General features: G+C 72.0%; 104 protein-coding genes (2 of these 104 running past the window's edge). 64 read left to right on the forward strand and 40 right to left on the reverse strand.

Annotated elements, in window-relative coordinates; all coding sequences use genetic code 11:
* The 7 genes from ACFVTR_RS01010 to ACFVTR_RS01040 form a co-directional block, all read left to right on the forward strand.
* Positions 1-1388, forward strand: the 3' portion of a protein-coding gene (locus ACFVTR_RS01010) for an aminotransferase class I/II-fold pyridoxal phosphate-dependent enzyme (RefSeq protein ID WP_387034162.1). Its footprint begins 85 nt before the window's first position; only the last 1388 of its 1473 coding nucleotides appear in the window; its start codon lies beyond the left edge, outside the window; the stop codon is at positions 1386-1388.
* Between the two features lie 79 nt (positions 1389-1467).
* Positions 1468-3933: a family 20 glycosylhydrolase gene (locus ACFVTR_RS01015; RefSeq protein WP_387034163.1), complete on the forward strand. Its 2466-nt coding sequence runs from the start codon at positions 1468-1470 to the stop codon at positions 3931-3933.
* Positions 3934-4169: 236 nt separating this feature from the next.
* Positions 4170-5408, forward strand: a complete 1239-nt coding sequence (locus ACFVTR_RS01020) for an ROK family protein (RefSeq protein ID WP_387034164.1) — start codon at positions 4170-4172, stop codon at positions 5406-5408.
* Between the two features lie 28 nt (positions 5409-5436).
* Positions 5437-6264 carry an ABC transporter permease gene (locus ACFVTR_RS01025; protein ID WP_387034165.1) on the forward strand — a complete coding sequence of 276 codons (828 nt, stop codon included), beginning with the start codon at positions 5437-5439 and terminating at the stop codon, positions 6262-6264.
* Positions 6261-7067 (forward strand): ABC transporter ATP-binding protein, encoded by an 807-nt coding sequence (locus tag ACFVTR_RS01030; RefSeq protein ID WP_387034166.1) that lies wholly within the window; start codon positions 6261-6263, stop codon positions 7065-7067. Before ACFVTR_RS01025 ends, ACFVTR_RS01030 begins: the two co-directional genes overlap by 4 nt.
* Positions 7068-7090: 23 nt before the next feature.
* Entirely contained in the window at positions 7091-8107 is a 1017-nt protein-coding gene (locus ACFVTR_RS01035) for an aliphatic sulfonate ABC transporter substrate-binding protein (protein ID WP_387034167.1), read from the forward strand.
* Between the two features lie 112 nt (positions 8108-8219).
* Positions 8220-9683: a sulfatase gene (locus ACFVTR_RS01040; RefSeq protein WP_387034168.1), complete on the forward strand. Its 1464-nt coding sequence runs from the start codon at positions 8220-8222 to the stop codon at positions 9681-9683.
* A gap of 59 nt (positions 9684-9742) precedes the next feature.
* Here ACFVTR_RS01040 and ACFVTR_RS01045 read toward each other — a convergent pair whose 3' ends face one another.
* The 3 genes from ACFVTR_RS01045 to ACFVTR_RS01055 all read right to left on the reverse strand — a co-directional run bounded on the left by ACFVTR_RS01045 (position 9743) and on the right by ACFVTR_RS01055 (position 12489).
* Entirely contained in the window at positions 9743-10084 is a 342-nt protein-coding gene (locus ACFVTR_RS01045; protein ID WP_387034169.1) for a CHY zinc finger protein, read from the reverse strand.
* 22 nt (positions 10085-10106) lie between these two features.
* Complete coding sequence (ectB, locus tag ACFVTR_RS01050; RefSeq protein ID WP_387034170.1) at positions 10107-11381, reverse strand: diaminobutyrate--2-oxoglutarate transaminase; 1275 nt, start codon at positions 11379-11381, stop codon at positions 10107-10109.
* 82 nt (positions 11382-11463) lie between these two features.
* A complete protein-coding gene (locus tag ACFVTR_RS01055) occupies positions 11464-12489 on the reverse strand; it encodes a LacI family DNA-binding transcriptional regulator (protein ID WP_387034171.1) in 1026 nt (341 codons plus the stop codon).
* A 162-nt stretch (positions 12490-12651) separates the two neighbouring features.
* On the opposite strand from ACFVTR_RS01055, the gene ACFVTR_RS01060 reads away from it, so the two are divergent.
* From ACFVTR_RS01060 to ACFVTR_RS01090, 7 genes are all read left to right on the forward strand, one after another.
* A complete protein-coding gene (locus ACFVTR_RS01060; RefSeq protein ID WP_387034172.1) occupies positions 12652-14283 on the forward strand; it encodes an ABC transporter substrate-binding protein in 1632 nt (543 codons plus the stop codon).
* 26 nt (positions 14284-14309) lie between these two features.
* On the forward strand, positions 14310-15257 hold the full coding sequence (locus ACFVTR_RS01065; RefSeq protein ID WP_387034173.1) for an ABC transporter permease: 948 nt from the start codon (positions 14310-14312) through the stop codon (positions 15255-15257).
* Entirely contained in the window at positions 15254-16186 is a 933-nt protein-coding gene (locus tag ACFVTR_RS01070) for an ABC transporter permease (protein ID WP_387034174.1), read from the forward strand. The genes ACFVTR_RS01065 and ACFVTR_RS01070 overlap by 4 nt, the downstream gene beginning before the upstream one ends.
* The gene (locus ACFVTR_RS01075; RefSeq protein ID WP_387034175.1) at positions 16186-17016 is read left to right on the forward strand and encodes an ABC transporter ATP-binding protein; all 831 of its coding nucleotides are present in this window, start codon (positions 16186-16188) and stop codon (positions 17014-17016) included. Before ACFVTR_RS01070 ends, ACFVTR_RS01075 begins: the two co-directional genes overlap by 1 nt.
* Positions 17013-17840, forward strand: a complete 828-nt coding sequence (locus tag ACFVTR_RS01080) for an ABC transporter ATP-binding protein (protein ID WP_387034176.1) — start codon at positions 17013-17015, stop codon at positions 17838-17840. The genes ACFVTR_RS01075 and ACFVTR_RS01080 overlap by 4 nt, the downstream gene beginning before the upstream one ends.
* 86 nt (positions 17841-17926) lie before the next feature.
* Positions 17927-19012 (forward strand): C45 family autoproteolytic acyltransferase/hydolase, encoded by a 1086-nt coding sequence (locus tag ACFVTR_RS01085; protein ID WP_387034177.1) that lies wholly within the window; start codon positions 17927-17929, stop codon positions 19010-19012.
* Between the two features lie 129 nt (positions 19013-19141).
* Positions 19142-20128 carry a CPBP family intramembrane glutamic endopeptidase gene (locus ACFVTR_RS01090; protein WP_387034178.1) on the forward strand — a complete coding sequence of 329 codons (987 nt, stop codon included), beginning with the start codon at positions 19142-19144 and terminating at the stop codon, positions 20126-20128.
* 24 nt (positions 20129-20152) lie between these two features.
* Here the strand turns inward: ACFVTR_RS01090 and ACFVTR_RS01095 are convergent, their stop codons facing one another.
* Together ACFVTR_RS01095 and ACFVTR_RS01100 are read right to left on the reverse strand one after the other, a co-directional pair.
* The gene (locus tag ACFVTR_RS01095; RefSeq protein ID WP_387034179.1) at positions 20153-20443 is read right to left on the reverse strand and encodes a DUF4287 domain-containing protein; all 291 of its coding nucleotides are present in this window, start codon (positions 20441-20443) and stop codon (positions 20153-20155) included.
* A gap of 61 nt (positions 20444-20504) precedes the next feature.
* Positions 20505-20891 carry a cupin domain-containing protein gene (locus tag ACFVTR_RS01100; RefSeq protein ID WP_387034180.1) on the reverse strand — a complete coding sequence of 129 codons (387 nt, stop codon included), beginning with the start codon at positions 20889-20891 and terminating at the stop codon, positions 20505-20507.
* A gap of 109 nt (positions 20892-21000) precedes the next feature.
* Here ACFVTR_RS01100 and ACFVTR_RS01105 point away from each other — a divergent pair, with 109 nt between their 5' ends.
* Together ACFVTR_RS01105 and ACFVTR_RS01110 are read left to right on the forward strand one after the other, a co-directional pair.
* Positions 21001-21990, forward strand: a complete 990-nt coding sequence (locus ACFVTR_RS01105; RefSeq protein ID WP_387034181.1) for a DUF5937 family protein — start codon at positions 21001-21003, stop codon at positions 21988-21990.
* A gap of 75 nt (positions 21991-22065) precedes the next feature.
* Positions 22066-23850 carry an FG-GAP-like repeat-containing protein gene (locus ACFVTR_RS01110; protein ID WP_387034182.1) on the forward strand — a complete coding sequence of 595 codons (1785 nt, stop codon included), beginning with the start codon at positions 22066-22068 and terminating at the stop codon, positions 23848-23850.
* Between the two features lie 56 nt (positions 23851-23906).
* Here the strand turns inward: ACFVTR_RS01110 and ACFVTR_RS01115 are convergent, their stop codons facing one another.
* The 7 genes from ACFVTR_RS01115 to ACFVTR_RS01145 form a co-directional block, all read right to left on the reverse strand.
* Positions 23907-25955, reverse strand: coding sequence for a YhgE/Pip domain-containing protein (locus tag ACFVTR_RS01115; RefSeq protein ID WP_387034183.1), 2049 nt, complete (start codon positions 25953-25955; stop codon positions 23907-23909).
* Position 25956: 1 nt separating this feature from the next.
* On the reverse strand, positions 25957-28926 hold the full coding sequence (locus ACFVTR_RS01120) for an MMPL family transporter (RefSeq protein WP_387034184.1): 2970 nt from the start codon (positions 28924-28926) through the stop codon (positions 25957-25959).
* Between the two features lie 117 nt (positions 28927-29043).
* Positions 29044-29988, reverse strand: a complete 945-nt coding sequence (locus ACFVTR_RS01125; protein ID WP_387034185.1) for a hypothetical protein — start codon at positions 29986-29988, stop codon at positions 29044-29046.
* Positions 29989-30086: 98 nt separating this feature from the next.
* Positions 30087-30506 carry a DUF1801 domain-containing protein gene (locus tag ACFVTR_RS01130; protein ID WP_387034186.1) on the reverse strand — a complete coding sequence of 140 codons (420 nt, stop codon included), beginning with the start codon at positions 30504-30506 and terminating at the stop codon, positions 30087-30089.
* A 28-nt stretch (positions 30507-30534) separates the two neighbouring features.
* Positions 30535-31896: an FAD-binding oxidoreductase gene (locus tag ACFVTR_RS01135; protein WP_387034187.1), complete on the reverse strand. Its 1362-nt coding sequence runs from the start codon at positions 31894-31896 to the stop codon at positions 30535-30537.
* Between the two features lie 103 nt (positions 31897-31999).
* Positions 32000-35200 (reverse strand): glycoside hydrolase N-terminal domain-containing protein, encoded by a 3201-nt coding sequence (locus ACFVTR_RS01140; protein WP_387034188.1) that lies wholly within the window; start codon positions 35198-35200, stop codon positions 32000-32002.
* A gap of 135 nt (positions 35201-35335) precedes the next feature.
* The gene (locus tag ACFVTR_RS01145) at positions 35336-35911 is read right to left on the reverse strand and encodes a GNAT family N-acetyltransferase (RefSeq protein WP_387034189.1); all 576 of its coding nucleotides are present in this window, start codon (positions 35909-35911) and stop codon (positions 35336-35338) included.
* 121 nt (positions 35912-36032) lie between these two features.
* On the opposite strand from ACFVTR_RS01145, the gene ACFVTR_RS01150 reads away from it, so the two are divergent.
* A complete protein-coding gene (locus tag ACFVTR_RS01150; protein ID WP_387034190.1) occupies positions 36033-36905 on the forward strand; it encodes a bile acid:sodium symporter family protein in 873 nt (290 codons plus the stop codon).
* Positions 36906-36962: 57 nt separating this feature from the next.
* On the opposite strand, the gene ACFVTR_RS01155 is transcribed toward ACFVTR_RS01150, so the two are convergent.
* The 4 genes from ACFVTR_RS01155 to ACFVTR_RS01170 form a co-directional block, all read right to left on the reverse strand.
* On the reverse strand, positions 36963-37604 hold the full coding sequence (locus tag ACFVTR_RS01155) for a GntR family transcriptional regulator (protein WP_387034191.1): 642 nt from the start codon (positions 37602-37604) through the stop codon (positions 36963-36965).
* Between the two features lie 65 nt (positions 37605-37669).
* Complete coding sequence (locus tag ACFVTR_RS01160; RefSeq protein WP_387034192.1) at positions 37670-38554, reverse strand: cytochrome c biogenesis CcdA family protein; 885 nt, start codon at positions 38552-38554, stop codon at positions 37670-37672.
* Between the two features lie 6 nt (positions 38555-38560).
* Positions 38561-39406 (reverse strand): DsbA family protein, encoded by an 846-nt coding sequence (locus ACFVTR_RS01165; RefSeq protein WP_387034193.1) that lies wholly within the window; start codon positions 39404-39406, stop codon positions 38561-38563.
* Between the two features lie 38 nt (positions 39407-39444).
* On the reverse strand, positions 39445-40056 hold the full coding sequence (locus ACFVTR_RS01170; protein WP_387034194.1) for a hypothetical protein: 612 nt from the start codon (positions 40054-40056) through the stop codon (positions 39445-39447).
* A gap of 160 nt (positions 40057-40216) precedes the next feature.
* Here ACFVTR_RS01170 and ACFVTR_RS01175 point away from each other — a divergent pair, with 160 nt between their 5' ends.
* The 4 genes from ACFVTR_RS01175 (at position 40217) to ACFVTR_RS01190 (ending at position 43807) form a co-directional block, all read left to right on the forward strand.
* Positions 40217-41587 (forward strand): NAD(P)/FAD-dependent oxidoreductase, encoded by a 1371-nt coding sequence (locus tag ACFVTR_RS01175; protein ID WP_387034195.1) that lies wholly within the window; start codon positions 40217-40219, stop codon positions 41585-41587.
* Between the two features lie 138 nt (positions 41588-41725).
* Complete coding sequence (locus tag ACFVTR_RS01180) at positions 41726-42118, forward strand: cupin domain-containing protein (RefSeq protein ID WP_387034196.1); 393 nt, start codon at positions 41726-41728, stop codon at positions 42116-42118.
* Between the two features lie 59 nt (positions 42119-42177).
* Positions 42178-43278, forward strand: coding sequence for a hypothetical protein (locus tag ACFVTR_RS01185; RefSeq protein ID WP_387034197.1), 1101 nt, complete (start codon positions 42178-42180; stop codon positions 43276-43278).
* 40 nt (positions 43279-43318) lie between these two features.
* Positions 43319-43807: a GNAT family N-acetyltransferase gene (locus ACFVTR_RS01190; RefSeq protein WP_387034198.1), complete on the forward strand. Its 489-nt coding sequence runs from the start codon at positions 43319-43321 to the stop codon at positions 43805-43807.
* A 30-nt stretch (positions 43808-43837) separates the two neighbouring features.
* Here ACFVTR_RS01190 and ACFVTR_RS01195 read toward each other — a convergent pair whose 3' ends face one another.
* Positions 43838-44212, reverse strand: a complete 375-nt coding sequence (locus ACFVTR_RS01195; RefSeq protein ID WP_387034199.1) for a hypothetical protein — start codon at positions 44210-44212, stop codon at positions 43838-43840.
* A 65-nt stretch (positions 44213-44277) separates the two neighbouring features.
* Here ACFVTR_RS01195 and ACFVTR_RS01200 point away from each other — a divergent pair, with 65 nt between their 5' ends.
* Positions 44278-44775 (forward strand): DUF2975 domain-containing protein, encoded by a 498-nt coding sequence (locus ACFVTR_RS01200; protein WP_387034200.1) that lies wholly within the window; start codon positions 44278-44280, stop codon positions 44773-44775.
* The gene (locus ACFVTR_RS01205) at positions 44775-45005 is read left to right on the forward strand and encodes a helix-turn-helix domain-containing protein (protein ID WP_387034201.1); all 231 of its coding nucleotides are present in this window, start codon (positions 44775-44777) and stop codon (positions 45003-45005) included. The genes ACFVTR_RS01200 and ACFVTR_RS01205 overlap by 1 nt, the downstream gene beginning before the upstream one ends.
* 8 nt (positions 45006-45013) lie before the next feature.
* Here ACFVTR_RS01205 and ACFVTR_RS01210 read toward each other — a convergent pair whose 3' ends face one another.
* Positions 45014-45481, reverse strand: a complete 468-nt coding sequence (locus ACFVTR_RS01210) for a VOC family protein (protein WP_387034202.1) — start codon at positions 45479-45481, stop codon at positions 45014-45016.
* Between the two features lie 292 nt (positions 45482-45773).
* Between ACFVTR_RS01210 and ACFVTR_RS01215 the strand changes: the two genes are divergently transcribed.
* Positions 45774-46274 (forward strand): FBP domain-containing protein, encoded by a 501-nt coding sequence (locus tag ACFVTR_RS01215; RefSeq protein WP_387034203.1) that lies wholly within the window; start codon positions 45774-45776, stop codon positions 46272-46274.
* Between the two features lie 46 nt (positions 46275-46320).
* Here ACFVTR_RS01215 and ACFVTR_RS01220 read toward each other — a convergent pair whose 3' ends face one another.
* Positions 46321-47928, reverse strand: a complete 1608-nt coding sequence (locus ACFVTR_RS01220; protein ID WP_387034204.1) for a PucR family transcriptional regulator — start codon at positions 47926-47928, stop codon at positions 46321-46323.
* A gap of 97 nt (positions 47929-48025) precedes the next feature.
* On the opposite strand from ACFVTR_RS01220, the gene lysA reads away from it, so the two are divergent.
* The 9 genes from lysA to ACFVTR_RS01265 all read left to right on the forward strand — a co-directional run bounded on the left by lysA (position 48026) and on the right by ACFVTR_RS01265 (position 59186).
* Positions 48026-49342, forward strand: a complete 1317-nt coding sequence (lysA, locus tag ACFVTR_RS01225) for a diaminopimelate decarboxylase (RefSeq protein ID WP_387034205.1) — start codon at positions 48026-48028, stop codon at positions 49340-49342.
* A 65-nt stretch (positions 49343-49407) separates the two neighbouring features.
* The gene (locus ACFVTR_RS01230; RefSeq protein ID WP_387034206.1) at positions 49408-50343 is read left to right on the forward strand and encodes an ABC transporter substrate-binding protein; all 936 of its coding nucleotides are present in this window, start codon (positions 49408-49410) and stop codon (positions 50341-50343) included.
* Positions 50340-51335 carry an amino acid ABC transporter permease gene (locus ACFVTR_RS01235; RefSeq protein ID WP_387034207.1) on the forward strand — a complete coding sequence of 332 codons (996 nt, stop codon included), beginning with the start codon at positions 50340-50342 and terminating at the stop codon, positions 51333-51335. The genes ACFVTR_RS01230 and ACFVTR_RS01235 overlap by 4 nt, the downstream gene beginning before the upstream one ends.
* Positions 51332-52147, forward strand: a complete 816-nt coding sequence (locus tag ACFVTR_RS01240) for an amino acid ABC transporter ATP-binding protein (protein ID WP_387034208.1) — start codon at positions 51332-51334, stop codon at positions 52145-52147. Before ACFVTR_RS01235 ends, ACFVTR_RS01240 begins: the two co-directional genes overlap by 4 nt.
* Before the next feature lie 181 nt (positions 52148-52328).
* Complete coding sequence (locus ACFVTR_RS01245) at positions 52329-54281, forward strand: amidohydrolase family protein (protein WP_387034209.1); 1953 nt, start codon at positions 52329-52331, stop codon at positions 54279-54281.
* A 145-nt stretch (positions 54282-54426) separates the two neighbouring features.
* A complete protein-coding gene (locus tag ACFVTR_RS01250; protein WP_387034210.1) occupies positions 54427-55005 on the forward strand; it encodes a TetR/AcrR family transcriptional regulator in 579 nt (192 codons plus the stop codon).
* An 82-nt stretch (positions 55006-55087) separates the two neighbouring features.
* A complete protein-coding gene (locus tag ACFVTR_RS01255) occupies positions 55088-56482 on the forward strand; it encodes a cytosine permease (protein ID WP_387034211.1) in 1395 nt (464 codons plus the stop codon).
* Entirely contained in the window at positions 56479-57606 is a 1128-nt protein-coding gene (locus tag ACFVTR_RS01260) for a DUF917 domain-containing protein (RefSeq protein ID WP_387034212.1), read from the forward strand. Before ACFVTR_RS01255 ends, ACFVTR_RS01260 begins: the two co-directional genes overlap by 4 nt.
* A complete protein-coding gene (locus ACFVTR_RS01265; protein WP_387034213.1) occupies positions 57606-59186 on the forward strand; it encodes a hydantoinase/oxoprolinase N-terminal domain-containing protein in 1581 nt (526 codons plus the stop codon). Before ACFVTR_RS01260 ends, ACFVTR_RS01265 begins: the two co-directional genes overlap by 1 nt.
* A 108-nt stretch (positions 59187-59294) precedes the next feature.
* Here ACFVTR_RS01265 and ACFVTR_RS01270 read toward each other — a convergent pair whose 3' ends face one another.
* Complete coding sequence (locus ACFVTR_RS01270; protein ID WP_387034214.1) at positions 59295-59801, reverse strand: hypothetical protein; 507 nt, start codon at positions 59799-59801, stop codon at positions 59295-59297.
* A gap of 53 nt (positions 59802-59854) precedes the next feature.
* A complete protein-coding gene (locus tag ACFVTR_RS01275; RefSeq protein WP_387034215.1) occupies positions 59855-60538 on the reverse strand; it encodes a TetR/AcrR family transcriptional regulator in 684 nt (227 codons plus the stop codon).
* A 100-nt stretch (positions 60539-60638) separates the two neighbouring features.
* Between ACFVTR_RS01275 and ACFVTR_RS01280 the strand changes: the two genes are divergently transcribed.
* From ACFVTR_RS01280 to ACFVTR_RS01295, 4 genes are all read left to right on the forward strand, one after another.
* Positions 60639-61691 (forward strand): NAD(P)-dependent alcohol dehydrogenase, encoded by a 1053-nt coding sequence (locus ACFVTR_RS01280; protein ID WP_387034216.1) that lies wholly within the window; start codon positions 60639-60641, stop codon positions 61689-61691.
* Positions 61692-61805: 114 nt separating this feature from the next.
* Positions 61806-62288, forward strand: coding sequence for an SRPBCC domain-containing protein (locus tag ACFVTR_RS01285; RefSeq protein ID WP_387034217.1), 483 nt, complete (start codon positions 61806-61808; stop codon positions 62286-62288).
* Positions 62285-62602, forward strand: coding sequence for an ArsR/SmtB family transcription factor (locus ACFVTR_RS01290; RefSeq protein WP_387034218.1), 318 nt, complete (start codon positions 62285-62287; stop codon positions 62600-62602). Before ACFVTR_RS01285 ends, ACFVTR_RS01290 begins: the two co-directional genes overlap by 4 nt.
* Before the next feature lie 48 nt (positions 62603-62650).
* Complete coding sequence (locus ACFVTR_RS01295; RefSeq protein WP_387034219.1) at positions 62651-63481, forward strand: glycosyltransferase; 831 nt, start codon at positions 62651-62653, stop codon at positions 63479-63481.
* A gap of 30 nt (positions 63482-63511) precedes the next feature.
* On the opposite strand, the gene ACFVTR_RS01300 is transcribed toward ACFVTR_RS01295, so the two are convergent.
* A complete protein-coding gene (locus tag ACFVTR_RS01300) occupies positions 63512-64756 on the reverse strand; it encodes a nucleotide disphospho-sugar-binding domain-containing protein (RefSeq protein WP_387034220.1) in 1245 nt (414 codons plus the stop codon).
* A 112-nt stretch (positions 64757-64868) separates the two neighbouring features.
* Positions 64869-66971 (reverse strand): discoidin domain-containing protein, encoded by a 2103-nt coding sequence (locus tag ACFVTR_RS01305; RefSeq protein WP_387034221.1) that lies wholly within the window; start codon positions 66969-66971, stop codon positions 64869-64871.
* A gap of 223 nt (positions 66972-67194) precedes the next feature.
* Between ACFVTR_RS01305 and ACFVTR_RS01310 the strand changes: the two genes are divergently transcribed.
* Genes ACFVTR_RS01310 through ACFVTR_RS01325 form a run of 4 tightly spaced genes read left to right on the forward strand, consistent with a single transcriptional unit; the run spans position 67195 to position 70719 of the window.
* A complete protein-coding gene (locus ACFVTR_RS01310; RefSeq protein ID WP_387034222.1) occupies positions 67195-68112 on the forward strand; it encodes an ABC transporter ATP-binding protein in 918 nt (305 codons plus the stop codon).
* A 45-nt stretch (positions 68113-68157) separates the two neighbouring features.
* Positions 68158-68862: an ABC transporter permease gene (locus ACFVTR_RS01315; RefSeq protein WP_387034223.1), complete on the forward strand. Its 705-nt coding sequence runs from the start codon at positions 68158-68160 to the stop codon at positions 68860-68862.
* A gap of 5 nt (positions 68863-68867) precedes the next feature.
* A complete protein-coding gene (locus ACFVTR_RS01320; protein WP_387034224.1) occupies positions 68868-70085 on the forward strand; it encodes a sensor histidine kinase in 1218 nt (405 codons plus the stop codon).
* Positions 70078-70719 (forward strand): response regulator, encoded by a 642-nt coding sequence (locus ACFVTR_RS01325; protein ID WP_387034225.1) that lies wholly within the window; start codon positions 70078-70080, stop codon positions 70717-70719. The genes ACFVTR_RS01320 and ACFVTR_RS01325 overlap by 8 nt, the downstream gene beginning before the upstream one ends.
* A 36-nt stretch (positions 70720-70755) precedes the next feature.
* Here the strand turns inward: ACFVTR_RS01325 and ACFVTR_RS01330 are convergent, their stop codons facing one another.
* Positions 70756-71346: a TetR/AcrR family transcriptional regulator gene (locus ACFVTR_RS01330; RefSeq protein ID WP_387034226.1), complete on the reverse strand. Its 591-nt coding sequence runs from the start codon at positions 71344-71346 to the stop codon at positions 70756-70758.
* A 62-nt stretch (positions 71347-71408) separates the two neighbouring features.
* Here ACFVTR_RS01330 and ACFVTR_RS01335 point away from each other — a divergent pair, with 62 nt between their 5' ends.
* On the forward strand, positions 71409-72206 hold the full coding sequence (locus ACFVTR_RS01335; protein WP_387034227.1) for an SDR family NAD(P)-dependent oxidoreductase: 798 nt from the start codon (positions 71409-71411) through the stop codon (positions 72204-72206).
* A gap of 74 nt (positions 72207-72280) precedes the next feature.
* Positions 72281-73354, forward strand: a complete 1074-nt coding sequence (locus tag ACFVTR_RS01340; protein ID WP_387034228.1) for a winged helix DNA-binding domain-containing protein — start codon at positions 72281-72283, stop codon at positions 73352-73354.
* Positions 73355-73366: 12 nt separating this feature from the next.
* On the opposite strand, the gene ACFVTR_RS01345 is transcribed toward ACFVTR_RS01340, so the two are convergent.
* The 5 genes from ACFVTR_RS01345 to ACFVTR_RS01365 form a co-directional block, all read right to left on the reverse strand.
* On the reverse strand, positions 73367-74548 hold the full coding sequence (locus ACFVTR_RS01345) for a low temperature requirement protein A (protein ID WP_387034229.1): 1182 nt from the start codon (positions 74546-74548) through the stop codon (positions 73367-73369).
* Positions 74549-74657: 109 nt separating this feature from the next.
* Entirely contained in the window at positions 74658-75320 is a 663-nt protein-coding gene (locus ACFVTR_RS01350; RefSeq protein ID WP_387034230.1) for a CatA-like O-acetyltransferase, read from the reverse strand.
* A 41-nt stretch (positions 75321-75361) separates the two neighbouring features.
* Positions 75362-77332, reverse strand: a complete 1971-nt coding sequence (locus ACFVTR_RS01355) for an ABC1 kinase family protein (protein WP_387034231.1) — start codon at positions 77330-77332, stop codon at positions 75362-75364.
* Positions 77333-77421: 89 nt separating this feature from the next.
* Positions 77422-77919 (reverse strand): RNA polymerase sigma factor, encoded by a 498-nt coding sequence (locus ACFVTR_RS01360; protein ID WP_387034232.1) that lies wholly within the window; start codon positions 77917-77919, stop codon positions 77422-77424.
* A complete protein-coding gene (locus tag ACFVTR_RS01365; protein WP_387034233.1) occupies positions 77916-78629 on the reverse strand; it encodes a hypothetical protein in 714 nt (237 codons plus the stop codon). Before ACFVTR_RS01365 ends, ACFVTR_RS01360 begins: the two co-directional genes overlap by 4 nt.
* Positions 78630-78841: 212 nt before the next feature.
* Here ACFVTR_RS01365 and ACFVTR_RS01370 point away from each other — a divergent pair, with 212 nt between their 5' ends.
* A complete protein-coding gene (locus ACFVTR_RS01370) occupies positions 78842-80434 on the forward strand; it encodes an ABC-F family ATP-binding cassette domain-containing protein (protein ID WP_387034234.1) in 1593 nt (530 codons plus the stop codon).
* Positions 80435-80495: 61 nt separating this feature from the next.
* On the opposite strand, the gene ACFVTR_RS01375 is transcribed toward ACFVTR_RS01370, so the two are convergent.
* A complete protein-coding gene (locus ACFVTR_RS01375) occupies positions 80496-80948 on the reverse strand; it encodes an Lrp/AsnC family transcriptional regulator (RefSeq protein ID WP_376941447.1) in 453 nt (150 codons plus the stop codon).
* Between the two features lie 102 nt (positions 80949-81050).
* On the opposite strand from ACFVTR_RS01375, the gene ACFVTR_RS01380 reads away from it, so the two are divergent.
* On the forward strand, positions 81051-81722 hold the full coding sequence (locus ACFVTR_RS01380) for a LysE family translocator (RefSeq protein WP_387034235.1): 672 nt from the start codon (positions 81051-81053) through the stop codon (positions 81720-81722).
* Between the two features lie 21 nt (positions 81723-81743).
* On the opposite strand, the gene ACFVTR_RS01385 is transcribed toward ACFVTR_RS01380, so the two are convergent.
* Entirely contained in the window at positions 81744-82403 is a 660-nt protein-coding gene (locus ACFVTR_RS01385) for a BTAD domain-containing putative transcriptional regulator (protein ID WP_387034236.1), read from the reverse strand.
* A 325-nt stretch (positions 82404-82728) separates the two neighbouring features.
* On the opposite strand from ACFVTR_RS01385, the gene ACFVTR_RS01390 reads away from it, so the two are divergent.
* The 7 genes from ACFVTR_RS01390 to ACFVTR_RS01420 all read left to right on the forward strand — a co-directional run bounded on the left by ACFVTR_RS01390 (position 82729) and on the right by ACFVTR_RS01420 (position 93689).
* Entirely contained in the window at positions 82729-85227 is a 2499-nt protein-coding gene (locus tag ACFVTR_RS01390) for a hypothetical protein (RefSeq protein WP_387034237.1), read from the forward strand.
* Entirely contained in the window at positions 85224-86498 is a 1275-nt protein-coding gene (locus ACFVTR_RS01395) for a hypothetical protein (RefSeq protein ID WP_387034238.1), read from the forward strand. The genes ACFVTR_RS01390 and ACFVTR_RS01395 overlap by 4 nt, the downstream gene beginning before the upstream one ends.
* Before the next feature lie 66 nt (positions 86499-86564).
* A complete protein-coding gene (locus tag ACFVTR_RS01400) occupies positions 86565-87044 on the forward strand; it encodes a hypothetical protein (RefSeq protein WP_387034239.1) in 480 nt (159 codons plus the stop codon).
* A 3-nt stretch (positions 87045-87047) separates the two neighbouring features.
* Positions 87048-88187 carry a hypothetical protein gene (locus ACFVTR_RS01405; protein ID WP_387034240.1) on the forward strand — a complete coding sequence of 380 codons (1140 nt, stop codon included), beginning with the start codon at positions 87048-87050 and terminating at the stop codon, positions 88185-88187.
* Between the two features lie 27 nt (positions 88188-88214).
* Complete coding sequence (locus ACFVTR_RS01410; RefSeq protein ID WP_387034241.1) at positions 88215-92138, forward strand: D-Ala-D-Ala carboxypeptidase family metallohydrolase; 3924 nt, start codon at positions 88215-88217, stop codon at positions 92136-92138.
* A gap of 92 nt (positions 92139-92230) precedes the next feature.
* Positions 92231-92767: a dihydrofolate reductase family protein gene (locus ACFVTR_RS01415; protein WP_387034242.1), complete on the forward strand. Its 537-nt coding sequence runs from the start codon at positions 92231-92233 to the stop codon at positions 92765-92767.
* A gap of 16 nt (positions 92768-92783) precedes the next feature.
* Complete coding sequence (locus ACFVTR_RS01420; protein ID WP_387034243.1) at positions 92784-93689, forward strand: aminoglycoside phosphotransferase family protein; 906 nt, start codon at positions 92784-92786, stop codon at positions 93687-93689.
* 95 nt (positions 93690-93784) lie between these two features.
* Here ACFVTR_RS01420 and ACFVTR_RS01425 read toward each other — a convergent pair whose 3' ends face one another.
* The gene (locus ACFVTR_RS01425) at positions 93785-96145 is read right to left on the reverse strand and encodes a beta-N-acetylglucosaminidase domain-containing protein (protein WP_387034244.1); all 2361 of its coding nucleotides are present in this window, start codon (positions 96143-96145) and stop codon (positions 93785-93787) included.
* A gap of 303 nt (positions 96146-96448) precedes the next feature.
* Here ACFVTR_RS01425 and ACFVTR_RS01430 point away from each other — a divergent pair, with 303 nt between their 5' ends.
* Positions 96449-97675 (forward strand): ROK family transcriptional regulator, encoded by a 1227-nt coding sequence (locus ACFVTR_RS01430; RefSeq protein ID WP_387034245.1) that lies wholly within the window; start codon positions 96449-96451, stop codon positions 97673-97675.
* A 21-nt stretch (positions 97676-97696) separates the two neighbouring features.
* On the opposite strand, the gene ACFVTR_RS01435 is transcribed toward ACFVTR_RS01430, so the two are convergent.
* On the reverse strand, positions 97697-98395 hold the full coding sequence (locus ACFVTR_RS01435; RefSeq protein ID WP_387034246.1) for a helix-turn-helix transcriptional regulator: 699 nt from the start codon (positions 98393-98395) through the stop codon (positions 97697-97699).
* 72 nt (positions 98396-98467) lie between these two features.
* On the opposite strand from ACFVTR_RS01435, the gene ACFVTR_RS01440 reads away from it, so the two are divergent.
* Both ACFVTR_RS01440 and ACFVTR_RS01445 read left to right on the forward strand, forming a co-directional pair.
* On the forward strand, positions 98468-99208 hold the full coding sequence (locus ACFVTR_RS01440; RefSeq protein WP_387034247.1) for an alpha/beta fold hydrolase: 741 nt from the start codon (positions 98468-98470) through the stop codon (positions 99206-99208).
* 68 nt (positions 99209-99276) lie between these two features.
* Complete coding sequence (locus tag ACFVTR_RS01445) at positions 99277-99699, forward strand: hypothetical protein (RefSeq protein WP_387034248.1); 423 nt, start codon at positions 99277-99279, stop codon at positions 99697-99699.
* 10 nt (positions 99700-99709) lie between these two features.
* On the opposite strand, the gene ACFVTR_RS01450 is transcribed toward ACFVTR_RS01445, so the two are convergent.
* A complete protein-coding gene (locus ACFVTR_RS01450; protein WP_387034249.1) occupies positions 99710-100573 on the reverse strand; it encodes a sigma-70 family RNA polymerase sigma factor in 864 nt (287 codons plus the stop codon).
* Between the two features lie 81 nt (positions 100574-100654).
* Here ACFVTR_RS01450 and ACFVTR_RS01455 point away from each other — a divergent pair, with 81 nt between their 5' ends.
* From ACFVTR_RS01455 to ACFVTR_RS01470, 4 genes are all read left to right on the forward strand, one after another.
* Positions 100655-101077, forward strand: a complete 423-nt coding sequence (locus ACFVTR_RS01455; RefSeq protein WP_387034250.1) for a nitroreductase family deazaflavin-dependent oxidoreductase — start codon at positions 100655-100657, stop codon at positions 101075-101077.
* A gap of 115 nt (positions 101078-101192) precedes the next feature.
* The gene (locus tag ACFVTR_RS01460) at positions 101193-101813 is read left to right on the forward strand and encodes a carboxymuconolactone decarboxylase family protein (RefSeq protein ID WP_387034251.1); all 621 of its coding nucleotides are present in this window, start codon (positions 101193-101195) and stop codon (positions 101811-101813) included.
* Positions 101810-102685 (forward strand): RNA polymerase sigma-70 factor, encoded by an 876-nt coding sequence (locus tag ACFVTR_RS01465; protein ID WP_387034252.1) that lies wholly within the window; start codon positions 101810-101812, stop codon positions 102683-102685. Before ACFVTR_RS01460 ends, ACFVTR_RS01465 begins: the two co-directional genes overlap by 4 nt.
* Before the next feature lie 57 nt (positions 102686-102742).
* Positions 102743-103639 carry a TerC family protein gene (locus ACFVTR_RS01470; protein WP_387034253.1) on the forward strand — a complete coding sequence of 299 codons (897 nt, stop codon included), beginning with the start codon at positions 102743-102745 and terminating at the stop codon, positions 103637-103639.
* Between the two features lie 3 nt (positions 103640-103642).
* On the opposite strand, the gene ACFVTR_RS01475 is transcribed toward ACFVTR_RS01470, so the two are convergent.
* The 3 genes from ACFVTR_RS01475 to ACFVTR_RS01485 are packed head-to-tail and all read right to left on the reverse strand — an operon-like array spanning position 103643 to position 104823.
* Positions 103643-104083 carry a VOC family protein gene (locus ACFVTR_RS01475; protein ID WP_387034254.1) on the reverse strand — a complete coding sequence of 147 codons (441 nt, stop codon included), beginning with the start codon at positions 104081-104083 and terminating at the stop codon, positions 103643-103645.
* 55 nt (positions 104084-104138) lie between these two features.
* Positions 104139-104489, reverse strand: coding sequence for a DUF805 domain-containing protein (locus tag ACFVTR_RS01480; protein ID WP_387034255.1), 351 nt, complete (start codon positions 104487-104489; stop codon positions 104139-104141).
* 34 nt (positions 104490-104523) lie between these two features.
* On the reverse strand, positions 104524-104823 hold the full coding sequence (locus ACFVTR_RS01485) for a hypothetical protein (protein WP_387034256.1): 300 nt from the start codon (positions 104821-104823) through the stop codon (positions 104524-104526).
* Between the two features lie 152 nt (positions 104824-104975).
* Between ACFVTR_RS01485 and ACFVTR_RS01490 the strand changes: the two genes are divergently transcribed.
* Entirely contained in the window at positions 104976-105434 is a 459-nt protein-coding gene (locus tag ACFVTR_RS01490; RefSeq protein ID WP_387034257.1) for a nitroreductase/quinone reductase family protein, read from the forward strand.
* A 55-nt stretch (positions 105435-105489) separates the two neighbouring features.
* Positions 105490-106305: an SDR family NAD(P)-dependent oxidoreductase gene (locus ACFVTR_RS01495; RefSeq protein WP_387034258.1), complete on the forward strand. Its 816-nt coding sequence runs from the start codon at positions 105490-105492 to the stop codon at positions 106303-106305.
* 23 nt (positions 106306-106328) lie between these two features.
* On the opposite strand, the gene ACFVTR_RS01500 is transcribed toward ACFVTR_RS01495, so the two are convergent.
* The gene (locus ACFVTR_RS01500) at positions 106329-107846 is read right to left on the reverse strand and encodes a multicopper oxidase family protein (RefSeq protein ID WP_387034259.1); all 1518 of its coding nucleotides are present in this window, start codon (positions 107844-107846) and stop codon (positions 106329-106331) included.
* Positions 107830-108309 (reverse strand): hypothetical protein, encoded by a 480-nt coding sequence (locus ACFVTR_RS01505; RefSeq protein ID WP_387034260.1) that lies wholly within the window; start codon positions 108307-108309, stop codon positions 107830-107832. The genes ACFVTR_RS01500 and ACFVTR_RS01505 overlap by 17 nt, the downstream gene beginning before the upstream one ends.
* 194 nt (positions 108310-108503) lie before the next feature.
* Here ACFVTR_RS01505 and ACFVTR_RS01510 point away from each other — a divergent pair, with 194 nt between their 5' ends.
* Genes ACFVTR_RS01510 through ACFVTR_RS01520 form a run of 3 tightly spaced genes read left to right on the forward strand, consistent with a single transcriptional unit; the run spans position 108504 to position 111737 of the window.
* A complete protein-coding gene (locus tag ACFVTR_RS01510) occupies positions 108504-110627 on the forward strand; it encodes a sensor histidine kinase (RefSeq protein ID WP_387034261.1) in 2124 nt (707 codons plus the stop codon).
* Complete coding sequence (locus tag ACFVTR_RS01515; RefSeq protein WP_387034262.1) at positions 110620-111330, forward strand: response regulator; 711 nt, start codon at positions 110620-110622, stop codon at positions 111328-111330. The genes ACFVTR_RS01510 and ACFVTR_RS01515 overlap by 8 nt, the downstream gene beginning before the upstream one ends.
* A gap of 56 nt (positions 111331-111386) precedes the next feature.
* Complete coding sequence (locus tag ACFVTR_RS01520) at positions 111387-111737, forward strand: metallopeptidase family protein (protein WP_387034263.1); 351 nt, start codon at positions 111387-111389, stop codon at positions 111735-111737.
* A gap of 27 nt (positions 111738-111764) precedes the next feature.
* Here ACFVTR_RS01520 and ACFVTR_RS01525 read toward each other — a convergent pair whose 3' ends face one another.
* Positions 111765-112520, reverse strand: the 3' portion of a protein-coding gene (locus tag ACFVTR_RS01525; protein ID WP_387034264.1) for a low temperature requirement protein A. It continues 603 nt past the right edge of the window; 756 of the gene's 1359 nt are visible here — the last part of the coding sequence; its start codon lies off the right edge, out of view; the stop codon is at positions 111765-111767.

Genomic DNA, 112520 nt, shown 5'->3' on the forward strand with positions numbered 1-112520 from the left:
CCGTCGCCGCCCCCGCGCTCACCGAGTGGTTCGGCGCCGAGATCCTGCGCCGTGACGTTCCGCCGCTGCTCGCCGGCATCGACAAGGGCCCCGGCAACCCGCTGGCCGAGGCGCTGACGCTCGCCGCCGAGGCGTGGGGCGCCCGTCGCACGTGGTTCGTCACCAACGGCGCCTCGCAGGCCAACCGCGTCGCGGCGCTCGCGCTCGGCGCGTTCCGCGAGGCTGGCGACCCCGTCGTCGGCCAGCGCAGCGCCCACTCCTCGTTCATCGACGGCGTCATCCTCGCGGGGCTCTCGCCGAGCTTCGTCGCGCCCTCGATCGATCCCGTCCTCGGCATCAACCACGGCGTCTCGCCCGAGGCGCTCCGTGCCGCGCTCGACAGGGCCGAGCGGCCCAAGGGCGTCTACCTCATCTCGCCGAGCTACTTCGGCGCGGTCGCCGACATCCCGGCCCTCGCCGCGGTCGCGCACGCCGCGGGTGCCCCGCTCATCGTCGACGCCGCCTGGGGCGCGCACTTCGGCTTCCACCCCGAGCTCCCCGGCAACCCGGTGCGGCAGGGCGCCGACCTCGTCATCTCGAGCACGCACAAGCTCGGCGGCAGCCTCACCCAGTCGGCCATGCTGCACCTCGCCGACGGGCCGTTCGCCGACGAGCTCGAACCGCTCGTCGAGCGCGGCTTCACACTCACCCAGTCGACGAGCGCGAGTGCGCTGCTGCTCGCCTCGCTCGACCTCGCGCGCGAGACCCTGCAGACCGGCGGGGCTCGCATCGCCGCCTCGATCGCCGCCGCCGACCGGCTGCGCGACGAGATCCGTCGCCGCGGACGCTTCGGCATCGTGAGCGACGGATTCGGGGCCTTCGCCGACATCGTCGACGCCGACCCGTTGCGCGTCTCGATCGACGTCGCCCGCGGCGGACTGCACGGGCACACCGTGCGGGACCGCCTGGAACGCGAGGGCGTCTCCTTCGAGATCGCCACCGACTCGGCCGTCGTGGCCGTGCTCGGCGCGGGCGTCGTGCCCGACGTCGACCGCATCGTCGAGGCGCTGCACGCGCTCGCGCCCGAGGAGGGCGCCGGCGAGGCATCCCGGCCGTTCGTGGCGGATGTCGTGCCGCCCGTCGCACTGCCCGAACCGGGGCCGCTCGCGATGCTGCCCCGCGACGCGTTCTTCGCCCCGGGCGCCCCGGTGCCGATCGAGGAGGCGATCGGACGAGTGTCGACCGACGCCCTCGCCGCGTACCCGCCGGGCATCCCCAACGTGCTGCCCGGAGAGGTCGTCACGGCCGAGGTCGTCGAGTTCCTGCAGCGCATCGCCGCCACCCCGGGCGGCTACGTGCGCGGAGCGGTCGACCCCTCGCTCGCGACGCTGCGGGTCGTCCGGGCCTGAATTATGCAGGGGTGTTGACGGAAAAAAACGGGCTCCATAGCGTGAGGCGCGATTCCCAGATTCTCGACGAGGAGACCTCATGCCACGCAGATTCCGACTCGCGGCGGGCGTGCTCGCCGCCGCGCTCATCGTGCCCGCGGCGCCGTTCGCCGCGACCGCCGCAGAGGCGCCGGCGACGGCCGGACCGACCGCGCTCCGCGCGGCGATGCCCGCGAACCTCGCGCTCGACGCCGTCGCCACCGCGTCGTCGACCGAGCTCGACGATGCCCGCTTCATGCCCGCCCACGTCAACGACGGCGACACCTCGACCCGGTGGTCCTCGAAGTACGTCGACGCGAGCTGGGTGCAGCTCGAACTCGCCGAGCCCTCCGAGGTCGCGACCGTGGTGCTCGAATGGCCGAACGCCTGCGCGCGTGCCTACCGCGTCCAGACCTCGGTCGACGGCGTCGACTGGACGACGCAGGCCGAGCGGACCGCCCAGGCCACCTGTCCGCGCGTCGACGAGCTCAGTCTCGACGTCGACGAGCCTGTGAGCTTCGTGCGGATGCAGGGGATGACCCGCTGGTCGACCTGGGGGTACTCGATCTCCGAGTTCCGGGTCTACGACGCACCCCTGCCCGAGCCCGAGCCGCAGCTGCCGCTCGTGCCCGCGCCCGTCTCGCTCGAACGTGGCGACGGCGCGCTCGTGCTCACGGACGAGGTCGAGATCGAGGCCTCCGGTGACGCGGTCGCGGCGGCCGAGTACCTCGCCGACGTGATGCGGCCCTCGACCGGGTTCGCGCTGCCGGTCGTCGCCGAGGCCGAGGGGCAGGCGATCGAGATCTCGGTCGCCGAGGGCAATGCGCCCGCCGGGCACGAGGCCGAGGGCTACACGCTCGAGGTCGGAGCCGGCGGCATCGAGCTCGCCGCCGACACCGAGGCCGGTGCGCTGAACGGGGTGCAGACCCTCCGCCAGCTGCTGCCCGCGTGGATCGAGTCGGAGCAGCGGACCGATGTCGAGTGGTCGGTGCCGTTCGTCTCGATCAGCGACTACCCGCGCTTCGAGCACCGCGGACTCATGGTCGACACGGCGCGCAGCTTCTACACCGTCGACGAGGTCAAGCGGCTGATCGACAGCGCCGCCCCGCTGAAGCTGAACCGGCTGCACCTGCACCTGACCGACGACCAGGGCTGGCGCATCGCGATGGACACCCCGGCCGAGAACCCCTCGGGCATCGACTACACCGACCTCACCGGCATCAGCGGCGCGACCGGGATGACCTACAACCGGGCCGGCCAGCTCATGGGCACCGAGCTCGGGCGGACCGGGTACTACACGAAGGACGACTACCGGGCGATCGTCGCGTACGCGGGCGAGAACGGCATGACGGTGATCCCCGAGATCGACCTGCCGGGCCACACCAACGCGGCGCTCCACGCCATCCCGCAGCTGAACTCGGCGGGGTCGAGCCCCAAGCTGAAGCCCGGCGAGGTCACGGTGCCGCACCAGGGCACGGGCGACGTCGGCAACTCGTCGTTCGATGCGAACAACGAGCACACCTACACCTTCATCGCCGAGGTGCTGCGGCAGGTCGCCGAGCTCACGCCGGGGGAGTACCTGCACATCGGCGGTGACGAGGCGCACACCACATCGCACGCCGACTACGTGAAGATGGTCGACTTCGCGAGCGCGACGGTCGCCGACCTCGGCAAGACCGTCGTCGGCTGGAACGAGTACGCGAGCACCGCCCTGCCGAAGGACGACGCCGTCATCCAGCTCTGGACGGGCAACGGCGCCGCCGTGCGCGACGCCGTGAACACCCGCGGTGCGAAGGTGATCATGTCGCCCGCGAACAAGACCTACATGCCGCAGAAGCAGGACGGCCGTCAGCCGCTCGGCGGCACCTGGGCGTGCGGCGGCCCCTGCACGCTCGAGAACGCCTACAACTGGAACCCCGCGACGCAGATCGCGGGCGTTCCCGAGAGCGCGATCCTCGGCGTCGAGGCGGCCTTCTGGGGCGAGTTCATCCGCGGCGTCGACCAGGCGCAGTTCTACACCTTCCCGCGTCTGCTCGCGACGGCGGAGGCAGGTTGGACCCCGCAGGGCGGCAAGGTGCTCGCGGAGTTCGTCGAGCGTGCCGGGCAGCTCGGAACCCGGATGACGGTGCAGGGGGTCAACTTCTTCCCGACCTCGACCGTCGACTGGCGTATCGACGCGGCGCCGAGCGTGACGCGCTGCCCGGTGACCGCGACGCCCGCCGCCGCGGGCGATCGCCCGATGTCGTCGAAGGTCGAGATCGACTGGCGGGTGATCGCGCCGAGCACGGTGCCGGCGGAGATCACCGCCGAGCTGGTCTGGAGCGACGGCACGCGGCAGCCGGTCGAGCTCGTGAGCACGGCGGCGAGCGACATCGCCGCCATGACGCAGAACTCGGCCTACACGGGCAGTACGAGCCGCAACTTCCACGCCTCGGGCGCCCACGTCGGGCAGCTCGAGGTGACGGTCGGCGGCGCCGAGCCGGTGGTGGCCGGAACGGTCATGGTGACGGTCCCGGGCAAGCGCTGACGGGCGAGGCCGCCGGCCCTGCGCGGGGCCGGCATCGGTGAGGCGGGCGCGATGGTCGACGACCATCGCGCCCGTTCGTCGTCGTCCGCCCCGTTCGTCGTCGTCCGTCCCGTTCGTCGTCGTCCGTCCCGGTCGTCGCACCGGCATGGAAGGCCATTCGTCCGGTGCATGACGGATTTCGAAGCGAATTATGTCGGTGTGTTGACGGAAAAAATCGGCCCTCTTAGCGTGTCCGTGTGACCTTGCCCAGTGGAGTGCACGCACTCGTCAGACGGACCCATGAAGACCGGGTCCTCCAGGTGCTGCGCGAGCACGGCGCGATGACCCGCGGCGAGCTCGCCGCGCGCATCGGCCTCTCGCGCACCACGCTCTCGGAGATCACCTCGCAGCTGCTCGAGCGCGGCGTGATCTCGGTCTCGGACGACGAGACCCCGCGGCTCGGCCGCGGCCGGCCCGCCGAGAAGCTCACCCTCGACCCCGCCGCCGGGCAGTACCTCGGCGTCGACTTCGGCCGACGCCGCGTCCGGATCGTCGTCGCGAACGCGGCCCACGACCTCATCGCCTCGGACGTCGTCGCCTACGAGGCGACGGCGTCGTGGCAGGAGCGGATCGACGCGGCGTTCGACCTCGTCGACCGCATGGGCGCCGAGCGCGGGCTCCACTTCGACGGCGTCCTCGGCGTCGGCATCGGGTTCCCCGGTCCGTTCTCGCCCCGGGTGCCGCACGAGCCCTCGGAGCCCGTGGCCGAGGCGCGCCGCGCCGGCGCCGTGCTCATGCGGACCGCGTTCGCCGACCGCTTCGCGGCGCCCGTGCTGCTCGACAACAACACCCGCCTCGCCGGCCTCGCCGAGGCGACCTGGGACAGCGCGGCCGAGGTCGAGCACCTGCTCTACCTCCGCCTGTCGGACGGCATCGGCGGCGGGCTCGTCGTCGGCGGGCGCCTCGTCACCGGCGCCTCCGGGCTCGCCGGCGAGTTCGGCCACATCAGCCTCGGCGGGCACGGCGAGCTCTGCCGGTGCGGCAAGCGCGGCTGTCTCGAGACGGTCGCCTCGATCGGCGCGATCCTCCGGCGCTGCGCCGAGGCCGGGGCGCCGATGGCGACCCTCGACGACGTCGCGGCAGCGGCCGCGAAGGGCGACCCGCTCGTCGTCGGCGTGCTCCGCGACGCCGGCGAGGCCGTCGGCCGCGTGATCGGCTCGCTCGCGGTGGCGCTGAACCCCTCCGAAATCGTCGTCGGCGGCGAGGTCGCCCAGGTCTCCGAGGTCATCCTCGAGCAGGCCGCCGCGACCACGGCGTACGAGCTGCTGCCCGTCGGCGAGTACTCGCCCCGCATCCGCGGCGCCGTGCTCGGCGACGAGGGCGGCGCGATCGGCGGCATCATCGCCGTCCTCCAGAACTCCCCCCTGCTCGCCGGCTACCAGTCGGCGACGAACGTCGCCCCCGCGGCCACCCGATTGCGAAGGAGCACCACCTGATGTCCCCCCTGAACCGAGGAGGCCGCCCATGGTCGCGCTGACCGATGCCACTGTGAAGCGGCGCGACGCCGCCGATCGCGCGAAGGCGACGGCGAAGTCGAAGGATGCCGCGCCCCGGCGCCGCATGCTCCTGCTGAACCTCCTCAGCGTCGCCGCCGGCATCCTGCTGTGGTGGGCGCTCTCGGCCGCAGGCCTCCGACTGCCCTCGCCCGTCGAGGTCGTCGTGCGCGGGTGGGAGCTGCTCCTCGACGGCACCCTGCTCACCGACCTCGTCGCGAGCCTCACCCGCGTCCTGATCGGCTTCGCGCTCGGCACCCTCGTCGCGATCCCGGTCGGCTTCCTCATGGGCTGGTACGCCTGGGCCCGCGGCCTCGTCGAGCCGTGGATCCAGTTCTTCCGCACCATCCCCCCGCTCGCGATCATCCCGCTCGCGATCGTGCTGCTCGGCATCGGCGAGGAGCCGAAGATCCTCGTGATCTTCCTCGCCGCGTTCTTCGCCTGCGTGATCTCGACCTTCCAGGGCGTCGTGAACATCGACCGCACGCTGATCAACGCAGCCCGTGTGCTCGGCACGAAGGACGCCGGGATCTTCCTGCGGGTCGTCGTCCCGGCATCCGTGCCGTTCATCCTCGTCGGCATGCGCGTCGGCCTCGGCGCGGCCTGGGCGACGCTCGTCGCGGCCGAGCTCATCGCCGCGCAGGCGGGCCTCGGGTACCGCATGCAGCAGGCGCAGCTCTACTACGACCTCCCGACGATCTTCGTCGGCCTCATCGTGATCGGCATCCTCGGCCTCCTCATGGACCGGGTGCTGCTCTACGCCGAGACGAAGCTCACCGGATGGCAGGAACGACGATGACCACCACCACGCTGACCGACGCCCGCATCTCGGTGCGCGACGTCACGAAGACCTTCGACCTCAAGGGCGAGGAGTTCGTCGCCCTCGGCGGCGTCTCGCTCGACGTCGCCGACAACGAGTTCATCACGGTCGTCGGCCCGTCGGGCTGCGGCAAGTCGACGCTCATGAACATCCTCGCCGGGCTCGACGAGCCGAGCTCGGGCGAGGCGCTCGTCGACGGCCGGGCCGTCGACGGCCCCGGCCCCGAGCGCGGCGTCATCTTCCAGCAATACGCGCTGTTCCCGTGGCTGACCGTGCGCAAGAACGTCGAGTTCGGGCTGAAGACCGCGGGGCTGGGCGCGAAGGAACGACGGGCGAAGGCCGAGCACTACATCGAGATGGTCGGGCTGACCGACTTCGCCGACGCCCTGCCGAAGATGCTCTCGGGCGGCATGAAGCAGCGCTGCGCGATCGCCAGGGCCTACGCCGTGAACCCGAGCATCCTGCTCATGGACGAGCCGTTCGGGGCGCTCGACGCGCTCACGCGCGTGAAGTTGCAGGAGCAGCTGCTCGACACGTGGAGCCACGACAAGCGCACCGTCGTCTTCATCACGCACGACGTCGACGAGGCCGTGTTCCTCGCGAACCGCGTCGTCGTGATGGCGGCGCGACCGGGCCGCATCTTCGACATCGTCGACGTCGACCTGCCGTACCCCCGCACCGAGGAGATGCGTCTCAGCCCCGAGTTCACCGCGCTCCGCAACCGCGTCTGGAACGCGGTCTACCACCAGAACCCCGGCACGACCCCCACCGCTGTCGACTGACAGCACGACATCAAGGAAGATCCATGACCCGCACCCCCCGCACCCGCGGCCTCTTCGCCGCCGCAGCCGCCGTCGTCGCGCTCGCCCTCGCCGGCTGCTCCAGCAGCGCCGCCGGCGACTCCGGCTCGGGCGCCCCGGCCGAGCTCGAGAAGGTCCGCTTCGGCTACATCGCCGACTTCAACGGCGCGAGCCTGCTCGCGATCGCCGAGGACCAGGGACTCTGGGAGAAGCACGGCATCGACGTCGAGACGCCGGTCTTCACGAACGGCCCGCTGCAGATCCAGGCGCTCGGCACCGACGACCTCGACTTCGGGTACATCGGCCCCGGCGCGATGTGGCTGCCCGCCTCGGGCCAGGCGAAGGTCGCGGCCATCAACAGCCTCGGCAACGCCGACCGCGTGATCGCGCTGGCCGGCATCACCTCGATCGAGGACCTGAAGGGCAAGAAGGTCGCGGTGCCCGAGGGCACCTCCGGCGACATGATCCTCACCATGGCGCTCCGCTCGGCGGGCATGACGATCGACGACGTCGAGAAGGTCGCCATGGACCCGGCGACCGTCGTGTCGGCGTTCGCCTCGAAGCAGGTCGACGCGGCAGGCATCTGGTACCCGCTCATCGACACCATCCAGGAGCAGGTGCCCGACCTCGAGATCCTCGCTGAGAACGAGGACTTCATCGACGAGGTCGCCTTCCCGAGCGCATTCGTGGCGGGACCCTCCTTCGTCGAGGAGCACCCCGAGGCGACCGCCAAGGTGCTCGCCGTGCTGCGCGAGGCCATGGACTACCGGGTGGAGAACCTCGACGAGACGATCGAGCTGACCTCGAAGATGCTGAAGATCGAGGCCGATGCGCTCGCCGTCGAGGCCGAGAACGCGAAGTACATGACCGCGGCCGAGGTCGACGCGCTCACCGAGGACGGCACCGTCGTGACGTGGCTGGGCGCGCTCAACGAGTACTTCGTCACGGCGGGCAAGGTCACCGACCCGCTCGACCCCGCCGAGTACTACCTCGGCGAGCAGTTCGTGGAGGCCGGCGAGTAGCAGCCGCCGCCGTCCGCACCCCCGTCGCACGGCGGAGCGCCTGCTCCGCCGTGCGGCCCAGCGGGCTGCGGATGGCTCGCTCTGCCCTCTTCCCACCAGACGAATGAGATCGATGAGTTCCACCGAACGCCGCCCGAACATCCTGCTGATCCTGACCGACGACCACGCCTCGCACGCCATCGGCGCGTACGGCTCGGTCGTCAACCGAACCCCGCGCATCGACGAGATCGCCGCCGCCGGGGTGCGCGTCGACAACTGCTTCTGCACGAACGCCCTCTGCACGCCGAGCCGGGCGTCGATCCTGACCGGCACCTACAGCCACGTCAACGGCGTCACGACGCTCGAGACGCCGATCGACGCGAGCCAGCCGACCTTCGTCTCGCAGTTGCGCGAGTCGGGCTACCGCACGGCGATCATCGGCAAGTGGCACATGGGGGAGGGCCCCGGCCACGACCCGCAGGGCTTCGACCATTGGGCGGTGCTGCGCGACCAGGGCGAGTACTTCGACCCGCAGATCCTCACGGAGGACGGCGTGCGGATCGTCGACGGCTACGCCACCGACGTCATCACCGACCTGTCGCTCGCGTGGCTCGAGTCGCTCGAGGGCGACGAGCCGTGGTGCCTGCTCATCCACCACAAGGCGCCGCACCGACCGTGGGAGCCCGATGAGCGGCACCGGGGCATGTACTCGGAGCCGATCCCGGTGCCCGCGACGTTCACCGACGACTACCGCACCCGCTCGTCGGCCGCCCACCGCGCGGCGATGCGTATCGCCGACCACCTGACCCTCACCGACCTCAAGCAGGCACCGCCCGAGGGCCTCGACTACGAGCAGGCCGCGCTCTGGAAGTACCAGCGCTACATGGAGGACTACCTCGCGTGCGTGGCCTCCGTCGACGACAACGTCGGCAGGGTGATCGACTGGCTCCGCGAGCGGGGCGAGTTCGACGACACGCTCACGATGTACACCTCCGACCAGGGGTTCTTCCTCGGCGATCACGGCTGGTTCGACAAGCGATTCATGTACGACGAGTCGCTGCGGATGCCGCTCGTGATCAGCTGCCCGTCGCGGATCCCGCACCGGGAGCAGCCGCTCGAGCAGATCATCACGAACGTCGACTTCGCCCAGACGATCCTCGAGAGCGCGGGGGTCGCCTCGCACCCGCGGATGCAGGGCCAGAGCTTCTGGCCGCAGCTGACCGACGAGCCCGAGCGGCCCACCCGGCCCGCGATGTACTACCGCTACTTCGAGAACGACGACGTGAACCACCACGCCTTCGCCCACTACGGGGTGCGCACCGACCGCCACAAGCTCATCTACTTCTACAACGACGGGCTCGGGCTGCCCGGCGCCTCGGCGCACAGCTACCCGCCGGAGTGGGAGCTCTACGACCTCGAGCGAGATCCCGACGAGGTGAACAACGTCTACCTCGACCCCGCGTACGCGGAGCTCCGCGAGGAGTTGAAGGTGGTGCTCTGGGAGCTGCAGGCCGAGCTCCTCGACACCCCGCACCCGTCGCAGCCGCGGCCCGAGCGGCTCGGCGCCGAGATCGAGGCGGTCGCCCTGGGAGGCTGACGCGTCGCGGACGACGACGGGCGGACCGCCGTGTGGCATCCGCCCGTCGCCGGCCGTCGTCAGCGCGTCTCGAAGTACAGGTGGGTGTGCAGCCGGCAACGTTCGTTGAAGCGCGCACCGCAGGAGGGGCACGCGTCGCCCTCGAGGTAGGCGTCGATCGTCAGCTCGGTGCGGCACACGCCGCAGAGCACGGCCTCGCGCCCGCGCTCGGCGAGCGGCCACTGCTCAGCCGGATGGCCGGCGGCCTCCTCGTGGCAGGCGTGGCAGGGGTAGTACTCGCCGCAGCACGCGAAGCGGATCGCGATGATGTCGACCTCGGTGCGGTAGTGCACGCACCGGGTCTGGTCGTCGACGGTGGCCCCAAGGACGCGGGGCGTGCCCGGGGCATCCTTCTCGGTCATGCCGTCGACGACGAACGCCCGCTCAGGCCGCGAGGACCGCGGCGAGGCTCTCGCGCACGATCGCGAGGCCGCGACGCAGCTCGTCCTCGCCGATCGTGAGCGCGGGCAGGAACTTCAGCACTTCGTCGTGGGCGCCCGAGGTCTCGATGACGAGGCCGCGTGTGAAGGCCTCCTTCGAGATGCGCCCGGCGAGCGTCGGATCGCCGTCGCAGACGAGGCCGTACATGAGGCCGCGGCCGCGCACCGTGAGGCCGAGCGAGGGGTTCGCCGCGGCGATCTCCTCGAGCTCGGCGGCGAGCACCGAGGAGGTGCGGGCGATCGCGTCGACGAACTCGTCGTTCGCCCAGTAGTTCTCGAGGGCGACGCGGGCCGACACGAAGGCGAGGTTGTTGCCGCGGAAGGTGCCGGTGTGGGCGCCGGGCTTCCACACGTCGACCTCGGGGCGCAGGAGCACGAGCGACATCGGCAGGCCCGAGCCCGAGATCGATTTCGACACCGTGACGAGGTCGGGCACGATGCCCGCGGCCTCGAAGGCGAAGAACGCACCCGTGCGGCCGACGCCGGCCTGGATCTCGTCGAGGATGAGCAGGATGCCGCGCTCGGCCGTGATGGCGCGGAGGCGCTGGAGCCACGGCACGCTCGCGACGTTGATGCCGCCCTCGCCCTGCACCGCCTCGACGATGACGGCGGCGGGCAGGTCGAGTCCCGATCCGGGGTCGCCGAGCATCTTCTCGAAGAGGTCGAGGGTGTCGATGCCGTCGCCGAGGTAGCCGTCGTAGGGGAGGCGCACGATGTCGTCGAGCGAGACGCCGGCGGCCTCGCGGTAGTGGCTGTTGCCGGTCGCGGCGAGCGCGCCGAGGCTGAGCCCGTGGAAGGCGTTCGTGAACGCCACGACCGTGGAGCGGCCGGTCGCCTGGCGGGCGACCTTCAGCGCCGCCTCGACGGCGTTCGCCCCGGTCGGGCCGGTGAACTGCAGCTTGTGGTCGAGGCCGCGCGGCTCGAGGATGTGCCGCTCGAACGCCTCGATGAACGCCTGCTTGGCCGAGGTCGCCATGTCGAGCCCGTGGATGATGCCGTCGCGCTCGAGGTACTCGATGAGCGCACGCGTGAACAGCGGGTTGTTGTGCCCGTAGTTCAGGACGCCCGCGCCGGCGAAGAAGTCGAGGTACTCGCGGCCGTCGGCGCCGATGAGGGTCGAGCCCGTGGCGCGGTCGAAGACGGTCGGGAAGGAGCGCACGTAACCGCGCACCTCGGACTCGCGGCGGTTGAAGACGTCAAGGTTCGCGGCGTCGCTCATGGCAGGCGGACTCCTCTGCAGCTCGGGGTTGGCGGTGCCATCGAGCCTACGGCCTCGAACGGTGAGTCGCCTGCGTGCCGCCTCAGCCCCGAGACGTGGAGTCGCGGACCACGAGGAGGCTCTCGGGATCCATGAGCGACCAGTCGACGGGCTCGCCCTCGAGCACGCGGATCAGCGACTCGACGGCGAGCCGTGCGGTCTCGACCGGGCGCATGTCGAGTGCCGTGATCGTGGGCGTCGAGGTGCGGGTGACGACCGCGTCGGAGCCGGCCGCGACGAGGACGTCGTCGGGGACGCGGAGGCCCAGCTCGCCGGCGCCGGCGACGAGACCCGCCGCGTGCCGGCCCGTCAGGCAGTACACGCCGTCGGGCGGGGTCTGACCGGCGAGGAGTTCGCGCGCGAGCGCGCGGCCGCCGTCGACGCCGCTCGTCTCGTCGAGGGAGCGGATGACGGGTTCGATGCCGTGCCGGGCGGCCCAGCTCTCGTAGCCGCGTCGCGCGAGGGTGTTCCACGAGTTCTCGTCGGTGCCCGTCACGAGTGCGATCCGCCTGGCCCCGGCCTCGCGCAGGTGGTCGAGCACGAGGAAGGTGTCGCGCTCGGTCTGCTGCGCGATCGCGGGGAAGTCGTCGGGTCTGGCCGGGTCGACCCCGACCGCCACGAACGGGATGCGCTTGCGGTCGAGGAGCGTGAGGGCGGGGTCGTTGCGGATCGGGGCCTCGACGAGGCATCCGTCGGCCGCGAGCGACGAGGGGGGCGCGCCGGGCTTCGCCGGGTCGGTGATGAGCATGAGCGAGTAGCCGTGGTCCATCGCGGCGAGGGCGGCGGAGCCGGCGAACCGGAGGAAGTAGTCGACGCCCTCGGGCAGTGCGGTGTCGAGCGACTCGAGCGGCCTGATGAGCAGCGAGATGACGCCGAGCTTCGACTGCCGGAGCCCGCGTGCCACGGCGTTCGGCTCGTAGCCGAGCTCGTCGGCGACGCGCTTGACCCGCTCGATGGTCTCGGCGCCGATCGTGCCCTTGCCGTTCAGCGCGTTCGAGACCGTGGTGCGCGACACCCCGGCGCGTTCGGCCACGTCGTTGATGGTCGGTCTGGCGGCTTCGATGGACACCCGCACAGCGTAGCAAGCGGATCGCCAGGGGAACAGCGAGAAGAATCGATTCAGGGAATCGATTTACAAGAATCGATTTTCCTAGTACCGTCGCCGTAGCTCATCGCACCACACAGCGAGGGATTCAACGAAGAAGCTCAGGAGGACACAGTGAAAACCGCAATGACGAGAGCATCGATCGCGCTCCTCGCGGTCGCGAGCCTGGGGCTCGCCGGCTGCACGGCGGACCGGGGCGGCGACGCGGGGCCGGCGCTCGACGACGCCGAGCTCCTGCAGGTCACGCCGGAGGCGACCGGCGAGATCGACACGGTCACGTGGAACTCGACCTACGGCGAGCTCGCCACGCTCGACCCGGTGAAGGCGTTCAACTACCCCGAGAACACAATCATCTCGAACCTCTGCGAATCGCTGTTCCAGATGCAGCCCGACTTCTCGGTCGAGCCGAACCTCGCCTCGGGCTTCGAGGTGTCCGACGACGCCAAGACCTACGTCTTCCAGATCCGCGACGACGTCACCTTCTGGGACGGCACCCCGATGTCGGTCGACGACGTGGTCTACAGCCTCAACCGCCACCTCGACCCCGCCGAGGGCAGCTACCTCGCCTCGAGCTTCGCCGACGTCACCGGCATCGAGAAGACCGGGGAGTGGGAGGTGACGCTCACGCTGTCGGAGCCGAACACCATCCTCGACGAGGAGCTCGCCACGAACCTCGGCGCCGTCGTGCAGCAGAAGCAGCGCGAGGCCGCCGGCGAGAACTACGGCAACCCCGAGGCCGGCGTCATGTGCACCGGGCCGTTCGAGGTGGGCGAGTGGAAGCAGGGGCAGTCGATCTCGCTCGACCGCTACGACGGCTACTGGAACGCCGAGAAGCGCGCCAAGGCGAAGGAGGTCGTGATCGGCTTCGTCGTCGACCCGACCGCGATCGCGACGGGCCTCTCGACCGGTGAGATCCAGGGCTCGTACGACGTGCCGCTGCCCGCGCTCGGCCAGCTCTCCTCGAGCGCGACGGGCTCGCTCTCGTACGGCCAGGGCATGCAGATCATGGCCATCATCTCGACCGGCAACGGCACCTTCGGCGACCCCGCCGTGCGACGTGCGCTCACCCGGGCGACCGACCGCCAGGCGATCGCCGACACCGTCTACGAGGGCACCGGCACGCCGTCGCGCTCGATCGTCCCGCAGGGGCCGTGGAACCACTACCCCGACGTCGCCGAGCTGCGCGACGCCGAGCTGCCCGACCTCGGCCACGACCTCGAGGCCGCCAAGGAGGAGCTGAAGGCGGCGACGGTCGACCTCTCGCAGCCGATCAAGATCGCCTACCCGAGCGAGCGGGCGTTCTACGCCGACATCCTCAACGAGATGGCGAACGGCGCGAAGGAGCTCGGGCTCACCCTCGAGCCGACCGGCGTGCCGAGCGCGCAGTTCGGCGCGTTCTTCTCCGACCCCGAGGCGCGCAAGGGCTACGACGGCTTCGTCACCACGAACTACCTGTCGAGCCCGTCGCCGCTCGCCCACCTCGACAACGTCGCCTACACGGGCAGCCAGCAGAACTACTCCGGCTTCTCCGACCCCGCGATCGACGCGGCGATCGACGCCGCCTACGCCGAGAGCGACCCCGAGAAGCGGGCCGAGCTCACGGTCGAGGCCGAGGCGCTCGTCATGCAGCAGCAGCCGTGGGTGCCGATCAACGACTTGGCGGTGCGGCTCTACCTCGACAAGTCGGTGACCGGCGTTCCCGCCTCGTTCATCTACCTCTACTACCCCTGGGCCGCCGACCTCGGCTCGGCCGAGTAACGGGTGCGCACGGGAGGGGATCGTCCATGGTCTACGTACTGAAACGGATCGTCGCGCTGGCGCTGGTGCTGCTCGTCTCGAGCTTCATCGTGTTCAGCGGCATGTACCTCGCTCCGGGAAGCCCCGAGCAGTTCCTCGTGCAGGGCCGCACGGTCACGCCCGAGGTGCTCGAGGCCATCCGCGCGCAGTACGGGCTGGACGATCCCTTCCTGGTCCGCTATTGGAACTGGCTCGTCGACGTGCTGCACGGCGACTTCGGCCGGTCGCTCATCACGCAGCAGGATGTCTCGACGCTCGTCGAGTCGCGCCTGCCCACCACGCTCTTCCTCGCCGCCTACGCGGCGATCCTGATCGTGCTCTTCGGCGTCGGCCTCGGCGTGCTCGCGGCCACCCGCTCGGGCGTCTTCGAGAAGGTCGTGGTGTTCGGGTCGAACCTCGGCTTCGCGGTGCCGACCTTCTTCGCCGCCCTCCTGCTGATGGCGCTGTTCGGCGCCAACCTCGGGTGGTTCCCCGTCTCGGGCTCGGGCGAGGGGTTCACCGACCGGGTCTGGCACCTGACGCTGCCGGCGATCGCCCTCGCCTTCCCGGCCATCGCGGTCGTCGCCCGCATCACGCGCACGGCCGTGCGCGAGGAGCAGGGCTCCGAGCACGTCGTCATGGCGATCGCCCGCGGCGTCCCGAAGCGGATCGTGCTCGCCCGTCACACGATCCGCAACTCGATGCTGCCCGTCACCACCGTGCTCGGCACGAACATCGCGGGCCTGCTCGCGAGCGCCTTCGTGATCGAGTACGCATTCACCCTCGACGGCATCGGGTCGCTGCTCGTGAACTCCGTGCAGAAGAAGGACTTCGCCGTGGTGCAGGCGATCGCGCTCATCATGGTGCTCGCGTTCGGCCTGATCAATCTCATCGTCGACCTGCTCTACGCCGTGATCGATCCGCGCGTACGCCTGGCCAGGGAGGTGTCGGCATGAGTCGGCAGACCAGCATGGAGCCGCCGGCGAACACCGTCGGCCAGGACACGGTCTCGGTGCAGGCGGTGCGCCGCCGGCGCCTCGACGGGCCGATGTCGGGATGGAGCCTGCTGCGGCGCCGCCTCGGCACGCTCGGACTCGTCTGCGCCGGCGTGCTCGCGGTCGTCCTGCTGACGGCGATCTTCGCGCCGCTCCTCGCACCGTACGACCCGTACCAGGGCTCGGTCGTCGACCGGCACCTCCCGCCGAGCCCCGAGCACTGGTTCGGCACCGACCAGTCGGGCCGCGACATCCTCTCGCGCATCATCTGGGGTGCGCGGACGAGCCTCATCGGGCCGATGATCGTCGTCGTGGTCGCCGCGGCCGCCGCCGTGACGCTCGCGCTCACCGCGGTGTGGTTCGGCGGCCGGGTCGACGCGTTCATCGGGCGCATCCTCGACATCCTCTTCGCCTTCCCGAACATGCTGCTCGCGATCCTCGCGGTCGCGATCTTCGGGCCCTCGCTCCTCACCGCGTCGATCGCGCTCGCCATCGGCTTCACGCCGTACTCCGCGCGCGTGATCCGCTCGGTGGCGTTGCGCGAGCGCAACCTGCCGTACGTCTCCTCGGCGCAGCTGCAGGGCATCTCGGGCTTCCTGATCACCGTGCGCCACATCCTGCCCAACGTGCGGACGCAGATCTTCACGGGCATGACGATCAACTTCGGCTACGCGATGATCGACCTCGCCGCGCTCTCATTCCTGGGACTCGGCGTTCAGCCGCCCACGCCCGACTGGGGCCTCATGGTCTCCAACGGCCAGGCCTCGCTCCTGCAGGGGTACTGGGAGCAGAGCGTCTTCGCGGGGCTCGCGATCGTGATCACCGTGGCCGCGCTCGGCTACGTCGGCGAGCAGCTCGGCGGTCGCCGCGCTGCGGGAAGGACACGCTGATGCTCGACGTCAACGGACTGACGCTCTCGGTCACCGATCCCGACACGGGGCACGAGACCGAGATCCTGCGCGGCAACTCGTTCTCGCTCGGCCAGGGCGAGGCCCTCGGCCTCGTCGGCGAGTCGGGGTCCGGCAAGTCGATGACCCTGAAGTGCCTCCTCGGCATCGAGCCCTCCGGGGCGAGGGTCGGCGGCTCGATCGAGTTCGCCGGCACCGACCTGCTCCGGGCGAGCGGCGAGAAGCTGCGGAGGATCCGCGCGAACGAGCTCGCCCTCATCGCGCAGAACCCGCACGGCGCCCTCAACCCCGTGCTCCACGTCGAGCGGTTCCTCATCGAGGGCATGGCCGACGCGCGGGGCATCCCCAAGTCGGAGGCGAAGGCGCGCGCCGCGGGGCTCCTGCGGCAGGTCGGCATCACCGACACCGAGCGGGTGCTGCGCTCCTACCCCCACCAGCTCTCGGGCGGCATGCTGCAGCGCGTCGTGATTGCCGGGGCGATCTCGGGAGAACCGCGGCTGCTGCTCGCCGACGAGCCCACGACGGCGCTCGACGTGACGACGCAGGCCGAGGTTGTCGCGATCCTCGACGAGAAGCGGCGCGAGCACGGCCTCTCGATGATCTTCGTCACCCACGACCTCGACCTCGCGGCCGCGGTCTGCGACCGGCTCGCGGTGATGAAGGACGGCGCGATCCTCGAGATCGGCACCCCCGAGGAGATCCGCGACCGGCCGAAGACCGAGTACACCCGCGCCCTCATGGCCGCGCGGCCGCTGCTCCACCCGGAGCCGCGCGAACCGGTGATGAACGACGGAACGGAGGCGCACGCATGAGCGCCGACCTCATCCTGGAGGCCGCGGGCCTCCGCCGCACCTTCCACGTCGGTCGCCGATCGAGCGTCACCGCCCTCGACGACGTCACCTGCGGGCTTCGCCGTGGCACGTGCCTCGCGGTCGTCGGCGAATCGGGGTCGGGCAAGTCGACGCTCGCCCGCGTGATCGTGGGGCTCGAGACGGCCGACGCCGGTCGGGTCGTGATCGACGGTGCGGAGGTCAGGCCCACCACCTCGAGGTCGCGCCTGCGCGCCCGGGCCAAGCTCGTGCAGATGGTGTTCCAGGACCCGCAGGGCTCGCTCAACCGCTCGCTGCCCGTGGCCGCCACCATCGACGAGATGCTGCGAGTGCACCGGCCCGACCTCGACCGCGCCGGGCGTCGGGCCCGGGTGCTCGAGCTGTTCGCCGAGGTCGGCCTCACCGAGCGCCACGCCGACGCGAAGCCGGCGGCGCTCTCGGGCGGGCAGAAGCAGCGCGTCGCCATCGCGCGCGCCCTCGCGGCCGAGCCCGAGATCATCGTGCTCGACGAAGCGGTCTCCGCCCTCGATGTTTCGGTGCAGGCCCAGGTGCTCGACCTGCTCGACCGCCTGCGCGCAGAGAAGGGGCTCAGCTACCTGTTCATCACGCACGACCTCTCGGTGGTGCGCGCCGTCGCCGACGACGTCATCGTCATGCGCCGCGGGCGTATCGTCGAGCGGGGAACGGTCGACGAGATCCTCGACCGCCCCTCGCATCCGTACACGAAGCTGCTGCTCGAATGCGCGCCCCAGCCCGGCTGGGTGCCGCGCCGCGGGGTCATCGACGAGCTCGCCCGGCAGATCTGACATCCCGGCGACGGCCGCTCCGCCGCACCGGCGGCACCGCCGCATCGCCGACCGAAGTACCACTGCACATCCGAAGGAACGATCCATTGCACAGCATCACCGACCGCCTGCACGTCGTCGCGAACGGCAGCGACCCCCTCGAACGCGGTCGCGAGCGGGGCGCGCAGCTCCGCGACGCCCTGCCCGCGGGGCTGCAGACCTATCTCGAGCTCTTCGCGAAGTACGCGCTCGACGAGGCCCGGGTCCGCGACCTCGCGCTCCGGTGCGCCGACGCGGTCGGCGACTGGCGCCCCGCCCGCCTCGCCGAGATGGACGGCATCGCCGACGGCGCGGGGGTCGAGCCGTGGCACGTCTACGCGCTGAACGCACGCACCGAGATCCTGTCGCAGGGGCTCGGTGCCGCGCCGGGCGAGTGCTCGACGATCGGTCGCCGGGTCGAGCTCGGCGGCGGCGCCGTGCGCACCTTCGGCCTGCAGACGTGGGACTGGCACCACCAGCTCGACGGCGAGTGGCACACGCACGAGACCCGCGGCGGCAGGTACGACGTCGTCGGACTCACCGAGCACGGGATGCTCGGCAAGATCGGCGTGAACAGCGCCGGGCTCGCGCTGCACTTCAACATCCTGGGGCACCGCGCCGACGGCGCCGGCGGTGTGCCGGTGCACGTGCTCTCGGCGACGGTGCTCGAGGAGACCGCCTCCGTGGAGGAGGCGATCGATCTCGTGCGGGCGGCCCCGCGGAGCGCCTCGAGCTCGTTCACGCTGCTCGACGCCGACACCGTCGTCACGACCGACATCACGCCGATCGGGGTGTTCGTCATCGAGCCCGTCGACGGCACGGTGGTGCGCACTAACCACTTCCTGAGCCCCGAACCGCAGGCCGAGGAGAAGACGGAGATCTACCAGCCCGACTCCGACGAACGCTACGGACTCATCGCGAGCCGATTCGCCGACTACCCCGAGCCGCGCACCGACGAGGAGCTGCTCGCCTTCCTCTACTCCGACCCTGGGCAGCCGCTGCTCTGCCACCGTCCCGACCCGGCGCTGCCGTTCGGGGAACGCTGGGCGACGCTCGCCACCGTGCAGACCGACCCGGTTGCGCGCACCGCGCGCCTCGCGAACGGCTCGCCGATCGATGCGCGCGCGGGCGACTGGCGGACCCTCGTCGCGTAGCTCGCGCGGCTGCGCCCCCGATGTGCACCCCCGGCTGCGCCCCCGACTGCGCCGGCGGCCGCGCCTCAGGCGGCGATCTCCGTCGCGCGGCGGATCCGCCGCGGGGCGGGGCTCGGTAGCGTGACCCGGGTGAGCGAGAGCATCGAGACCCGGGCCGCCGCCGACGCCGAAGCGCCGCCCGAGACGCGCACGACCGTGCCGTTGGCGGCGGTCGGCGTGTTCGCGATCGTGTCGTGCGGGCTCGCCTGGCTCGTCGCCTCGCCGCTCTGGGCGCGCGGCGAGGGGCTCGACGACCCGCTGCTGCCCCTCATCGCGATGGCGATGATGCTGACGCCCGCTGCGGCGACGTTCGTCGCGATCGTCGTCGACGCGAGGATCCGCGGACGGCGCCCGGCACGCGACATCCTGCGCGAACTCGGCATGTGGCCGCTCCGGCCCCTCGGCCGCACCATCGGCACGAGCCTCGTGATGATCGTCGCGATGCCGCTCATCATCGGCGCCGGCCTCCTGGTCGTCGGGATGCTCGGCCTCGCCGTGTTCGACCCCGTCGGCTTCTCGGGCTTCACCGAGCTGATCGCCGGGCAGCTGCCCCCGGGCCAGCCGCTGCCGCCCATGGGCCTCGTGGTCGCGGCGCAGTTCCTGATGATCCCGGTCGGGGCGGTCATCAACGCCCCGCTCGCGTTCGGCGAGGAGGTGGGCTGGCGCGGCTGGCTGCTGCCCGCCCTGCGCCCGCTCGGCGTGTGGCCGGCGTTGCTCATCTCGGGCGCGTTCTGGGGGTTCTGGCACAGCCCGCTCATCCTGCTCGGCTACAACTACGGGCTGACGGACGGCACCGGCGTGCTGCTCATGATGCTCGCGTGCACCCTCTTCGGCGTGCTGCTCGGCTGGACCAGGCTGCGCACGGCCTCGGTGTGGCCCGCGGTGTTCGCGCACGGCGCGTTGAACGCCTCGGCCGGGCTCGGCGCGCTCGTCATCGCGGCCGGATCGCCGTTGCCCGAGGCGTGGCTCGCGAGCCCGCTCGGGCTCATCACCTGCGGGGTGTTCGCCGTGCTGATCGTGTTGCTCGTCGCCGCGGGGCAGTTCCGCGCCGCGCGGCTCGCGGCGCGGCTCGGCTGAACCGGGCCGCGCCGACGCGCACCGTCAGGGATTCGGGTTCGTCGCCTTGCCGTCGAGCCAGAGGGTGTCGGTGGCGTCGCGGTGCACGCCGTCGGTGCCGACGTGCTTGGTGCTGATCTGCGGCCCCTTCGTGATCACGTGCACGAGCGCCATCGCGTGGCCGCGACCGAGACCGTAGTCCTCGGCGAGCCAGGCGACGATCGGGGTCGCCTTGGTGGTCGCGTCGAAGCCGCGTTCGTGCGCGAGGTCGACGAGCTGGCGCGGGGTGAGTCCGGTCTTCGTCTCGATGTTGTCGAGGTAGGCCTGGAACGACATTCGGATGCTCCTTCGGTGGTCGGTGGTCGGTGGTTCTTCGGTCGTCGGGCCGGGGTCGGTGCTAGTCGGCCCACGTCTGGACGATGGTCTCCGCGGCGTGGATGCCGATGAGCTGCAGCCGCCCGTCGCCGGCGTTCTTGAAACCGTGCCACACTCCGGCCGGCGCCGTCGCGGTGTCGCCGGCGCGGGCGATGAGCTCGGTGTCGCCGACGGTGATGCGGGCGACGCCGTCGAGCACGATCCAGGTCTCGGCGTACGGGTGCCAGTGCAGGTCGGGTCCCTCCCCGGGCTCGTTGTCGACGAAGAAGTACGAGATGCGTGCGCCGTGCTCGAGGCCGACGAAGCGGCGGGTGCGCCCGCTCCCGATGCGGAGCTCGTCGGCGGTGACGACGCGCGGGGCGGTCGGCGGCGTCATGGTGGGGGAGAGGGCGATCTCTGCGGCGTTCACGGTGGCTCCTTCGTCGGTCGGTTCGTGCGGGTCGGATGCTTCGGCACCGCCCTCGTTCGATCTGCGAACAGCCTCCGCCCGAGGCATCCCCGCGCGTTAGAGTTTCGATGTGAATCGAAACTTCGTCGAGTTCGGACTCGCCCCGGGTGACATCTCGGCGATCCGGTTCGGCATCTCGCCAGGGCACGAGCTCTGCCACGCGGTGCGCGTGCTGCAGCGCCCGGCCGAGCACCCATTGCAGTGGGGCTGGCTGCGCGCGGTGCGCGGACGCCTGCCCCGCGAATCCTTCGAACTGCTCGCCGTGCTCATCGGAGTCGACGGCTATATGCCCGACTTCCTCACGTCCGAGCCCGGGTGGGACCTCGAACCCGAGGAGGAGGCGGCGCGCCTGCGAGCGGCGCCGGTTGCGCCGATGCTCGTCGACCTGCACAAGATGGTGCTGCGCTCGAGCGGGGCGCGGCAGCAGGCGATCCTGCGGATGATCGCCGAACCCGAGCGGGCGCGGGCGATGATCGCGGACGCCTGGGTCGAGGTGTGGGGTGCGGTGCTCGCACCCGTGTGGACCCAGCTCGAGCGGCTGCTGCGCGCCGACATCGCGGTGCGGTCGCGCCGGATCGCGACCGGCGGCCTCGCCGCGATGGCGAGCGAGCTGCATCCGTCGATCAGCTGGCACGAGCATGCGGTCCGCGTCGAACTGCGACTCCATCGGGAGGCGCTCGACTGCCGCGGCAGCGGACTCGTGCTCGTGCCCTCGGTCATGTCGTCGTACGGCTGCATGGTGCTCACCGAGCCGCCCGCCCAGCCCACCGTGTTCTACCCCGCGCAGGGCGTGACCGAGACCTGGGCGCGCGACCCGGCTGCGACGGCGTCGGCGCTCGGCGCGCTCGTCGGGCCCGCCCGAGCCGCGATCCTGCTCGCCGCGCACGACGCGCGCACCACCTCGCAGGTCGCCGCGGACCACGGCATCGCCGTGTCGACGGCATCGCACCACCTCGCGGTGCTGCGCGAGGGCGGACTCGTCGCCTCCACCCGCGACGGGGCGCGGATGCTCCACCTGCGCACGCCGCTCGGCGAGGCGCTCGTCGGCGCGATGCTCTGACGTCGGCACCACGACGGCCGGCCGCCCGACTCGGCCCTATGCTGAGGGCACCCGAGCCGAGACGAGGTCGAGCGAGTGAACCAGAGGACCCTGCCGCAGATGATGCGCCGCATCCATGTTCTGCTCATCGGGGTGCTCTGCGCTTCGCTGATCTCGACGGCTCCGATCGCGCCGGCGACGGCCGCCGATACGACGGGGACGCTCAGCGGAACGATCCGGGTCGGACCGGATGCGCGGCTCGCGGCCGAGGGGGAGGTGCAGGCGCGCCTCGTCTCGAGCGATGGGACGATCACCTACAACCAGCGATCGACGACCGACGCCGAGGGTCGATTCGCACTCACCGGCCTTGCCGTAGGAACGGTGTATCGGGTCTATTTCGTGTACTCGGGGCCCGAGGACATCCCGGCCGCGTACTACTCGGGGCCCGCGTGCGGTGAGCAGTGCCCGAACGTGACCGTGACCGCCGAGACCAACCTCGACTTCACCATGCCGGAAGGACGCGGTCCGCGCGGGACCGTGCGCAACGAGTCCGGTGAACCCCTTCGCGGCATCGAGGTCACCCTCGAGAAGCGCGATGCGGATTACCCGGTCTGGGACCACCGGCAGATGATGACGACCGACGCAGCGGGCGCGTACCGATTCACTGCGGCGACGGAGGACGGGATCTACCGCATCCGCTTCCGCGACCCCCTGAAGGTCTACGCGACCCAGGCCTACCCCGACGGCTCGCCGTACCTGTCGACATCCGAACTGGATCTGCGCGATGGAGCGATCCCACCCGTGGCCGACGCGGTGCTCCGACGCGCAGGCACGATCGACGGCCGCATCGAGTTCCTCGGCCTGGCGAAGCCCGACGATGCGCTCACATTCGCCCTGGAGATCCGGCACCCGGACGGAGGCTGGCGGCAGACGGACCAGACGGTCTCCGCGACTGCACGGACGCCCCGGTTCGTGTTCGAGGGGCTCTATCCGGGCGTCTATCGGGTCATCGGATGGAACGAGAACAGTTGGCTCAGGCCCTTCAAGGTGCCGACCATCACGGTGCGCGAGGGAGCAGTCACCTCCACCACCTTCCGGTTCAAGACCCAGGAGGTCGCCCCCAACCGCGACTTCTCGGGCGACGGCCTCCCCGACGTCCTCGCCATCGCCGCCAACGGCGACCTCAGGCTGTACACGGGGAAGCCGTCCGGTGTGCTGAACGCCGGCAAGGTCGTCGGCCGCGGATGGTCGATCTATTCCACGGTCTTCGCGGTGGGTGATTTCTCGGGTGACGGGTTGCCCGATCTCCTCGGTCGTGATCGCTCCGGTGCGCTGTGGATGCATCGTGGCAACGGCACCGGAGGCTGGAAGGGCTCACGGATGAAGGTCGGCTCGGGATGGCAGGGCTTCACCGCCCTGCTGGGTCCGGGCGACTTCAACGGCGACGGATACAACGATGTGCTCGCTCGGGACGCCGCCGGCAGGCTCCGTCTCTACCCCGGGAACGGCGCGGGCGGGTTCAAGGCGGCATCGTACGTGGGGCAGGGCTGGAACGGATTCACCGCGATCCTCGGGTCCGGCGACCTGCAGGGCACCCACCCCGTCGGGGTCGACCTGCTGGCGGTTTCGCGCTGGGCGGTGCCGAAGGCCTCCAACCCCGACATGTCGCTCTACCCCACGAACGGGGTCGGTGGATGGATGGTGAAGAGCATCGTCGGAAAGGGTTTCTCGACCTACAACCTCGTCGTCTCCGGCGGCGACCAGCTGGTGCTCACGCGGGACTCGAGCGGGCGGCTCTGGCGCCACGAGTGGGTCAGGGACGCGTTCGAGCCGCGGCAGCTGATCGGAACCGGCTGGGGGTCGTTGAGCCTCGTGCGATGAGCTGAGCCGTTGCATGGCCGCCGACGATCACCACCTCGATCGAGGTCACGTCGAAGTCAACCGGCCGGGGCGAATCGCAGCGGGTCGCCGCTCCGGCGCACGGCGACCCCGGCGAGCACGAGGGCGAACGACGCCACGGCGATGAGCACGAGCAGCGCGAGGCCGCCCCAGATCGGGCTCGAGGCGGTGTCGGTGTCGGCGAGCGTCGCCGTGAGCAGCTGCAGCGCCGGCGCAGTCGGCGAAGCCCCGGCGGCCGCGGCGATGAACGGCGGAACGGTGGAGGAGAGCCCCGCGGTCAACGCGACGAGCGCGATGAACACCGCGACGAGGCGCCCCGCACCACCGAAGGCGGCGGCGAGCCCCTGGTTCGCGATCGCGAAGACCGCCCCGATCACGATGCTCGCCACGGTGAACGCCGCGCCCTGCGCGGGCGTCACGGCGAGCCCCGTGAGCACCACCACGCCCACCACGAGCCCCTGCGCGGCGCCGAGGCCGAGGCCCGGCAGCACCGCGCGCCACGCGATCGACCGCGACGGATCGGCCGCCGACAGCCGTTCGATCGGCACCGCCCGACGCGCGAGCGCCATGGCGAAGCCGCCGAGCCAGAGCGCGAGCACGCAGTAGAGCGGCACCGAGAGGACGCCCGGTGTGCCCGCGTCCTGATCGGCGACGACCGGCTGCGAGACGACCGTCGAGAGCGTCGTGATGTCGTCATCGGTGTAGCTCGGGATCTGCTCGCTCGCCTGCGCCAGCCCCGCAGCGAGCTGCGCGGCCCCGTCATCGACCTCGCTCGCGCCGCTCGCGAGCTCGTCGGACCCGCTCGCGAGCTCGGCCCCGCCCGTGCTGGCCTCGGCTGCACCGCCCGCGAGGTCGTCGGCACCCGTCGCGGCGGCGTCGATGCCGTCGACGAGGCCGTTCGTCGCCTCGGCGAGGTCGGCGTTGCCGGTCGCCACACCGTCGGCGCCGCGGGCGAGCGCGTCGATCTTCGCGTCGAGCTCGCGCAGGTTCTCGAGCGCGGTGGTCGCGCGCGTGCACACGGGGCCCGGCGTCGCGCACACCCTGGCGACGACCGCCGCGAACTCGGCGGTCGCACCGGCCAGGTCGCTCGCGAGCGCATCGACCCCGGCCGCGACGTTGGCGGCGCCGTCGGCGAGGAGGCCCGCGGCGCCCGGCAGCGGGGCGGCCGCGGCATCCAGCTCGGAGACACCGGCCGAGAGTTCGCCCCCGCCGGTCTCGAGCGCGGCGAGCCCCTCGGCGAGCGACGCGGCGCCGGCGGCGAGCTGGGCGGCGCCGGAATCGAGGGACGCCGCACCGTCGGCGAGCTGCGCGGCGCCGCTCGCCGCCTCGCCGATCTGGGTGTCGATCGTCGTGAAGCCCGCGTACACCTGCGCGAGGTACTGCTCGATGAGCTGCCGGTTGAGCGCGTCGACCGCGGCCTGCGTGACCGCCTGCGTGAGCGCCGGGTCGAGGAACGCCGACGCCGGGGTCGTCGCGACCTCGATGACCGCCTGCCTCGCTGCGCTCGCGGGCCCGCTGAACGAGGTCGCCGCGGCGGAGAACGACGCCGGGATCGTGACGACGGCGGCGTAGCGGCCGGTCGCGAGACCGTCCGCGGCCTCGTCGGCGTTCGTCAGCACCCAGTCGAAGTCCGTCGGACTCTGGACCGGCGTCGCCGCGGCGGGGGAGGGCAGCGGGGTCGGTTCGGCGGTCGCCGTCGGGCCCGGAGTCGCGGACGCGGACGCGGAGGGGGCAGTGGTCGCCGCCGATGCCGCGCTGGTCGCCGCGGCCGGCCCGGTCGTCGACGGGGGCGTCGACGGCGCGGGTGAGGGGGACGGCGATGGGGACGGCGCCGCGCTCGCCGTCGCCGTGCCCTCCATCAGCCCCGCCGCGAACTGCCGCCCGAGCGGCACCGTCCGCCCGTCGATCGTGACGGGCTCGTCATCGTTCACGATCGCCGCGGTCATCCGGTCGAGGTGCGCGGTCGGCGTCGCGAGCGCCCAGCTCAGCACGACGCCGATGAGGAGCGGCAGCACCACCAGCCCGAGCATCGCGAGCCGGCCGAGCCGTTCCGACCCCGAGGTCGCCGAGAACGTGCGCGTCGCCATGTCAGCCGGCCGTCGTCAGGGTCGCTGCGGTGTCGGCGGGGAATGCCGCGGCCGGTTCGGCGAGGTGGGCGCGCTGCGACGGGGCGCCCTCGGGCAGCATCCGCCCGGCCGCATCGTCGTCGCGAGCCGCGACGACGATCGTGAGCGCCGGCCGGCGGCGGACTGCGCCTGCGGCAGCGCCGCCGCCGGCCTCGGCGAGCAATGATCGGATGCCACCCACGACCCCCGGGTCGCCCACCTCCTCGACGCCGTCGAGCAGGAGCAGTTCGGGGCGCGCGTCGAGCGCGCTGCGCACGCGGTCGAGCGCGGTCGCCGAGTCGGTGAACCGCACGAGCGCGGAGCGCGCCCGCACCGCCGACGCCCGCGGCGGCACGACGAACCCGACCGACTTCAACCGGCCCGCGGCGACCCGGGCCCGGCCGCCGAGTGCGAGCAGCAGCCGTGTGCGCTCCCCGTCGGTGCCGCCGAGCAGCACGAGGTGCGCCCCCGGGGGCACGATCGCATCGAGGTGGGGCGAGGCATCCGTCTCGTCGTCGAGGCCGGGCACGGCGGCGCGCACCCCCTCGGCCGCGATCGCGAACCGAGCGCCGGGCGACGGCCAGTCGGCCAGGGCGAACTCCTCGGCGAGGCCCTCGCCCTCGATGTCGAAGTGCGGCAGCATCCGGTCGAGGCTCCGCGGCATCCACCAGGCCCGGGCGCCGAACAGCACGAGCACGGCCGGGATGAGGGACATCCGCACGACGAAGGCGTCGATCGCGACGCCCACCGCGAGGCCGAACGCGATGGGCTGGATCGACGCGTCGCCCTCGGGCACGAACGCCGCGAACACCGCGAACATGATGATCGCCGCCGCGGTCACGACCCGGGCCGAGCTGAGGAACCCGGTGTCGACCGCCGACTCGGCGTCGCCGTGATGCACGTAGTCCTCGCGCATGCGGCTGACGAGGAACACCTCGTAGTCCATCGCGAGGCCGAAGAGCACGCCCATGAGGATGATCGGCATGAAGCTGATCACCGTGCCGACGTCGGCGACGTTGAGGGGACCTGCGAGCACGCCGTCGACGAAGACCGCGCTCGTGAGGCCGAAGGCCGCGCCGACCGAGAGGGCGTAGCCGAGCGCCGCCGTCACGGGCACCACGATCGACCGGAACACCATCGCGAGCAGCACGAGCGAGAGCCCGATGACGAGCAGGCCGAACGGCAGCAGTGCGTCGGCGAGCCGCGCCGAGATGTCGATGCCCGCGGCCGTGTAGCCGGTCACCGAGAGATCGACCCCGTATTGCTCCTGCCAGTCGTCGTGCATCGCGCGCAGCTCGGCGACGAGCGCCTTGGTCGCCTCCGAGTCGGGCGATCCCTCGGGGATCACCTGCACGATGCCCGTGTCGCCCGTCTCGTTCGGCGTCGCGAGCGGCACCGCCGCGACGCCGTCGACGGCGGCGACCGAGGCGGCGAGGTCGTCCATGAGCGCGACCGGGTCGGTGCTCTCGATGATCGTGCCGGTCACGATGAGCGGGCCGTTGTAGCCCGGCCCGAAATGCTCGGCGATCAGGTCGTAGGCGATGCGGCCGGGGGCATCCTCCTCGAGCGAGCCCGCATCGGGCAGCGCGAGCCGCAGATGGGCCGCCGGCAGCGTCGCGAGCCCGAGCAGCCCGACGATCACGACGATCGTCACCGCGGGCCACCGGGTCACGGTGCGCACCCAGCCCCAGAAGAAGCCGCGCCGCGCCGGCGGGTGCTCGCCGTCGTCGTCGTCGATCGAGCGGGCGGCCTCCTCGGCCGTCTCCTCGACCTGGCCGGCGTCGCCGGGCCTGCCGGTCGCGTGGGGGTCGAGATCGAGGGGCGAGGATGCCACGGGGGAGCCGTCCTCGCGGGTCGCCGTCGAGGCATCCGCATGCTCGACGATCTCGATCGGGGCGGCGTCAGTGCCGCCCGGGCGGAACCGCTTCGCGACGACCCGCCAGCGGGCGAAGCCGAGGAGCGCGGGTGTCAGCGTGAGCGAGATGAGCACCGCGACCGCCACCGCGAGCGCCGCGGCCACGCCCATCGTCGTGAGGAACGGGATGCCCGCCACCGTCAGCCCGAGCAGCGCGATGATGACCGTCGTCGCGGCGAAGACGACCGCCGAGCCCGAGGTCGCGACGGCGCGCGCGGCCGACTCCTCGGGGTCGAGGCCGTGCTTCAGCTGGTCCTGATGCCTCGACACGATGAAGAGCGCGTAGTCGATGCCGACGGCGAGGCCCAGCATGAGGGCGAGGAGCGGGGTCGTCGAGGTGATCGTCATGAACCCGGTGCCCGCGAGCACGATCGAGAGGGAGGCCGCGACGCCGAGGAGCGCAGTGATCAGGGGCAGCCCGGCCGCGATGAGCGAGCCGAAGGTGATGAAGAGCACCACGTACGCGATCGCGATGCCGAGCAGCTCGGTGACGCTGATGCCCGTCGAGGTCTGCGAGAAGAGCTGCCCGCCGACCGCGACCTCCGACCCGTCGGGCAGCGCCGCTTCGAGCGAACGGCCGGCCGACTGCAGCGCGTCGGCGGTCGACGGGAGCACCTCGCTCGTGGTCACCGAGAGCTGGATCGGCACGATCACGGCCGAATCGTCGCTCGCGATGTTCGCCGCCTCGCTCGTGGCAGAGGAGTACGGCGAGGTCGCCGAGGTGACCTGCGGGACGGCGGCGATCGCGGTCGCGGCATCCTCGACCGCCGATTCGAAGTCGGCGTCGGTGACCGAGCCGCCCTCGGGAGCGACGGCGATGAGCTGCGCCGAGCTGCCGCTCACCTGGGGGAAGGTGCGCGCGAGCGCGTCGAGCGCCTCCTGCGACTCGGTACCGGGGATCGAATAGCTGTTCTCGGTGCCCTCGCTGAGCAGCGCCGCGCCGGTGAACAGCACCGCGAGCACGGCGACCCAGATGAGCAGCATCGCGCGACGCGCCCGGAACGCCCAGCGGCCCAGGGCGTACAACGCTGAAGACATGCGGTCACCGTCACGGAGCGGAGTCGGAGAACCTCGTCGGTCTGGCGGGGTGCATCTCAGGCTAGAACCGGGGGACAAGCGCGGCAAGACACCGGTAGTGGGGGTGTCTCGTCCCGGTCAGACTGCGGCGGCGTCGATCCAGCGCAGGACGCGCAGCGCACGCAGGGTGTTCCACCGGCTCGGCTCGCCCTCGGGGGCATCGACGGCGAAGTAGACCTCGCCGTCGTGCGGCGTGCCGGCGGCCCATCGACCGTCGTCGCCGCGCTCGGCGAGCAGGAGGTCGACGGCGGGCGCGATGCGGGCGTCGGGTGACGCCCCGGCGGCGCGGAAGTGATCGAGTGCGCGCAGCACGTCGTAGAACCAGTACGGCGGGAAGGCGAGGTTCGCGTAGCGGGGGAGCACGATCTCGCCGGTCGAACGGCGCCGGAACAGGTTGCGTTCGAGCAGGTACTCCTCGCCGCGGCGCCGTGCGGCCCCGACCACGGAGACGTCGCCGTCGGCCGCCTCGTCGCCGACCGCCTGCTCGTAGGCCAGGAGCCCCTCGAGCACACAGATCGTCGAGTCGAACGAGGAGCGTTCGGACTCTTTGCGGGGCTCGCAGTTCCACCCGCCGTCGGGGAGCTGCTCGTCGAGGAGGCGCCCGACGATGCGGTCGCTGCCCTCGCCGAGCACGCCGAAGTACGAGGCGAGCGCGAGCACGCCGCCGTTCGGGCACTCCTCGACCTCGCCGTGGAAGAAGGGCAGGTCGCCGTGCTCGCGCCACGTCACGCCGTCGCGCACGCGGGCGATCGCGTTGCGCACGACGGATGCCTCGGGGTCGACGCCGAGCCGGCGCAGCAGCTGCAGCGACCAGATCGTGCTGCGGCGGTCGCCGTCCTCGCCGTATTCCTGACCGCTCCAGTACCCGTCGGCGTCCTGGAGGGCGAGCAGCCGGGCACCCCAGCCCTCGGTGGCGACGCGGGCGCGCTCGGCGGCGGCGCCGTCGACGTCGTCGTCAAGGTCGAGCAGCGCCTGCCAGCGGATCGACGGGTCGGCCTCGAGCAGCCATGCGAAGACGTCCATGCCGTCATGCTCGTACATCGACGGGGCCGACGCCAGTGCGGAGTCGGTGCGCGCGGCGCGGGTCGGGCGCGCGCGCCGCGGCGACCCCGGGAGCCCGCTCACTCGGCGGCGAGCCATGCCCGGATGACGGCGACCACCCGCGCCCTCGCAGCCGCGTCCGCCGGCTCGGACTCCGGCTCGGACGCGGACTCGAGCCCGGGCGCGACGAGGCTCGCCCGGATGTTCGAGTGCCAGGTGAGGAGCCCGTCGGGGTCGCCCGAGAAGCTCGGCTCGGCGCTGCGGTCTTCGGCCCGCGCCGTGCCGAAGTGCAGGATGAGCCGGACCGGCCCGCGCCCGGCCGCGTTGATGGTCAGCCGGTCGACGCCGTCGAGCGTGTAGTCGGGCGAGTTCCACTTGACGATCTCGACCAGCCCGGGCTCGGCCTCGTGGACGAGCCCGCGCAGCGCGTCGACCTGGGCTCGCCGCGCGGGCTCTTGCGCGGCGAGGAACTCGTCGACGGTGCGATATCGATCGGCCATGTGCCCTCGCCCTCCTCGATCGGGGAGATCAGCCCAGCGGGCGGTTGCTGCGGATCAGCCCGTCGGGGTCGACGCGATGCTTCACCGCGGCGAGGCGCTCGAGCACGGCGGGGCCGTACGCGTCGGCGAGGCTCGTCCGCGAGCCGAGGAAGCTCGGCACCGTGCCCTCGGCCGGGTACCTCGCGGCGAGCTCGCGCAGCGGCGCGAGCGCGGCCTCCGCGTCGACCGAGGGATCGAGCAGCAGCGCGCCCGAGCTGAGCAGGCCGGGGGCGTGCACCGCCCCGATGGCCGAGAGCTCGGCGCCGAGCTCGTCGGCGATCGCGCCGCCCATCGCCCGGATGCTGCACCGGGTGAGCCCGGCATCGGCACCGCGGAGGAACGCCTCGACGAAGTCGCCCGCGAACGCCTCGTCGAGCGGGCCGATCGCGGCACCGAAGTCGGCGGTCGGCATCGGATCGACGGGTTCGGCGGCCACCGCCGCGAGCTGGCCGATCGTGAACGGGGTGAGTGAATTCGCGATCGGCTCGGCGACGGCGAGCAGCCGGTCGGCGAACGCCCGCCCGGTCGCCTCGTCGCCGAGGTGCACCAGGCCGACGGTCGCGACGATGCGCCCGCGCAGGTGCGGGGGCATGACGGGCAGGTCGGGGAAGCGCATCATGCCGATGTCGAGCCCGAGTTCGGGCTCGTCGTGCGCGAGGGCGAAGGCGGCCGAGAGCACGGCGGTCGCCGACTCGGCGGGGAAGACGAGACCGCCCCCGTAGAGGGCGTCGCCCGGGTGGAGCGCGAGCTCGATCGCGGTGATCACGCCGAACAGCCCGCCGCCGCCGCGGAGCGCCCAGAGCAGCTCGCCGTCGTCGGCATCGGTCACCCGGCGGACCTCGCCCGCGGCGTCGACCAGTTCGACCGCGATGATCGAGCGCGCCGTGAGCCCGTAACGGCGACTGAACATCGATTGGCCGCCCGCGATCGCGAGCCCCACGACGTTCACCTCGGGGTTCGAGCCGGCGAGCCCGATGAGGCCGGTGCCCTCGAGCGCCGCCAGGGCGCTGCCCCAGTTGACGCCTGCGCCGACGCGCAGGACGCGCGCCCCGACGTCGACGTGGAGCTCGTCGAACCGCCGCGGTCGCACCAGCACGACGCCGTCGAGGTCGTCGGAGGCGCCGTGGCCGTTGGGCTGCGTGCTGACGCCGAGCCCGGCCTCGCGGGCGGCGCGCACGATGGCCCGCACGTCGTCGACGTCGGCGGGCTCGGCGACCGCGGCGGGGTGCTGCTCGATCGACAGGTTCCACGGCGTGCGCGCGGCGTCGTAGCCGGCGTCGCCGGGCAGCAGCAGTGTGCCCCCGAGTTCGGTGCGGAGCCGTTCGAGCGCGGGGTGGTGCGAGGTGGTCATCGATGTCCCTTCGTCGGGGCAAAGCTAGCGCGCCCCGCCGACACGCGGGATGCCCCGGGCGCTCGCCCGGGGCATCCCCTCGCTCATGAACTCGTGGAGCGACTCAGTCGGCCTTGCCGAGCTCGCGCATCGGCTTGCCGTTCTTCGGGTTCGCGGGCTTCACCTTGCGCCGCTTCCCGTCGACGACGACGATGACGTTCGACATGTTCCCTGCGCGGTCGGCCACGATGTCGTACGAGACGACCTCGCCGTCGCGCCACTCGCAGCTCACCGAATAGCCGCCGCGGGCCCGCAGGCCCCTGAACGAGCCCGAGGCCGCCCAGTCGGCGGGCAGCGCCGGCAGCAGGCGGATGACGCCGTCGTGGCTCTGCACCAGCATCTCGGCGATCGCGCCGGTGATGCCGAAGTTGCCGTCGAGCTGGAACGGCGGGTGGTTGCACCACAGGTTCGACAGGGTGTTGTAGGTGATGAGGCCGCGCAGCATGGTGCCGGCGCGCTCGGCGTCGCCCAGCCGGGCGAAGAGCGCGGTGCGCCACGGCCAGGTCCACGAACGGCGGCTGTCGCCCGAGACGGTGCCCGCCGTGAACGGCACGCCCTCCTTCTCGCCGCAGCGCGCCTTCAGCGAGACGAGTGCCGCCGCGGCGAACTCCGCCGACTCGGGCGTGATCTGCCGGCCCGGGTAGACCGCGAAGAGGTGCGAGGTGTGCCGGTGGATGTCGGTCGGGCTGTCGCGGTCGGCCTGCCACTCCTGCAGCTGGCCCCAGCTGCCGATCTTGTTCGGTGCCAGTCGGGCCTGCAGGTCGGCGACCGTCGCCCGGTACTCGGCGTCGATGTCGAGCGCGTCGGCGCAGTCGAGGTAGTTCTGGAAGAGGTCCCAGATGATCTGCTGGTCGTACATGACGCCGTCTTCACGGGGGCCGTGCTCGGGCGACCAGCCGTCGGGCGCCACGAGGGTGCCGCCGGGCAGCTCTTTGAGCCGGTCCTCCCAGAACTCGCAGATCTCCTTGATCAGCGGGTAGGCGACGTCGCGGAGGTACTTCCTGTCCTGCGTGAACGCCCAGTGCTCGTACACGTGCTGCATGTACCAGGCGCTCGCGACGGTGTTCCACTCCCACGAGTTGCCGCCGAAGATGCTCTGCGAGGTGCGCGCGGTCCAGCCGCGGGTGCTCTCGCCGAAGGCGTTGCGCGTGGCGACCCGGCTCGGCACCGCCACCTGCTGCACGAACGAGATGAGCGCCTCGTGCGACTCGGGCAGGTCGGTCGTCTCGGCACCCCAGTAGTTCATCTGCACGTTGATGTTGGTGTGGTAGTCGCTCGCCCACGCCGGCTGGTTCGAGTTGTTCCAGAGGCCCTGCAGGTTCGCGGGCAGCCCGCCCGGCCGCGAGGAGCTCAGCAGCAGGTACCGGCCGAAGTCGTACATCGACTGCTCGAGCGTCGGGTCGGCCTCGCCCGTGCCGTAGCGTGCGAGGCGCGCCGTCGTGGGCAGCGCCAGCACCGAGGCATCCGTCTCGCCCCACTCGACCGCGGCGCGCGACATGAGCTTCGAGACCTGCGCGACGTGCTCGTCGCGCAGCTCGTCGAAGCCGCGCGCGCCCGCCGCCTGGAGCGCGGCGTCGATGCCCGGCTGCGGCGCGGCGCCGCGCCAGCCGTCGGCGGCGCTGAGCTTGTAGTCGGTGCGCGCGTCGAGGAGCAGCGTGATGGTCGACGCCCCGCTCACGCGCAGGCCCGCGCCGTCGGCGGTGACCTCGCCGTCGGTGTCGGCGATGCGCACCGTCGCGGCGTGGCTGAGGTCGTTGGCCATCGTGCCCGAGAAGCCGAGGCGCCGGGCCGCCGCGTCGACCGAGGTCGGCGAGTTCTCCTGCTCGGAGACGAGCGTGATCGTGCCCGACAGTGCGCCGGCGGTGTCGCTCGTGTAGCGCAGCACGACGACGTCGGCCTCGCGGCTCGCGAACGCCTCGCGCAGCACGGTGCCGGCGACGGTCGCGAAGTGGGCGGTGTGCAGGCCGACCGTGGGGTCGAGCGCGCGGCGGTAGCCGACGACCTGGCGCTGCCCGCGGGTCGTGTAGCCGCTGCCGGTGAACGCGACGCCGGCGAGGCGGAACGCGCCGGGCGCGGTGAACGTCAGGCGGTAGTGCGAGTACGCGGTCCCGTTCGCGAACGAGAAGCCCTTCGCCTCGCCGCGGCCGGCGAACGCGACGCCCGACCTCGTGTCGAGGGTCTTCCAGGCGACGCCGTCGTTCGAGGCGGCGAGCACCCAGTCGCGCGGGTCGGCCTCGGGCGCGTCGGGCGCGCTCGTCAGCACGTAGCCGGTGAGCGCCCGCTTCGCGCCGAGCTCGAGCTGCCACGCGGCGCCCGATCCGGCGTCGGCGACCTGCCAGACGGTTGATGCCTCGCCGTCGATGCTCCCCATGAGGGAGTCGGCGTGCCCGGAGGGCGACGAGACGTAGACGCTGCCGCCCTGCGCCAGTTCGACGCCGCCGAGCCCGATCTCGGAGAGCTGGAAGTGGCTCACGCCCGCCTTGGGCACGAAGTCGATGCGGTAGAAGCGGTAGGCGGTCGTGTTCTGGAACTCGTAGGTCTTCGTCTGGAAGCGCTGCTCGAACGGCGCTCCCGTGCGCGAGTCGAGCGTCGCCCACGTGCTGCCGTCGTTCGAGCCGAGCACGCGCCACTCCTGCGGGTCGCGCGCGGGCACGTCGTTCGCGCTCGTGAAGCTGTACGACGAGACCACGGCGGCGGCGGGCAGTTCGGCCTGCCAGAGCACGTGCGCGGGCGGGCCGTCGATGCACCACTTGGTCTGGCTGTTGCCGTCGTAGCTCTTGTCGACGTCTTCGGCGCCCCAGATCTTGTAGGGGCCGCCCGGTGCGGTGACCTTCGGGCGCGCGCCGAACCCGATCGTGAGGGTGCCGAAGTCGCGGTACGAGCCGAAGCCGGTCACGCTCGTGTCGTAGGCGCCGTCGGGCTTGCCGGCGAGCGCGTTGTCGTAGTCGTTGAGGCCGCCCCAGAGGCTCTGCTCGTTGAACTGCACGACCTCCTCGTCGGGGTTGCCGAAGAGCATCGCGCCGAGGCGGCCGTTGCCGATCGGCAGCGCCTGCGTCTCCCAGTCCGCGGCGGGCGTGCCGTACCAGAGCGACTTCGCCGAGAGCTCGGGGACGGGGATGCCCCCGCCCGCGGCGGCGGCCGCCGCCCGGCCGCCGACGAGGGCGGCCGCCGGCTGGGCGGCGAGGAACTGGGGCACGAGCGGGGCCAGGGCGACGAGCCCGCCGAGCTGTAGGGCGCGGCGGCGCGGAATCTCGCGTTCGAGCATGCGGGGGGACCTCCGGAGCATCATTGATCTGGTGTTTCGGTGCGGAATGGTCGCGATTCATCGTCAATCTGCGACCGTTGCTCATCCTGCCCGATTAAAGATCGGATGTATAGGTCTTTGCTCCAGATGTCGGCGTCAGCCGAGATCGAGCCGCATCAGCACGCGCGGGAAGCGGTTGAGCACCGAAGCGGTGTCGGCGGCCTTCGTGAAGCCGCCCTCCTCGAACAACCGGCGGGTGCCGACGTACGCCATCGTGAGATCGACCTTCGCGCCCCGGTTGTCGACCGGGTAGCCCTCGATCGCGGGCGCGCCGTTCGCCCGTGCGAACTCGACCGCCCCCGCGAGCAGGTGGTGCGCGATGCCCTCGCCGCGATGGCCCGGTCGAACCCGGAAGCACCAGACCGACCAGACGTCGACCTCGTCGACGTGCGGGATCTTGCGGTTGGTCGCGAAGGAGGTGTCGGCACGCGGATGCACCGCCGCCCAGCCCACGGGTTCGTCGCCGTCGTAGGCGAGCACGCCCGGCGGCGGCGTCTGCGCGCACAGCTCGCGCACGCGCTCGCCGCGGGCGGGGCCGACCAGGGCGAGGTTCTCCTTCGAGGTGCGCAGCCGGTAGCTCAGGCAGAAGCACACGTTCGACGTCGGCTTCTTCGGCCCGAGCACCGCCGCCACGTCGTCGAAGACCGTCGCGGGTCGCACCTCGATCGCCATGCCCCCAGCCTGCCACCGTCCGCCGACACGAGTCGTCCCGCCCCGGAAATCCGCTGGTGACAACGGCCCGCCCCGTCCACGAGACTGTCTCACACCGTCATCACGAAGGAGTGATCACCACATGGGTCCATTGACCACGATCGGGCTGCCCGTCGCGCTCGGCATCATCATGTTCGGCCTCGGGCTCTCGCTCACCCCGCGAGACTTCACCCGTGTCGCGAAGCAGCCGAAGGCGGTGCTCGTCGCACTCGCCTGCCAGCTCGTGCTGCTGCCGCTCATCTGCCTCGGACTCGTGCTCCTGTTCCAGCTGCCGCCGGTGCTCGCGGTGGGCATGATGCTGCTCGCGGCATCCCCCGGCGGCACGACGGCGAACCTCTACAGCCACCTCTTCCGCGGCGACGTCGCGCTCAACATCTCGCTCACGGCGGTGAACTCGGTGCTCGCCGTCTTCACCCTGCCGCTCATCACCAACCTCGCGATCGCGTACTTCCTGCCCGGCGACGACGCCCTCGGACTGCAGTTCGCGAAGACGATCGAGGTGTTCGCGATCGTGCTCGGCCCCGTCGTGCTCGGCATGCTGGTGCGCTGGTGGAAGCCGGCCTTCGCCGACCGCATGGACAAGCCCGTGCGCATCGCCTCCGTCATCATCCTCGTCGTCGTCATCGCGGGTGCGATCGCGACGAACCTCGATCTGCTCCTCGCGAACGCCGGCACGCTCGCCCTCATCACCGTGCTGTTCTGCGTGCTGAGCCTCGCGGTCGGGTTCGCGGTGCCGAGACTGCTGCGCGTCGGGCGCGCGCAGTCGGTCGCGAGCTCATTCGAGATCGGCATCCACAACGCCACGCTCGCGATCGTCATCGCGCAGACCGTCATCGGCAGCGTCGAGATGAGCCTGCCCGCGGCGGTGTACGGCGTGCTGATGTTCTTCGTCGCGCTCGCCTTCGGGTTCCTCATCCGCGAGCGGAAGCCCGCGTCGGTCGCGGTGCCCGCCTGAGACGCGGACGGAGCGGACGGCGCGCCGGGCACGCCCCGGCGCGCCGGACACCCCGGCTCAGATCGGACCGAGCTCCGGCCCGTGGGTGTCCATGATGTGGGCGCGCAGCGCCTCGGCGAAGCCCGTGGGGTCGTCGGCCCGCAGCCGCTCGATGAGGGCGCGGTGCTCGGCGATCGTCTCGTCGACGCGGTCGAACAGGACGTCGCGGTGGGCGCTGAGCAGCAGCCGCTGCCGGTCGGCCAGCCGGTCGCCGATCTCGACGAGCACGGCATTGCCGGATGCCTCGACGAACGAGCGGTGGAACGCGATCGTGAGCTCGACGAATCCGTCGATGTCGCGGGCGACGAGTGCGTCGCGCTGCGCGGCGAGCTCGGGTTCGAGACGGTCGGCGAGTGCGCGCCGGACGGCGCTCGTCGCCCGCTGCACGCCCATCGCCTCGAGGATGAGGCGGGCGTCGGCGAGGTCGGCGATCTCGCGCCCGCCGAGCTCGCGCACGAGCGCGCCGCGCTTCGGGTAGATCGTGATCCAGCCCTCGTCCTGGAGGCGGGCGAGGGCGGCGCGCACCGGGGTGCGGCTCATGCCGAGGCGCCCGGCGAGCTCGTTCTCGCTCAGCATGGTGCCCGGCCGGTGCGTGCCGTCGAGGATCGCCGTTCGGGTCGCGGCGTAGGCGCGTTCGGCGGCGCTGTCGATGGTCGGCACCCGCCCATCATGGCCGCTCGCGGGCCCCGTCGCATCCGATCGCGTCGATTCGCGACCCGCGAGGCTCACGCCTCGCCCGTCGCCCGGGTCGTGTGCGCGTCGTCCGCCGTCGCGTCCTCCGCCGTCGCGGCCGCACGCCGCGCGGCGCGACGATGGAGCAGCCACACCGTGACGAGCATCGCGACCGCCACGGCGACGAACACGAGATCGGGCACGCCCGACGTCAGGCGCAGCGCGCTCGACTCGATCGCGAACTGCTGCGAGGCGCCGAGGAGCCCCGAGAGCCCCGCGGTGCCGTCGGTGACGATGAGCAGCACCCCGAGGCCGATGCCGAGCAGGCCCGCGACGAGCTGCGTCCACGTGTTCGACCAGCGGCCGATGCGGATCATCCGCGGGCGCACGAGCCGGCGCACCCACGTCGACCGCGACCAGGCGAACGCGAGCACGAAGAGCGGCACCGTCATGCCGAGCGCGAAGACCGCGAGCGTGAGCGCGCCGTAGAGGGGGCTGCCGCCGAGCGCCGCGAGGGTCAGCACCGAGCCGAGCACCGGGCCGGCGCAGATGCCGGCGATCCCGTAGACGGTGCCGAGCAGGTAGACGGAGGCCACCGAGCCGGCCTCGCTCGCGTCGTCGCCCGCGCCCGTGTCGCGGGTGAACGAGGGCAGCGGGATGCCGAGTGCCTGCACGAGGCCGAGCGCGATGACGGCGACCGCGGCGATCGTGACGAGCAGCGTGCGGTTCGCGCTGACGAACGCCCCGACGGTGCCCGAGAGCACGCCGACCGGCACGAGCGTCGTCATGAGGCCGAGTGCGAAGACGCCGGTGCGGGCGATGAGCCGGGTCGGGGTCGTGAAGGCGTAGGCGAAGAATGCGGGCAGCAGCATCACCGAGCACGGGCTCAGCAGGGTGAGGATGCCGCCGATGAACGCACCGGCGAAGCCGAGGTCCACCGCGGGTCAGCCGGCCGTGGGCAGCTCGCCCGGCTCGACGCCCGCGGCGAGCAGCTGCTCGTCGAGGAACGAGCGCACCGCGTCGAGCGGCTGCGCGCCCGAGAGCGCCTGGTCGCCGGCGACGAAGAACGGCACGCCGGTGACGCCGAGCTGCTGCGCCTGCGCGGTGCTCGCGGTGACGGCCTCGCGGAGGTCTGCCCGGTCGAGGTCGGCCTCGAACGCGGCGAGGTCGGGGACCCCGGCCTCCTTCGCGAAGGCGACGAGCTTCTCGCGGGGCATGTCGGGGTGGCCCTGCTCGGGGGCCGCCGCGTAGACGACCTTCAGGTACTCGGGGAACCGGCCCTGCTCGCCGGCGGCGCGGGCGGCGACGGCCGCAGCGGTCGAGTCGTCGCCGAAGAAGGCGACGTCGCGGAACTCGTAGCGCACGAGGCCCGCGTCGACGTACTCGTCGAGGACGACGGGCATCGTCTGGTTCGTGAACACCGCGCAGTAGGGGCAGCGGAAGTCGGCCCACTCGACGAGCACGACGGGCGCGTCGACGTCGCCGATGGCGAGGGGGTCGTCGGGATCGCGCAGCGCGATCGCGGGGTTCTCGGCGTAGGCGGCGGCATCGGATGCCTCGGGGCCGGCGCTCGCGGCGGGCGCGGCGGTGCTCGGGGACTGCGGGAACGCCTGCGCGATCGCGACGACGAGGAGGAACGCGGTTGCGATGCCGAGCACGATGTTGAGGGCGCGCGATCGGCGGAGGCGGCGCTCCAGCCCGGCGGCGTGCGGCGTCGTGTGGCCGGGGCGTTCGCCCTTCCGGGGAGTGGTCGGCTCGTCGGACGGGGACGTCTTCTGCTGCGTGGCCATCGCAGAAGGATACAACTTGTATCCAAGACGAGCCTGAGTCAGCGCTGGGTGCCGCCGTCGAAGACGAGCGCGCCGAGCAGCACTTCGAGCGAGGCCTGCACGCGTGCGTCGGTCCACGCCTCGGGGTCTTCGATCGCCTTCACCTCGTAGCCGCGGCAGTAGAGGTAGAGGATGTCGGCGATGTGCGCCGCCTCGTCGCGGTCGACCGGTTCGCCGCCCTGCACGACGTGCTCGGCGCCGGCGAGGAACTTGCCGTACGTGGCATCCGTGACGCCGCGCACGACCTCGTAGGCGCGGCGGTTCGCGCCGCGCACGTCGGCGATGACCTCGATCCAGAGGCTGCGCAGCACGTTCTCCTCGGGGGAGGAGGAGCACATCCACCGGGTGAGCTCGGCGAGGCGCGCCACGCCCACGAGCTCGCCGAGATGGGCGGCGCGCGACTCGTCCCACTGGGCGCGGGCGTGGTCGAGCGCGTTCGCCATGAGGAGCGCGCGCGACGGCACGAAGTTCGTGATGTACGCGGTCGAGCGGTCGAGGCGCTCGGCGACGGCTCGCAGCGTCACCGCCCGGGTGCCGCGCTCGCGCGCGACCTCGACGGTCGCGCGGGCGATGTCGGCGAGCCGCTCGTCGTGGTCGACCTCGATGGGCACGGGCGCCTCCCTGGTCCGGTTCGTTTGACAGCCTGCCACGACGAGGGTACGTTTCAAAACGCTGTTGTACAACACGCCGACATCTCAGCATTCGGGATGCCTCGGCCGGCCGCCGCGCGACGCGACGGCCACCCCTCGACGAAGATGGAGAACACCCGACATGACGGTCAACGGCGGCGTCTCGTTCTGGCTGCAGCAGGTCGGCGTACCGACCCCGAAGCCGGCGCTCCCCGGCGACCTCGACGTCGACGTCGCGATCGTCGGCGGCGGCTACACCGGCCTCTGGGCGGCCTACTACCTCAAGCGCGACCAGCCCGACCTGCGCGTCGCGGTGCTCGAGCGCCGCTTCGCCGGCTACGGCGCCTCGGGGCGCAACGGCGGTTGGCTCACGAACTCCGTCACGGGCGGTCGCGGGCAGTACGTGAAGTCGCACGGCCGCGAGGCCGCGATCGCCCAGCAGCGCGCGCTCAACGCGACGGTCGACGAGGTCATCGCCGTCGCGGCCGCCGAGGGCATCGACGCCGACATCCACAAGGGCGGCGAGTTCGAGGTCGCGCTGAACCCCGCCCAGCTCGCGCGGCTGAAGGCGGCCGCCGCCTCCGAGCAGTCATGGCCCGACACCGATGTCGAGGTGCTCGACGCGAAGGGCGCTGCCGCTCGCATCAACGTCGCGGGCGTGCAGGGCGGCATCTGGCACCCGCACTGCGCCCGCATCCACCCCGCGAAGCTCGCGCTCGGGCTCGCCGCCGCCGTCGAGCGGCTCGGGGTGACGATCTACGAGGGCACGACCGTCACCGAGATCGTGCCGGGCGAGGCACGCACCGACCACGGCACCGTCCGCGCGGCGCACGTCCTGCGCGCGACCGAGGGCTTCACGCCCGACCTGAAGGGCCTGCACCGCACCTGGCTGCCGATGAACTCCTCGCTCATCGTGACCGAGCCGCTCGCCCCCGCCGTGTGGGACGAGATCGGCTGGAACGGGCGCGAGACCCTGGGCGACTTCGCCCACGTGTACATGTACGCGCAGCGCACCGCCGACGACCGCATCGCGTTCGGCGGCCGTGGCGTGCCGTACCGCTACGGGTCGCACGTCGACCAGGACGGCGAGACCCAGCCGCGCACGATCGAGAGCCTGACGGCACTGCTCAACCGCTTCTTCCCGCAGACGACCGGCGCCGCGATCGACCACGCGTGGTCGGGCGTGCTCGGGGTGCCGCGCGACTGGGCCGCGACCGTCGGGCACGACCGCGCGACCGGCCTCGGCTGGGCGGGCGGCTACGTCGGCACGGGTGTCACCGCGACGAACCTCGCCGGCCGTACGCTGCGCGACCTCGTGCTCGGGCAGGACACCGAGCTCACCCGCCTGCCCTGGGTCGGCCACCAGGCCCGCAACTGGGAGATCGAGCCGCTGCGCTGGCTCGCCGTGCAGGCGATCTACACGGCCTACCACGCGGCCGACCGGGGCGAGCAGCGCGGCCGGGCGACGACCTCGCCGATCGCGAAGGTCGCCGACCTCGTCGCCGGGCGCTGAGCCTGAGTGCCGCTGCCGCTTCCGCTGCCGCTGCTGCAGGAGACCTGCACTGGCAGCCCTGAATCAGGGGGCATCGTGACACTTCTCCGGCAGAAGCAGCGGAGCGGGCACGAACCAAGGATCCAACGAGGAGAAACCATGACCGACCAGCCCGACACCGTGGCGACCGTCGCCGCGCTCGCCCCGATCGCGCGCGACCTCGGCCCCGCCGCCCCGAAGCCCACCGCGCTGAGCGAGGGCGTGCTCGAGGCATCCGACTCGCTCTGGACGACGCCCGGCGTCGACGTCGGATTCTGGGAGTGCACGCCGGGCCGGTTCGCCGCGACCCGCGAGGGCTACACCGAGGTGTGCCAGTTCCTCGCGGGGCGCGTGACGATCGAGGTCGACGGCGAGGAGCCCGTGACCTTCGGCGCGGGCGACACCCTCGTGACCCCGAGCGGCTGGCGCGGCGTGTGGGACGTGCACGAGACCGTGCGCAAGCTCTACGTGATCATCGACGACGCGGCGGCGGCGGCCGGCACGGCCGAGTAGGGGGCACCTCCGGGAGAACCCCGGCGCGCCCGCGAGCCGAGAACCACTACGTTCGATCCATGCGCCCGAAGCTGATCGCCGGGATGACGGCAACCCTCCTGCTCGTCACCCTCACCGCCTGCACCGGCGGGACTCCCACGCCCACCCCGTCCGCCACGCCGACGCCGAGCCCGGAGCCGGTCGTCACCGGCCCGCTGACGTGCGACGAGCTCGTGCCGGCCGAACTCGTCGCCACCACGCTCGAGGGTGCCGACGGCGTCCCGGTCGAACCCGTCGCCGCCGTGAACCCGAGCGACGCCGTCGACACGGTGCTGCTCGAGGGGGCGGGCGGCCTCAGCTGCTCGTGGCGCGTCGGCAGCGGCATGCCCGACTACAGTACGCCGAGCGACTGGGCATATCTGCGCGTGCAGGTGCTGCCGGATGCCGCGGGGCAGTGGGTGCCGATCGACCTCGGCGAGGCCCCCTCGACCGACACGCGGCAGATCGCCGGCATCGAGGCCTCGGTCGCGGCCGGCGACCCCGGCTGGATGATCTCGGCGCCGGTCGGCGACGCCTGGGTCGTCGCCGACGTCAGTGCGGCCGGGCTCACCGGGTCGGGCAGCCGGTTCCTCGGCATCGACGGCCGCACGATGGTCGATCGGGTCGCCGCCGTCTCGGAGGCCGCGTACACGACGATCGCCGCAACCGACCCTGCCCGGCTCGAACTGCCGACCGTCGCGCTGCGCGAGGGCGAGGCGATCTGCAACGGCGGGCTCGACGAGCAGGGCATCGTCGCGGCGGAGCAGCTCCCAGCTGACGCGAGCACCGAATACACGATGATCGACTGGACGACGGCACCGTTCGACGGCTTCGAGGCCGCCGTCCGCAGCGCGGCGCGCGTGTTCAACTGCGACCTCGAGGTCGACGGAATGTCGCTCGTCAGGATCTCGACCGCTCGCGGCTTCGCGCCGCTCTTCGATCGGCTGCTCGGCGCCGACGTCGACACGGCCTTCGAGCCCCTCGCGCTCGCCGACGCACCCGACGGCACGCAGGCGGTCGTCCGGCGGTACGACGACGGCCCGGCCTCGCCGGTGTTCCTCGCCGTGGGCGAGACCCTCTACCAGGTGAGCGGCGACGGCGCTTCGGCAGTCGCGCAGGCGATCGTCGCGCAGACGTACTGAGCGGTCACGAGCCCGCGCGGCCCTGTGAGAGTGTGGGCGGGTGACCCTCACCACGATCGCGACCCCGAACGCCTCGTATGCCCTCCGCCGCGCGCGCCGTGACGACGTCGACGCCCTCATCGCCCTCATCGCGGCCGACGCGCTGCGCGCGGCCGAGTTCGGGTTCTCCGACGAGGAGCGCGCCGGCTATCTGCGCGCCTTCGACGTCATCGACGCGGATGCCGCGCAGCTGCTGGTGGCGGTCGAGGCCACCGACGGCGCGATCGTCGGCACGATGCAGCTCACGTTCATCCCGGGGCTCTCGCGCGGCGGCGCGACCCGGATGCAGATCGAGGCCGTACGGGTCGCCGACGAGCTGCGTGGCGCCGGCATCGGGTCGGCGATGATCGGGTGGGCGGTCGAGCACGCGCGCGCGGGCGGCGCGAGGCTCGTGCAGCTCACCAGCGATGCGCGCCGCGACGACGCGCATCGCTTCTACGAGCGGCTCGGCTTCGAGGCATCCCACGTGGGGTTCAAGCAGTACCTCTGAGCGGTCGGGGATGCGACCGCCGCCGCCCACTCAGCCGAGCGCGACGAGCAGGCTCAGCACGGCGAGCACGGCGCTGGTCGGCGCCATCGTGAGGCGCTCGGCACGGCTGCGCGAGATCGCGTTGAGCGCGATGCCGAGCACGAAGTAGCCGAACACGACCCACATGCCGACCGTCGAGACCGCGTCGGGCACCACGTCCACGAGCCCGGCCCGGTCGAGCGCGAGCATGGCGATGACCGCGTAGATCACGATCGAGACCGCGCTGCCGATGCGGAGGCGCGCGGGCAGCACTTCGTGCTGCCCGCCCCATGCGAAACGCCCGATCGGTGCGCCGAACACGAGCGCGAGCTGGAACACGGCGAGCACGCCGAGGACGACGCAGAGCAGGACCGCGGCGAGAGGCATGCGGCGAGCCTAGCGAACCCGGCCAGTCGATTGACAATCGATCGATAATCAACGAGAGTCGATCCATGACGAAGATCGATCGGGTGGTCGTGCCCCTCAAGGTGCTGCTGGTGCTCGTGTTCGCAGGGCTCCTCGTGGCGCAGCTCCTCAGCCTGCCCGGGCAGTTCTCGCACATGGCCGCCGAACACCCTGAACGCGGCGCCCTGCCGTGGCTCATGCTCGTCGTCGCCGTGCTCGAGGCGGCATGCTTCCAGGTCGTGATCGTCTGCATCTGGCGCCTGCTCGACCTCGTGCGCGACGACCGCATCTTCAGCGAGCGCGCCTTCCGCTGGGTCGACGCGATCGTCTGGGCGATGGCCGTCGGGTGGCTGCTGCTCGCGGGCCTCGCGGCCACGCTCGTCGTCGTGATCCACAACACGCCCGAACTGCGCGACCCCGGGTTGCCGATCCTCCTCACCGGCATGGTGCTCATCGGGGCCGTCGTCGTGCTCACGATGGTCGTCATGCGCGTGCTGCTGCGGCGGGCGACCGTGCTGCGCACCGACCTCGACGAGGTGATCTGATGCCGATCGTCGTGCGCATCGACGTCGAGCTGGCGCGGCGCAAGATGAGCGTCGGCGAGTTCGCCGAGCGGGTCGGGCTCACGCCGGCGAACGTCGGGGTGCTGAAGAACGGGCGGGCGAAGGCCGTGCGCTTCTCCACGCTCGACGCCATGTGCCGGGTGCTCGAATGCCAGCCCGGAGACCTGCTCGAATGGGTGCCCGACGACGCCGGGGTGCCCGCCATCGAGTAGGCGCGGCCTCAGGCGTTCTCGAGCTCGGCGATCACGACCTTCTTCTGCCGCATCATGACCTGGATCTGCTCGGGCCGCCGGGTCAGCTCGCCCATGTTCGCCGGGATCACCTGCCAGCTGACGCCGAAGCGGTCCTTGCACCAGCCGCACTGCTCCGACTCGGGCACGTGCGAGAGCGCGGCCCAGTACCGGTCGATCTCGGCCTGGTCGGCGCAGGAGACGACGAACGAGATCGACTCGCTGAAGGTGAACAGCGGCCCCCCGTCGAGGCAGACGAAATCGACCCCGTTGAGCGTGAACTGCCCGTTGAGCACCTTGCCCGACATGCCCGCGAAGTGCTCGTCGAGTGATTCGTCGGGATACTCGTCGATGCGCGTGATGCGCGAGTTCGGGAAGACCCCGACGTAGTACTCCATCGCCTCGCGGGCCTGGTCATCGAACCACAGGCACGGCTGGATGGGTGAGAGCTCGGCCATCGGTAACCCCCCTTGTTCCTTCGGCGGCCACGATACGCCGGTGGCCGGCAGCGGTCGAGGGGGAGGCGCAGCACCGGCGTGTAGGCTGCCCCACTGTGAATCGTGCTGATCTGCCCGCCGTCGTGCGCGGGCGTGAGGGGGTCGCGGGCGCTTCGTGCGCCGCGATGAGGTGACCCCGCCCTCGGCCGGTGGCGTTCGACGCCGCGGGCCGCGGTCGGTCGCGCCCGCGACCGGTCATCCCCCTTTCAGCGTGCCGCCCGTCTCGGCGGCGAACAGGACAGGTTCAGATTCCATGCTCCCCATCACCGACGCGCAGATCCGCGCATCGTTCATCAACGCCAGCGTGCGCGAGCGCGCCGCCCTCAGCCTGCCGGCGGACTTCGCCGAGCTCGACTGGGATCGCCGCGACTTCCTCGGCTGGCGCGACCGCAAGCTGCCGAACGTCGCCTACGTCGTGGCGCCCATCGGCGGAGACCTCGTCGGCGTCATGCTGAAGCGCGCCGAGGGCCGGCCGCGCTCTCGACCGCAGTGCTCGTGGTGCGAAGACGTGCACCTGCCGAACGACGTGCTCTTCTTCGTGGTCCGTCGGGCCGGAGCCGCCGGTCGCAAGGGCGACACGGTCGGCACACTCGTGTGCGCCGACTTCCAGTGCTCGGCGAACGCGCGCAAGCGCCCGCCCGTCGCGTACCTCGGCTTCGACGTCGAGGCGGCCCGCGACCGCCGCGTCGAGGCGCTCCGCGAGCACGTGATCGGGTTCATCCGCGAGGTCGCCGGGGAACCGCTCGCAGGCTGAGCGCCCCGGCCGGTCATGCAGGGGCGATGCCCGAGCGGTCGCGGGCTCAGCGCGCCAAGGCGCGCAGCTGCAGCCACGCGGCGAGGCGGTCGTCGGGGTGCTCGAGGCGGAGGCCGTGCGCCTCGCCAGCGCGCCGCAGCCGGTGGCGCACGGTGTTCTCGTGCACGCCGAGGCGATCGGCGGTCTGGGCGACGTTGCCGAAGCATTCGAGCCAGGTGAGCACGGTCTCGGCGATCGCCGCCGTCGCCTCATGCTCGTCGAGCGCGTCGATCGCGGGGTCGCGCAGTTCGGGCGCCGCGGCGAAGAGCTCGGCGGCGCGCTCGACCACGAGCTGCGGACGCAGCCCTGCGGCCGTCACGATGCGCCCGGAGCGAGGGTCGGCCGCGCGCGCGGCCGTCTCGAGCAGGCGGTCGGCGAGCTCGCGCGCGCCGGCGACGTCGCCCGAGCGATGGGCGGGCCCGGCGACGGCGATGCGGACGCCGTCGCCGACGAGGCGGTCGACGAGCGGGAGCAGCGGCTCGGCCGAGCGCACCGCCTCGTCGACGGAGCCGGCGGCGAAGAGCGCGTAGACGCGCCCGCGATGGGCGACGGCCACGGCGTCGGGCCTGTGCAGCACGAGGTGTCGGATGACGGTCGAGCGGAGCTGTGCGATCGCCGTCGGGCCGGCGCCCGGCACCTCCATGCCGAGGAGGGCGGCGCCGCGCTCCTCGTCGATGCCGAGCTCGGCGAACTCGGTGCCGGTGAGCTCGATGCCGGTGAGCAGGGTGCGCAGGCGGTCCTCGCGGGGGCGCTGGTTCGTCGCGTGGGCGCGCAGGTCATCGAGCAGGTGGGCGCCCGCGAGGGCGCTCGCCCGCCGCATCCGCTCCTCCTGCTCGGGCGTCGTCGGCGCCTCGCCCGAGGCGTCGATCGCCCAGATCGAGCCGAGCGGCAGGGCACCCGCACGGATCGCGAACGCCACCCGAGGCTCCTCGTCGCCGAGGCGCGGGTACTTGATCGGGCGGTCCGAGCGCAACACGGTGCGGTACTGGTCGTCGTTGTAGGGGGAGGCGGGCACCTGCCGCGCGAGGATGCCGTGGGTGCGGAGCGCGTCGATCACCTGCCCCGGCACCGAGGAGTAGGCGAGGATGTTGCGGCTCAGGTCTTCGATGGCGACCGAGCCGCCGAAGAACTCGGCGAGCTCGTTCGCAATGGCGAACAACGGCTCGGCGCCGCGGTCCTGGGGGCCTGCGATCGAGGAGTCGGCCTCGCCGAGCAGGTGCGTGAGCTGTGCGTCGAGGAGGCGCCAGCTGATGCGGTCCGCGATCCGCACGATCGTCAGCCCCGTCGCGTCGGCGATCGCCGCGAGCGCGGGCACCCGTTCGGCGCTGCACTTGACGGCGAGCCCGGCGGCGCCCTGCTCGGCGGCTGCGGCGGCGATGGCCGCGAGCCGGGCGGTCGAGAGCGAGGCGGTCGACGGTGCGAGCAGCAGCGTGCCCGGGGCATCCGTCAGCTCGTCGACGATGTCGATGAACTCGGTGCCGCTGACCATGACGCCTGTGCCGGGCGCGCCGATCGGGGTCGCGGTGCGAGGGCCCAGCTGTTCGACGAGCTCGGCGAGCGTCACTCGGGGGCCGTTGCCGCGCAGCACACCGCTTGGAGAAATCCCTGCATCCACCCTGCGAATCTATCCGAGATCGACAACCACACGCGCGATCGATCTTCCTAGGCTGGCCACCGTCGACGGCGAAGACGCCGCGCACAAGGAGGAGAGCATGACCACGGACCGGCCCGCACCCGACGGCACACGCCTCGGCGAACTCTGGCGGATCCTGCCCGAGGAGGCGACCGCGAACGCCGACGGCGTCCTCGAGATCGGCGGCGTCGCCGTCACCGAGCTCGCGGAGCGATTCGGCACCCCGCTGCACGTCTACGACGAGACCGGGCTGCGGCGCCAGATCCGCCGCTTCATCGACGGACTGCGCGAGCGCTGGCCGAACTCCGAGGTGCTCTTCGCCTCGAAGTCGCTGCCCGCGGTCGGCATGTACCGCCTCGCGGAGGAGGAGGGCCTCGCGGTCGACGTCGCCGGCGGCGGCGAACTGCGGCTCGCGCTCGCCGCGGGGGTCGACCCCGAGCGCCTCTACTTCCACGGCAACGCCAAGACCGATGCCGAGCTGCGCATGGCGCTCGACGCCGGCATCGGCGCGATCATCGTCGACAACGACGACGAGCTCGACCGGCTCGAGCGCCTGCTCGAACGGCCCCAGCGCCTGCTGCTGCGCGTCATCCCCGGTGTCGAGGCGAAGACGCACGCCTCGCAGGCGACCGGCGGGCTGAACTCGAAGTTCGGCCTGCCGATCGACCAGGCGGCCCGCGCGATCGCCCGCATGCAGGCCCACCCGCTCATGCGCTTCGAAGGCGTGCACCTGCACATCGGCTCGCAGATCCTGGATGTCGCGCAGTTCGCCGAGGCCGTCGAGAAGATCTCGGGGGTCGGCACCTTCGGCACCTACGACGTGGGTGGCGGGCTCGGCATCGCCTACACCTACGAGGAGGAGGCGCCCGAGGTCGGCGCCTACCTCGACTCGATCGTCGCGGCAGCGCGGGCGCATCTGCCGGCCGACGCCAAGCTCATGATCGAGCCCGGCCGTTCGGTGGTCGCCCGCGCCGGCGTCACGCTCTACCGGGTCACGACGGTCAAGCGCACCGGCCGCACCTTCGTCGCCGTCGACGGCGGCCTCGCCGACCAGATGGACATCGCGCTCACCCAGCAGCGCTACGAGGCGATCGTCGCCGACCGGCTCCACGAACCGTGGACCGAGACCGTGCAGCTCGTCGGCCGCCAGTGCGAGTCGGGCGACCTGCTCGTCGACGGCGCCCCCATGCCGCCCGCCCGCGTCGGCGACCTCGTCGTCATGGCCGCGACGGGCGCCTACGCCTACACGATGTCGAACAACTACAACGGCGCCCTCAAGCCCGCGATCGTGTTCGCCCGCGAGGGCGACGCCCGGCTCGTCGCCCGCCGTGAGAGCTACGACGACCTGCTCGCGACCCACGCGCCGGCGATGACCGACGCCCGGGCGTTCGCCTGAGGCATCCGGCCCGCCCTCTCGACCCACCGACAACCCGTCCCACCCCCACGACAAGGAAGTCACCGATGAACGCACGCACCACCACCCTCGTCGGCGCGACGGCCGCCGCGGCCGCCCTCGCCCTCGCCCTGACCGGCTGCTCGGGCGCCGGATCGGGCGCCTCCGCAGCCCAGGGCCCCGAACTTCCGACCGGCGACGAGGTCTCGACGACCGTCGACGCGAAGCTCACCGCACTGCTGCCCGAGGAGATCGTCGAGAAGGGGCGCCTCGACATCGCCCTCGACATCCCGTTCCCGCCGATGGCGATGTACGACGAGACGAACCGCCCCGTCGGGTTCGACCCCGAACTCGGGCGCCTCCTCGGCCAGAAGCTCGGCATCGACGTGTCGCTCAACAAGCAGGCCTTCGACTCGGTGATCCCGTCGCTGCAGGCGAACAAGAACGACCTCATCATGAGCGGCATGAACGACACGCCCGAGCGGCAGGAGACGGTGAGCTTCGTCGACTACACGCACGGCGGCTTCGCGATCCTCGTGCAGGCCGGCAACGAGGTCGGCGTCAGCACCCAGCAGGACCTCTGCGGCAAGACCGTCGCGGTGCAGAAGGCGACCGTGCAGGGCGAGCTGCTGCGCGCGATGCACTGCGACGGCGACCCGGTGACCGTCACCGAGCTGCCGAGCGACCTCGACGCGCAGACCGCGCTGCGCGCGGGCAAGAGCGACGCCTACGTCGCCGACGCCGTCGTCGCCGAGTACGTCGCGGCGACGACCGACGACGGCGAGGCGTTCGACGTCGTGCGCGACCCCGAGAACCCCGCCGGGTTCAACCCGGTCTACAGCGGCATCGGCATCCTCAAGGGCGAGACCGAGCTCGTCGAGGCGGTGCGCAGCGCGCTGCAGGCGCTCATCGACGAGGGCACCTACCAGGAGGTGCTCGAGCGCAACAACATCGCCGCCTACGCGGTCGAGTCGGCCGAGGTGAACCAGGGGGCGGCAGAATGACGACCGCACCGGCGGCGCCCGCCGCGCCCGCAGACCGGGGCGTCGCCCCCGCGCCGGATGCCACCGACGACGACGTGCGGGCGATCCCGCTGCGCCGCCCGTGGCGGTGGATCAGCGCGGCCGTCGTGCTGCTCTTCGCCGCCGGGTTCGCAGCCTCGGTGCTGACGAACCCGAACATCGACTTCGCCGCGATCGGGCAGTTCCTCGTCGACCCGCGCATCCTCGACGGCGTGGTGCTGACGCTCGTGATCACGCTGATCGCCATGGTGGTCTCGACGCTCCTCGCGATCGTGATCGCGGCGATGCGGCTCTCGTCGAATCCCGTGCTCTCGACCGTCGCGTGGTTCTACGTGTGGGCGTTCCGCGGCACCCCGCTGCTCGTGCAGATCGTGCTGTGGGGCTACCTCGGGCTGCTGTACGAGAAGCTGACCATCGGCATCCCGTTCACCGACATCGTGTTCTGGCAGGTCGACACGAACGTGCTGATCACGGCGATGGTCGCGGGCCTCCTCGCGCTCACGCTCAACCAGGCGGCCTACTCCTCGGAGATCGTGCGCGCCGGCATGCTGTCGGTCGACGAGGGCCAGCGCGAAGCCGCGTTCTCGCTCGGGATGTCTCCGCTCTACACCTTCCGTCGCGTGCTGCTGCCGCAGGCCATGCGCGTCATCATCCCGCCGATGGGCAACGAGACCATCTCGATGCTGAAGAACACCTCGCTGCTCTCGGTCATCGCGGTGCTCGAGATCTACACGCAGGCGACCGTGATCTCGTCGCAGAACCTCAAGCAGGTCGAACTGCTCATCGTCGCGAGCCTCTGGTACCTGCTGATGACGAGCATCCTCTCCATCCCGCAGTACTACCTGGAGCGCCGCTTCGGGCGCGGCTCGAGCCGCAGCCTGCCGCCGACGCCGTGGCAGCGACTGCGGGCGACGATCACCACCCGCCGGGCCGTCGAGCCCGCGCCCGAGACGAAGGCGGTCAGCGCCGTATGAACACCATCGCCACCACCGACGCCGCTCCGACCGCGGGAGACGCGGCCGCGGCCCGGCCGCTCGTCGAGATCCGCCGGGTGCGCAAGAGCTTCGGCGCCCACCAGGTGCTCCGCGACGTCTCGCTCGCGGTGCCCGAGGGCACCGTCACGGTGCTGCTCGGCCCCTCGGGCTCGGGCAAGTCGACGCTGCTGCGCTGCATCAACCACCTCGAGTCGATCGACGGCGGGCGCATCCTCGTCGACGGCGAGCTCATCGGCTACCGGCAGGCCGGCCACGCCACGCACGAGATGACGCCCCGGCAGATCGCCAGGCAGCGCCGCGACATCGGCATGGTGTTCCAGAAGTTCAACCTGTTCCCGCACCTGACGGCGCTCGAGAACATCACCGAGGCGCCGGTCGGCATCGCCGGAGTGCCGAGGGCGAAGGCGAAGGCGCGCGCGCTCGAGCTGCTCGACCGCGTCGGCCTCGCCGACTTCGCCGGGCACTACCCCTCGCAGCTCTCGGGCGGCCAGCAGCAGCGCGTCGCCATCGCCCGCGCGCTCGCGATGGACCCGAAGCTCATGCTCTTCGACGAGCCGACCTCGGCGCTCGACCCCGAGCTCGTGGGCGACGTGCTCGACGTGATGCGCGAGCTCGCGAGCGACGGCATGACGATGATCGTCGTCACCCACGAGATCGGCTTCGCCCGGGGCGTGGCCGACCAGGTCGTGTTCATGGACGGCGGCGTCGTCGTCGAGGCGGGCCGGCCAGAGGAGGTGCTCGACCGCCCGCAGCGGCAGCGCACCCGCAACTTCCTCGAGAGCGTGCGCTGAGTCGAACAGGCGGCGCGACCACCACCACCGCCGGTCGGCACCGGCCGGCATCAGATGAGACGAAAGGGATGCAATGGGGCAACCAGACAACGATCCGGAGGCGGCGCGGAGCGGATCACGCTCCGGCACCGAGACGGCGACCGCCGGTAGCTCGGGTGACACGTCGAAGGGTGCACGGCGCGTGCTCCTCCTCGTCGGCGCACTCGTCGTCGTCGCCGCGGTCGCGATCACCGCGGGCGTGTGGCTCGGGGCGAACAACGGCGGGGTCACCGCGGCGCCGCAGGGGCGGCTTGACGTCGTCATCGCGGGCGGCACCGTGTTCGACGGCACCGGCAGCGCGGGCCGGCTCGCGGACGTCGGCGTGCGGGACGGGCGCATCGTGGCCGTGGGCGACCTCGACGGCGTCGACGCCGACCGCACCGTCGATGCGAGCGGCCGCTACGTCACCCCCGGATTCATCGACCTCCACTCGCATGCTGAGCTGGACGCGCTCGCCGACGCGAAGAGCTCGCTGACGCAGGGCGTCACCACGGAGGCGATCGGGCCGGACGGAATGGGCCGCGCCGACATCGCTGCGCAGTTCGACGAGCTCGACGGGATCGACACGGCGATCAACCTCGCCCCGTACATCGGGTTCAACACGGTCTGGACCGAGGTCGTCGGCGAAGCCGATGTGCGCCCCACCGCCGAGCAGTCCGCGCGGATGCAGGCGATGTTCGCGCAGGCGATGTCGGATGGCGCGTGGGGGGTGTCGAGCGGTCTCGGCTACTTCCCGGCGCGATACTCCACCACGGATGAGGTGGCGGCGGCGATCGGCGACCTCGCCGGATGGCGTGCGATGTTCTCCGATCACATGCGCGACGAGACCAACCACGCCGTCGAGGCCGTCGAGGAGAACCTGCGGATCGGAGCGGCGACGGGCCTCATGGCCGAGGCGACGCACATGAAGGTCGCCGGGCCCGGCAACTGGGGCGGTTCGGCCGAGATGCTCGCCCTCCAGGCCGACGCCCGGGCGGACGGACGCCTCGCCGGCGGTGACGTGTACCCGTACACGGCGGCCTCGACGGGCCTCTCGTTCTACATCCCGGGCTGGGCGCAGGACGGCGGCACCGAGGCGATGCTCGACCGGTTCGACGACCCCGCCTCACGGGCGCGGATCGACCAGGAGGTCAGCGCGTTCGTCGTCGACGACGTGGGCGAGCCCGCGAACATCACGTTCCCGGTGCTCGGCAACGCCTCGCTCGCCGACCTCATGGTCGAGTACGGCGACGTCACGATCGGCGAGGCGGTGATGCGCACCCTCGCCGAACACGGCGGCGACATCCCGTGCGTCATGCAGATCGGCTCAGAGGACGACCTCGAGGCGTTCCTCACCGATCCCTTCCTGGCGATCTCCTCCGACGGAGGCGCGACGGAGTCCGATGAGACGCACCCGCGCCACTACGGCACCTACCCGCGCGTGCTCGGGCGCTATGTGCGGGAGCAGGGCGTGCTGAGCTGGGAGGAGGCGATCCGCAAGATCACCGGGCTTCCCGCGACCATGCTCGGCATGGTGGACCGCGGATTCATCGCCCCCGGCATGGCCGCCGACCTCACGGTCTTCGATCCCGAGCGGATCATCGATCGCGCGACCTTCCCGGAGCCGAAGCAGTACTCGGAGGGCGTCGAGCTGGTGTTCGTGAACGGCGAGCTCGCGCTCGAGGACGGCGAACCGACCGGGGCCGCGGCGGGCGAGGCGCTCCGTCGATCGCCGGGCATGCCCACCCGCCCGCAGGACGCCGCCGAGGCGAAGCGCGTCACCACGGAGGGCATCGTCGAGCTCGAGGACGGCGCGGGGGAGCTCGCGGTGGATCTCTCGCTCGAACAGACGGCGGACGCTCCGGGCGCCGTCGGTGGGCTCTCGGTGACGACGCCCGAGGGTGAACCCATCCTCACCGGTGAGCGGCTCGGCTTGGTGCAGTCGGCGGAGGGCTGGTGGAGCGTCACCGGCGTCGGACGGGTGCCGGGCGGCGAGGAGCGATCCTTCGTGCTCATCGTCGACGAGCACGATCCGCTCGCCGGCGAGGGGGAGACGCGGGTGACGCTGCGCGTCGACGGATCGGGCGACCGTCACGGCACGCTGTCGCCCCGATGATCGGGCCGCGCTGACGCGCGGGAGCAGCGGGATACCGAGGACCCGGGGCATCGCCCCGGGTCCTCGTCGTCGAACGACGCAGGGCTTGCGGCGGCCGGCGACGCAGGCTATCGTCTGCCTAACTAATGATCGTTAGGCAGGCGGAATGACCAGAGCACAGATCCTCTCCGAAGCCCGCGTGGTCTTCGGGCGCCGGGGCTACGCCGAGGCCAGCCTGCGCGAGATCGCCGGGGCCGTCGGCATCAAGACGCCCTCGCTGTACGCGCACTTCCCCAGCAAGGAGGCGTTGTACGAGGCGGTCTACGCCGAGGTCGTCGTCGAGCACACCGCGTTCTTCGACGAACTCGCCCGGGCGAGCGGCGAACTGCCGCCCCTCGAGCGCCTCGGCCATCTGCTCGGCGGCATCGAGGCGTACTACCGCGATCGACCCGACCTCGCCGAGTTCAGCCTGCGCGCCGCCGTCGCCGAGTACGGACCGGGCGGCCAGAACCTGCGCGAGATCTTCCTCGACTCCGAGTCGACCCTCGCCGCCGCCGTGCGCGCCGCGTACGACGACGGCGTGGCCGCGGGCGCGTTCGCCCCCGGCGACGCCGAGGGCTTCACCGCCCTCGTCTTCGTCATCATGGACGGTCTGTTCCTCCAGCTCACCCACTACGAGCCGGCGGTCTACCGCGAGCGATTCGACCGCGCCTGGCGACACCTCGCCGCCGCACTCGCAGCCTGAGGCATCCCCCACCCCCATCACCGCCGACCCGTCGCCCGTCATCGAAGCGGGCGCTCGCGACGGTCTCCTCGAAAGACATCTCATGGAATCCACCGACTACGAGCACGGAGCTGTGCCCGCCGACCAGCGCAAGAGCTGGATCTCGATCGCCGCCGTCTGGATCGCGATCGGCATCGACCTCTCCGGCGCCTTCCTCGGCGTCGCCCTCGCGACCGGCATGCCGTTCTGGCCGGCGATCACCGCGACCGTCACCGGTTCACTGCTGCTCGGCCTGCTCGCGATGGCGTGCGCCTACGTCGGCGCCGCCACCGGCCTGTCGACCGCGATGCTCTCGCGCGCGGTGTTCGGCAAGATCGGCGGAGCGGTCCTTGCGATCGCCCTCGCCGTGAGCCTGCTCGGCTGGTTCGCCGTGCAGGCGGGCTTCTTCGGCAGCAATGCGCAGATCGCCTTCAGCGAGCTCACGGGGCTCGAGGTCCCGGTGCAGCTGTTCACCGCCATCGGCGGCGTGCTGATGGTGCTCACCGCGCTCTGGGGCTACCGGTCGATCTCGCGGCTCAGCACGCTCGCCGTCCCGCTGCTGCTCCTGCTGCTCGTGGTCGGCGTCGTGGTCGCGTTCGCCACCTTCGGCGCGGGCGGCCTCGACTCGCCCGTCGAGACGACGATCACCTTCGGCGGCGCGGTGTCGCTCGTCATGGGCATCTTCATCCTCGGCGTCGTCTCGGCGCCCGACATGGCCCGCTGGGCGAAGTCGCCGCGCCAGGCGATGGCGGCGGGCTTCGTCGGCTTCTTCTTCGGCAACTCGATCATCATCGTCGTCGCGATCCTGCTCGCCCGAGTGATGGACCAGTCCGAGCTCATGACGATCTACTTCACGCTCGGCCTCGGACTCGTCGCCGTCGTGGTGCTGATCCTCGCGCAGTGGACGACGAACACCACCAACATCTACTCGGCGGCGCTCAGCTTCTCGTCGATCAGCGGTCGACTGAACCGACGTACGCTGACCATCGTCGGCGGCGCTGTCGGCATCGTCATCGCCGTCGCGGGGGCGGCCGACTTCTTCGTGCCGTTCATCCTCGCCATCGGCGTGATCATCGCGCCGTACGGCGGGGTCTACCTCGCCGCGTACCTCACCGGCCGGCGCGGGTCGCGCTTCACTCCCGGAGCCGCGGTGCCGACGGTCGACGTCTGGGCGGTCGTGGCCTGGGCCGCGGGCATCTTCGTCGCGCTCGCGACCACGAACCCCGCCGACGGCCTCGGCTTCGGCTGGGCCTCGATCACCACGATCTCGGCGCTCGACGGGCTGCTCGCCGGGTTCGTCGTCTACCTGGCGCTCGCCCCGCTTCGGCAGCGCGAGCTGCCCGGCGCCGCCCCGACGGGCGAGGATGCCTCGGCGCCCGCCGCTGCCGAGGACGACGAGCCGAGCGGGGCCGAGAAGCCACGCGCGACCGCCCGTGCGAACGGCGAGGTGACCGCATGAGCGAGCGCTTCATCACCGAGGCCGACATCGACGCGATCGCACTCGGCGCGGCCGTGCTCGGAACCGGCGGCGGCGGCGACCCGCACGTCGGCTCGCTCATCGCCAAGCGGCTCATCCGCCTGCACGGTCCGGTGCGCATGATCGACGTCGACGACCTCGGCGACGGTGACTTCGTCGTGCCGATCGGCGGGATCGGAGCGCCCTCGGTCAGCGTCGAGCGCATCCAGGCCGAATCCGAGCTGATCGCCGCCCTCCGGGCCATCGAGGGCGCGACCCGGCGCGTGCCGACCGCGGTCATGCCGATCGAGGTCGGCGGCGGCAACTCGATGATCCCGATCGCCGCCGCGGCGCTCGCCGGGCTGCCGGTCGTCGACGGCGACGCGATGGGCCGGGCGTTCCCCGAGGCGCAGATGGTGACCTTCCACCTCGCGGGCTACGGGCCGGGCGCGACGGTGCTCGTCGACCACCACGGCAACGAGGTCGTCACTCGCCCCGTCGACGGAGCCTGGTCGGAGCGGCTCGCCCGCGCCGCGACCGTCGAGATGGGCGGCGCCGCGACCATGATCGACTACGCCTACGGCGGTGCCGTCGTGCGCGAGTGCGCGATCCCCGCGACGCTCACCGCGGCGAAGCGGATCGGCGGAATCCTGCTCGGGCGCGGGGCCGACGGAGTCGAGCTCCGTGACGACGAGAAGATCGACGCGCTCTGCGCCGAGCTCGGCGGCGTTCGGCTCTTCGACGGCAAGATCGCCGACCTGCAGCGGCAGGTGGAGGGCGGCTTCACCCGCGGCGCGGCCGAGCTCGAAGGCGTGGGTGTCGACCGCGGCGGCCGGTTCCGGCTCGACTTCCAGAACGAGATGCTGCTCGCCCGGCGCGACGGCGAGCTCGCGGCGGTGACCCCCGACCTGATCTCGGTGCTCGACCTCGCGACGGGTCGGCCGATCACGACGGAGGCGCTGCGGTACGGCGCCCGTGTCGCGGTCATCGCGATGCCCTGCCACGAGAAGTGGCGCACCCCGGTCGGGCTCGACAACGCCGGCCCCGCCCACTTCGGCTACGACGTCGACTGGCAGCCGGTCGAGGAGATCGCCAAACGTCGGCTCGAACGGAAGGAGGCCGCGTGATGGCCGGGAGCAGCGCAGGCGGGTACCGCATCGGCATCGACGTCGGCGGCACCAACACCGATGCCGTCGTGCTCGACGAGCGGCTCGCCGTCGTGGCATCCGTGAAGCGCCCCACGACGACCGACACGGGCGACGGAGTGGCCGCCGCGATCGATGCGGTGCTCGAGGCGTCCGGCATCGACCCGTCGCTCGTGACGCACGCCATGCTGGGGACCACGCACTGCACGAACGCGATCGTGGAGCGGCGCGGACTCGGCCGGGTCGGGATCCTGCGACTCGGTGCTCCCGCGACGACGGCGGTGCCGCCGCTCGAGGGCTGGCCCGACGACCTGCGGCGTGCGATCGGCGAACACGCCTTCCTCGTGTCCGGGGGCTACGAGGTCGACGGCCGGGTGCTCGCCCCGCTCGACGAGGACGAGGTGCGCGAGGCCTGCCGTCGCATGCGCGGCGAGGTCGACGCGGTCGCCGTCGTCGGCGTGTTCTCGCCCATCGACGAACGGCAGGAGGAGCGGGTCGCCGAGATCGTCGTCGAGGAGCTCGGCGTGCCCGTCTCCCGGTCGGCGCGCATCGGCTCGCTGGGCCTGCTCGAGCGCGAGAACGCGACGGTGCTCAACGCCGCGCTCATGCGGACGCTGAAGCAGATGGCGACGGGCTTCGTCGCCGCGCTGCAGGTGCGGGGCATCGAGGCGACGCCGTACTTCGGCCAGAACGACGGCACGCTCATGCAGCTCGAGTACGCGCTCGAGTTCCCGGTGCTCACGATCGGCTGCGGGCCGACGAACTCGATCCGAGGCGCGGCGCACCTCTCTGGTGCGAGCGATGCGCTCGTCGTCGACATCGGCGGCACGACGACCGACATCGGCGTGCTCGTCGACGGCTTTCCGCGGCAGTCCGCGCACGCGGTCGAGGTCGGCGGCATCCGCACCAACTTCCGCATGCCCGACGTGCTCTCCGTCGGCCTCGGCGGCGGCACGATCGTGCGTGCGGAGCCGTCGGACTCGGGCAGCAGGATTGCACTCGGTCCCGACAGCGTCGGCTACCGGCTGCCCGAGGAGGCGCTCGCCTTCGGCGGCTCGACGCTCACGGCGACCGACGTCGCCCTCGCCGTCGGCGGGGTGCGCATCGACGGCATCGAGGCGCCCTCGGTCGATCCCGGGCAGGGGCGCGCCGCGTGGGCGGCGATCCGCGAGCTCCTCGAGGACTCGATCGACCGCATGAAGCCGAATGCCGCGCCCGTGCCGGTGATCCTGGTGGGCGGGGGCAGCATCATCGCCCCCGACGAGCTCGACGGCGTCGGCACGCTCATCCGTCCAGACCACTTCGGCGCGGCGAACGCCGTCGGCGCCGCGCTCGGCGAGGTCGCCGGTCAGATCGAGAAGATCTACCGGCTCGCCGGGGCGCACGCCGACCGGCGGGCCTCTCGCGAGGACGCCTCGGCCGAGGCCCTCGAGCGTGCGCGCCTCGCCGGCGCCGACCCGGCGACGGTCGAGGTCGTCGCGATCGAGGAGCTGCCCGTCGCATACAGCGACGGGCAGGCGGTGCTCATCCGGGCGCGTGCGGTGGGGCGGCTCGCCGCCTAGCCCCGGCCTGTGGGCGGCACGCGATCGGTGCCGTCCGCGGGCTGTGCCATGCCTACGGCAGGTACCGCAGGATCATGAATCCGATCAGGAACCCGACGATCGCGCACATCACCCAGGCGAGCGCCGCTCCCAGGTACCAGCTCTGCGCGAGTTCGAGCCGCGCACGGCCGGGATCGTTGCGGGCGCGGCGCCGGATGCGGCGCTCGGTCGCCCAGAGCACGGGGGCGACGACCGCGAGCATCGGAGGCTCGCCGCCCCGATCGTCATGATCGCCGCACGCGCCCAGCGCTCCCCGGCGGCCGGCGACTCCTTCGGCACGGGCGCGGTCGGCTCGCTGCCCCAGCGCACGGGCTCGCCCGGCGGCCTGCCGCGGAAGTGCCAGAGCTGTCGCTGCGCACCGCGGATCGCGATCGGCCAGAGCAGGAGCGCGACGAGGGCGGCAACGAGCCACGAGAAGACCTCATCGGCGGTGAGGCTCCAGCCGAGTCGGTCTCCTGCGAGCACGAGGCCGATCCACGCGCCGAGGCAGAGCGGCACTCCGACGCCCACGGCGAGCCCGGCCCAGAGGAACTGCTTCGCGAGCGACGGCCGGGTGGGTTCGGGTGCCGAGGTCACTCGCACAGCCTAGGGAGCCGAGGGCGCGGCGGCGTGCAGCGCGCGGGCGCGCGTCAGCGCGCTTCGGCGAGGCGACGGCGTTCGAGGCCCTCGAGCAGCAGGTCGAGCCCGAACTCGAACTCGGTCTGGTCGTCGCACCAGCCGAGGGTCGAGTCGGGGTCGTCATGCACGACGTCGGCGAGCATCGCGGCGAGGTGCGGGGCGAGGGCGGCGAACTGCGCGGGGTCGGCCGGCGGCTCGGCGGCGTTGTCGTCGTTGAGCTCCTGCACGTAGCCGTACATGCGGCTGCCGATCGCGTGCAGCCCGTGGTGGATCAGGTCGTGCGAGAGCCCGCCGCCGCGCATGATGCCGACGACGCCGTCGGCGTAGGCGATCGCGAGGCTGCCCGGGGTGCCGCGCACGTTCATGAGGGCAGGGGCCCAGGGATGCCGCAGCAGCACCCGGCGCGCGCCGAGGATGCGCGAGCGCAGCGTCGCCGACCAGCTCGAGGCGTCCGTCGACGGCGGCGCGAAGCCGCCCGTCTCGGCCGCCATCTCGGCGAAGACCTGCTCGATCAGCCCGTCGAGGATCGCCGGCTTGTTGGGCAGGTGGTAGTAGATCGACATCGCCTCGACCCCGAGCTCGTCGGCGAGGGCGCGCATGGTGAGCCGGTCGAGGCCGTCGCGGTCGGCGAGCTGCAGTGCGGTCTGCAGCACGCGGTCACGACTGAGCGGAGTGCGCTCGGCGGTTCTCGGCATGGCTTCACCGTACAACGTCAGGTTTCGCGGAGGGGGCTGGACACCCGCTCTCCCGAAGAGTATCTTACGACGTAAGACTTACGACGTAAGGGAGCATCGCATGTCCATCGGATCGCACCACGAGACCACGCGCACCAGCCCTGACGGCGAGCGGCGCGACGAGTCGAACGCGACGATGCGCGCCGCTCGCATCGAGCGCTTCGGCCCGCCCGAGGTCGTGCGCCTCGTCGAGATGCCCCGTCCCGAACCGGGGCCCGGCGAACTGCTCGTCCGCGTGCGGGCGGCGACCGTGAGCGTCGCCGACGAACGACTTCGCGCGCGGCGCCTGCCGCGCGGCTTCAGCCTGATGGTGGCCCCGACGATCGGGCTGTTCCGGCCGAGACGACGGGTGCTCGGCATGGACGCCGCCGGCGTCGTCGAGGCGATCGGGGCGGGGGTCGAGCGCTTCGGCGTCGGCGACGAGGTGATCGTCATGCGGGCCGCGCGCATGGGCTGCCACGCCGAGTTCGTGACGATCGCCGCCGACGGCGAGGTCGCGCGCAAGCCCGCGAACCTCTCGTTCGACGAGGCCGCCGCGATCGTCTTCGGCGGGCACACCGCGCTGCGCTATCTCGATCGCGTCGAGATCGGCCCGGGCAGCGAGGTGCTCGTGAACGGCGCCTCGGGCGCGGTCGGCTCGGCGGCGGTGCAGCTCGCCGCAGCCCGCGGGGCCAGGGTCACGGCGGTCACGAGCGGCCGCAACGCCGAACTCGTGCGATCGCTCGGCGCGGACCGCGTCATCGACTACACGCAGCAGGACTTCGCGGCGCCGGGCGAGGCGGCCCGCTACGACGTGATCGTCGAGTGCGTCGGCAACGCCCCATTCGAGCGGGTGGCGCACCTCCTGCGCCCGGGCGGGGCCCTGCTCCTCGTCATCCTCGATCTGCACGGGCTCCTCTGGGCGAAGCGTCAGTCGCGTCGCAGCGGGCTCGTCGTCGACCACGAGGGCGGTCGTATGGATGCCGCGGGCATGGAGCGCCTCGCCGCGCTCGCCGAGGCGGGGGTGCTGCGGCCGGTCATCGATCGCGTCGTCGGCTTCGACGAGATCGTCGAGGCGCATCGTCGCGTCGACGGCGGCCACAAGCGGGGGAGTGTCGTGCTCCGGGTGTCGTAGCTCGCGTGCAACCAGTGGGTTGCGTTCCTCGTCATGTTATGCAACTATCGAGTTGCAGGTGATCACCCGATCGCCGAGACATCGACTTCAGCTTCCGCTGGAAGGAGCGCCATCATGGTGAGCATGACCCGCAACGAGGCATCCGTCATCGACGAGGGGGCCTTCACGGTGCGACGCACCATCCGCATCGCCGCCCCCGTCGACAAGGTGTGGCGCGCCGTCACTGAACCCGAGCACATCTCGCGCTGGTTCGGGCAGACGGTGCTCGACGGGGCCGGCGTCGGTGCCACGGGCACGATGACGTTCGAGGGGTACGGCACGATCCCGCTGCGCGTGGAGGCGATCGACGCCCCCCGCTCGGTCTCGTACGCGTGGTCGAACGACGACGCCGTCCGCCGGGCGGGCGCCACGATCGACGAGGCGACGAGGACCGTCTTCACCTTCACCCTCGACGCGGTCGACGGCGGCACCGAGCTGACGGTCGTCGAGACCGGGTTCGACCGCATGAGCGACCCGGCCGCGAACATGGCCGACCACGCCGAGGGCTGGGTCTCCGAACTCGACAAGCTCGTCGCCCTGCTCGAGGGCGACGCATGAGCACTGCGACGCTGGTTCCCGTGTTCGCGGCGCTCGGCGACGAGACGCGCTGGAGCATCCTCGCGGCGCTCGGCGAGGGGGATGCCTCGGCATCGGCCCTCGCCGAGCGGCTGCCGGTGACCCGGCAGGCCATCGCCAAGCACCTCGCCGTGCTCGCCGAGGTCGGCCTCGTCGAGCCCGTGCGCGTCGGCCGGGAGGTGCGCTATCGCGTGCTCGGGTCGGAACTCAGCGCGACCGCGGCCCGCCTCGACGCCGTCGGCCGCGAGTGGGAGCGCCGCCTGGCCGCGATCAAGGAGATCGCCGAGGGCCTCTGAACGGTGGGTCGTCCGCTGGGCGGGCATCGCCGCGGATAGCATCACGGGATGACCGCCGCGCTGCCCACCGTCTCCATCGTGATCCCGGCGTACAACGAGGAGGCGACCATCCGGCACTGCCTCCTCGCGGCGATCCACCAGACCGAGCCCGCCGACGAGATCATCGTCGTCGACAACCGGTCGACCGATGCGACCCGGGTCGCCGTCGAGGCCATGCAGGCCGCCTTCCCCCAGGCGGGCATCCGCCTGATCTCGCAGGACGACGAACAGGGGATCACCCCGACGCGGAACGCCGGCTTCGACGCCGCCCGCTCCGAGGTGATCGGGCGCATCGACGCCGACTCCGCGATCGAGCCCGACTGGGTCGAGCAGGTGCGTCGCGTGTTCACCGACGCCGAGCTCGCCGCGGCGAGCGGCCCGGTCGAGTACTACGACATGCCGCTGCGCGGCTTCGGCCACCACGCCGACGACGAGTTCCGCAAGCTGCAGGTGCACCTCGCGGGCAAGTACGTGTTCCTCTTCGGCAGCAACATGGCGATCACCAAGCAGGCCTGGTTGCAGGTGCGCGACGAGGTCTGCCCGGACCGCGAGGACCTCATGCACGAGGACCTCGACCTCGCCGTGCACCTCGCCCTGCAGGGGCTCAAGATCGGGTACGCCTCCGCGATGGTCTCGGGCATGTCGGCCCGCCGCCTCGACGACGACCTCCGCGACTACAAGTTCTACGTCGAGCGGTTCGAACGCACCTACGCGGCCCACGACATCCACGAGCTGCGGCTGCTCACCCCGATGGTCGTGCTGCTCGGCATCTACCCCGCCCTGCACGTCCAGCGCCGCCTCGAGGCGCGGCTGCACGCCGATCGCGCACTGGGGGTCTGAACGGAGGCGATCCGTTCCGCCTCTCGCGGGTCAGTGCGCAGGCTCGAGTTCGTCGAGCAGGGCGCTGCCCGAGACATCCCGGTTGATCGCCGCACCGAGCCGCTCGGCGGCCTCGCGGTAGCGCGCGTTTCCGAGCACCCGCTCGATCGCCGCGGCGATGTCGTCGGAGGGGGCCCGTCGCGGCACCGCGACGCCCGCGCCGTGCCGCACGACGCGCACCGCGTTGTCGGCCTGGTCGCGGCCGTGATGCAGCACGACGAGCGGGACCCCGGCCGCGAGCGACTTCATCACCGTGCCGTGGCCGCCATGGGTCACGACGAGGCTCGCCCGGCGCATGGCCGCCCGATGCGGCGCGGATGCCACGACGACGACGTTCTCGGATGTCTCGATCAGCTCCGGTGGGATCGCGGGGCCGGTTGTCACGAGCCCGCGCACGGGCAGGCGTGCAAGCGCATCGGCGATGCGCTGCAGGCAGTCGGCGTGGTTCTGGAACGTCGACGAGAGCGCCACCAGCACGAGCGGCCCATCGCCCGCAGGCGGCGCGAACGTCGTGCGGGCGGCCCAGTCCGGATCGTCGAGGATCGGGCCGACGAACCGCACGTTCGGCGGGAAGTCCCCGGCGAAGTCGAACTCGGCGGTGGTCAGCACGAGTTCGCGTCTCGCGTGGTGCACCTGCTCCCAGACGTGCTCGATGGGGGCGAGGCCGTGCGTCGCCCGTACCGCGTTGAGTGTGGCGAGCGCGTACCGGTCGAGGAGCCTCGTGGTCGCGGCGCCCGCCATGCGGTCGCGCATCGCGCCGATCGGGCCGCGCATCGGCGACAGCCCGGCGCCGCCCACCGGACGGCCCCGCACCGGAGCGATGTAGATGTTCGGCATCAGCACGTCGAACGGCACCCCGCGCGACTCGGCGGCGATCATCGCGCCGAGCGTGAAGAAGGTGGCGACGACGCGGTCGGGCAGGGCGCCGTCGAGGTCGGCGAGCGTGTCGGCGGCGTGCCCGGCGGCCGGACCCGACAGGTAGTGCTCCGACATGCTCTTGGCGAGCTCGAGCGGGTTCCTGATCGCCCAGTCGCGGAACTCGGCTCCCCTCGGGGTGCTCCAGAGGTGCACGGCGGCACCGGTCGCCCGGCTCGGCCCCGCCATCGACTCGTCGACGAGTGCGGTGACCCGGTGGCCGCGCTCGACGAGTCGCCGCACCACGCCGAGCTCGACGGGCACGGTGCCGCCGCCGTCGGCGAGCGCGACGAGGTAGTGGTGCGACGTGGGGCCGCTCATGGATGGCAGCGTAGGTGCGGCATCGGGCGGGGAGCATCCGTGCTGGCGCGGAGATGAACGGGACGCACCGCGGGCCCGGCGACCTGTCGCCGGGCCCGCAGCTCGTGATCGCTCAGCTGCCGAAGGCGCCGAGCTCCCAGATCGAGTATCCGTACTTCGTGGTGCGCTCGGTGCAGTGCACCCGGACGTAGCGCGCGCTCGTCGGCGCGAACGACGCCGTGTCGAGCCCGCCGTCGCCCGTGGTCGTCGACCAGACCGTGCGCCAGGTCTGCCCGTCGTCGGAGAGCTGCACCTCGTACGCCTTCGCGGCCGAACGCTCCCACGTCACGGTCACCCGGCTGAGCGGCTGGGACTCGCCGAGGTCGACGCGCAGCCACTGCGGGCTGGTGCCCCAGTTGCCACTCGCCCAGCGGGTGTCGCCCTTGCCGTCGACCGCCCGGCCGGGAGCGAAGCTCGTGAACGGGTTCCACTCGTTCGAGCTCGATGTCGCGGCCTTGCCGGTCGCGAGGTTCTGCGAGCTCTGATGCGTGCGCGTCGCCTCCCAGGTCTGCAGGTACGACTCGGCACCCGACATCAGGTCGTCGACGAGTTCGTCGCCGCCGCCCGCGAGCCGCAGCTGCTCGATGTAGTCGGGCGCGAGGCCCGAGTGGGCGAATCCGTCGGTGTTGATGTCGAAGGTGCGCTCGCCGCTGACCTGCCGGTCGACGACGGTGCTGCCGTCGGCCGCGGTGAACGGGTACGAGACCGTGACGGGCGCGGTGCCGCCGGCGGGATGGCTGCCGACCCCGTTGAAGTCGAGGCCGAACCCGTAGCCCTTGCCGTACTGCGCGCGCAGGTCCGCGCCGTCGCGCCACTCGCCGAGGAAGCCCGCGGCGTCGTGCGGGTAGCCGGTCTTGAACCCGCCGAGCTTGTACAGACGCTCGGACCAGTTCGAGTCCATCCAGCTGTGGCTCGACAGCACACCCGGGTAGGCCTCGGCCTCGAGGATGTCGAGGGCGCGGCCCGCGGCCTTCACGCTCATGTGGTCGAGCTCGACCATCATGTTGCGCGACATCACCGCGCGCAGCGCGTACTCGCCGAGGGAGGTGAGCCCGCGGGTGTTGCACTGCGCCCCCGAGGGGTAGGTGGGCGGGTCGGCGCCGGGCAGCTGCTCGGGCACCTCGGCGTTGCCGATCGGGTTGTCGTGCTGCGGGCCCGTGCACGCCTCGGTCTGCCAGTACGTGCCGGTCGAGTAGAACTGGCCGACGTTGATGATCGTGCCCTGCGTGCCGGTGTCGAAGCGCACCCCGCAGAGCGCGTTGTCGAACTTGTGGCAGAGGAACATGCTCGAGATGCCGAGCGACTCGAACTCGTCGAGCCCGCGGTCGATGTCGGCCTTCGAGCACTGGGCGACGTCGAGGATCATCTTGCAGCCGAACGGCTCGCTCATCTCGACGCCGAGCACGACGGCGAGCTTGCCCTCGGCGATCACCGTGCGCGCCTGTTCGGGCGTCGTGACGATGCGGAAGAAGCCCTTGCCGGGGCCGCCGTAGATGCCGTCGATGTACGACTCCATCTCGCGCACCTTCTGCGCCTCGAGGCGGATCGCGCTCATCTCGTCGCACGAGCGGTCCTTCGGCATGATCGGCAGCGAGCAGATCACGCCGTTCGTGACGAGGTCGTTGACGAGCACGCGCTGGCCCGCGCGCCACGAGCGCTCGATCCACGCGTAGTACGACGCCTGGTGGCTCATCGACGTGGTCTTCGGCCAGTCCTTGAACGTCGGCCAGCCGACCGGGTCGTGCTTGCCGTCGGGGTCGCTCGTGAGCATCTCGAACAGGGCGCCGCTGCCGTCGGGGTAGTGCTCGGGGCAGTCCTTCAGTGCGTCGGCGACGCCGTTCGGCGAGAACGGGGCGCCGCAGATCATGCGCCCGCCGAAGCCCTCGTTCGAGTTGAGGTGGGTGTGCGAGTCGATGAAGCCTCGCACCTCCTCGCCGGGAGCGGACGCGATCGGGGCCCCGGTGACGTTCAGCTCGACCTCGACGGCCGGGCGGTTCGGGGCATCCCACCAGTTCTCGGCGGCGGCCGCCGGAGCGACGGGGATGGTGAGGAGCAGTGCGCCGATCGCGGCGATGCCGAGGATCGATCGGATGGAGCGGGTGGATCGGGTGGGGCGTCGTCGCCGACCATCGGCGAGCGGTGTTGCGGCGGATCTCGAGTGAACGTGGTGCGCCATATGAGCCTCCTTGCTCGATGGCTCGCAGCGTATTGTGGGACGAGCGTCCCAGTCAAGCGCCCCAGACGAACCGGATGTCCCGAGTGAGCCGTCCCGGCCCCGCCGCCCGCGGCGCATCCGCATCGCAATCCACCGAACGGTTGATTCGCGGATCCACCGCGCACCCAGGAGGTCCGGCCACCCGGCCGATGTCCGTCGGGCGCGATCCGGCGAGGCTCGAGTCATGCCAGTCATCGACGTCACCGACCTCACCAAGCGCTACGGCGCACGCACCGTGCTCGACGGGATCTCGTTCTCGGTCGAGGAGGGCGAGATCTTCGGGATCCTCGGCCCGAACGGCACCGGCAAGACCACGACGGTCGAGATCATCGAGGGCCTGCGCCGGGCCGACGGCGGGACGGTGCGCGTGCTCGGGCTCGACCCGGTTCGCGACCGCCGCGAGCTGCACGAGGTGATCGGCGTGCAGCTGCAGCACACCGAGCTGCCCGAGAACCTCAAGGTCTGGGAGGCGCTCGACCTCTACGCCTCGTTCTACGCCAACCCGCGCGACTGGCGGGAGCTGCTCGACGAGTGGGGGCTGGCCGAGCAGCGCAACACCCGGTTCGCGAAGCTGTCGGGCGGTCAGAAGCAGCGGCTCATCATCGCGCTCGCCCTCGTCGGCCGGCCGCGCGTCGCCTTCCTCGACGAGCTCACGACCGGCCTCGACCCGCAGGCGCGCAAGGCGACCTGGGAGCTCATCGGGCGGATGCGCGACACCGGCGTCACCGTGGTGCTCGTGAGCCACTTCATGGACGAGGTCGAGGCGCTCTGCGACCGCGTCGCGGTGTTCAGCCACGGCCGCATCGCCGCGATCGATACTCCGGCGGGCCTCATCGACCGGGTCGACGCCGACCACGCGATGCACTTCACGATCGTCGGGGAGGTCGCAGCAGGACTGTTCCCGATGATCGAGTCCCTGCCCGGCGTGACGTCGGTGACGGCGAAGGGCGCCCAGGTGGCCGTCACTGGGCGCGGCGACTTCGCGACCGCGGTGACGTCGATGCTCGCGCGCAACCACGTGCTCGCCTCCGAGCTGCGCATCGACAAGCGCACGCTCGACGACGCCTTCGTCGCACTCACCGGGCGCGCGTTCGAGCGCTGAGCCCGCACCGTCCACGACCACCCCGACCCATCAAGGAGACTCCCCATGGCCGCGACCGCCAAGCTCACCGTCGTCGAATCGAAGCTGCTCGTCCGCGAACCGGGTTCGCTGTTCACCGTGCTGATCCCGATGTTCATCCTGATCGTGTTCGGCAGCTCGATCGGCCCGGGCGACACCACGCTCCTGCCGATGGCGATCGCGATCGCCATCGGCCTCGTGGGCCTCTACCTCATGCCCACCGCGCTCGCCGGATACCGCGAGAGAGGCATCCTGCGACGCATGTCGACGACGCCGGTCGAGCCGATGAGCCTGCTCGTCGTGCAGCTCGTGCTGCAGTTCGTGCTCGCGCTCGCCAGCTGCACGGCGCTCGTGGTCGTCGCCGTGCTCGTGCTCGGCGCCGCCGCGCCGGCCGACCCGCTCGGCTTCGCGGCCGCGTTCGTGCTCGGCACCGCGGCCATGTTCGCGATCGGGCTGCTCATCGCCGCGCTCGCACCGAGCGGTCGTGCGGCCAACGGAATCGGCGTGCTGCTCTACTTCCCGATGGCCTACCTCGCCGGGCTCATCCAGCCCGCCGGTCAGATGCCCGATATCTTGGTGACGATCGGGGAGTTCACCCCGCTCGGCGCCTTCCGCCAGACGATGTCCGAGGTCTGGGTGGGCGGCGCCGCCGATCCGGTGCTGCTCGGCGTCATGGCCGCGTACGCCGTCGTGGTCAGCCTCGCGGCGGCCAGGTTCTTCCGCTGGGAGTGACGCGCATGACGGAGACCGCAGACCGACTCGATGTCCGCGAGCAACGGCTCGAGCGCCTCACCGCGGCCGTTCCGTACGTGCTGCTCGCCGCATCGACGGCCCTCGCCCTGCTCACGGGCCGGCACAGCCAGGTCGACGTGCTCGTCATCCTCGGCCTCGTCGCGCTCGCCGCCGTGTGGATCGCGGCGCTCGGCCGGCGCGTCTCGCTCGGCCCGCTCTACGTCGCCGGGCTGATCGTGCTGATCGGCGCGCTGTGCGCTCGAGACATGTGGTTCGCGAGCTTCTTCGCCTTCGTCGGGTACGTGCACTCGTGGCAGCGGCTGCGCGGCGCGTGGCGGTACGTCGGGCTGGCCGCCACCGCGGCGATCAGCATCACCGCCTTCCTCGGGCCGCCCGCGCCGACGCCGGCGGCGATCGCGGTACGGCTGTTCTTCGTCGCTGCGCTCGTCGCGCTCGTCTCGCTCTTCAGCCACCTCGGCGACGTCACCCTCGAGCGGAGCGTCGAGCGCAAGCACATGGTCGAGCAGCTCGAGGCAGTGATCCACGAGAACGAGGGCCTGCATGCGCAACTGCTCGTGCAGGCCCACGAGGCCGGTGTGCTCGACGAGCGCCAGCGCATGGCCCGCGACATCCACGACACGATCGCCCAGGGCCTCGCGGGCATCATCACGCAGCTGCAGGCCGCCGAGCGCGCCGACGACGCCGGCCGCGACGACGACCGTCGCCGCCGCATCGAGGTCGCGACGCGACTGGCACGAGAGAGCCTCGCGGAGGCGCGCCGTTCGGTGCACGCGGTCGGGCCGATGCAGCTCGAGAGCGCACAGCTGCCCGATGCCCTGGCCGCGGTCGTGGCGGAGTGGGGCGACCGGTACGGCGTGCGCGCCGAGTTCTCCGCCGTCGGCCCGGTGCGCCCGCTGCATCCCGAGGTCGAGGTCGCCCTGCTGCGCATCTCGCAGGAGGCCCTCGCGAACGCGGGCGCGTACGCCAGGGCCGGCCGGGTGAAGCTGACGCTGACGTTCATGGACGACGTCGTCACGCTCGACGTGCGCGACGACGGGGTCGGGTTCGACACCGCGACGACCGACGGCGGGTTCGGGCTCACCTCGATGCGGCAGCGGGCGACGAGGCTCGGGGGTACGCTCGACCTCGAGTCCGAGCCGGGAGCCGGCACCGCGATCTCGGCCACCGTGCCCGCACTCTCGAGGGAGACCCCGCTTGGCTGACGCGCCCATCCGCCTGCTCATCGCCGACGACCATCCGATCGTGCGCGACGGATTGCGCGGCATGTTCGCAGGCGACGACCGCTTCGACGTCGTCGGCGAGGCGAACGACGGGGCCGAGGCGGTCGAGGCCGCTCGGGGGCTCGACCCCGATGTGGTGCTCATGGACCTCCGGATGCCACGGGTCGACGGGGTGACCGCGATCAGGCGGCTCGCCGAGCACGGGGTGCGGGCGCGTGTGCTCGTGCTCACGACCTTCGACAGCGACACCGAGGTGCTGCCCGCCATCGAAGCCGGCGCCACCGGCTACCTGCTGAAGGACGCTCCGGTCGACGAGCTGCTGCGCGCCGTGGAGTCGGCCGCGCGGGGCGAGGCGGTACTCGCGCCGTCGGTGGCGCAGAAGCTCATGGGCCGCGTGCGCGAACCGGCCCCTGCGCCGGCTGCGGTGCTGAGCGAGCGCGAGCTCGAGGTGCTCCGCCTCATCGCGAGCGGCAGCACGAACCGCGAGTCCGCCGCCGAGCTGTTCATCAGCGAGGCGACGGTGAAGACGCACGTGCTGCACATCTTCGAGAAGCTCGGGGTCAACGACCGTGCCGCGGCCGTGGCGGTCGGGTACCGTCGAGGGCTGCTGACGTAGGACCCGCCGACGCGTCGACCTGTCGACCCTCCGGGCTCATTCGGCGGCGAAGGCTCCGAGCACCACGGCGATCGTCGACTCGGCGGCATCCTGCCAGGCGACGCCGTCGAGCAGGTCGTCGGTCGCGAGCGCCGCGACGCCGTGCACGGCGGCGAAGACGACGAGCGCCTGCCGCTCGACATCCCCCTCGCGGATCTCGCCCTTCGCCTGCGACTCGGCGACGAGGGCGACCACGGCGGCCATGCTCGCCCGGCTGAGCTCGAGGAGCTCGGGGGAGGCGTCGGGGTGGTGCTTGGCCTTGTACATGAGGTCGAGGATCGCCGGGTGCTCGACGGCGAAGCGGACGTACGCGAGGCCCGCGGTGCGCAGGCGCGCGTCGAACGTCGGCTCGCTCGTGACGGCCTCGGCGAGGGCGGCGTTCAGGCGTTCGAAGCCGGTGACCGCGATCGCGTCGAGCAGGGCGGTGCGGTCGGCGAAGTGGCGAGCGGATGCCCCGTGGCTGACGCCCACGTCGCGGGCGAGCTGCCGCATCGACAGGGCGTCGAGCCCGTCGTCGTCGATCGTCGCCCAGGCGCGCTCGAGCAGCGCCTCGCGCAGGTTGCCGTGGTGGTACGCGCGTTCGGTCACCACAGCACCCTATCCGAAAGTAGGCATTGACAACAATGATGGCACTGTCTACATTTGCGGGTATGACCACCGACTTCTCCGGAACCACCGCCCTCGTCACCGGCGCGAGCTCGGGGCTCGGCGCCGAGTTCGCGACCCAGCTCGCCCGCCGCGGCGCCGACGTCGTGCTCGTCGCCCGCCGCGAAGACCGGCTGCGCGAGCTCGCCGACCGCATCGAGCGCGAGCACGGCGTGCGGGCGACCACCATCGCGCTCGACCTCGCCCGCCCCGAGGCGGCGGCCGAGCTGCGGGCCGCGCTCGACGAGCGCGGCATCCGCGTGCAGACGCTCGTCAACAACGCCGGCTTCGGCATGCGGGGCCCGTTCGCCGAGGCCGATCCCGCGCGCATCGCCGAGCTCGTGCAGGTGAACGTCGCCGCGCTCGTGGCGCTCACCCGCGAGTTCCTGCCCGACCTCGTGCGCGCCGGGCGCGGGGCGCTCGTCAGCATCGCGAGCACCGGCGCCTACCAGCCGTGCCCCAACATGGCCGTCTACGGCGCGTCCAAGGCGTTCGTGCTGAGCTTCACCGAGGCGATCGCGTACGAGACGCGCGGCTCGGGGCTGCGCGTGCTCGCCCTCAGCCCCGGCGCCACCCGCACCGAGTTCTTCGACGTCGTCGGCACCGAGCGGGCGGCAGTCGGCCGCTTCCGCACGACCGAGCACGTCGTCTCGCTCGCGCTCGCGCGCATCGACCGGCGTCGTGCCCCGGCGAGCGTCGTCTCGGGGCGTGCCAACGCGATCACCAGCAAGCTCGTCGGGTTCATGCCGCGGCGCCTCGTGCTCACGATGAGCGGCCGCGTGCTCGCGGGGTCGGCACGATGAGCGTCGTCTACTGAGAACGCGCGAGCACCGCGCGCGACGGGCGTCGTGACGGGGGACGGCAATACGCTGCAGGGATGACCACCGATCGCGATATCGCCCGCTGGCGGCTGCGGTCGCAGTCGCTCACCGCCCCCGCCGCCGATGCCGAGGCGGTCGTCCGCTCGCTGCTCGCGGTGCAGGCCGAGAACCCGTCGCAGTCGGCGTGGGCGGTCGCGACCCGCACGGCGGCGCCCGACCGGGCCGACCTCGCCGCGGCGCTCGCGTCGGGGCGGGTCATCCGCACCCACGTGCTGCGGCCGACCTGGCACTACGTGCACGCCGACGACGTCCGTCGTCTGCTGGAGCTCACCGCGCCTCGCGTGTTCCCCGTCTTCGACCAGCAGTTGACGGCACTCGACGGCCGCATGTCCGCGATCACCGACGCGATCGAGCGGACTCTCAGTGAGGCATCCGACCGCACCCGTGCCGACCTCGCCGCCGCGCTCGCCGACCGCGGATTCGAACTGACCGGGCAGCAGCTCATGCTGGTCGTCGGGCGCCTCGAGATGACCGGCCTCGTCTGCAGCGGCGTGCCCCGCGACGGCGATCACACCTACGCGCTCATGGACGAGCGCGTGCCGGCCGGGCGCCCGTTCGACCGCGACGAGGCGCTCGCCGAGCTCGCGCTGCGGTACTGCATCGGGCACGGGCCGGCGACCGAGCGCGACCTCGCGTACTGGGCGACGCTCACCGTGACCGACGCCCGGCGCGGCATCGCGGCGGCCGCCGACCGGCTCGAGTCCTTCGAGCACGACGGGCGCACCTTCTGGCATGCGCCGGGCGGCCCGCCGGCCACGCCGGCCGAACCCGCGGGTCACCTGCTGCAGGTGCTCGACGAGATGTACCGCGGCTTCCAGGACTCCCGCTGGGTCATCGACTCCGAGGGCATCGTGCCGCGGGCGCGCGAGTCGGCGATCGGTATGGCGCTCGTCGACGGCCAGCTCGTCGCCGCGATGAAGCGCACCGTCACGGCGAAGGCGGTCGCGTTCGCGCTGCATCCCCATCGCACGCTCACGGCCGGCGAGCGACGGGCGGTCGAGCAGGCCGCCGAGCGCTATGCGCGGTACCTCGACCTCGAGCCGCGCGTCGAGTTCGACGCCGCGGGGTGAGCCGGCGCCCGCTCAGCCCGCCGGCTCGAGCGGGAGGTCGGGCACGGCCTGCCCCGCCCGCCTGCGCCGGTTCGTCGTCTCGGAGATCGTGACGATCACCGCGAGCACGACCACCGCGGCGGCGATCGCGAGCTGCGCCTCGAGCACGAGGCTCGCGAACGCGAGCACGACCGTCAGCACGAGCGCGGGCACGGCCCAGCCGAGCACCGCCCGCAGCGGGCGCCCGAAACGCAGCGAGATGATCGCGTTGGTCAGGTAGAAGACCGCGATGCCGCCGCAGAGGGCGATCACGGATGCCTCGGGCAGCGGCTCGTGCGGATGCGTGATCGCGCTGTCGATCGCCCCCGAGATCGCGGTCACGCCGACCACGATCAGGAACGGGAGGAAGCCGACGGTGTCGCGGATGGCGCGGTAGTCACCGGCCGCGCGGAGCTCCTCGAGCCCGGTGCGCATCGCGTCGGTGCCGTACATGAAGAACGACCAGGCGAGCAGCGAGATGACGCAGAGGCCGAGCAACCCGGCGATGCCCGATGCGGCGCTCCAGTGCTCGTCGAGCGCGGCGACGCCCGAGAGCACCGACTCGCCGAGCACGATCACGACGAGCAGGCCGAACCGTTCGGAGAGGTGCTCGGTGTTCATGTCCACGAGCACCCGGTCGGCCCAGCTGCGGCTGCTCGCGATGAGCAGCGTGACTTCGACGACGATCGAGGCGCCCCAGAGCGCGAACATCCACGGCATCGGCACCCAGATCGACACGAGCCAGAGCACGGCCGTCGCACCGTTGTAGGCGAGCACGCGCACCCGGGAGGCGGTGCCTCCGGCGCGCCAGGAGATCGTGATCCAGAGCCCGAGCAGCACGAACCGCAGCGCGGCGTTGCCCGCCGCGAACAGCCAGGCCCGGTCGCCCGTGGCCTCGGGCGCGGCGACGGCGATGGCGCCGACGGCGATCATCGCGGCGAGCATGACGAGCGCGAGCTGGCGCCGGGTGAGCCACGGCATCAGGTTGACGGTGAAGGTCAGATTGACCCACGACCACCAGACCGAGGCGAACAGGGCGGTGAACAGCAGCAGGGCGGCGACGGTCGGGTGCTCGTGCAGCCCGTGGGCGAGCTGCCCGACGAGCGCCACGAAGATGAGGTCGAAGAACAGTTCCATCCAGTGCGCGCGGGTTGGATCGCGGTCGGGAACCGTCACGGGCACCCCCCTCGTCCGGCGTGGCGTTGCTGCCGCACACGCTACGCGCGGCGTGCCGCGGTGTCACGCCCCGGTTCGCGGGGTCGGCCGGGTGGTTCGCGAGGGCGGGTCAGGCCGTGACCCACGCGGGGTCGGCGAAGAGCAGCTCGAGCTCGCCGACGAGGCGGGCGGTGTGGAACCCGTCGGCCGAGGCGTGGTGGATCTGCACGGCGAGCGGCAGCAGCGTGCGGCCGTCGCGCTCGAGGTAGCGGCCGAGCGTGAAGATCGGCGCGAAGTGGTTCGACCCGCCGTCGATCTGCAGCGTGAAGCCCGTGAAGCTCGCCCAGGGGAGGCTTGACACGTCGAAGCCGTTCGCCGGCAGCCCGCCCTGCGGGAACATCCCGGTCGCCGTCGACGCGGTCGCGAGCTCGGCGACGGCCGCCTCGTGGAAGCGGCCGAAGTCGGCGTCGTACGGCACCGACACGGCGGCGAAGGTCTCGCGCTCGGGGTTGAACACCGTGAACGCGGGATGCACGACCGGCCAGGTCGCCGGTGCGCCGTCGTCGGTGAGCGTCATGCGGAACTCGGGGTGCCGGTTCACGACGTTCGCGATCGCCCAGATCTGCGCGGGGTAGGTCTTGCGGGTCGAGGCGCGCAGCGCGGCGACGAACGCGGTCACGTCGATCTCGACCGTCATCGCGTAGGTGCAGGGCACGCGGTTGCGGTAGTGCTCGAAGGCCTCGCGGCGGGGCCAGCGGTCGAGGTCGATCGGGGTGGGCGCGGGAGTCGGCATGCCTTCGATCCTCGCATCGGTGCGACTCGCGACCGGGGCGATCAGGGCGAGCGCCGCCGGAAGACGTCGAACAGCACCTTGAGCGTCAGCAGCCCCGAGACGATCACGAGGAGGTAGCCGAAGAGCTGGTACAGGGAGAAGTCGGGCGCGACCTCGGGCCCGCCCTCGCTGATGAGCAGCATCGAGGCCATGATGCCGAACACCCCCGCGAGGAACGCGACCGCGACGAGGTTCACGAGGTCGCGCACGAGCGACCGGTCGCGACGGTCGGCGAACAGCCGCACGTTGAACGAGAGGCGCCCGTCCGCGAGCGCCGCGCTGATGCGGTCGGCGCGACGCGGCATCCGGCGCAGCATCGGGAGCAGGCTCCCGATCTCGTCGACGGCGGTCGAGAACAGCGCCGACGGGCGCGCGGCCTCGGCGACCCGGGTCTTGGCGAAGCCCTCCGCCTCCGTGAGGAGGTTGAACCGCGGGCTCATGAGCCGGAGCGTTCCCTCGAGGGTGCCGACGGCGCGGAAGGCCGCGGCGAGGTCTCCCGGCACCGCGATGCGGTTCTCGGCGAGGAGGCGCACCATCTCGGTCACGACGGTCGCGTCGACCGTGCCGCCCGGGCCGAGCCGGCGCGACATGAACGCCCCGACCTGCCGCCGCAGCGCGACCTCGTCGAGATCGTCGGGCAGCTCCACGAGCCCGAGCAGCGCGTCGCCGAAGCTGCGGGAGTCGCCACGGTAGAACGCGAGCAGCACCTCGCCGATCTGGCGGCGGAGTTCGGAGTCGAGACGTCCGATCGACCCGAAGTCGAGTAGCACGATCTCACCCGACTCGGCGACGACGATGTTTCCGGGGTGCAGGTCGGCGTGGAAGACGCCGTCGTCGATGATCTGCGTCATCGCCGAGGAGAAGAGGCGATCGGCCAGCTCGGCGCGTTCGTCGTCGGAGCGGCCCTGCAGCGTGCCAGGCTCGCTGAGCGTCCGACCCTCGACGAGGTCCATCACGAGCACGCGCTCACCGCTGAGCTCGGCATGGTGTCGGGGCACGGTGACGCGCTCGGGCGCCGGATGGGTGGACAGCGTCGCGCGCATCGCCGCCATGTTCGCCGCCTCGATGCGGTAGTCGAGCTCCTCGCGGAGGTTCGCGGCGAAGGCCTCGGCGAGGCCCCGCACGCCGAGCGACCGCCCCCACTCGGTCGACTTGTCGAGCTGGTCGGCCACCCGCAGGACGATGTCGAGGTCGCGATCGACGAGCGGCACGATGCCGGGCCGCTGCACCTTCACGGCGACCGGCTCGCCCGAGTCGAGCGTCGCGCGGTGCACCTGCCCGATGGATGCCGCGGCGAGCGGCGTCTCGTCGAAGTGGGCGAAGACCTCGCTGATCGGCCGGGCCAGCTCGGCCTCGAGCAGTGCGCGCACCTCGGCCCACTCGGCCGGCGGCACCCGCTGCTGCAGCCCGCTGAGCTCGGCGACGAACTCGGGCGGCAGCACGTCGCTGCGAGTCGAGAGCACCTGGCCCAGCTTCACGAACGCACCGCCGGCGTCTTCGAGCGCGGCCCGCAGGGCGACGGCCTGCCGGGTGCGCTCGGCCCGGCCGGCGACCGTCGGCTCGGAGTTCGGCCGGAAGGGCACGAGCCCGTGGCGCACGGCGATGCGCGAGATCTCGCTGTACCGGCGGGTGCGCGCGGCGCTGCGCCGCAGCGACGGCAACCACTGGTCGGGGCGCTGGATCGTGCCGGGCGGCACGATGATCTCGGCGAGCACGAGGAACGCGACCGACGCGAACATGACGATGCCGAGCTGGACCGGGAGGAGCGCGGGACTGTACTCCTGCTTGCCCCAGACGACCTGCGACTCGAACCCGACCTCGGCGGCGAGGCCGACGAAACCCGCGATCACGATGCGCACGATGCCGACGCGTACGCCGAGCACCCGCCTGACGAAGGCCGTGAGCACGGCCAGGAAGACCAGCGTGAGCGCGATCATGAGACCCACGTTGAGCAGCACGTCGCCGATGTCCATCCCGACCCCCATCCGCGACCCATCGATCGTCACCCCTCACGCTAGCCAACGCGGCAGCCCGGCGGCGAGCGCGCGGCCTCCGAGGGGGTCTACTCGACGGCTGAGAGTTGTACTCGTAGCGCGGCCTTCGCGCGTTGATAGCGCCCGCGAACGGTCGACGCGGGCACGTCGAGCACTTGCCCGATCTGAACGAGCGTGAGGCCCTCCCAGTGCGCGAGCGTGATCACCTCGGCGAGGTCTGGGTCAAGACGGTCGACGAGGTCGCGCATCGCGATCGCCTCGGCGTGGTCCTCGCGCCGTGCGGTCCCGATGACGACGTCGCGCAGGGCGTCGGCCACGCGATGCCGCCTGATCTCGCCGCGCGCGGCGTTGCGCAGCACGTTGCGGGCGACGCCGAACAGCCACATGCGGGCGGCTTCGGCATCGAGCGGCAGGTCGTTGTTGCGTCGCCACACGACCATCAGCGTGTCGGCGAGCAGGTCGGCCGCATCGGCGCCGACACGGCGTTCGAAGTAGGCGAGAAGATCGGGTGAGGCGTCCGCGACGACAGCGGTGAACCGGCGCTCGCTCGGGCTGCGCCGCGTCATCCGGCGACCCCCGTGCACTGCTCCTGGCTCTGCCACGAGAGTCCCGCGGAGGGGAGACCGAGCCCGTCAAGGCGCTTCGTCACCGCGACGTGCACCGCCTGCTTCACGGCATCGTTGAACTCGACATCCGCGTCGTATGCGTCGGTGCCGTATCCGAACGGTGTCAGCGAGCCGTCGGTGTTCTCGATGAAGTTCTCGTCGCTCGTTCGCGATTCGGCGATGATGGCGTCGAGGTCGATGCCCGCGAGCACGTCGCCCTCGCGGAAGAACGCTCGCGTCGCCTCGGCCGAGCGCTCGTCGACCGCGATCTCGGCCGGCCGGTTCGGGTCGGGACTGAACTCGACCTCGCCGAGTCGCAGTTCACACGAGCCGCCGCCCGGCAGGACGTAGGTCACGATCGCATCGGGCTGCTCGGCCCAGTCCGCCCATCGCGTGGTGTTGTGCCAGAAGGACGACCAGTCGATGTTCGCGGCGGCGAATGCGGCGCCTGCGCCGCCCAACACCAGCAACGGCGCGAGGAGGGATGCCACGAGGGGGACCCGTACTCGACGCACGGGCCGTTCGGCGTCGGCCGCCAACGCGGTGGTCATCGCGGCGAGCTCGCCGCGAAGCTCGGCGCTCACCGGGGTCACCGGTCGAGCGGCGCGCTCGAGCAGCGTGGCGAGCTCCGGATCGAGATCGCGCGGTTCGTCGTCGGTCGTCGTTCCCATGGCACTGCTCCCTCGTGTCAGTGTGGTGCCTTCATCAAGGACCTGTCCACGAGCGGGCAGAACGTCCGCCGCGCGCGCGAGATTCGCTGACGAGCTCTCTCCGGTCTTCTACGCAGGCCCCGTCGGTAGACTCGACGCCGGCTCGAGGCATCCGTCTCGCCGTCTCTCGCGCGCCGCGCGACACCGCACTCCACCCGAAACCGAGGACGCCCGTGAGCCTGATCCGCCTGAACGACGTGAGCATCGAGTTCGACGGGCGACCGGTGCTGAAAGAGGCGTTCCTGAAGCTCAAGCAGGGCGACCGCGTCGGCCTCATCGGCAAGAACGGCACGGGCAAGACGAGCCTGCTCGAAGTCGTGCTCGGCCGCCGCGAGCCCACGGGCGGCACGCGCGACGTCACGCTCGGCACGACGATCGGGTACTTCTCGCAGTTCTCCGAGCTCGACGGTGAGCAGAGCATCGAGCAGACGCTGAGCGCCCACTTCGCGCAGGTGCACGAGACGCAGGCGCGCCTCGACGAGATCGGCCTCGCGCTCGCCGAGCCGATGGCCGACGACGAGATGACGCGCCTCCTCACCGAGCAGGGCGAGCTGTTCGAGCGCATGGACCACATCGGCGGCTGGACCTACGAGACGACGATCGACACCGTGCTCACGCGGCTCGGCTTCGACGACGAGCGACGGAGCCTGCCCGTCGACCGCCTCTCGGGCGGATGGCGCAACCGGGCCGCGCTCGCGCAGATCCTCGTGCAGGCGCCCGACGTGCTGCTGCTCGACGAGCCCACGAACTTCCTCGACCTCGACGGCGTGAAGTGGATCGAGAACTGGCTGCAGGGCTTCGCGGGCGCCGTGCTCGTGGTCTCGCACGACCGCCAGTTCCTCGACGGCGTCGTCGACCGCATCATCGAGCTCGAGAACTACCGCCTCCAGGAGTACGAGGGCGACTACTCGGCCTACGTGCACGCGAAGCAGTCGCGGCTGAAGATGCTCGAGAAGCAGTTCGCCCACGAGGAGGAGCTGCTCGCCTACGAGCAGGCCGCGTCGACCGCCCGCCGCGAGGCGGCCCGCAACCCCTCGAACGCCGTCGCGCGCCGGCTCGCCGACATCAAGAAGCGCCAGGCCCCGCGCCCGATCGACCAGATCATCACCTCGATCTACGACGGGCTCAAGGTGTCGAACGACCTGCTCACGGTCACGGGGCTCACGAAGGGCTTCGGCGGCGCGCCGCTCTTCGAGGGCGTCGCGTTCGACCTGCAGCGCGGCGATCGCGTGGCCGTGATCGGCTCGAACGGCTCGGGCAAGTCGACGCTGCTCGACGTGCTCACCGAGGAGACGACGCCCGACGCGGGCAGCGTGCGCTGGGCGAAGGGCGCCCGATTCGTGTCGTACAACCGCGTGTACGCGGAGCTCGACCTCACCGACACCGTCGGGCACGCGGTGAACGCCTACCCCGACTCGCTCGCGTTCACGGCGACGAAGAAGAGCGTCGGCCGCTTCCTCGCGATGCTGCAGTTCTCGGAGGCCGACCTCAAGCAGAAGATCGGCACCCTCTCAGGCGGACAGCGGGCGCGCGTCGCGATCGCCCAGTGCCTGCTCTCGGGTGCGGCGGTCATCGTGCTCGACGAGCCCACGAACCACCTCGACATCACCTCGACGCAGGTGATGGAGCGGGCGCTCACGCACTTCCCGGGCGCGGTCGTCGTCGTCTCGCACGACCGCTTCTTCGTCGACAAGCTCGCCGACCGGCTGCTCGTCTTCGAGGGCGACGGGCGGGTCGTCGAGAAGCCGGCCACGGGCGCGCTCTGAGGCCGGGCGCGGCGGGCGCTCAGGCGTCGGTCGCGGCGGTCGGGCGCTCGCGCCGACCGCCTCAGATCGGCAGCGGACGGTCGTCGACGATGGTCTTCATGACGAGCGTCGACTCGACGCGTCGCACCCCGGGCAGCGCGGAGAGCTGCTCGTCCCACAGGCGCTGGTACGCCTGGAGGTCGCGGACGGCGACGCGCAGCAGGTAGTCGGGGTCGCCGAACAGGCGGAGCGCCTGGATCACCTCGGGGATCTCGGCGACGGCAGCATCGAACGCCGGCACGGTGGCGCGGTTCGCCTGCTCCATCGTGACGAACACGAGCGCGCCGAAGCCGAGGCCGACCTGCTCGGCGTCGATGTTCGCCCGGTAGCCGGTGATCGCGCCCGACTCCTCGAGGGCGCGCAGGCGCCGATGCGTCGGCGACATGCTGAGCTGCACGCGCTCGGCCAGCTCGGTGAGGCTCAGTCGGCCGTCGCGTTGGAGTTCGGCAAGAATTCTCCGATCTGTGGCATCCATCGAACAGATTATTCCACAACACCCTTTCGCCGGAGTGAAACTCGGCAGCGGCTGCCCTGACGAGGCGCGTAGCGTCGAGCTGTTCGATCGGAGGAGGGCGTCATGGACGTGCAACTGCTGCTCGCGTGCTCGGTCATGATGACGCTCATGGTCGTGCTGCCCGGGCCGGACTGGGCGTACCTCATCGCGGCCGGCACGAGCGGACGGAGCATCCTGCCCTCGCTCGGCGGGGTGCTGCTCGGCTACCTCGTGACCGTCGCGGCCGTCGCCGTCGGGGTCGGCGCCGCGGTCGCGGCGGTGCCGTGGGTGATCGTCGCGCTGACCTTCGCCGCGGCCGCCTACCTCGTCTACCTCGGCGTGCGGGTGCTGCGCGATCCGCCGGTCGTCGCGCAGGCGGACGCAGTCGTCGCGGGCGTCGCGCCCGGCGATGGCGCCCCGCCTGTGACCGGCGACCACCCCTGGCGCCGTCTCGCGCAGGGCGCGGGGGTCAGCGGCCTCAACCCGAAGGGCCTGCTCGTGCTCGTGGTGCTGCTGCCCCAGTTCACGGATGCCTCGGGGTCGTGGCCCATTCCGGTGCAGCTCGCCGTGCTCGGCCTCATCTTCGTGGCGTGCTGCGCCCTCGTCTACACGGTCGTCGGGCTCGGGGCGCGGGCGGTGCTGCGGCTCCGCCCCTCGGCGACGCGGATCGTGTCGCGGGTCTCGGGCGGCGCCATGATCGTGCTCGCCGTGGTGCTCGTGGCCGAGCAGGTGCCGCACCTGGCGGGCTGGGTCTGAGCCGGAGCCCGCACGCCGTCGTCACTCGGGCGGGATGCCGGATTCGGCGAGCCGCGAGCTCAGCTGCGCATCGGGTTCGACCTGGAGCTCCTCGCGCAGGACGATGCAGAACTCGTGGAAGCACCGGGCGGCCGCGTAGCGGTTGCCCTGGCTGAGGTAGGCGGAGATGAGCGCCTCCGCCGCCGACTCGCTGAGCGGCTCGCCCGCCAGCGCGGCCATGCCCGCCTGGGTCGCGAGCGCGTGGTCGCCGGACGCGGTCATCGAACGGCACGCCGCCTCGAGCGCCTGCACCCGGAGCATGCGGAAGGAATTCTGCGCCGGGATCACCCACTCCTCGTGCCACCCGGGCAGGAGATCCTCCGACAGGAGCTCGATCGCCCCGAGATCGAGCGGGGCCCCCTGCAGTGCCGCGGCGGCGATGCGCCGCGCATCGGGGTAGTCGACGACCGCGTCGAGCGAGAGCTCGTCGCCGACGCTGCGCACCCAGCTCTGCGGAACCTGCCAGAGGCTGCGGCGGAGGTTGCTCCGCGCCTGCGAGTCGACGATGTCGGGCCACAGGCGACCGGCGGCGGTCGGCCGGGAGACGGGCTCGTCGTGGAGCGCGAGGAAGGCCATGACCCGGCGCGCGGGCAGCGTCAAGCGCACCATCGGGTGCACGCCGAGCCGGCCCACGATGGCCACCCGTCTCCCCGAAGTCGGTGTCGTGCGATTCTCAGTGCCTGCGAACATGCGTCGTGATGCTCGTTGCTGTCGGGCCCCCTTCCTCATGGTGGAACTGCGGCGGGCCGCGGTCAAGGCCGAACGCCCTCGAATCGCCGAACGGCTGACGCCGGGCGACGCGTCCGCGACGCAGGACGGACGGACGGCCGACGCGTGTGCGACGCGCGCGACCACGTCCGCACCACGATCCGCGCACGACGGCCGGGACGGACGTGAGCGCCGCGACTGGTGGACTGCTCGCAGCGGCGTCGCGAACCGTCGCGGTCGCGCGATCCAGGAGGGCCTGATGAGTACCGACGTGGATGTCACCCTGGGGGAGAACCCGTTCGCGGAGGCGCTCGCGGAGGGGCCGCCGGCACCGATCGGACTGCTGCCGTGGACCGAGGGCCTGAGCCCGTTCGCCGAGGTGACGCTCACCGGCGAAGGCGTCGACGAGACCGCGTCGATGTTCGCGGAGGCGCTCGACGCGCTCGAGGTCGACGGCTTCGACGAAGCGGTCGCCGACCTCGTCGCCGAGACCTCCGGCGTCGTCGCCGACCGGTTCCAGGGCGAGACCGCCGGGTCGATCGGCGAACGCGAGCGCCTCGGCGACGCCCACCTCGCTCCGCTCCGGCTCGAGGCCGAGCGCTACGTCGACTCGCTGGCCGAGCAGCTCGCGGGGGTGGATGTGGCATCCCTGTCCGACGAGCAGTTCGACGCGATGCTCGACCGCCTCGACCCGGTCGCCGGCCCGCTCTCGCCTGCTTCCGAGCAGCTCTTCGGCAGCATCGTGAAGAAGGTGCGGAGCGCCGCGGACTTCGTGGTCAACGCGGCGAAGGGCGCCGCGAGCGCCGTCGGGAAGGTCGCCGGGGGCCTCCTGACCGCCGCCCTCGAGAAGCTGCGCGGGCTGATCCCGAAGCTCCTCCAACGCGTGCTGTCGATGGCGATCGGCCGCCTGCCCGCGCCGCTCCAGGCTCCCGCCCGGGCGCTCGCCGCACGGTTCCGGTTCGAGGGCGAAGACGAATCCGACGCCGAGACCGATGCGTTCGCGGCCGTCGACGAGTTCGACGAGGAGGGCATGCACGGGTTCTCGCCCGCCGTGGCGACCGACACGAACGAGCTCGCGGCCCAGTTCGACGAGGCCCTCGCCGACATCGTCGCGACGACACGGGAGGACGAGCAGCCGGAGGCGTTCGGCGGCGAGCCGGAGCGACTGGTCGAGAGCGCCGAGCTCGAGCAGCTCGCCGAGGCGCGCGATGCGCTCGTGTCGACCATCGCCGAGGCGCAGGACGGCGAGGACCTCGCCCCCGCCATCGAGAACTTCGTGCCGGCCCTGCTGCCGGCGCTCAAGGTCGGCATCAACCTCGCGGGGCGGCAGCGGGTCGTCGGGTTCCTCGCCAAGTACCTGGGCGGGCTCATCCGCGGCTACGTCGGGCCGAACCTCTCCCGCCCACTGGCCACCGCGATCGTCGACACCGGGCTCCGGCTCGTCTCGCTCGAGGCCGAGGCCGAGGCCGGGGGAGCCGGCGGCCGTGGCGAGTCGGAGGCCGAGACCGCCGCGACGGCGCTCGCCGCCACGGTCGAGGACGCCGTGCGCAAGCTCGCCGAGAACGAGGACTACGTCTTCGAGAACGACGAGCTGCTCCAACTGGCCGCCGCGGAGGCGTTCGAGCAGGCGGTCGCGACGAACTTCCCCGCCCGGCTCGTGAAGCCGCGACTCCAGCAGGCACCGAGCCTCGGCGGCTCGTTCGTGACCAGGCGCGTGCGGTCGCCGCATCCGTTCCGGCGCTACAGCCGCGTGCCCGAGGTCGAGGTGACCGAGCAGGTCGCGGATGCGCTGCGCACCTTCGGCGGCGCGACGCTCGGCGCCGAACTGCGGGCCGCCGGCGTCGCCTTCCCGGTGCGCGCGCGGCTGCACGTCTTCGAGGCCGTCGTCGGCACCACGGTGCCCGCGCTCGCCGCGGCCGACCGGCGGCTCGCCCGCCTCGGCCGGGGCCACGCGGCCTGGCGCAACCTGCACCCGCTCACGCCGAAGGCCGCCGGACTGCTGCTGCGCGAGCCGCGCCTCGGCGTGCCGGTGCCGCAGCGCTACCTCGCCCATCGCGCCAGGGTCGCCGTCGGCCAACGGCTGTACTGGCTCGAGCCGCTCGGCGCGGGCGCGGCGATGGGCGCGCCCGCGGGGGCTGCGGGGGCTGCGGGGGCGATGGCCTCGGCGACCACGTCGGTCACCGCGTCGCCGGCCCTCGCCGCACGGCCGGGCGGGCCTCGGGCGAGCCGGTCGCGCGCCACGATCGACCTCCGCGCGGGCACCGTGCGGATCGCCGTCTACCTCTCGGAGACGGAGTCGCAGGCCGTCGCCGCCGAGATACGCCAGGGGCGCGGCGTGCCGGCGCTCCTGCGCGCGATGTCTCAGGGCCTGCGACGGCTGCGGTTCCGTGCGGGCGACCGCTCGGTGGTGCTGCGCACCGCCGCACCGCAGCGCGAGGACCTCGCCGCCCGGCAGCTCGCCAGGATGACGCCCGACGTGCTCGCCGCACTGCGGCGGCGCCTGGGCGGGTGGTACCTGACGATGATCGCCCAGTGGGCGCGGACGCGCGCCGAGGAGTTCACGCGCGCCGCCGCGGATCCCGCCGACGGCACCACCGTCATCCTGAACCTCACCGCCGTGCCCGGCATCAGCCTCATCGGCGCCGCCGTCGGCGGCCGGCTCGGCCCCGCCGAGCTGCGCTCGCTCACCACCGGCACGGCGATGCGCGGCACCCCGTCGGGAACCGTGACCGTCGTCGCCGGCCGGAGGCTCCGATGACCGCGACGGTGAGCACGCTCGATCCGGCGGCGAAGGCCCGCCGGCTCGCCGCCGACGACCTGCAGCGCCAGTGCGCCCACTGGCAGGCGGCGGCGAGCGCGTTCCTCGACGCCGAGGAGTTCGCCCCCGCCTCCGCGTGGGCCGAGCTCGAGTCGCAGACGGGACTGCCGCTCAGGCAGCGGCTCGGCGCCGCCGTCGACGACCTCGTCGGGCTCGGCGGACGCACCCGCACCCTCGCGCAGGGCGCGGCGCGCAGCCCGACCGATCTCGTGCGCGCCAGTCGTGCCGTGCAGGTGCTGCGCCGTCGCTACACCCAGGTCGAGACGACGCTCGACTTCTTCGGCGACGCCGTCAGCTCGCGCACCTCGCCGGGCCTTCGCTCGACCATGCGCCTGCTCGACGGGCTCGCCGACGCGAGCATGCGGCCCGTGCTCGTCGCCGCGCGGCAGCCCGTTCCGCCCTCGCTCACATACGTGAAGCCCGGCATGGGCGCCTCGATCCTCAGGGCCGGTATCCGGCTCTGGTCGCCCGGCACGATCAATCCCGTCGCCGCGATCAAGATCGTGCGGCACAACCTCTACCGGCCGACCTCGCTCTTCCACGAGACGGGGCACCAGGTCGCCCACCTCACCGGGTGGACGCCGTCGGTGCGCACGGCGATGGCCGCCGCGCTCGCCGACGACCCGGCGCTCCAGCGGATGTGGTCGCCGTGGGCGTCGGAGATCGCCGCGGACGCGTATGCGTTCCTGCACACGGGCTTCGCCTCGGTCTCGGCGCTCTACGACGTGGTCGGCGACACCCGCACGGTGCTGCGCTGGCCGGTCGGCGACCCCCATCCCATCGGATGGCTGCGCACGCGCCTCGGCTGCGCGTTCTGCCGGGCGGCGTACGGCGCGGGGCCGTGGGACCGGCTCGAGGCGGCGATGCTCGCGGAGCATCCGATCGACCGCGCGGAACCCCAACTGCAGCCGTTGCTCGCGCGGTCGAGCGCGCGGATGCCCCAGCTCGCGCCGGCCATCCTCGCCGCCCACGTGCCGGGGCTCGGCGGCCGGGAGATGCGCACGGTGATCGACCCGCGGCGGGTGTCGCCGGCCGCGCTCGGCGAGTTCGAGCGCGCGGCCGGGAGCTCGGCCTGGACCTCGCCGCACTGGCGGCGCACGGAGGGCATCCGGCTGGTGGCGCTCGCGGGGCTCCGCGAGGCGGAACTGCCCGGCTCGGCACCCGAGTGGATCACCCGCGCCCGCAGGTGGATGACCGGCGCGGCGGCCTGAACGCTCGCCGCCGGACGACGAGAACGACGAGAACGACGAGAAGGAACGGAAGACCGGGAGGACACCATGGCAACCACACGCGGTTCACAGTCCGCCGCCGGTGGCTCGCGAAGCGGGTCCGGCAGCACGTCGAAGGCCGCTTCGAGCCGCAGCAGTGCGAGCGGCAGCGGCGGGGGCGGCGACGACGACCAGATCGCGGCCATGCGCGACCTCATCACGGTGCTCGCCGCGCAGAACGAGGTGCTGCAGGCGCGCGTCGAGTCGCTCGCCGAGTCGGTCAGCCTGTCGACGGGTCTCGACGCGATCGGCCAGGGCATGGTCGACATCATCGAGGAGCTCGCTCCGCTGCGGGAGCTCGTGCCTCCGCGCACGGCGGACCCGCTGCCCGACGAGGTCGCCGACGCCCTCGCGACCCTGCGGGAGGCGATGGCGGCTCCGAGCTGGGAGGGCGTCGAACGGCTCGCCCCGCCGCAGCTCGAATTCGGGTACATCGGTCAGGCCCGGCCCGCGCAGGTCGGCGTCGGCGCCGCAGCGAAGGGAGCGTAGCTCATGATCCAGCAACTCGTTCAGCGGCTCGTCGCCGCAGGGTTCTCGCAGCAGGACGCCGCACTCGCGGTGCTCGGCAGCGACCCGATGGACCTCGTGCTCCACATGGAGCAGGTCTGGGACCAGGCGAACATCTGGAACGAGCCGGCCGGCCCGGCCGGCCCTGCCCGTCGTGCCCTGTGGGCGAGCGGGGCGTTCAGCCCCGTTCCACCCACCGCCGGCCCCGCCTGGGACCACATCGGCTACTCCTACGTGCTCGAGAACACGCGGGCGGTCCAGATCCTCCGCAGGGTCGTCAAGGAGTTCCGCGGCGGCGAAGGGCTCGGCATCCCGCAGCGCGCCACCTCTCGATGGCTGGATGCCACGGAGGCGATGCTCTTCGGCGGCGCCAACCTGGTCTCGCCGTGGCTCTCGACGAGCAGCTTCCGACCCGACCCCGAGGGGGTGCGTCGCGGGATCTACTGGCGCGTGCTCGGCGTCGATCTCGCCTTCGGCACCGAGGCGAACGCGCCCGCCGTGTTCGACAAGGCGGCTGCCGCGAACACCGGGTTCGTGCCGCTCTTCGAAGAGCTGCTGTTCGAGCTCTGGCAGGCGATGTCGAACCTGCGGAACACCTCAGGGGTGAACCAGGCCGACGACGACCGGATCTTCCGGATCGCCGAGCAGCTCGGCTACCAGCTGCGGGTGCGCCGCCAGCAGGGCATGCTCGCCCGCGAGGAGCTGGCCGCGGCGACCGTGCTCGGCTGGGTGCACCTCACGCTGAGCACGAACACACCGGTCATCGTCGACCTGCGCGCCGAGGCCTCGAGCCCCGGCGAACGGCTGAAGCTCATCGGGGAGCGGGTCGGCCTCGCGCCGCACACGCGCTCGGGCAGCTTCCTCGCGATGGCGACCGAGCTCTCGCTGCTGCTGCGCACGCTCGAGGCGGGATACGTGTCGGGTCCGCAGTTCGCATGGCTGCTCTACGCCCAGGCGCAGCCCCCCGGCACCGGTCCAGCGCCGGCCGGGGCGCAGCCGCTCGGCGCCTTCAGCCGTCGCGTGATCACCGAGTGGTCGGCGGCGAGCGGGAAGGACCTCAAGAAGGCCGTGGTCCCGGCGCGCGTGAACGTGGTCGCCAAGCCGTCGGTCCCGGCATCGCGGTGACCCCGTCGTCGAGGTCAGGAGGCGATCATGAGTGCACCGCGATCCGCGCCCGCCGAGTTCGACCGGTGGGGGTTCGAGACGCCCTTCGCACGGCCCGACGGGGTCGCGGCCGGGTTCGAGGCGGAGGAGTTCGGGGAGCCCGAGGCCTTCGGTGAACCGGAGCGGTTCGCCGAGCCCGAGGAGTTCGGCGAGCTGGAGGAGTTCGAACCGGAGAGCTTCGCCGAGCCGGAGGCGTTCGCCGAGCCGGAGGAGTTCGGCGACCCGGAGTCGTTCGCCGACCCCGAGTCGTTCGCCGAGCCCGAGTGGTTCGGCGAGGACGAGGCCGCCGGCGCGGTGACCTTCGCGAACGGTGCGACGCTGCGCATCACGTCGGGAGCGACCGGCGAGGGGCAGGAGCACTGGGACCCGATCGGGCCCAGGCTTCCGCTGCTCGACACCGGCCCGGCCGTACAGGCGACGAAGCTCTCGAGGAGCTTCACCGTGAAGGAGCTCGTGACGAGCGGCGGCCGCGCCGCGCCCGTGGCCCGCATCTCGCCCGAGCTCGTCGTCGCGCTGCAGGCGCTGCGCGACCGCGCCGGCGTCGCCGTGCGCATCACCTCCGGCTATCGCTCGTGGGCGCGCAACCAGGCGGTCTACCGCGGCCGCGGCAAACGGCCGACGAAGAGCCGCCACTGCGCCGGCCAGGCGGCCGACGTGTCGATCGCGGGCATGTCGGGCACGCAGATCGCGAAGCTCGCGATCGACGCGATCGGTCCCGACATCGGGGTCGGTGTCGGCGTCGGCTTCGCGCACATCGACGTGCGCGGCACGTGGACGCTGTGGAACTACGGGGGAGTGAAGAACTGGTCGGCGGTCGCCGCTGAGCTCACCGCCTACCGTGCCTCCCGGCGCTCACGTCCGGCTCCGCGTCCCGCGCCCGTGCCCGCCCCGCGACCGGTCGCGCCGAGCACGCCGGGCACGACGAACGGCGGACGCGCGGAGGTGACGACCGTCGCGGCGCTCGCGGGCCACGGGGGCGCCGCGCCCGCGATGGTCATGCGCTGGAACGCGATGAGCTCGCCGTCGACGGTCGACGTCGTCGTGCACCTGCACGGCTACTCGGGGCCCGGCCGGCAGATGCGTCTGCCGAAGAGCGTCGAACCGATCAGCGGCCTCGACTTCGGCGACCCGGCGGGCCACGGCGGGGGCGGACGCAGTCGTCCCACGCTGCTCCTCCTTCCCCGCGGCAAGTCGGAGCCGAGCGCGAAGCGGTCGGACCGCTTCACCTTCCCCGCCCTCGTGAAGCCGGGCGCGCTCGACGCGCTCGTCGCCGAGGGGCTCGAGCGGTTCCGCGAGCAGACCGGCATCGCCGCCGCCCGCGGACGGCTCATCCTCACGGCGCACTCCGGCGGCGGCGACCCGCTGAACCGCATCCTCGGGCACGCCGACCCCGACGAGGTGTTCGCCTACGACGCGCTCTACGGCTCGGCGGCGAACCTCATCTCGTGGATGCGTCGCCGGGTCGCGCAGGCGGCGGGGCAGCCGGCGGCCACGGCGCCCGCCATGCGGGTCTTCTTCGGCGCCGGCACCGCTGCCCAGAGCGGCGTGGTCGCGACCGCGCTCTGCGCCGCACTGTCGCGGCCGGGCGCAGCCGCGCTCGCGCCGCGGTTCCGGGTCGAGCGAACCTCGGTCGGGCACAACGACATCCCGCGCCGGTTCGGCTGGCAGCTGCTTGCCGATGCGGCCGCGGAGGTGGGTGCGAAGCGCGTCGACTGCGGCGGCCGCGGGAGTGGGGAGCTCGAAGCGGAGGAGCTCGACGAGGCCGAGGCCTGGATGCCGCCGGCGACGGCGGAGACGGACGAGTGGGAGGCCGCGGGGTTCGCCGAAGAGGAGCTCGAGGTCATCAGCGAGTTCGATGCCGACGCCCGCGAGGCCGCCGAGGAGGGCGAGTGGCTCGAGGAGGAAGAGGCCGAGGACGAGGGATTCGATGCGGGGGAGTTCTCGGAGAGGTTCGAGCCCGAGGAGTTCGGGGACGCGGAGGACGAGGGGTTCGGCGCTGAGTCGTTCGAACCCGGGCAGGCCGCCGACGAGGGCTTCGAACCGGAGGAGTTCGAACCCGAGGAGTTCGCGTTCGAGCAGTTCGACCCCGAGGCCTTCGAACCCGAGGAGTTCGCGTTCGAGCAGTTCGACCTCGAGGCCGGGTACGAGTCCGCGCCCGGGGCATCCGGATTCGCCCTCGAGGACGAGGGCGGGCAGGCCGCGTTCGAGGACGCGGCACCCGAGTTCCTCGGCGAGGACTTCCCGAGCGGGGCGAAGCTGCAGGCGACGACCGGGGCGACGGCCAAGGGCCAGGAGCACTGGGATCCGCACGGCACCGGCCTGCCACTGCTGCAGACCGGCCCGGCCGTGCACGCGACCAAGCTGTCGAAGAACTTCACCGTGAAGGAGCTCGTGACGAGCGGCGGCCGCGCCGCGCCCGTCGCCCGCATCTCGCCCGCGCTCGTGCACCTGCTGCAGGCGATCCGCGACCGCGCGGGCAAGCCCGTGCGCATCGGATCGGGCTACCGCTCGTGGGCGCGCAACCAGGCGGTGTACGCCGCGCGCGGCAAGAAGGCGACCCTGAGCCGGCACTGCTCCGGCCAGGCGGCCGACATCTCGATCCGCGGGCTCACCGGCACGCAGATCGCGAAGCTCGCGATCGACGTGGGCGGACCCGACCTCGGCATCGGCGTCGCGGCGAGCTTCGCGCACGTCGACGTGCGAGGCACCTGGTCGATCTGGACCTACCTCTCGGGTGATGCCGCGGTGCGAGCCAAGCGCGAGGTCGAGGCCCACCGGCAGGCCCGGCGCACCCGCCCCGCGCCGACCCCGCTGCCGCTGCCGACGCCGCCGACGCCGGACGTTCCGCAGAAGCCCGCCCAGACGGCGACGCCCGATCGTGCCGCAGGCATCGTGCGGCAGACGAAGTTCGCGGGGTGCACCGGCAAGGCGCAGGCCGGGGCGACTGCGATGGCGGCGCAGTGGAAGCGGCTGACCGGGCGGAAGGCCGGCATCTACAACTGCCGTTCCGTGCGCGGCAGCACCGCGCCCTCCATCCACGGCGAGGGCCGTGCGATCGACCTCTACGCCGCGGCATCCGACCCGGTGCAGGCGAAACAGACGGCCGACTACATCGCCTGGCTGCAGCAGAACGCCGTCGAACTGCAGGTCGTCTACATCATCTGGAACCGGCAGCAGTGGAGCTGGCCGCGCCGCAGTGCGGGGTGGCGGCCCTACGGGGGAGTGAGCCCGCACACCGACCACGCGCACGTCGAGCTCTCGTGGGAGGGCGCGAGGAGCCCGAGCGTTCTGTTCGCGGGCGGCGTGCCCGGGTTCGGCGGCGGACAGCCTCCGCCGAAGCCGGCACCCGAACCGAAGCCGGCACCCGCACCGGCACCACCGGACCAGAGTCACACGAACGTGAAGTTGCCGCCCAAGCGGTTCGTCGAGGTCTACGGCCCGCACGCCCGGGCAAGCGAGGCGTCGAGCGGCGTGCCCGCGCTCGTCACGCTCGCGCAGGCCGCGCTCGAGTCGGGATGGGGTGCTCGCGCGGCGAGGTACAACTTCTTCGGCATCAAGGCCAGGGCGACCGACCCCGAGGCGACGCGCCAGCTGTGGCGGACCAGGGAGGTCCACTCGACGCCCGACGTGAAGTACCCCGAGGTGATCTCGGTCACCCCGCGGGCCGATGGCAAGTACGACTACGTCGTGAAGGCGTGGTTCCGCGCCTACCCCGACGCGGCGGCGGCCTTCCTCGCGCACGGGCGGGTGCTCCGGCACCAGCGCTACGCGAAGGCGTTCACGAAGCTGCCCGACGCGTACGCCTTCGCCGCCGAGGTCGCCCGCGCCGGCTACGCCACCGACACGGCCCGCTACGAGACCGAGCTGCAGGCGGTCATGCGCACGATCGAGCGCGCCGGCTGGAAGGGATGACCGCGGAGCGTCAGGATCGAAGCCCGGGCGAGGGTGTCGATGCGTCCCGCAAGGCATCGACACGGCGCCGAGGTCGGGGCATGCTGGGGCGCATGGGCAAGGTGACGATCTCCTTCGAAATGACGCTCGACGGGGCGTTCGACCAGATGGAGCACTGGTTCGACGAGAACGACCCGGGGCTGCAGCGAGCGAGCGATGAACTCGTGTTCGGGGCCGACGCGGTGCTGCTCGGCAGGCGCAGCTACGAGTTCTTCCGCGAGTACTGGCCGGCGCAGACCGACGAACGCGGCTTCGCCGCGCACTACAACGCGCTGCCGAAGTTCGTCGCCTCGACGACGCTGAGCGGCCCGCTCGACTGGAACTGCACCCTCATCGAGGGCGACCTGGCCGAGGCCGTGCGGGGACTCCGCGGCCGGTACGCCTCGATCGTCTCGCACGGGTACGGCGGGGTTGCTGCCGCGCTCGTGGACGCCGGGCTCGTCGACGAGGTGCATGTCGGCATCCACCCGTTCATCGTGGGCAACGCCGAGGACCGGCTGCGCTCGCCGCATCCGGTCGGGCTGCGGCTGCTCAGCACGGAGGTGTACGACTCGGGCATCATCGCCGCGAAGTACGCACCGCTCGACTGACCGGCAGAATGGGCGGATGCCCCTGCACGACGACGAGCTGACCATCGACGCCGGGCTCGTCGCCGCCCTGCTGCGCCGAGACCGCCCCGAGTGGGCCGAATGGCTCATCGTCGAGGCGGGCGCCGGCACCGACAACCGCATGTTCCGGCTGGGCGACGAACTGCTGGTGCGGATGCCTCGGACGAGCGACAAGGCCGCGTCGCTGCGCAAGGAGCGGGAGTGGGTGCCCCGGCTCGCCCCCCGGCTGACCCTGCGCGTGCCGACGACCGAGTTCGCGGGCGCGCCGAGCGCCGACTACCCGGCCGAATGGTCGGTCGTGCGGTGGATCGACGGAGCTGTGCCCGAGGCGCGCAACGTCGACGACTGGTCGGCGTTCGGTGCCGACCTCGCGGGTTTCGTGCGCGAGTTGCACTCGATCGAACTCATGGGTGCGAGCCGCGATGGCGAGCTCAGCTGGTACCGCGGTGGCAGCCTGCGCGATGCCGACCGCTGGATCGGCGGCTACTTCGACGGCTGCCGGCCGCTGGTCGGCCACGAGCTCGACCTCGACATCCTCGAGCGGTGGTGGCGTGAGGCAGTGGCGATGCCCGACTCGACGGCCGGCCCCGTCTGGCTGCACGGCGACCTGCGGCCGGGCAACCTGCTCGCGCGCGACGGCCGCCTCCACGCGGTGATCGACTTCGGTGCCCTCTCGGTCGGCGCGCCCGATGCCGAGCACGCGCCGGTGTGGGATCTGCCGCCCGCCGCTCGCGACGCGTACTTCGCCGCGGCGCAGCTCGACGAGGCGACCTGGCTGCGCGCCCGCGCGTGGGCGATCGGCGTCGCCGTCTCGGGCATCCCGTACTACTGGGAGACGTTCCCCGAGTTCGTGGCGGAGTGCCGGGCGCGGCTGGGTGCCGTGCTCGCCGACGGCGCCGATTGAGCGCGGATCGCACTGCCCACGCGGAGGTGCCCTCCCGCTCGTCGAGAGCGGGAGGGCACCGATCGGCTGATCGCCCGATCACCGGGCGACGAACCTCACTTCGCCGCGTAGATGCCGAGCTCCCAGATCGAGTAGCCCCACGTCGTCTTGCGGTCGATGCCCTGCATGCGCACGTACTGCACCGGGTCGGCCTCGTCGAAGGTGAAGATGTCGAGCCCGCAGGTCGAGTCGTCGACCGTGCGGATCGTCGTCCACGTCACCCCGTCCTTCGAGGTCTGCAGCTCGTACGCGTTCGCGCAGGCCGACTCCCAGTTGAGGGTGACGCCGCGAACGACGGTCGGCTCGGCGAGCTTCACCTGCACCCACGAGTCGTCGCTGTAGCCCGAGGCCCAGCGCGTCGTCGTCTTGTCGTCGTTGACGTTCGGCGCGCCGAACTGCGGCACCTCGACGCTCGACGCGGTCGCCGTGCCCTTCGGTGCGACGTTGACGACGTCGCCGGCCTCCCACATCGCGAGCGTGAACCCGACGCGGCCGTGGAACACGTCGAGCACGCCGTCGGCGATGCGCACCTTGGCCTTGCCCCACGCGTTGTCGACGGGGTCGACGACGACCGCGGCGGCCTCGGCGGCCGTCGCCTTCGCCGACGCCGCGAGCTCGGTCGAGGATGCCTCGTCGCCGTCGATCCTCGCCTGCACGGCATCGAGCAGCTCGACGGTCGCCGCGCCCCAGAGGGCCGTCGCGTCGAGCCACGGGCTCGAGTCGGCGACGAACGCCGCATCGGTCGGTCCGTTGCGGATCGCGTCGGGCGCGTCGGCGATGGCCTCCGCGTATTCGCGCAGCTCGGCGACCGCTCCGGCCTTGTCGCCGGCCTCCCAGCTCTCCCAGAACGCGGCGATCCGGGCGTTGAGCTCGGGCGACTGCGGCTGCCACGGCGCCCCGAAGCTCGGTGCGAGGTGGTTGAGGTCGGCGAAGACCCGCAGCGAAGCGGCCGTCGCGGCATCCCCGTTCGCGATGAATCGCAGTGCCTGCGACCAGTCGTGCGCGGCGTCGTACGCCTCGTCGTTCCAGGTGAAGTCGGCGACGCCGAAGATCGCGATCTTGCTCGCGGCGGCCTGGTTCATCGGGTTCGAGACGATGCCCGAGAGGTACTCGCCGAGGCCGGCCTCGCGCTTGTCGTACGGGGCGAGCAGCAGGCGGCCCGAGGTCTGGCCGTAGTCGTTCACGGGGTAGTTGTCCCAGAGGAAGGTCGGTCCGCCGAACACGGTGGCGGCCTTCTGCGCCTGTGCGACGGTGACCTCCTGCGGCACGACGCCCTCGCCGGTCCACATCACGACGACGTCCTCGTCCATGCCGCGCAGCGCGGTCTTGTAGCCCGAGTCGCTCGTGTTGTAGTACTCGGTCGGCACCATCTGCAGCGGCTGGACGCCCTCGTGCGTCTCGACGAACTCCTTCTGCACGCGGTCGAGGAACGAGGCCTGCGCGATGCCGGCGGTGCGCCCGCTCGGTGCGCCGAACGCGGTGCGGTCGCCGTCGCAGTGCCAGCGCCCGTAGTCGATGTCGTCGAGCGGGATGTTGAAGGCCCGCACCCCGAGGTCGTACATCTGCTGCAGCTTGCCCGTGAGCGCCTCGTAGTCGGCGTCGCTCGAGTAGCAGACGGTGTTGCCCGGCGAGAGCGCGAAGGTGAACCGCACGTGGTTGGCGGTCGCCGCCTGCACGAGCTCGCCCAGCTCGGCGAGCTTGTCTGCGGGGTACGGGTCCTTCCACTTGTCGCGGTGGTACGGGTCGTCCTTCGGCGCGTAGATGTAGGTGTTCGCCTTGACGTCGCCGTAGAACTCGAGCTGGTCGAGGCGCTCCTCGTGCGTCCACGGGTTGCCGTAGAAGCCCTCGATCGTGCCGCGCAGCGGCATCGAGGGGAAGTCGCTGACCGAGGCGCCGGCGATGCGGTACCCGCCGTCGTCCTTCGGCACGAAGAGCTGCTCGAGGGTCTTGACGGCGTAGTACTGGCCGGCGGCGTCGACGCCGCCGAGCGCGACGGTGCCGAGCGGGCCAGTCGACGCGTCGGCGCGGATCGCGTAGCCCTCGGCGTGCGACGGGACCTCGGTCTCGCCGAGCACCGAACGGATGTCGCTGCGCGAGGCCGCACCCAGCTCGATCGTGAGCGGGGCACGGCCCGATCGGGTGGCGCGTTCGTCGATGCGGTCGACGCCGTGCGCGGTCAGGGTCTCGCGGAGCGCCGCCAGCGCGGCGGCGTCGGTGCCGACGTCGACGACGACCTCGACGCGCCCGGGTACGTTGAGGTCGGAGCCGGCGCGGTCGATCGACTGCGGGGTCGGGCTCACGGCCGGCAGCGGCCCGGCCGGTGGGGCCGCGGCGGCCGGGAGCGGCACGAGCACCCCGGCCAGGGCGACGGCGCAGACTCCGGCCGTGGCCAACGTCTTGCGAATTGATTGCATCATTGCCTCCAGCTTCTCGACGATCGTGTGTGTCGCCCGAGTCACGGAGTCGTCGCCGCGCCGACGGCGCGCAGCACCGCGGATCGGCGGTAGGGCGCGCTGACGGAGCGGGGAGTCCCGCGGCCAATCCCCGACCGCGGAACCCGTGCGACGGAGGAAATCCGTGCATCCGGCCCACTTTGTTGACTTAGTAAACTAAGTTGGGTCGAACCTAGGCGATCGCTGTGGACGCGTCAAGGGGCAAGATGTTCTCGTGCCCGGCAGCGCGGCCGGCGACCGTTTCGCCCGACCGAGGAGACGATGACCGTGAGCACCGCCAGCCCGCAGCGCCGATCCGCACTCCTGCGCCGATTCGCGAGCAGCGGGCTGCCCGACGCGCAGACGGTGATCCGCCGCGACAACCTGCTGCGTGCGCTCGGCCTCATCGCGCGCGAACCCGCGCCGGTCACCCGCGCCGTGATCGCCCGCCGCACGGGCCTCACCTCGGCGACGGCGTCGTCGCTCGTCGCCGAGCTCATCGAGGTCGGCCTCGTCACCGAGACCGGCCCCGCCGAGAGCACCGGCGGCAAGCGCGCGACCCGACTCGAGATCGACGGCGACACCCACCTGATCGTCGTCGCGGTGGTGCGCACACGCGCCGTCGACACCGCGCTCGTCGACCTCGCCGGCCGCACCGTCGCGAGCCGCAGGGTCGATCATGCCGATGGGGTGGAGGTCTCGGCGGTCGTCGACGCGGTGCGCGAGATCACGAAGGGCGTCGAGTCGCGCGTGCTCGCCGCCTGCGTGCAGGTGCCCGGGGTCACGGCCGACGGCGTCGTCGTCGACAGCGTGCAGCTCGGCTGGTTCGGCGTGCCGCTCGCGAGCCTGCTGGAGGAGGCGATCGACGCCCCGACCTCGGTCGTCAACGACGTCGACGCCGAGGCCCTCACCGAGGCCGCCGACGCCGGCGAGGGCGTGATCCGGCTCGTGGTGCACCTCGGCGAGGGCGTCGGTGCCGCCGTCACCAACGGCGGCACGCTCCTGTCGGGCGCCACCGGTCGGGCCGGCGAGATCGGCCACGTCCGGGTCGTGTTCGAGGGCGCGCGGTCGACCTGCCGCTGCGGGCTGTCGGGATGCCTCGAATCGGCCGCCTCGATGAGCGCGATGCTCGGCGACGCCTACACCGACGAGCTCGACGGCCACGACACGAGCCTGCTCGCCTCGACCGCCGACTCGCGGGAGCGGATGGCGTTCGGCGCACGAGCGCTGTCCCGCGCATTGCGGATCATGGCGGCACTCCTCGACCCGCAGGAGGTCGTCATCGCGGGTGCCGCCCCGGCGCTCGGTCCGCACTTCCTCGGCACCCTGCGCGACGAGTTCGAGATGTACCCGGCGAAGGGCACGGCGCCGGTGCCGATCCGCTACGGGCGAGCCGAGCTCGGGCGCTACCTCGGCCCGGCGCGATCGGCGCTCGCGCCGATCCTCGGCGACGCGCTGCCGCTGACGGAGCCGCCGCCCGCAGCCCTCGCCCCGGTGGTCGACGAGGTGAGATGACGGGGACGGCGACCGAGTCAGTCAGTCGTCACGTCCGTGCACCGGTCGCGCCGTCGGGGGTGGAGCTCCGATTTCGTCGACGGTGTGTCCGGTGCAGGGGAGTGCAGTGACACGCGCCTGTTCGACTCGAGCGACCGCGAACCAGCGCATCGCGTCGCGCAGCCGGCACCAGCCGATCAGGTACCACTGCCCGCTCGTCGAGGCGAAGAGCACCGGTTCGACGTCGCGCGTCGTGCTCGTGTCGTCGGACGAGATGTAGCGGATGCGGACCACCCGTTGTTCGGTCATCGCCTCCTCGAGCGCGGACCTGATCGCGCGCTTCGGCGTGGGCGGTGCGTCGACCCAGACGCGATCCGCCAGCCGTCGGGCTCTGGCCCGCGCGGCGGGATCGAGCACATCCAGGATCTTCTGCACTCCCGAGGAGGCCAGGTCGGCGTAGGGAGCATCGGGGGCGGCGGACACCGCAGCCAGGATCGCGACGGCCTGCGCGGGGCTCAGGCTGACCGGTCGAAGGGAGGCCATCTCGGTCAGCCCATAGCCCCCACCCGGGCCGGGACGGGACCATAAGGGTGCGCCGCTGCGTTCGAGGGACGCCAGGTCTCGCTTGATCGTGCGGACCGACACGCCGAACTCAGCCGCCATTCGCCCCGCGGTGTACCCGCGAGACCCTTGGCGGCGCAGCATCTCCGAGAGCGCGTGGAGGCGCTCAGCTCGTTTCACCAGAGCATCATCTCAAATTCGTGCCAGAAATAGTGACATCCCGTTGTCCAGGCAGAGCGCGAGAGTGGAGACATGACGAATGACGAGCAGAACCCGACCATCTTCCTGATCCCCGGCCACTGGTTGGGGGCATGGGCCTGGGACGACGTCGCCGAACACCTGCGCGGAGCCGGCCACCGCGCCACCGCGCTGACCCTGCCCGGGCTCGATTCCGACGACGCGCAGCGCACCTCGAGGACCTTGGACGACCAGGTGGACGCGATCGAACGTGCGCTGGCCCAGGACGCTGCGACCGGACACGGCCCGGCGGTGATCGTCGCGCACAGCGGCGCCAACGCGCCGGTCAGCATGCTGCTCGACCGGCACCCCGACCTGCTCCGCCGCGTGGTCTGGGTCGACAGCGGCCCGCTCGCTCCGGGCAGCGTCTTCGCTCCCGATGCACCCGCCGATCTCGACGAGCTCCCGCTGCCCGCGTTCGAGGATCTCGCTGCGAACGCGAGCCTCGACGGGCTGAGTCCCGACGACCTCGAGCAGTTCCGTCGCCGGGCGGTTCCCGAGCCGGGCCCGGTGCTGCGCCAGGCCGTCACGCTCACCGACGACGGGCGACTCGACGTCCCCACCACGCTCGTGTGCTGCTCCATCACGAGCGGCCAGATTCAGGAGCTCGCCGCGGCGGGGCATCCGATGTTCGCGGAGGTGAGCAGACTGACCCAGGTCGATTTCGTCGACCTCCCCACCGGGCATTGGCCCATGTGGAGTCGCCCCGCGGATCTTGCGCAGGTCATCGCCTCGGCCGTCTCCTCGACTCGGTAGTCGGCAGGACCGCCCGCTCCGAGCTGCTCCCGCGGTCGAACCGGTTCCCGCCCTCGTACAGTGAAGGGATGGACGCCTGCGCCGCCCTCGCCGACTCGATCGCCCGCCTCGCCGAACGGGGTTACTCGAACGGGCGGTTCCTCAAGGAGCTCGGGCGGATCGCCGGCGTGCGGCGTGGGCCCCTGTGGCTGTTCGACGCGGCGGGAGGCGGCCGCAATCGCCTGCGCGGCCGCGGCTTCCGCCTGGCCGTCGACGACGAGACCGACGGCCAGGCGCGCCACTTCGCGGGCACGGTGGCCGTGACCGCCCGCATCGGCGGACGGCTCGCGCGCTGGCTGACCGTCACGGTGCTCCGCGATACGCCCGACACCGCCGACGGCCGGCTGAGCGAGGAGGCGATCGAGTTCGTGCGCGCGATCCGCTCGGGCGAGCTCGCGCAGGCGGATGCCTCGGGCTGGGTGCGTCGCCGCCTCTGCCACGCCACGGCGTGACCCGCTGCGGTCACTGCAGGTGCTCGAGCTTCTTCGGGTTGCCGATGCCGTGGATGACCGAGATGCGGTCACCCGCGAACTCCAGCGCGAGCACCGAGACGACCCGGCCGCGACGCCGCACGACGATGCCCGGTGCGGCGTTCACCTCGGCGGTCTCGAAGTCGAGGCCGCGTCCGCCGACGCCGACGAGCAATTGCCGAGCCACCGACTCCGATCCGACGAGCTCGTCGGTCGAGGCATCCGGATAGAAGCCACCCGAATCGAAGTGGCCGCGCGCATCGACCGCGAGCGCTGCGATGAGGCCGTCGAGGTCGCCATCGGCTGCGGCTCGCGCGAAGCGCTCCGAGAGGCGTCGGGCGTCCGCGACGTCGACCGAGAACCGTGCCTCGCCGTGGGCGGCGATGCGGCGGCGCGCCCGCGACGCCGCCTGCCGTGCCGCGGCCACGCTCATCCCGAGCACGTCGGCCACCCGGTCGAACGTGAGATCGAACACGTCGTGCAGCAGGAACGCGGTGCGCTCGGCGGGGGTGAGCTGTTCGAGCACGACGAGCAGTGCCATGCGCACCGAGTCGTCGAGCGTGACGCGATCCTCGGGCAGGGTGCGTTCGTCGGTGACGATCGGCTCGGGCAGCCACGGGCCCACATACGCCCGGCGGGAGTGCTCGTGCGCCCGCAGCCGGTCGATCGAGAGCCGCGACGCGACCGTCACCAGCCAGGCGCGTGCGTCGTCGAGCGGTTCGTCGCCGCGGGCGAGCAGCCGGAGGTAGGTCTCCTGCGTGATGTCCTCGGCGTCGGCGACGGAACCGAGCACCCGGTAGGCGACGTCGCGAACGACGCGACGGTGCGCGGTCCACAGCTCGGTGAATTCGGTCATGTCAGTACGACGATCCACCCGACCCGGGTGTGACGGCAAGCGCCGATGTCACGTTCGATGCTGCTCGATCGTCTCCTCTGCATGAACGAAACGCGTTCCGATTCGCGGTCATCGGCTCCGGGTGCCTCGGGCGGCCCGCCGCGCGGACTGGTGAAGGCGACCGCGCCCATCGCCAGAGCGCTCGCCGGCCGGCGATGGATGCCCCTCTGGGCGGTGATCCGGCATCGGGGCCGCAGGAGCGGTACCGCCTACGAGACGCCGATCGCGGTGGTGCCCACCACGAGCACCGGGATCGTGATGATCGGCCTGCCGTGGGGAGCCCGCACGAACTGGGCGCGCAACGTCGTCGCGTCGGGCGGCGCGTCACTGCGCTGGAAGGCGCGCGACGTCGCCCTCGTGCATCCGCGGATCATCGACGGCGCAGAGGCGCAGGGGCTCGCGAGGGCGCCGTTCCGGCGCGTGGTGGGGCGGTTCCCCGCGGCGATCGTGCTCGATCGGGCGTGATCTCCGCCTGATTCGGGCGCGGATGTCACACGGTCGCCCCGGCCGGTGTCTTCATGTGCGACGGGATGATCCCGGGAACCGAACCCCGGGCCGTCGACGATCGCAGGAGGACACGATGACCGCCCAGACCCGCATTCCGCCGACCGAGCTCACCGGCGTCTTCGGCACCGTCGTGAAGATCGCAGCCAAGCGCATGCTCGGCCAGGTACCCGACTCGATGGGGGTGCTCGCGCACCATCCCGCCCTCATGCGCGCGTCGATGGGCATCGGCCGCAAGATCGAGGCGCTCGACGAGCTGGATCACAACCTCGCGAGCTACGCCGTGATGGCGACGGCGGCGTACATCGGCTGCAGCTGGTGCCTCGACTTCAACTACTACAAGGCGCACAACGAAGGGCTCGACGAGGCGAAGGCCCGGCAGGTGCCGGTCTGGCGCGAGGCATCCGTCTTCACGCCCCTTGAACGCAACGTCATGGAGTACGCCGAGGCGATGAGCCAGACCCCGCCCGCCGTCACCGACGAGCTGTCGGCGGCGCTGCTCGACGAGCTCGGGCCGGCCGCGCTCATCGAGCTCACGGCCAAGGTCGCGTTCATGAACATGAGCTCGCGCATGAACGTCGCCCTCGGCATCCACTCGGAGGGCTACGCCGACGCGTGCGAGCTGCCGCCGCTCGCGACGCGCGCGCCGGCGGCGACGACGGATGCCCCGGCCGAGGTCGTAGGCTCGGCGTCATGACCGACGACCCGTTCGTCACCCACCGGAGCCTCCTCTTCACCGTCGCGTACGAGATGCTCGGCTCGGCGGCCGACGCCGAGGACGTGCTGCAGGAGTCGTGGCTGCGCTGGAACGCCGTCGACCGTACGGAGGTGCGCGACGAGCGCGCGTACCTCGTACGGATCGTCACCAGGCAGGCGCTGAACCAGTTGCGCACCCGTTCGCGCCGGCGCGAGTCGTACGTGGGCGAGTGGCTGCCCGAGCCGCTGCTCACGAGCCCCGATGTCGCCGACGACGTGGAGCTCGCCGAGAGCGTCTCGATCGCGATGCTCACCGTGCTCGAGACGCTCGGGCCGACCGAGCGCGCGGTGTTCGTACTCCGCGAGGTGTTCGACGTGCCGTACGACGAGATCGCCGATGCGGTGGGCAAGACGTCGGCCGCGGTGCGCCAGATCGCGCACCGCGCGAAGGCGCATGTCGCTGCCCGGCGCCCGCGGGTGGCGGTCGACCGCGCCGAGCAGGAGGCCGTCGTCGCCCGGTTCGTCGCCGCGGTGAACTCGGGCGACCTGCAGGGCCTCATGGACGTGCTCGCACCCGACGTCGTCTCCGTCGCCGACGGCGGCGGCTTCGTGAAGGGGGCTGCTCGCCGCCCGATCGTCGGTGCCGACAAGATCGCCCGCTACCTGCTCGGCGGGCTCGCGAAGCTCGGCCTGCCGTTCGAGGCGCGGCCGACGTGGGTCAACGGGCACCCGGCGATCCGCGGCGAGGTCGACGGCGCACTGGCGGGAGCGATCTGCTTCGAGGTCGAGGGCGGGCGCATCACGCGCATCTTCTCGATCGCGAACCCGTACAAGCTCGGGCACCTCGACGAGGAGGCCGAGCTCACGCGCTAGCCCCGCGACGCGCGGGAATGGCGGGGCAGGGCGCCTGGCGCTCCCTACGATGAACGGGTGGACTTCTCCCTCGCCCTGACCCCCGACCTCATCGCCGTCTTCGTCACGCTGTTCGTGCTCGAGATCGTGCTCGGCGTCGACAACGTCATCTTCATCTCGATCCTCGCGTCGAAGCTGCCGAAGGAGCAGCAGGCGAAGGCCCGCAACCTCGGCCTGACGCTCGCGATGGTGATCCGCGTGGTGCTCGTGTTCTTCGCGGGCTGGATCATCACGCTGAAGGAGGACGTCGTCGTCTGGTTCGGCATGGGTTTCTCCGTGAAGGACTTCATCCTCATCGCCGGCGGTCTCTTCCTCGTCTACAAGGCCGTCACCGAGATCCACCACAAGCTCGAGGGCGCCGAGGAGGAGCACGGCGCCGCGCCCAAGCGCATCACCTTCGGCTCGGTGCTCGCGCAGATCCTCGCGCTCGACATCGTGTTCTCGCTCGACTCGGTCATCACCGCGGTCGGCATGACCGAGAACCTCGTCGTGATCGTCACCGTCGTCGTGCTCTCGTTCGCGATCATGCTGTTCGCGGCCCGCTTCATCTTCACCTTCGTGAACCGCCACCCGACGGTGAAGATGCTCGCCCTGTCGTTCCTGCTGCTGATCGGCGTGTTCCTCATCGCCGAGGGCTTCGGCGTGCACATCGACAAGGCCCTCATCTACGCGCCGATGGCGTTCGCCATCCTCGTCGAGGCGCTGAACCTCCTCGCCGCGTCGCGCAAGGCGAAGCGCGAGCAGCGCCGCCGCCAGCCGGTGCAGCTGCGCCCGCAGTACCCCGACGTCGACGAGTCGGTCGCGGTGCAGGCGGCGCTGTCGACGGGCGAGCCGGGTGCCGGATCGGTCGGTCTCTCGAACCGCCCGGTCGAGGGCGAGCGGGATGCCTCGGAGGAGCGCGCCGGGCTCGGCTGAGCCTCAGCCCAACCGCTCGGCGAGCGCCACGATGATGCCGGCGGGGCCGCGGAGGTAGCAGAGCCGATAGATGCCCTCGTAGTTCGCGATCTCGCCGAGGAGTTCGGCACCGTGCCCGCGCAGGCGGGCCACGGTGTCGTCGATGTCGTCGACGGCGAACATCACGCGGTGGAGGCCGAGCGTGTTCGGCGGCGGGTTCGGCGGTGACATCTCGGATGCCACGGGCTCGAGGTACTTCGCGAGCTCGAGCCGGCCGTGGCCGTCGGGCGTGACGAGCACGGCGATCTCGCTGCGGACGCCGGCGAGCCCGACGGTCTGGTCGGCCCAGGGGCCCTCGATCGGAGCTCGGCCTTCGACGGCCATGCCCAGCTCGACGAAGAAGGCGACCGCGGCGTCGAGGTCGTCGACGACGATGCCGACGTTGTCCATCCGTTGAATGGTCATGGGGGTGAGCCTACGCCCGGGGTGCGCGGGCGCGCAGCGGGTGTCGTGCGCGCGGTCAGGCGGTGACGACGCCCGGCTTGCCCGGCTGCGAGAGCATGATCGCGAGCACGATGAGCCCGGCGATCGGCACGAGCAGCCAGAACACGTGGCCCCAGCCTTGGCCGGTGTCGCGCAGGCGTCGCACGATCACGGCGAGCGTCGGCAGTAGCATGGCGATGCCCCAGAGGCTCGAGAGCACGGCGCCGAGGCTCGACGCATCGCCGATCGGAATCACGTTGAACACGCCGAGCGCGGCTGCGACGAGGGCGTAGAAGAGGATCCACCACCAGAGCTCGGGGCGCGCCGCCCGGCCGCTGAAGTCCGCGTACTTGCGCAGCACCGTCGTGATCGCGTCGCCGAATGACATGGGCGTCCTCTCCGGGAGTCGGTTCAGGGACATCCTATTCAGCGGGGCGGAAGCGCCCGCGGAGGAACGGCAGCGCGGGCGCTCGGTAGACGAGCGCCGTGGGATGCCCCGGCGCGAGGGTGAACTCGGCCGCCCCGAAGCGCCAGACCCGGTTGAAGAGATAGGCGCCGATGACGGCCGGCTCGTCGGTGCGGACCTGCCAGGTTCCGACGCCCCATTGGCTCGGCTGGCCGCGCCCGTCGATGACGAGGGTCGGCTTGACGCCCCAGTAGAGCGCGAACCAGGGCTTGTGCAGCGTCAGCTCGATGCGGCGGGTGGTGGGGGCGTCGGTCACCCGGCGAGTCTAGGCGTCCCGGTGAGGCTTCGGCACCCGGCGAGCCTCGGCGGTCAGGGCCCATGATTCGGCCGAATTCGGTGTGCCGCGCGGGCCGAAACGGCGGGATGATTGAGGTGGAGCAGCACTCGCCACCGAGAGGAGGCGATCCCATGGCATTCGACACGGCGAACGGAACCCACGGGGCGCATCAGCCCGCCCGCAACCGATTCGAGCAGTGGGCGAACCAGCGAATGGCCGAACGCATCCGCCGCAAGGGCGATCGTCGGGGCACGAAGCTGGCGCTCGTCACGATCGGTCGCCGGACGGGCCTCGAGCGGGTGACGCCGGTGCGATGGTTCCCGGCCGGCGGCGGTGCGAGGTACATCGTCGCGTCGGCGAACGGCGCCCCGCAGAACCCCGCCTGGTACTACAACATCGCCGGCCACCCCGATCAGGTGCGCATCGAGTTCGCGGGGCGGCGCATCGACGTCGTCGCCGAGCAGTTGCACGGCGCCGAACGGGCCGCCGCATGGGCGCAGATCACGGCGACCGCCCGGGGATTCGAGCGGTACGAGCGCATCACCGATCGGGAGATCCCGGTCATCGTGCTCAGGCCGCGCGAAGCCTGAACTGCAATCGATCGATTGCATCTCTTTCCTCAATGTGCAACCATAAAGTTGCACATTGACGAAGGAGAGGTGCGACATGCTGCTCGAGAACAAGGTGGCCGTGATCCACGGCGGCGGCGGCTCGATCGGGGGCGCGGCGGCGCGGGTGTTCGCCCGCGAAGGCGCACGGCTGTTCCTCGCGGGGAGGAGCCTGCCGCGACTCGAAGCCGCAGCTTCCGCGGCGAGGGCTGAGGGCGCGGAGGTCTCGATCGCCGTCATCGACGCGATGGACCAGGCCGCGGTCGACCGGCACGTCGACGAGGTGGTCGCGACCGCCGGCCGCATCGACGTCGCCCTCAACGCCGTCGGCTTCGACCACGTGCAGGGCCTGCCGATCGCCGAGACCACGCTCGACGACTACCTGCACCCCGTGGTCGGGTACCTGCAGACGAACTTCGTCACCGCGAAGGCGGTGTCGCGGCCCATGATCGCCCAGCGGCGTGGTGTGATCCTCACGATCTCGACGCCGGGTGCCCGGCTCACCGGCCGCGGGCTCATCGGCAACGCCGCGCAGTCGGCCGGACTCGAGGGGTTCTCGCGCGCGCTCGCCGGCGAGCTCGGGCCCGACGGGGTGCGCGTGGTCTGCGTGCGGCCGCACGCCATGTCCGACGCGCTCGCCACGTCGTACACGGGCGAGATGTTCGGCCGCATCGCGGCGGCGGGCGGCATCCCGATGGAGGACTGGCTGACCGGGCTCGAGGGGATGACGATGCTGGGACGCCTGCCAACCCTCGACGAGATCGCCGAGTACCTCGCGTTCGCGGCCTCCGACCGGGCGCGTTCGATGACCGGGGCGATCGCGAACCTCTCGGCGGGGGCGCTCGTCGACTGAGGCGGCAGGCCGCGCCCGCGCGGTCACTCGGGCCGGTTGCCCGCCTCGCCGTTGATCGTGAACGGCGTCGTGATCCCGTCGTACATGACGTGGGCGATGAGCCCGTCGACGGCGTGCGGGAGGGTGTGGCAGTGATCGCTCCAGATGCCGGGGTTGTCGGCGACGAACGCGATGTCGTACGACTCGCCGGGGTGCACGTCGAGCGAGTCGACGACCCACGGGCTGCCCGAGGCGGTGATGCCGTCGCGGGAGAGCACGACGACGTGGTGGCCGTGCAGGTGCATGGGGTGCACGTCGCCCGAGTCGTTGCGGAGGTGCATCACCACGACGTCGCCCTCGGTCACCGCGAACATCGGCACGTCGGGGAACATGCGCCCGTTGATCGTCCAGAAGTTGCCGGGACGGCCGTCGATGATGCCGAAGCGGCGGGCGATGACGTAGTCGAAGGAGCGATCGGGCTCGGCCGGGTCGAAGTCGAGCGGGGCGGGAGCGCCGTAGGCGAGGAGGTCGAGGGTCTTCGCGGGCTGACGCACGGGCGGCGCGGAGGCCTCGGCATCCGAGACGTCGCCGATGAGGATGCTCCGGGCGCCGCCCACGTGCAGGCGCGCTACGCCGCGATCCGGCGCCACCACCGTGACATCCGCCCGCCCGCCCGCCGGGATGAGCAGCCGCTGCCCGTCGACCTCGCCCGGTTCGTGCACCTCGTGCCCATCGGTCGCGGCGACGCGGAACGGGACGCCCGCCCACACCGCGGCGGTGCCCTGGTCGGTGTTGACGACGCGCACCCGCACGGTCGTGCCGGGCGCCGCCGCGACGCGCTCGTCGGCGACGCGACCGTTGAGCGTGTGCTGGCCGCCGTAGATGTGCAGCAGCGCCGTGCGGTCGAGCTCCCGTGCGGCATCGGGTCGGGCGGCGGCCTCGGCCGGCTCGATCACGATCGCCCCGAGCAGGCCGCGCTCGACCTGCACGTGCGAGACCTGGTGCGAGTGGTACCAGTAGGTGCCGACGTCGCGCGCCTCGAAGCGGTAGACGTGCCGGCCCCCGACGGGCACGGCGTCCTGCGTGATGCCCGCGACGCCGTCGGCCGCGTTCGGCACGTCGATGCCGTGCCAGTGCAGCGTCGCACCGTCGGCCACCGACTCGTTCACGAACACGACCTCGACGAGGTCGCCCTGGCGGGCACGGATCTCGGGCCCCGGCGAGGTGCCGTTCACGGTGTAGCCCTCGATCGACCTGCCGCCGGGCACCTCGACGGTGCCCTGCCGGGCGACGAGCTCGACGCGCACGTCGGCGGGGCGGTCGGGGGCGGTGAGCGCGGTCACGCTGAGGGCGCCGGGGCCGGATGCCTCGGCCGCACCGTGTCCACCGGGTCCGTCCGCCCCGTGGCCGCCGTGGCCGGCGTGCGCGTCGCCCGAGCCCATGTCCATGACCGAGTACTCGCCGAGCAGCGTGGAACTCCACGCGAGCGCACCGGCGCCGAGCGCGGTCGCGACCGCGACGCCGACGACGGCGCATCGCAGGAGGTCACGCCGAGACGGCATCGCTCGTCGCCCCCTCGAGGCTCGCCGCCGTCTCGGTCAGCCGCGCGCGGCGCACCCGGAGGGCCGCGACCGCACCGGCGACGACGATCGCGAGGGCGTTCGCGCCGTGGATGATGCCGAGATACGGCGAGCCGGTGATCGAGAACCCGAGCGTCACCTGCAGCACCACGAGCCCGAGCGTGATCGCGGCCCAGAGCTTCGTGCCGCGAACACGGACGAAGAACGACACGATGAGCAGGGCGACCGCCACGAGCGGGATCAGCACGCCGCCCACGAGCCCGTGGACCAGGAATCCCATCTCACCGACGCCGGCCGCCTGGAAGCTCTCGAGCAGCGCCTTGTCGACGACGCCGCCCTCGGCGATGAGGTTGAGCATGCCGCCGAACGCGAACGCGATCGCGGCGGCCTGCACGACCACGGCGCCCGACACGGTCCAGGCGAGGCCCGAGTACAGCTTGCGCATGATGCCTTCTCCTTGGTGCGGCGCCGATGCGCGGCATCCGCTCGTGTTCACGCTCCTCGACGGGCGAGCTCGCCGGAACGCGGGTGACCCGATGCCGCATGGCAGCGGGCCGCACGCGCGGTGGGGGTCTGCTGCTAAGGGCGGCCGGGGCAGGCCCCCTCCCGCCGAGCGCGGGAGAGGAGGACGATGGAGGCGTGGAACGCAGGTGGGTGTGCCTGGCGACGCTCGGCCCGATCGGGGTCGCGGCCCTGGTCTACATCGTCGTCGCGCGCGGCTTCGTCGAAGGGCAGGCCGACCACACGCTCGCGTGGCCCATGCTCGGCGTTCTGCCGATGTTCGTCTTCGGCATGTGGCTGCTCACGGTCTCGGCGTCGCGCACGGCGGTGATGGTCGCACTCGCCGCAACCGCGATGCTCGTCAGTTCGGCCTACGAGACCCTCATGCTGCAGAACCCCCAACTCGCCGCCCAGCCGTGGTTCCCGCTCGTCAACGGGATCGGGCTGACCGCCGACGGCACCGCGACGGCGGCGTTCCTGATGGTGTTCGCGACGTTCCCCGACGGCGTCGTGGAGCACCGATGGCAGCGGATCGCGGTCGTGTTCCTCTGGCTGCCCTTGCTGGCCGCCCCGCTGACGCTCCTCACGACCCCGCACGTCGTGATGTCCCCGTACATCGGCATCAGCGGTGACGCGATCCCGAATCCGTACGCGGTGCCGTGGCTCGAATGGGCGGCGGCACCGGTGTACTACCTGGTCGTGCAGTCGTGGGTGGCCGTGGCGATCGGGCTCACCGTGCTCGGCACCCGGGCGCTGTTCGGCGCCCCCGAGGTGCGCGCCCGCACTCGGGTCATGGCGCTCGTGGTCGCCGGCGCGATGGTCGCGTTCCTGCTCTGGACGTTCTTCGACAACTGGCTCGTCCAGCTGCTCGTCTACGCCTCGCTCATCGCGATCCCCATCGCCGCGATCCACGGCATCCTCAGCTACGGCGCGTTCGACATCGCACCCGGCGATCGCGGCCGACTCGTCGCACGGTCGTCGAATCTGCTCATCACGGTCATCTACGCGGCCGCCGTCGCGACGCCCGCGCTGCTGCTCGCGCCGCCGCTGCGCGCCGTGCCGGCGGTCCTCATCACCACGCTGCTCGCCGTCGCGCTGCTGCCCGTGCGCACCTGGCTGCAGCGCCGGCTGCACCGCCGGCTCTTCGGCGACCGGGAGCGACAGCTCGAGATGCTCGGCGAGCTCGGCGCCAGGCTCGAGCAGGCGGTCGAGCCGCGCGAGCTGCTCACGCGCCTCGCCGAGGCGGTGCGCGAGGGGCTGGATGCCTCGTGGGTGCGCATCGGGCTCGTGGCGGCCGACGGCGGTCTCGAGTCGATGCCGAGCGACGTCGCGGGTGCGAGCGCGGGTGAGGCCGCGGCCGACGAGGTCGCCGCCGACGCGTGCGATCTCGTGCACGGCGACGAGCTGCTCGGGCGCATCGAGATCGGGCCGCGGCGGCGCGGCGAGTACGGCGAGGCCGAGCGGATGCTGCTGCGCACCGTCGCGGGTCAGGCGGCGGCGGCCGTGGCGAACGTGCGCCTCACGGCGCAACTGGCCGAGCAGCTCGACGAGCTGACCGCCTCGCGCGAACGGCTCATCGCCGTGCAGGACGACGAGCGCCGCCGCCTCGAGCGCGACCTCCACGACGGAATCCAGCAGGACGTGGTGGCCCAGATCGCCGGGCTCCGCCTCGCCCGCAACCGGCTGCAGCGCGGCGAGCTCACCTCGGCGGAGCTCGAGGAGCTCCAGGAGCAGGCCCGTGCCACGCTCACCGACCTGCGAGAGCTCGCACGGGGCATCCACCCGCCGGTGCTGAGCGACAACGGGCTCGCCGCCGCCGTCGAGTCGGGGGTGGCGCGGTTCCCGATCCCGCTCACCGTCGACGCCGACGAGCGCGTGCGCGGCGAGCGGTTCTCGGACGACGTCGAGACCACGGCCTACTACGTCGTGCGGGAGGCGCTCGCGAACACCGCCAAGCATGCGAACGCGACGCACGCCTCGGTCGGGCTCGCGCGCGACGACGGACGGTTGCGCATCGCGATCGCCGACGACGGCTGCGGCATCGATGCCGAGCAGGCGTCGGCCGCGCGGGCGTCGGGGCGCGGCGCGAACGGCGTGCCGGTGTCGCACGGCGGCCTCGCGAACATCCGCGACCGGGTCGCGGCGCTCCGCGGCACCATGCGCGTCTCGGCGAACGAGCCGTCGGGCACGATCGTGACCGTCGAGCTGCCCGTCGACGGCGTCGCCGCCGGGACCGCGTCTGAGGGGGTGACCGTTGGCTGAGCCGGAGGTGCTGCGCGTCGTCATCGCCGAGGACAACTACCTCGTGCGGGAGGGCGTGCGCCGCCTGCTCGAGGACTCGGGCGAGGTCGACGTCGTCGCGTCGGTCGGCAGCGGCGTCGAGCTGCTCGACGCGGTGCGTCGGCTCGCACCGCACGCGGTGCTGACCGACATCAGGATGCCGCCGGGCCACCACATGGAGGGCATCGAGGCGGCGCACGCCATCCGGGCCTCGACGGACTCGACCGGGGTGGTCGTGCTCTCGCAGCACGCCGACGAGAGCTACGCGCTGGCGCTGTTCGCCGACGGCTCGGCCGGGCTCGGGTACCTCCTGAAGGATCGCATCGGCGACCTCGAGGATCTCGTCCACGCCCTCCGCGAGGTGTGCGCCGGGGGCTCGGTGATCGACCCGCAGATCGTCGACACGCTGGTGCGCCGTCGCAGCGCGGTCGGTGCGTCGAGCCCGCTCGCGACGCTGTCGCCGCGCGAGCTCGAGGTGCTGCGCCAGATGGCCGCCGGCAAGACGAATGCCGGCATCGAGCAGGCGCTGTTCCTGTCGACCTCGACCGTCGAGAAGCACGTGAACGCGATCTTCACGAAGCTGCGGCTGCCCGAGTCGGGGGTCCACCGGCGGGTGGCCGCGGTGCTCGCCTTCCTGCAGAGCGACGGGGGCGCGGGGCATCCCGCCCAGGAGGGCTCGGCCTGACTTCGCTGCACGCGAACGAGCGCCGCGGCCCGTCGTTCGGCGCGCACAATGGGCAGATGGTCGAGATCTCCGACGACGAATTCGAGCAGATGGTCTCCGAGGTGTTCGACGCGCTGCCCGACGACATGGTGCGCGGCGTCGAGAACGTCGCGATCCTCATCGCGAACCAGCCGCCGGGGGAGCGGCCGCGGCTCTTCGGCCTCTACAGCGGGCGCCCGCTGAAGACGCGCGGCGTCTACGGCTACGGCGAGCTGCCCGACCGCATCACCCTGTTCAAGAACAACATGCAGGCGCACAGCGCCGATCTCGACGCCCTGCGCACGCGCGTGCGCGTCACGCTCGTGCACGAGATCGGGCACTACTTCGGGCTCGACGACGCCAAACTCGGCGAACTCGGGTGGGCGTAGCGACTCGTCGCCGAGGGTGCCGAGCGATCACGTGGATGCCTCCGCGGCGTCGGTCGCGGCGTGCCGTTCGTCGATCTCGGGCTCGAGCAGGTGCCGCTTCGCCGCCTGCAGCGTGTGCGAGTAGCCGACGAGTTCGTGGCCGACGACCTCGATGACGCACGACAGCGACACCAAGCCGATCACCGTCACGAGGGCGGTGAGGTCGCCACCGGGCTCGAGGTCGATCGGCGCTCCCGCGTCGACGACGGCCGCGATGATCACCGCGGCGACGAGCGGCACGAGGTTGCAGATGAACAGCGGCACGTGCGTGAAGTCCATCGAGTGCATCAGCACGCTCCAGATGAGGAAGACGAGCACGACCACGCACGCGACCGGCACCGCGAGCGCGAGGGTGATCTGCAGCAGGCTGAGCTCCTGGTGCTCGACCCCGAGCGCGGCGACGTGGAGCCCTGCGCCGACGGCGGCGATCGCGCCGAACAACGGCAGGTGCACGTATCGCCAGCCCCATGTGCGTTCGGGCCATCGTTCGAGGATGGTGCGCGACGGAATCAGGTAGTACGCCCACCAGAGCCCGGCGGCGATGACGAGCCCGGCTGCGACGATCGCGACCGCCGCGACCGACCACCCCTGCTCGGCGACGAGGGCGCCGACCGCCGCGACGGTTCCCGCGATGACCTCGCCGATCGTGATGAGCGTGAGCAGCCCGAACCGCTCGGCGATGTGGCCGGCGTTCCAGGGGGCGCGGCCGTAGCGGCGTTCGATGACGAGCGGTGCGATGAGCTC

Source organism: Agromyces sp. NPDC058126, assembly GCF_042884595.1.
Taxonomy (GTDB): Bacteria; Actinomycetota; Actinomycetes; order Actinomycetales; family Microbacteriaceae; genus Agromyces.

Coding starts and splice junctions, on each gene's coding strand:
- ACFVTR_RS01355 (WP_387034231.1), bottom strand. CDS start 77,332: ATGGACATCGGCGACGTGCTGCTCAACGTGGGTCTCATGATCGCGCTC.
- ACFVTR_RS01300 (WP_387034220.1), bottom strand. CDS start 64,756: ATGAGCGGCCCCACGTCGCACCACTACCTCGTCGCGCTCGCCGACGGC.
- ACFVTR_RS01410 (WP_387034241.1), top strand. CDS start 88,215: ATGAGTGCACCGCGATCCGCGCCCGCCGAGTTCGACCGGTGGGGGTTC.
- ACFVTR_RS01210 (WP_387034202.1), bottom strand. CDS start 45,481: ATGGCCGAGCTCTCACCCATCCAGCCGTGCCTGTGGTTCGATGACCAG.
- ACFVTR_RS01440 (WP_387034247.1), top strand. CDS start 98,468: ATGACGAATGACGAGCAGAACCCGACCATCTTCCTGATCCCCGGCCAC.
- ACFVTR_RS01420 (WP_387034243.1), top strand. CDS start 92,784: ATGCCCCTGCACGACGACGAGCTGACCATCGACGCCGGGCTCGTCGCC.
- ACFVTR_RS01350 (WP_387034230.1), bottom strand. CDS start 75,320: ATGCCGACTCCCGCGCCCACCCCGATCGACCTCGACCGCTGGCCCCGC.
- ACFVTR_RS01015 (WP_387034163.1), top strand. CDS start 1,468: ATGCCACGCAGATTCCGACTCGCGGCGGGCGTGCTCGCCGCCGCGCTC.
- ACFVTR_RS01205 (WP_387034201.1), top strand. CDS start 44,775: ATGCCGATCGTCGTGCGCATCGACGTCGAGCTGGCGCGGCGCAAGATG.
- ACFVTR_RS01255 (WP_387034211.1), top strand. CDS start 55,088: ATGGAATCCACCGACTACGAGCACGGAGCTGTGCCCGCCGACCAGCGC.
- ACFVTR_RS01040 (WP_387034168.1), top strand. CDS start 8,220: ATGAGTTCCACCGAACGCCGCCCGAACATCCTGCTGATCCTGACCGAC.
- ACFVTR_RS01140 (WP_387034188.1), bottom strand. CDS start 35,200: ATGCTCGAACGCGAGATTCCGCGCCGCCGCGCCCTACAGCTCGGCGGG.
- ACFVTR_RS01260 (WP_387034212.1), top strand. CDS start 56,479: ATGAGCGAGCGCTTCATCACCGAGGCCGACATCGACGCGATCGCACTC.
- ACFVTR_RS01285 (WP_387034217.1), top strand. CDS start 61,806: ATGGTGAGCATGACCCGCAACGAGGCATCCGTCATCGACGAGGGGGCC.
- ACFVTR_RS01175 (WP_387034195.1), top strand. CDS start 40,217: ATGACGGTCAACGGCGGCGTCTCGTTCTGGCTGCAGCAGGTCGGCGTA.
- ACFVTR_RS01360 (WP_387034232.1), bottom strand. CDS start 77,919: ATGACGCGGCGCAGCCCGAGCGAGCGCCGGTTCACCGCTGTCGTCGCG.
- ACFVTR_RS01475 (WP_387034254.1), bottom strand. CDS start 104,083: ATGACCATTCAACGGATGGACAACGTCGGCATCGTCGTCGACGACCTC.
- ACFVTR_RS01135 (WP_387034187.1), bottom strand. CDS start 31,896: ATGACCACCTCGCACCACCCCGCGCTCGAACGGCTCCGCACCGAACTC.
- ACFVTR_RS01290 (WP_387034218.1), top strand. CDS start 62,285: ATGAGCACTGCGACGCTGGTTCCCGTGTTCGCGGCGCTCGGCGACGAG.
- ACFVTR_RS01395 (WP_387034238.1), top strand. CDS start 85,224: ATGACCGCGACGGTGAGCACGCTCGATCCGGCGGCGAAGGCCCGCCGG.
- ACFVTR_RS01400 (WP_387034239.1), top strand. CDS start 86,565: ATGGCAACCACACGCGGTTCACAGTCCGCCGCCGGTGGCTCGCGAAGC.
- ACFVTR_RS01180 (WP_387034196.1), top strand. CDS start 41,726: ATGACCGACCAGCCCGACACCGTGGCGACCGTCGCCGCGCTCGCCCCG.
- ACFVTR_RS01405 (WP_387034240.1), top strand. CDS start 87,048: ATGATCCAGCAACTCGTTCAGCGGCTCGTCGCCGCAGGGTTCTCGCAG.
- ACFVTR_RS01115 (WP_387034183.1), bottom strand. CDS start 25,955: ATGGCGACGCGCACGTTCTCGGCGACCTCGGGGTCGGAACGGCTCGGC.
- ACFVTR_RS01460 (WP_387034251.1), top strand. CDS start 101,193: ATGACCGCCCAGACCCGCATTCCGCCGACCGAGCTCACCGGCGTCTTC.
- ACFVTR_RS01230 (WP_387034206.1), top strand. CDS start 49,408: ATGAACGCACGCACCACCACCCTCGTCGGCGCGACGGCCGCCGCGGCC.
- ACFVTR_RS01375 (WP_376941447.1), bottom strand. CDS start 80,948: ATGGATGCCACAGATCGGAGAATTCTTGCCGAACTCCAACGCGACGGC.
- ACFVTR_RS01065 (WP_387034173.1), top strand. CDS start 14,310: ATGGTCTACGTACTGAAACGGATCGTCGCGCTGGCGCTGGTGCTGCTC.
- ACFVTR_RS01150 (WP_387034190.1), top strand. CDS start 36,033: ATGGGTCCATTGACCACGATCGGGCTGCCCGTCGCGCTCGGCATCATC.
- ACFVTR_RS01035 (WP_387034167.1), top strand. CDS start 7,091: ATGACCCGCACCCCCCGCACCCGCGGCCTCTTCGCCGCCGCAGCCGCC.
- ACFVTR_RS01145 (WP_387034189.1), bottom strand. CDS start 35,911: ATGGCGATCGAGGTGCGACCCGCGACGGTCTTCGACGACGTGGCGGCG.
- ACFVTR_RS01415 (WP_387034242.1), top strand. CDS start 92,231: ATGGGCAAGGTGACGATCTCCTTCGAAATGACGCTCGACGGGGCGTTC.
- ACFVTR_RS01095 (WP_387034179.1), bottom strand. CDS start 20,443: ATGTCGTTCCAGGCCTACCTCGACAACATCGAGACGAAGACCGGACTC.
- ACFVTR_RS01335 (WP_387034227.1), top strand. CDS start 71,409: ATGACCACCGACTTCTCCGGAACCACCGCCCTCGTCACCGGCGCGAGC.
- ACFVTR_RS01215 (WP_387034203.1), top strand. CDS start 45,774: ATGCTCCCCATCACCGACGCGCAGATCCGCGCATCGTTCATCAACGCC.
- ACFVTR_RS01025 (WP_387034165.1), top strand. CDS start 5,437: ATGGTCGCGCTGACCGATGCCACTGTGAAGCGGCGCGACGCCGCCGAT.
- ACFVTR_RS01520 (WP_387034263.1), top strand. CDS start 111,387: ATGGTCGAGATCTCCGACGACGAATTCGAGCAGATGGTCTCCGAGGTG.
- ACFVTR_RS01425 (WP_387034244.1), bottom strand. CDS start 96,145: ATGATGCAATCAATTCGCAAGACGTTGGCCACGGCCGGAGTCTGCGCC.
- ACFVTR_RS01320 (WP_387034224.1), top strand. CDS start 68,868: ATGACGGAGACCGCAGACCGACTCGATGTCCGCGAGCAACGGCTCGAG.
- ACFVTR_RS01280 (WP_387034216.1), top strand. CDS start 60,639: ATGTCCATCGGATCGCACCACGAGACCACGCGCACCAGCCCTGACGGC.
- ACFVTR_RS01120 (WP_387034184.1), bottom strand. CDS start 28,926: ATGTCTTCAGCGTTGTACGCCCTGGGCCGCTGGGCGTTCCGGGCGCGT.
- ACFVTR_RS01305 (WP_387034221.1), bottom strand. CDS start 66,971: ATGGCGCACCACGTTCACTCGAGATCCGCCGCAACACCGCTCGCCGAT.
- ACFVTR_RS01390 (WP_387034237.1), top strand. CDS start 82,729: ATGAGTACCGACGTGGATGTCACCCTGGGGGAGAACCCGTTCGCGGAG.
- ACFVTR_RS01450 (WP_387034249.1), bottom strand. CDS start 100,573: ATGACCGAATTCACCGAGCTGTGGACCGCGCACCGTCGCGTCGTTCGC.
- ACFVTR_RS01185 (WP_387034197.1), top strand. CDS start 42,178: ATGCGCCCGAAGCTGATCGCCGGGATGACGGCAACCCTCCTGCTCGTC.
- ACFVTR_RS01080 (WP_387034176.1), top strand. CDS start 17,013: ATGAGCGCCGACCTCATCCTGGAGGCCGCGGGCCTCCGCCGCACCTTC.
- ACFVTR_RS01265 (WP_387034213.1), top strand. CDS start 57,606: ATGGCCGGGAGCAGCGCAGGCGGGTACCGCATCGGCATCGACGTCGGC.
- ACFVTR_RS01235 (WP_387034207.1), top strand. CDS start 50,340: ATGACGACCGCACCGGCGGCGCCCGCCGCGCCCGCAGACCGGGGCGTC.
- ACFVTR_RS01165 (WP_387034193.1), bottom strand. CDS start 39,406: ATGGCCACGCAGCAGAAGACGTCCCCGTCCGACGAGCCGACCACTCCC.
- ACFVTR_RS01480 (WP_387034255.1), bottom strand. CDS start 104,489: ATGTCATTCGGCGACGCGATCACGACGGTGCTGCGCAAGTACGCGGAC.
- ACFVTR_RS01365 (WP_387034233.1), bottom strand. CDS start 78,629: ATGGGAACGACGACCGACGACGAACCGCGCGATCTCGATCCGGAGCTC.
- ACFVTR_RS01380 (WP_387034235.1), top strand. CDS start 81,051: ATGGACGTGCAACTGCTGCTCGCGTGCTCGGTCATGATGACGCTCATG.
- ACFVTR_RS01070 (WP_387034174.1), top strand. CDS start 15,254: ATGAGTCGGCAGACCAGCATGGAGCCGCCGGCGAACACCGTCGGCCAG.
- ACFVTR_RS01310 (WP_387034222.1), top strand. CDS start 67,195: ATGCCAGTCATCGACGTCACCGACCTCACCAAGCGCTACGGCGCACGC.
- ACFVTR_RS01445 (WP_387034248.1), top strand. CDS start 99,277: ATGGACGCCTGCGCCGCCCTCGCCGACTCGATCGCCCGCCTCGCCGAA.
- ACFVTR_RS01030 (WP_387034166.1), top strand. CDS start 6,261: ATGACCACCACCACGCTGACCGACGCCCGCATCTCGGTGCGCGACGTC.
- ACFVTR_RS01505 (WP_387034260.1), bottom strand. CDS start 108,309: ATGCGCAAGCTGTACTCGGGCCTCGCCTGGACCGTGTCGGGCGCCGTG.
- ACFVTR_RS01340 (WP_387034228.1), top strand. CDS start 72,281: ATGACCACCGATCGCGATATCGCCCGCTGGCGGCTGCGGTCGCAGTCG.
- ACFVTR_RS01315 (WP_387034223.1), top strand. CDS start 68,158: ATGGCCGCGACCGCCAAGCTCACCGTCGTCGAATCGAAGCTGCTCGTC.
- ACFVTR_RS01060 (WP_387034172.1), top strand. CDS start 12,652: ATGACGAGAGCATCGATCGCGCTCCTCGCGGTCGCGAGCCTGGGGCTC.
- ectB (WP_387034170.1), bottom strand. CDS start 11,381: ATGAGCGACGCCGCGAACCTTGACGTCTTCAACCGCCGCGAGTCCGAG.
- ACFVTR_RS01465 (WP_387034252.1), top strand. CDS start 101,810: ATGACCGACGACCCGTTCGTCACCCACCGGAGCCTCCTCTTCACCGTC.
- ACFVTR_RS01200 (WP_387034200.1), top strand. CDS start 44,278: ATGACGAAGATCGATCGGGTGGTCGTGCCCCTCAAGGTGCTGCTGGTG.
- lysA (WP_387034205.1), top strand. CDS start 48,026: ATGACCACGGACCGGCCCGCACCCGACGGCACACGCCTCGGCGAACTC.
- ACFVTR_RS01195 (WP_387034199.1), bottom strand. CDS start 44,212: ATGCCTCTCGCCGCGGTCCTGCTCTGCGTCGTCCTCGGCGTGCTCGCC.
- ACFVTR_RS01455 (WP_387034250.1), top strand. CDS start 100,655: ATGAACGAAACGCGTTCCGATTCGCGGTCATCGGCTCCGGGTGCCTCG.
- ACFVTR_RS01130 (WP_387034186.1), bottom strand. CDS start 30,506: ATGGCCGATCGATATCGCACCGTCGACGAGTTCCTCGCCGCGCAAGAG.
- ACFVTR_RS01075 (WP_387034175.1), top strand. CDS start 16,186: ATGCTCGACGTCAACGGACTGACGCTCTCGGTCACCGATCCCGACACG.
- ACFVTR_RS01125 (WP_387034185.1), bottom strand. CDS start 29,988: ATGGACGTCTTCGCATGGCTGCTCGAGGCCGACCCGTCGATCCGCTGG.
- ACFVTR_RS01045 (WP_387034169.1), bottom strand. CDS start 10,084: ATGACCGAGAAGGATGCCCCGGGCACGCCCCGCGTCCTTGGGGCCACC.
- ACFVTR_RS01275 (WP_387034215.1), bottom strand. CDS start 60,538: ATGCCGAGAACCGCCGAGCGCACTCCGCTCAGTCGTGACCGCGTGCTG.
- ACFVTR_RS01490 (WP_387034257.1), top strand. CDS start 104,976: ATGGCATTCGACACGGCGAACGGAACCCACGGGGCGCATCAGCCCGCC.
- ACFVTR_RS01500 (WP_387034259.1), bottom strand. CDS start 107,846: ATGCCGTCTCGGCGTGACCTCCTGCGATGCGCCGTCGTCGGCGTCGCG.
- ACFVTR_RS01250 (WP_387034210.1), top strand. CDS start 54,427: ATGACCAGAGCACAGATCCTCTCCGAAGCCCGCGTGGTCTTCGGGCGC.
- ACFVTR_RS01240 (WP_387034208.1), top strand. CDS start 51,332: ATGAACACCATCGCCACCACCGACGCCGCTCCGACCGCGGGAGACGCG.
- ACFVTR_RS01295 (WP_387034219.1), top strand. CDS start 62,651: ATGACCGCCGCGCTGCCCACCGTCTCCATCGTGATCCCGGCGTACAAC.